This is a genomic window from Exiguobacterium sp. Leaf187 (assembly GCF_001423925.1).
Classification (GTDB): Bacteria; Bacillota; Bacilli; order Exiguobacteriales; family Exiguobacteriaceae; genus Exiguobacterium_A; species Exiguobacterium_A indicum.
Genome location: NZ_LMPR01000011.1, coordinates 57,518 through 155,361, shown reverse-complemented (window position 1 = coordinate 155,361; position 97,844 = coordinate 57,518). Strand labels below are relative to the sequence as shown.

The following is a 97,844-nucleotide window of genomic DNA, read 5'->3' as shown; positions in this document are numbered from 1 at the left end:
AGACAACCCCACCTGAGAGCGAAAATCCACTAACATCCGAGACAACCCCACCTGAGAGCGAAGACCCACCAACATCCGAGACAACTCCCCCTGAGAGTGAAGACCCACCAACATCCGAGACAACCCCACCTGAGAGTGAAGATCCACCGACATCTGAGACTTCGTCAACTGAAGAAGATGAAACAACAGTAATTGAGCAACCTCAGTCAGATGATAACGAAGAAAGTACACCTAATTCTGAAACATCGAAGTCAGACAAAGGAAAAAATACAGCAGTTCCTAACTTACTTTCCATAAGCTTATTAGGTACTTCAAGCTTAAGTGCAAGCTATCAAGAGGTTCAAATTGAAAATGACGGTACTAGAAAAACGATTGAATTAACGAATCGATTTTCCGCATTTCTAGGATTGGGGCTTTCTAATAAACAATATATTGTTTTTATCATTCCACCAAGTATCATGGATAAAATTAAAGCAGAGAGTGTTTATTTAGAATATTCCAAGTCGGGAAATATTGTTAAAAAGGAAAGTGTTACCATTGATAAAACAAATAATTTAATTTATTGGAATACGTCTTCGATTATTTCAGTAGGGTTGCTAGGGTTATTAAACAATATCGAATATAAACTTGTTTTCGAAATAAATAATTTACCTATCAATTCTACAAATCAATACACTTTCAAAAGTGCTGTCATCGATGAAGCGATTGATTTAAATATTTTAAGTAATAGTACAGCATCAGCAGATTTAATGATTGGCTCAACACTTCGTTTGACGACTCCGACCACTCTTGATTTTGGTAGTCATGAGTTGACGGGGCGAGAGAAGATTATTCCTCGTGTATCCCCAATGACGATTGCGATTTCTCACGAAAATGCCACAGGATATAACTGGAAGTTACAAGCGAGTCTCAGTCGCCCTTTGACGAGTACGACAGGTGATGTCTTAACCGATGTTCTTTATTTTAAGACCGCTTCGAAAACCCAATTACTGCAAACAACCGCAATTGAAGTGGCTACGGGAACGATGTCGGCGAGTTCAAATCAGACACCGTTGACGTACGCTGAAAATGAAGGCATCGTTCTCGATTTAACAGGAAAATTTCCGAAACCTTTATCGTATAGCGCAGACATTCAATGGAGTTTAGTCGATGCACCGTGAAAAGGGGAGAACAAAGATGAAAAAACGCTTTGCTTTTTCAACGATCTTGATAAGTACTGCTTTAATGTTAGGAACGACCTCTGCGTGGGCTGCGAATACCTCAACGGGAACATCCAAGGCTGAAATCACATTTACGACGAATGCAGCACCGATCATCGTCGATCCAGACTCACCTAATCCGAATACTCCCTATAGACCTCAGGATAACGGAGGAAATACGCCAACCGGAAACACAGGACCACTCACACTCGATTATGCACCTAACTTCAATTTTGGCTCGAACGAAGTACTTGTTAATAAAGCACTCTTCAAAGCAAAAGATCAAAAGCCTTTTTTACAAGTAACGGATCGACGTATTCTCCCTACGAAATGGGATGTTAAAGTAAAACTCAGTACCTTTAAAGATAGCGGTGGGAAAGATTCCTTGGCTGGATCCACGTTGACGATCGATGCGGGTGATGTACAAACCTTGATTGGATTACCAATTAATGCAGCACCTACGACAGGAAATGTTACCTTAACACCTGGAAATCCGGGAGATGCAAAAGTTATTTTAGCATCAGCTGCTGGAACGTTTTCAACGTGGCAAATTTATTGGAAGGGAAACGGGACAGATAACGATCGCATTACGCTGAACGTTCCTGTCGGTGTTCAAGTCGAAGGAAAACATACCGCTACGCTCGATTGGACGCTCTCTGACGTCGTGAATTGATGAGAAAATGGGGGGAGAGAGATGAAACGATGGGGAGTCGGTTGTCTAATCGTTTTGCTTTATGGATTACTTGTCTGGATGACACCTTCAGACAGTTTTGCAGAAGATCGTGTTAATTTTTCAGTCGAAGCGGTTCCGAATGCGTATCAGGTCGATTCCGGTGTAACCTATTTCGATTTAAGGATGCCAGCGCAACAAAAGACGAATCTTCAAGTTCGAATCTATAATCACGGACCCGCTGATCATACGTTTTTAACTTCAATCCGAAATGCCACAACGAATAATAACGGTTTGATCGTCTATGATCAGAAAAAATCCGTTCCATTAGCGTCGACTTCGTTGACGGATCTCATTAAACCGAATACGCAATCAACATTCATTAAAGGCGGAGAGTCGAAAATCGTTTCTTTACCACTTGAAGTGTCAAATGAGTTGGATGGGACATTGCTTGCCGGTATTCGGATTGAGAGCAAGCCGGAAGGTGAAACGACTAACGACAATACCATCGGCATTCAAAATCGGCATGCTTATGTCATTGGATTAAAAGTCCGTTCTTCAATCAAAGAGACTGCACCCATCATCACATATGAGGGTGTACAGGCAAAATCCTCTTTTTCAAGACCTACTGTTTTCGTTAAATTAGCAAATCAAGCACCGACCATTAGTAAAACGATGAAATTCGAAGCAATCGTCACGAAAGGAAAAAAAGTCGTGGTTCGAAAACAAATGGACGTTCGATTCGCACCATCGATTTATATGAAAACACCGATTGAAACGACAGGAATCTTAGAACCCGGCACGTATCACATTAAGATCCGCGTTGACGGAGAAGGCAAGACGTGGAAGTGGAAAGACAGCTTTAAGATTACGAAGCGTCAAGCAAATCAGATGAAAGAGCAGATACCCAATCGGGATATCGAAAAAAATTCGAACTCCTTTGTCGGAGAATGGTCGAAGGAACTTATGATGGCATCGACCTTAATCATCTTTTTATTAATCGGTTATATCTATCGTTTGAAAAAGCAGCAACGCCAAGCATAAAAAAAGCAGATTCTCAGCGCTGAGAATCTGCTTTTTGATTAGCGAGCAGCTTGTTCAAACCCTTGAACAATGGCGATGATGACTTGCGTCGCTTTTACCATGTTATCAACGGAGATGAATTCGAACTTGCCGTGATAGTTCTCGCCACCGGTAAAGATGTTCGGTGTCGGAAGACCCATGTATGAAAGCTGTGATCCATCCGTCCCACCACGGATCGGCTTAATGATTGGTCGGATATCAAGGGATTCCATCGCGGCATGAGCGATATCAACGATGTGCATGTGAGGTTCGATTTTTTCACGCATGTTGTAGTACTGGTCATGCAAGTCGATTTCAACGCTGCCTGCTCCATACTTTTTGTTCCACTCCTCAACGAGAGCAGATAAGAAGTGTTTCCGTCCTTCAAATGCTTCACGATCGAAATCACGAATGATGTAGTCGAGCGTCGTTTTTTCAACAGAACCGTCAAACGAAATCAGATGGAAGAATCCTTCAAAACCATCTGTGAATTCAGGAGACTCTTCTCCAGGAAGACGATCGTGAAATGCCATCGCATGTTTCTGCGAATTGACCATCTTGTCTTTTGCTGTTCCCGGGTGAACGTTCGTTCCGTGGAAAACGATTTTAGCAGCCGCTGCATTGAAACTCTCGTATTCGAGTTCACCCAGCGGACCGCCGTCGACTGTATAAGCATACGTTGCATCGAATGCTTCGACATTGAAATGATGTGGTCCACGACCAATTTCTTCATCTGGCGTAAAGGCAACACGAATGCGACCATGTTTGATTTCCGGATGCGAAATCAAATGGTGCATGGCTGTCATGATTTCTGCGATTCCGGCTTTATTGTCGGCACCGAGTAATGTCGCACCATCCGTCGTCATCAATGTGTGACCGACATAGTTGTGAAGTGCAGGAAAATCAGTAGGCGATAGGATGACAGACGGTGCTTCACGCAACGTGATCGGATTTCCGTCATATGCTTCCACGAGTTGCGGACGGACATTCGTGCCCGTGAAATCCGTCGCTGTATCCAGGTGAGCAAGGAAACCAATTGTCGGAATGTCTGCATCTGTATTAGCAGGTAACGTCGCCATGACATACCCATTGTCATCGACTGTGACTTCCTCCATACCGATTGCATTTAATTCTTCTACAAGCAAACGAGCCAGTGTCCATTGTCCTTCAGTTGTTGGAACAGTCGTACTCTCGTAGTTCGATTGTGTATCGATTTTCACGTATGTAGTTAGACGATCAATCAATTCTTGTTTCAAATCAAAAACGTCCCTTCTCGTCATAAGATACCTTCATCATAGCATGAAGACCTAATGTGAGAGAATTCTGAATCATGATAGACTAATAATGAAAAAGGGGGAATTCTTCATGAGAGCATTCGTAGTCGATCAGTACGGAAAAGACGCATCACTTATAGAAAAAGACGTCACACCTGAAAAAGCGGGGAAGTACGAATTACGCATTCAAGTCGAGGGGTCGAGTATCAATCCACTTGATACGAAGATGTTCTTCGGACACGTGGCAGCAGCATCGACGACTGGAATTCTCCAGGGCGATGTAACGGGGAGAGTCATTGAAATCGGCGAGGGTGTGACGTCTTTTTCTATCGGCGATCGCATCGTCGCATTCGGTGGTGGGCTTGGAACACGTGCCGGTGCGCTAGCGGAGGAAATGCTTGTGCCCGAACAGATGGCAGTCTTACGACCAAAAGAGGTCTCAGCTGAGATTGCTGGTTGTTTACCGGTGATCGGGTTAACGGCGATGGAGATTTTAAAAGAACGGATCGTAATTACACCAGGAATTCGTGTGTATGTAGCAGGTGGAACGGGCGGAGTGGGACACCTGACTGTTCAACTTGCGCGTCATTATGGGTGCGACGTCACAGCGAGCGCCTCTTCGGACGAGAAGGCAGCTTGGTTAGAAGCGAGAGGGATTCGCGTTCATCGGTATAAGGAAGAATCAGCTGAAGCATTGCTCAAACGACTGGATTTTGACGGATTCGATGTCATCATTGATACGGTGGGTGGCGATCATTTACAAGAATCGTTCATACTCGCTAAAGAACGCGGACGCATCATTTCGATCGCGACACGGACGACACAAGATTTAACGATGATGCATAGTAAAGCCTTATCACTTGAAGCTGTGTTCGTCGCACTTCCTTTGCTAAAAGGAAAAGTAGATGAGATGAAGCGACAGCAACATCACTTAGCAGAACTTATTCATTTAGTAAAAGAAGGCACAATCGAGATTCGGATCGAAGAGCAGATTCCTTATGAGCGCGATGTGTTAAATGATCTCTACCAACGATTTGATCAAGCATCACATTTTGGTAAAGTGAGTGTGCGTCCAAGTCTTAAAAAATGATTCTTCATTTATTTTACATTTCCTGTTAAAAACATAAAAAATCCGCTACTGAAATTTTCGGTAGCGGATTTTTTAGATAACAGATCATTTACGGCGAACAAGAATACTTTTTTGAGCGAGTTGCGGCATAGAAGGAGGAGTCGGGAAATCTTTCTGCTCCGGTTGCTCCCATACGACTTCAAATTTTTGACGCAATTTGTTGAAGGCCTGCTCGATAGCTTTTTTCAATTGTGACGCATCAAGAGCAGGACTATCTGTCGTAATCGCAAGCAATCCTCCGCGATTCGTCAGATGAATGACTTTTTGGATCCAAGGAGAAAGATCCTGTTCCGTTCGAAACTGACGCGTCCGTGTATTCACTTGTACGGGCGGATGGAACAAGACAACGTCAAAACGAGTCTTTTTATCTGCTTGTTCGATGTAGTCGAACGCATCCTGAACTACAATCTTTTGTTTTTCAGGAGTAAAACTGTTCAACACAAGATTATCTGTTGTTTTATTTCGACTACGTGTCGAGAAATCAACGCTTGTTGTTCGGGCGGCTTCACCATAAAGGGCAGTTACCGTCAGCGTTCCTGTATCAGAAAAGAGGTTAAGTACGTTCTTTTCTTTAACTGAATCCATCAGAACTTTACGAAGTTCGCGTTGCGCGATATCGAAGCCAGTCCGCATGCCAGCGTCAAGGTCGTATGCATACCGTGCACCATGTTCCTGCAGCATTTCTGGAAAATCACCGCGTTCACCCATTAAAAAATCGTCGCCTTTGACGGGTTGAAGATCGATAAGAAAATCTCGTTTTTCATAAATGCTCTTATAGTGAACGAGCGATTCAAGCGCCTCGAGAATCATCGGGCGAAAAGTATAGATGCCTTCATTTTCGAAGAGGATGAGGTAATGATGGTCATAACAATCAATCGTCAGTCCACCAATACCATCACCTGCACCATTAAAAATACGGAAAGCTTCGGACTCTTCTTCAAAAAAGTCGTTTCTTTTGTCTAGAGCTTGTTCGAAAAGGCGTTTGAAGAAAGCAACATCGATCGTGTCTTGTTCATCCATCGAGAGTGTCCAACCGACACCCTTTTCTTGCTTGCCAAAATAGCCAGTTGCAAGGTATTCTTTATGTTCTGTCATCAGATGAAGCAGTCCACCTGCTTCTTTAATATGTTGCAAGGATTCAAACATTTCTTTACGTAACGCGGGATAACCGCTTCGAATCAATTCAATCCATTCGGATTTGACGACGATCGGATAGAGTTCACGGGGCATCTAATTTCCTCATTTCTACTTGTGGATAAGTGTGATTAGTATATCATAAACAGAGTTATCCACATGTGGATAACTTGATATAAATAAAACCGTTAATCCTTATGTAAGTAAAAGGACTAACGGTTTTTGTTATGATAAGCAAAGAACTGAAAAATCTACAGTGATTTGGAGTGAAACATAAAAATGAAAAAACATATTCAAGTCGTAGGGGCTGTCATTCGCAATGATCATAATGAAATATTGTGTGCACTTCGTAGTAGCCAAATGTCATTGCCCAACTTATGGGAGTTTCCTGGGGGGAAAATTGAGCTACATGAAACGCCTTCACAGTCTTTAGTTCGCGAGATCAATGAAGAATTAAAATGTAACATTAAGGTCAAACAACCAATCGAAAAAACGACGTACGAGTACGATGCTATTATTGTTACACTGCATACGTTTGAAGCTGAAATCGTAACAGGAGAACCGATTGCCGTAGAACATGCAGAGCTTCGCTGGGTATCTGTTTCAGACCTTGATCAGCTTGAATGGGCTCCTGCTGATATTCCTGCAGTTGAGTACATTAAGAAAGAGTTTGCCACTCCTTAAACAGTTCAATTGATAGTGGAGAATGAAGTGACCAAGTCACACTAATCGGTTTAGAACCTGTACTTTGAAGATGCTTTAACTGGCCAAAGTATGTGAACGGTAGCGCTCTTCCTTGTTCTTTATCTGCTTTGCGCATGAACAAATGAATACGAATTCCTTCGCTCTCATGGTTTTGATATAAAGTACCCGCTTTACCTGTAGCGGTTGCATTGCTTTGAGACTGCCAGTGGAAACGATATTGATCTAAGAAATAATCGTTATATTTTAGTTGCTCATCAATGGCTTCATCTTTGTGTAAATTCACGAATAAAATGTAGTCGTCACCAGCTTGAGCTACGCCTTCACGCCAAGAACCTTCCTGACTTGGTGAACATAGGAGACGTTGGATAACAGAACGATTGTATGTTTGATGTAATAGAAACGCCTGATCTTCGATCAACCAATTAATTCGATCTGGTAGTTGGTGAAATGCAAGTAGACCTGCTTGGATAAAATGCATCATATATGAACGTAATTCAGTTAATTGTTGAAGTGCTTGAACGACTGTATTTGAAAAGCGATAGCGTTCTTCTGATACAGCATCTAGCAATTGAATACGATCATTTTTAAACGCAGTAGACCAGCGTTTAAAAAGATGATGAATAATTGGTCGCTTTGAAAAAGAGTGATTCGGTGATAAGGCGAATTCTTTGAAAACTTCTTGTTCAATATCTTGTACTGAAGCAGAGGGGTGATGCAGTAAATGTTTTAAAATTAGTAAGCTGAAGGGCTCACGAATTGGAAATAGTCCTTCGAGCTGTTCAACAATTTTGCGTGTAGTGTCATCGAGCAATAAACGTAGTTCTTCATCGGTAGCATGTTTTTCAAGTTGTTTAAGACGTAATGTACTTCTCCATTGCTGAACAATACTTTCAACAGCTGGCGCCTCTTTATGTGTAACTAAATCATTTAAACTCGGAGGATTTCCGATCATGCGTGTCAGCCTTTGATAACTTTCACGGAGCTGTTTGCTAGCTGAAAACTCTATTTTTTTCATTTGTTCAATAATAAATCTTTCTGTAATTGAATCTAGAATGGCTAAAGAACCTTCCGGTAAAATCGGAAAATGCTGTTTTACAGCAGTAGCAATTTTATAACGATCAATAGAATGAAACGATTGTTGACCAGACAACACAAGCGGTGCAACAAAAGCCTTTTGACTATTTCCGATAAAATCTAAAATCGTAACAAATTCTTTTGAGCTATGTTTACGTAAGCCTCTCCCCAATTGTTGAATAAAAATTGTAGGAGACTCCGTTGGACGTAAAAATAGCATTAGATTGACTTTTGGAATATCGACTCCTTCGTTAAACAAGTCAACTGTAAAAATATATTGCAGTGGATCTTGATCGTCCTCTAGTCGGCGAATGGCCTCTTCGCGTTCATCTTCGGACTGTTTACTTGTAACGGCCATTGCTTCAATCTGATGTCGTTTAAATTCTTGCTCCATAAACTCTGCATGATTGATATTGACGCAGAATCCTAATCCAACAGCCTGATTACCACTAAACCCAAATTTACGAATCATTTCAACAATATAATCTGTTCGTGTTGATCGTTCGAGTGCAACAACAAGATCTTGTTCTACATAAAAGCCGTTTTGCTGAGGAATAAGAGAATAATCAATCGATTCATCATCTTGAATCCCAAAATAATGGAATGGTGAAAGTAAATCTTGTGCTAAGGCATCATACAGACGAACTTCGTAAGCGACATTATAGTCAACAAGCTGGAAGATATTTTGACCATCCATTCGTTCTGGTGTTGCCGTTACGCCAAGCAAAAATTGAGGTGTAAAATAGTTAAGAATGTTTTGGTAAGAAGCAGATGAAGCGTGATGGAATTCATCAATGATGATGTAGTCAAACGTATCCTGTAAAAATTGATTAAGATGAACCTCTTTTGAAAGTGTTTGAACGGTAGCGAAGGTAAATTGTGCATCTTGAATTTGTTGTGATCCTGAATATCTACCAAATGTATAACTTTCATTTGAAAAAACTTGCCTAAATGTATGCTCAGCTTGTGATAGTAGCTTTCCACGATGTGCAACAAATAATACTTTTTTAGCGTGAGCTTGACGGACATCAAATGCTGCTAAATACGTTTTCCCTGTTCCTGTTGCCGCAATGACCATTGCTTTTGTTTCTTTTCGCTCGCGCAAACGATTCAGTTCTTCTAAAGCTGGAATCTGCATGAGGTTTGGTTCAATAACGGTGTAATCGACAGCGGGTTCGGCAACTGTATCGCGGATAGAAAATGATCTTATAGGTGGTGTTTCTTGTTGGTACTGTTCGTATTGAACTAATAATTCTTCTGTACATATAGTCGCTTCGTGGCTGTTCCAAAGCTGTTCAAATAAGTTTTTCGCTTGAGTGACTAATGTTGTGACGGGTGTAGAAGGTATACGAATATTCCATTCCATGCCGTTCGTTAAAGCTGATTTTGATAAATTAGAAGATCCAACAATAGCACTATCCAACTGATCAGGACGAGAAAATAAATAGGCTTTCGGATGAAACGCATGATTTTTTTTAATCGGTTCATAAATTTTTACTTCGATATTGCTGAATTCCATCAACTGTCGGATAGCCTTCGCTTCTGTAATATTCATATAGAATGAAGTCAATATACGAATTGGTTTGTTTTGAGCTTCTGCTTCTTTTAAGGCTGGGACAAGCGTCTGAATTCCAGAATGTCGTGTAAAACTCACCATCCAATCAGCAGCAGATGCTGTCCATAATTCTTGATTGATGTGATGCAATAACTGTTCTTGTTCAAGTTGGCCAGGAGCAATGAGTTCCCAAGCACGCAAAGAATTTTTATATTGTGTAGGTAAAGCATGAGTTGTGCTAGTAGTGAGTTCACGATGAAGCGGCGAGTCGATCGGAGGTTGATTTAAATGCAGGAGCCATTCATTGACCGTTTCAACCATTTGATCAGGTTTATCTTGTTTTTGTAAATGGTCTAAAGATTGATATAGTACTTGATTAAGGTGCGTAAGTAATTCTGTTGTGTAGTCATGTGCTGGTACAGAGACACTTGTTGTATCGGATTGTGAGTTAGCTTCAGTTGAAGAACGTAGTGTTTCATAATAAGACATGGTTATCCTCCGAATGATATTAAATGGTATTTATAATAAGTAAATCATCAATAATATACCAATAAATAGCTAAATAAAGTAAAAAATCATCATTTAACTAAAAAGTTAAACGATGATTTTAGTTTGTTAATTTGAGACTCGCTCCACAACAGCCTCAAGCGATACTTTAACATTACCAGCCAGTGCCCGCGTAATCATACACGAACTTTCCGCTTTTTCAGCAAGACGTTGCGCCTTCTCCAGATCACGATCCGACAGATCGGATGGCAATAAGAGTTTCGGACGATGAATGATCGCGTCGTATGTGAAGACACCGTTCGTGACATCGACGATGCCTTCAGATTCCATCGTTAACGAGACTTTTGGAATGTGACTACGCTCAAGCATCGCGGCAAGCGTGATGATATAGCACGTAGCAGCAGCCCCAAGTAACATCTCATCTGGATTCGTACCAACCCCTGGACCATCCATGGCGTCCGGAATTGAGATTTTTGTTTTTAGTTCACCCGTCTCGATTTGACCGACATCATTGCGATTGCCCGGCCAGTCTGCGGTTAAATGAAAATGGTGTTTCATGATCAATCGCCTCCATGCCTCCATCATACGAAGTTCAGCATGATTTTTCGCCTATTCTGCTCATGTACATACGAAGAGAACAATCAGCTAAAAATCTGGTCGATTTTTTCGATATCCTCTTGTGACAACTGAACATCTAACGTACGCAACGTATCCGTCACCTGATCCGGTCGTTTCGCACCAGGGATGATGGCATCGATGCCGTCTTGTGCCAAATACCACGCGAGTACGATGTGTGCGACTTCCGCATCATGTGCTTCTGCGATCGGACGTAGTTGATCGACTTTTGCGAGGTTTTCCTCGAAGACATCTTTTTGGAACAAAGGATCGTTTTTTCGTAAATCATCAAACGTCGTCTCTTTCGTATATTTCCCTGCCAATAATCCAGCAGCGAGTGGGAAGTACGGGACGAACGACATGCCGTTCTCAACGATATACGGGAGTAACTCTTTTTCCGCATCTCGTTTGAATAGGTTGTATTCCCCTTGATAGACGTCGACATGTCCGTCTTTGTTCGCTTCCTTCAGTTGTTCGAGTGAGAAGTTCGAGACACCGATTGCACGAATCTTTCCTTCTTTCTTCAGTTCTGCGAGTGCTGCGACGGCTTCATCCTTTGGTGTCGATTCATCCGGAAAATGGATGTAATACAAATCGATATAGTCTGTCTGAAGACGTTTTAAACTCTCTTCGACCGATTGACGGAGAAAGTCTGGTGAATTGTTCATGACGACGTTTCCGTCAACGAACTGATGCGCACCTTTCGTCGCGAGAACGACATCTTCTCGAGCGACTGTGTCGTTCCAGACCTCACCGACGAGTTCCTCCGAACGTTCTGGTCCGTAGATGAAGGCTGTGTCGAGGAAATTGATGCCTTGCTTCAAAGCGACACGAACGAGATCGCGTCCGGTTTGCTCATCGAGATTCGGATACAAGTTGTGTCCACCGACAGCATTCGTACCGAGACCGATGGGGTGAACGAATAGGTTAGATTGACCAAGTTGAACATGTTTTGTCATGAAAATGACCTCCTTAAACGATATCGAGTGGTTCTTTTTTTGTTGGTGCTGGGAACGCTTGATCAAGTGCAGCGAGCTCTTCCTTTGTTAAATTCAGGAGCGCGGCGCGACCGTTGGCTTCGACATGATGTGCTTGTCCGGCTTTAGGAATCGCGATGACGTCGCCTTCACGCATCGCCCATGCGAGTAGAATCTGTGCCGGTTCAACACCATGTGTCTCAGCGAGTTCCTCGACGGTCGGATGATTCAGAAGTTGATCACGTAATGAACCACCTTCTGCTAGTGGGCAATACGCCATCACTGGAATTCCATGCTCACGTAGTAACGGTAATAGTTCATACTCGATTCCCCGTGATCCAAGGTGATAGAGTACCTGATTGACAGCGCATTGATCACCACCTGGCAGTGCCAACAGTTCTTTCATGTCTGATACGTCAAAATTCGATACACCCCAACGGCGAATCTTGCCTTCTTGTTTTAAAGCTTCCAGCCCTTCGACCGTTTCTTTGAGTGGAATATCACCACGCCAGTGAAGGAGGTACAAATCAAGGTAATCGGTGCCGAGGCGTTCAAGTGTGTTGGAACAAGCCTGCTTCAATGCTTCTCCGCCAGCGTGATGCGGATAGACTTTCGAGACAAGAAAAACTTCCTCGCGTCGATCTGCAATCGCGTCGCGAATCAATTCTTCAGAAGCACCTTCCCCGTACATCTCTGCCGTATCGATGAGTTCCATTCCACTATCGAGACCGACACGGAGTGCTTCGATTTCTGCTTCGTGCTTTTCCGACTCTTCTCCCATTCGCCATGTGCCTTGTCCGAGTGCCCGAACATGCGTCTGATCGGGAAACGTCACCGTTTTTTGCTTTAATGCAGCAAGTATCAACGTCTTTTCTGTTGCGTTCATCGTTCTTCCTCCTTTAGTAGAGAGACAATAGTAGGGTTTACCACGCGAACTCCGAACAAAAACGTCTTCTTCAAGAGAAGGAGACGTCACCAATGCTCAAACAAAGGACCGTGATCACCGAATACAGGATCTTGAGTTGGGCGCATCACCTGACGAATACGTTGAAGATTTTCCGGGCGTTCACTTGTTTGACCTGTCAGCGTATCGTAGTCTTGACCATCCGGATAGGCACCGATCACTCGAAAGTGTCGACTTGTATCAAGTGCTTTATGTCCCGTACCTGCAGGAAGTAAAAGAATATCTCCGCTCGTCAAAGTGAAGGTCTTACCGAGCGGACCACCCAGCTGAACGGTTGCATGCCCTTCGAGAATCCCGATCACTTCATGGGCGATACTATGATAATGATGAAAGTCAAAAATGCCATCCACCCAGCTATTACGCCAGTCATGTGCATGGAAGGTCTGTTCGATATGTGATGGCTCTGTAAATGCGTGCCGATAAATCAACACGGGGAATGTCGGGTTGTTCGGAATGTGCCCGTCATCCTCAAAATAAAATACCTCAACGCGCATCTTCGTTGCTCCTTTCTCTGGTGTGGCACAAAGTAATAATTACATCTTTAATTACCCGTAATTAAATATCATCAATCGTCCGAGCATCTTTATGGCGTAACGAATTCGTAGGTGCTAAGATGCTTAAGTTAATGAAATTACAAAGGAGGCTTTCCGATGATCGCCATCGAAGCAAAATTAGAAGTACAACCCGCAAAACGAGAAGAATTTTTAGCAGCAACTAAAACACTAGTGGCAGGATCACGTGCTGAAGCAGGAAACATCAGCTATGACTTGTTCCAAAGCACAGAAGACGAAAATGTCTTCATGATGATTGAAAAATGGGAAGACCAAGCTGCAATCGAAGCACACAACACAAGTGCTCATTTCGGACAGTTCGTTGCGTTTGCACAAACGGCTCTCACTAAACCATTAGACGTTCAATCGTTCCAAGCATAATCATAAGCGATTGACATGACACATAAGGAAGGTATTCTAGGTTCATGACCTAGCATATCTTCCTTTTTTGTTTCATGCGATATGATCGATTAAAGCCTCTATTTAAGTTAGAAGTATTCCACTTTTCTTTTACAATCGTATGACATTTCATTGAAACTGTTAGTTTTTCCCTGATTAGGGCATTATTCTTATAATGACACAAAAAAGGAGGCCTTTATCATGAATGAACGAACGAATGCACCAGAGTCGAAGCGATCATTCTTCAAGATGCCTCATACATATGCCATCATCATGGCGATTCTCATCATCTCAGTCATCTTGACGTATACACTTCCAGCAGGGCAATTCGACCGTGAAAAACAAGACGGACAAACCGTCGTCATCGATGGCACATATCGCGCGGTAGAGTCTGCACCTGTCAATCTCTTTGGTTTATTTGAAGCAATCCCGCAAGGCATGGAAGCGGGTGCTGCGATCATCTTCTATATCTTTCTTGTCGGTGGTGTCTTCGGCATCATTCGTCAAACCGGCGCCATTGAAGCAGGAATCAATCAATTGATTCGCCGATTCGGTCAAAAAGGGCACATCATGATTCCGATGACGATGTTCGTCTTTTCGATTGCCGGGGCGACGATCGGGATGGCAGAGGAAACGATCATCTTCGTGCCGATTGGGATCATGTTAGCGCGTGCCCTTGGATATGATGCGATGACAGGAGCCGCGATCGTCAGTCTAGGGGCGGCGGTTGGTTTTGCCGGCGGGATGTTGAATCCGTTTACGGTAGGTGTCGCTCAATCAATTGCGGAAGTACCGCTCTTTAGTGGTCTTGGGTACCGAACGGCTGTGTATATCGTATTTTTAGCAGTGACGATTCTTTATGTCATGAACTACGCACGGAAAGTCAAACATGATCCGGCGCGCAGTCTGGTTTATGATCTTGAACAACGTCGCTCGGAAGAAGCAGCGACAACGATTTCACGCTTTTCGAAACGTCATGCTTTCGTCTTACTGGTTTTAATCGGTGGAATTACGCTCAATGTAATCGGAATCTTTGAATGGGGATGGTATTTGACGGAATTAACCGCATCCTTCTTGATCATCGGGATGATTGCGGGAATCGTTACGCTTGGTGTAAACGGAACGTTCGAGAGTTTGATTGACGGTGCGAAAGCTGTGACGTTCGGCGCCTTGATTGTTGGGTTTGCTCGAGCAATCGTCGTCATTCTCGAAGAAGGACGTGTTATCGATACGGTCATTTACGGCTTATCGAATGCCGTAGGACATTTACCGACGTTCTTTGCTGTCATCGGGATGTACGCCGTGCAATTGATTACGAATTTCTTCATTCCATCCGGGAGTGGACAGGCGGCAACGACGATGCCCATCATGGCACCATTGTCCGATTTACTCGGGATCGAGCGTCAAGTAGCTGTTTTAGCATTCCAATACGGAGATGGATTGACGAATATGATTTTCCCGACGAGCGCGCATTTGATGGCATTTCTCGCAATCGCAGGCATTCCGTATGAAAAATGGCTTCGTTTTGTCTGGAAGCTTTTCGCGATTTGGATTGCCTTGGCATGTGCTGCCTTATTACTTGCCGTGACGCTTGGTATTCAATGAAGTCGACCTTTCGGACAGGTGTCCGGAAGGTTTTTCAGTTGCAGGAATCGGGAAGCGTTATCACGAACGGAATAGGTAATGACTAAAGGGGGAACTGAAGTGACATATTCAATCGTTGGGTATTGTGAAAAAGAACAAGCGTGGGGCGTTGCCGTTCAGTCGAAGTTTTTAGCGGTCGGGAGTGCTGTACCATTTGCAAAGGCGGGAGTGGGTGCGGTAGCAACACAATCGTTTGCAAACACGACGTATGGTCCTGAAGGATTGCGGATGATCGAACAAGGCGCTTCAGCGGACGAAGTACTACGTCGATTAACGGAAGCAGATGAAGGACGAGCGGATCGCCAGGTCGGTATCATCGATGCGAATGGCAAGAGTGCGACATTCACGGGTGAGGGATGTAACGACTGGGCAGGTGGGATTGCCGGTAAACACTTTGCAGCGCAAGGGAATATTCTTGTAGACGGCAATACGGTAAAAGAGATGGCACGTGTCTTTGAATCAACGCAAGGTCCGCTTGCAGAACGTTTGTTGCGTGCGTTAGCAGCTGGTCAAGCAGCAGGCGGGGACTCACGCGGAATGCAATCAGCGGCACTGCTCGTCGTCAAGGAGGGTGGCGGATACGGTGGATTCAACGACCGCTATATTGATTTACGCGTTGACGATCATCCGAGTCCGATTGAGGAGCTCGAACGTATCTATCAACTGCATACACTGTATCTGCAACCGAGTAAGCCGGAAGAAATCAAGCCGATCGATGATGTCTTAGAGTCAGAGTTGATGGATAAATTACTAGCGCTCGGCTACCGGGGTGATTTCGAAGACGCGTTTCGGACATATCTGCATACGGAAAACTTCGAGATGCGCGAACAAGCGGATCGTGCGATTGATACACGCGTTCTCGCGTATATTCGATCCCAATGAAAAATGACAGGGTGGACCGCGGTCCATCCTGTCATTTTGTTCATACTTGTGACGACTGGGCGCGAATTGGTATTTTGAATCCGGTCGCGATGAACCGTTCCATTTCCGGTTCCGATTTAGCGTTCAAGCCAACTGTTCCGTCTCCTTTTAATGCCACGTTCGTCAGCTTGACATGCGTGATGTCTGGACCGATCGTAATCCCGTGTTTGGCGGAATCCTCAATGCGGATATCACGAAGGCGCACGTCTTCAGCTCCATTTTCTCCACCAAAGATTTGGATGTCCGTTTTCGCTTGTCGGAATCCGCTCATCTTCAACTGACTGAGCGTGACGTTCCGTGCCTTATATTGAATCCCGATCATCGGTTGTTCTTGATAGTCATAATACGGATCACCGAGCACCGTAAAATCATGTATGACGACATTACGGTAAGCGGAAACGACGAGCGCACGCGGTTTTGAATTCGCATAGAGTTCCGTATATTTGGGGGTCTGAGCAATCAAACGCGTTGCGATGATATTATAAGCCGTCTGAGACGTCGGATCAGTCGCTTGATGGTGACCGATATGTCGGAAGTTAAAGGCGCGATGATCATCAATCGATAGGTGACCGACGATTTTGACGGTTGAGGCAGCAGAAGAGGTCGCATGTGCCTTGATTTCGAGTCCACCGAAACACCGACTTGTTGCGTTGTTGAACAACCAGACGTCGCGTGATCCATCATCGATCTCGATTCCATTTGAATTGGAGAAGCCTTCTGCATGGGCACGTCCACTTGGGTCATGCATGAAGCAGTTCGAGATGAAAAGATGGTCACTGTGGTGCGTCGTGATTCCGTCATCGCCGAATCCGGAACCGGTCAATCCGTCGAACCAGATGAATGAACTACTTAAGTTCGCGCGGGCGCCGTCCCCGTTGTAATTGTAATAGGGCGTCGAGATATCGAAACAGTGAAGCCCCGGGTTGACGGCCTCGACATCAAAGACCCAGGCATAGGTGACATGCGCATATGTGAGACAACTGGAGTGGTTGCCCCATGTGCTACTTTTTTTCGCGTCACCGATGCGTTTGATGTTCCAATCGAGCGTCATTTTCTCGACAAGAAGATGATGATTGCCGAGAAGATAATTTTGATTCGTCACGAGACGACGGCCTTTTGGTGCCTTATCGTGCATCTTTAAGATTGTCTTCCCTTTGCCTGCCCCCGTTAAGATCGTGTAACTAGGTAAGCGAATCCCCTGAACGACGTACGTACCGGCCGGGACATGGACTTGTCGATGTCCATCACCAAGCGCGTCGATAAACGCTTGTGTATCATCCGTCTGTCCATCACCGACTGCGCCAAAAGCAGTAACATCGACGGTTTCGACATCGCTGATCAAACGTTCGAACTCATGATTGAGACGACCGAACCAACTCGGTCGAACCTCATCGCTTGGTGTTACGAAAGCGGGTGTCAGCGGTAGAATATGTTTATCACGGTTCGTCAAAAATAATGGTGAAATCATCGAACGAAGCGTTCGACTGAGGTTAGGATTGCGTCGTGGTGCAATGAATGCACTATCGTGTAGCAGTTGCTCCGCTTGTCGAACTGCTTGTTCGTTGGTTGACGTTTCAACGTATTCCTGAATCAACGCCGCATTTTGATACGGATCATGCGTGTGATCGAGTTTTAACATGAAATGGTTCCCCTCTCTGAATAGGTCTGTCTACCTTTTCCCCTCTCCTTACACAATCATTCCTCGTTTCAAGACATCCATAAAAATACACAAAAACTTTTAATATGGATTATAATGGTATTTAAAAGAGGGGGTCTTCTGATGTCACTTCGAAAACGACTCGTAATTGGTATCGGACTGATTTTGCTAATCTTAGGAATCGGTAAGCCACTGACAGAAGCGGCTTTTCAAGCAATGAAGCCAAAAGCGGTTCAGACGTCTGGAATCGAAATGAATAGATCATGTAAACCGAACTGCAATAAAAATGGAAAATTGTTAAACATTCCTTTTCTTTCGTGGTTGCCGAAAAAGAAGATGAAAAATGATGAAGATTTGCGTGTTTGGGACACGAACGAAAAGCCAAAAAAACAGAAAGATCTTAAACCGAAAAAGAGTAAGGTGATCGTTGTAGGGGTTGAAAATGCTAAGAGAGGTACGAATGAAAAAGGAGGATCGTCCTCATCGATGTTACTGATGAGTCTGCTTGTTCTCCCTCTATTCATCATAAGCTATATCGTTTGGCGGAAACGTCGAAAGACCAAGAAGCACAGTGAAGAACTGATAAAAACTGATAAAAACTGACCTCCAAGTACAGCCTCCCCATAATGACTTTATTTTGACAGAGGAACAAATCAATCTACCAGATGCCTGGATTCGCAAACAGCTCATCCAGTTCAATCAGATCCTACCGGTCCGTTTACAGCGGCATGATACAGAGACGTTTCAGGAATGGTTCCTGCGTATCGGATTTCAACCTTCTCATCTCTTAATAAAAGCCTATCTCTTAGAACGATACACAGAAAAAGCTACTACGTTATCGGAGAGGGACAAGCAAACGATTCAGGGAGAATTTGGAGCATTTATGCATCAGTTTGATTGAAAACGCTCGAGACTTGCTGTTGTATACAATCTTCATGCCCTGTCGCTTCTTTGAGAAATGGCAGGGATTTTTAGTGTGTCGATGGGAACAACAGGGTATAGAGAAGCACAAGCGAAAGGAGAGAGATTATGGAACACACTTTTTCAGCATTCGTCGTTCGAGAAGTCGATGGATCGTATGAGGGGAACATCGAGATAAAGCACATCGATGATTTACCAGAAGGAGACGTCCTGATTCGTGTCACGCACTCATGCGTCAACTATAAGGATGCTTTATCGATGTCGGGTAATCGTGGGGTGACGAAATCCTATCCGCATACACCAGGCGTTGATGCAGCAGGATACATCGAACAAACGACAGATGAACGATTTCACATCGGTCAAGCTGTCGTCGTCAATGGCTTTGATTTCGGGATGAACACTTCGGGCGGATTTCAAGAATACATACGTGTACCAGCTGATTGGGTCACGCCACTTCCAGAATCCATTCATCCATTAGAAGCGATGCAATATGGAACGGCTGGATTGACGGCAGCGCAATCGGTTGATGAATTGTCGCGAGTTGTCTCGAAAGATGCAGGACCGATCCTCGTGACGGGAGCGACGGGTGGCGTTAGTACGGTTGCGATTGCTTTACTGATTCGCTTAGGGTACACGGTACATGCCGTGACCGGAAAACGAGTAGAACAAGAACGGTTGCTTGAAAAGGGAGTGGCTGAGGTACTAGATCGTGCTACGTTCCTAGAAGAAACCGATCGTCCTCTAAAAAAGGGGCTTTATGCCGGTGTCATTGATACGGTAGGGGGACCATTGCTCGCGTCCGTCATTCGCTTCGTACAATATGGTGGTGTCGTCACGACGTGTGGGAACGTCGGTGGGGCAGAAATGACGTTGACAGTTTATCCTTTCATCCTACGTGGCGTCCGCTTGATCGGAATCGATGCGGTGCAAACACCAATTACCTATCGCGAAGAGCTATGGCAACGTTTAGCGAGTGACTGGCAGGTCGATCTTGCGTCAGAAGTCGACGTCAAAACACTAAACGACTTACCTGAAGTCGCAGAAGCCTTGCTGACTTCACGTCATCGTGGTCGAACTGTCATCGAAATTTAAATATTTCGAGTAAACATTGGTGGTATAGTGGGGAAAAACTGTGTCGACTTTTTCAGGAGGAACCATACATGAGTGAACACCAACAAGAACAAGAACGACAGTCGCGTCGAGAAAGACGGAAACAAAAACGAAATCGTCGAGGGATTGCCTTTGGTGGTATTCTCGCGACGGTATTCATCGTCGGTGGTTGGTTATATATGTTGACGAACAACGACGCCTCTCAAGCAACATCGACGCTCGAGAAGCCGAAAACGACCGATCAAGCAACGAAAAACGATGAGTCGAAGAAAGAAACAGCAGCGTCGAAAGATAAAAAAGAAGCGAAAAAAGAAAAGAAAAAATCAAAGAAAAAAGCAGCAGAGTATGCGCAAGCGGCTTGGGTGACACGTCCGTTCGCGAATGTCTATAGCGATGCGAGTCGTAGTAGTGTCATCTACAAAGCAGATTTAGGTGATGTCTATGAGGTGTTAGATGCGAAGGACGGCATGGTTCATCTCAAACTCAATGACAGTATCGAAGGGTACTTACCGGAAAGTGAAGTTCGTTTAGAAGCACCAAAAGGGACATCAGACAAAGCCGTTCTTGCGGCGCTCTCACAAGCAGTCGCCAACCAACCGATCGACAAGCCGGAGCAGTATCTCGGAAAACCGATCGCTGAATTCGAAAAGAAGTACGGTGCCGTCGGTAATACACAAAAGGATGCCGTCAATACGTACTACTTCTCGAATGCTGGATATCTGCTTGTTGTCTCGGACGGAATCATTGAAGCAATCGACTGGACGAATGCGTCGACTGGTGGATTATCGACACTGGGTGAACCCGTCGTCGATACGAGCTATGGTACATGGTACGAGGGAGAATCCTTACAACTAAAAGTGTTCCCGGACAACGGCAAGATGCGTCTACGTCTTGCGCGTGATCCTGGACAAGAATGAATGAACGGCGGATTCGCTTCAAGCGAATCCGTCTTTTTTGCGCAAAAAACCTCCCGAGTCCGACACTCGGGAGGAAATATGAAAATCCTTTGGGAGGAGATTTTCTTAGTAGACGCCTACTGCATCAAATGATTTCGCTGCAGCTGTTGCTTCCGCACTTGTTGAACCGTAAAGGTCTTTTGCCGATTGAATGACTGCTGCACGGAGTGAGCTGAAGTTCGAGTTCGGAGTCAAGTACGTGTTGAGGGCACGGTAGTAGATCGCACCGAGTTTCGGTACACCGATTCCTGTGACAGATACGTTGTAGAACGTTCCACCGTTACCGAGGAGGTAAGCAGCTTTGTTGATGATACCAGAGTTGATATGGACACCACCGTTATCTTGTGTACCTGTGTAACGTTTTGAGTAGTGATCAGGATCGCCGTAAGCAGCTGGGTTCGACATCGAACGGAGTGCGTCACCGCTAACTCCAGGTGTGTAGATGTCTTCTCCTACGAGCCAGTCGAAGTTCGATCCGACTGTATACTCAGCTACTGTACCCATGATATCTGAAACGGCTTCGTTGATCGCACCAGATTCGTTTTGGTACACGAGACCAGCTGTGTATTCTGTGACAGCGTGTGTCAATTCGTGAGCGACGACGTCAAGTGCGCCCGAGAGTGCGACGAATGTCGTGCCATCTCCGTCACCATAGACCATCTTCGTGCCATCCCAGAATGCGTTGTTGTAGTTCGTTGAATAGTGAACTGTTGAGTTCAAGCGTGCACCAGCGTTGTCGTAACTGTTACGACCATATGTGTTTTTATAGAAATCATATGTTTTTGCAGCGTTGACGTGTGCACTGACAGCAGCGCGGTCATATGTCGCGTTAAAGACGTTATCTGCATCTGCCCAGAGTGTTCCTGGGAGTGATGTCCGGTTTTTCGCGTCGTATGTGTAGACACCTTTACCACGCGTCGTATCTTGAAGATAGTACGTTGAACCGCTCAACGTCGTATTGAATGTTGCGCTTGTACCAAGTACTGTCGTACCTGTTGCGTGAGCGAGTTGGTCAAACTTGTTAAGTACTTTACCTGAGTTCGCATCGATGAAGTATGTCCAACGTGATGGCTCTTTGCCCGCGAGGACAGTCGATGTGACTTTGTATGCATACACAGCATCATCTTTTACTGGATAGATGACGAGTTCTGCTTTTGGAGCGACTTCGAATTTAGAAGCCTTGATTGCTTTTTGATAAAGCTTGATCGCTTTCTTTTCAGAGAGCGTTGCTTTTTTCGCGAGACCTGGTTTTCCTTTAACGTTGATCGCATCGTTTACGACTGCTTTCAAAGTACCGTCTTTCGCGACGTTCCCGACGACGACACTACCAAAGACAGGGACGCCATCCACTTCTTGTTGGAGACGTACGATCTGTGAAGATCCGTCTTTTTCGACGTTCTGAACAGCAAAGTCACCTTTTTTGTTCACGAAATCTTTAACGATCGTTGCAGCTGGTTCTGACGAAGCTTTCGTGAGTTTACCAGACTGAAGACCTTCTGCACCTACGACTGTAGGAACAACAAGTACACTTGCGACAAGCGATGTAGCGAGAAACTTTTTCAAAATAAATCGCCTCCTTGTTTGGGTTGAGTCTAACTATGCCAAAGAATCAGAGAAGCGAGAATAAGTCATTCGAATTAAATCGAATTTTCTGAATATAGTCCGTAGTACCTGGACTGAATTATTAACTGTAAAAGATATTTCAAGACGAAAAAAGAACCATTCAAGAGAATGGTTCAGCGAATACGTTGGTAGAGATGGTGGACGTCATCTCGGGTCTCATCAATTTTAAAATCATGTGGATCAAGCTCGATTCCTTGCTTTGAAGCAAAGCGTTGGATTTTCTCGAATGATTTCCAAATTTCGATATCCGGTCCTTCGTGCTTCCAGAAGACATAACGTGCAGCTGGAATCCGGTGACCTTTCATTCCTTTTGGGATGCCATCGAGTGAGGAGACGGGATACCCGACACATTGGGAGTATTTGGTTCCATTTCGTTCGAGTGAGATATCAAGCGGATAGCTATCTGGCTTTGCAGGAATCTCATGTGAACGTCTTGAAAATTCACGCCAGAGTTCCGGCATCAACGTATGCAGTTCGTTTTCTTCGCAAGTCAGTCCAAGACCAACAAAATAAAATTCATGACGTTCCACGATTTTCGGATGCATGAGAATCTCCTTTCCGTATTTATGACACGTCTTTGATTAGCGAACGTTTCAAGTCTAGAAAAAGACGCGTAAAGGTAGCATCCCATTGTGTACCCATGCCTTCTTCTAAGATAGATAAAGCTTTCTCAACAGGCATTCCCTTACGATAGGGACGATCGGATGTCATCGCATCGTAGGCATCGGCAATGGCCATGATTCGACCGAACAGTGGAATGTCTTCTCCTACGAGACCTTCCGGATACCCCTTTCCGTCGTAGCGTTCGTGATGGTACTTTACCCCAGGAAGAATCGGTTGTAACGTCTTTGGGAGCTGAACTTGCGATAGAATGTGCACACCGATGACAGGATGTTGTTGGATGATCTGAAATTCTTCGTCAGTCAAGCGTCCTTCTTTCAACAACACATCATCTCGAATCCCAATCTTTCCGATATCATGTAACAGCGCTGATTTACGTAACAACTCGATTTGTTCGTGCGGCAGGTTTGCAGCAGTAGCGATTTCGACGGAATAGGCAGCAACGCGAAGCGAGTGTCCGGCCGTGTAAGGATCCCGGGCATCGAGTGTTGCCGCAAATAACGTAAACAGACTATCGAGCAATTGCTCATTTTGTTCATCGCGTTTTTTGATTCCTTCCATCATCAGGTTAAAGCCGGAGACGAGATGAGAAAATTCATCAGAATAGGGATTCGGTAACGAGATGAGTCGATTATTTTCGACATCTTGAATCCCTTGCTGGAGAATCGCAATCGGCTTTCGGATGTTTTCATAAAGAAGAAGACTACAAAACGTCGCGACGGACAAGATGACGACTAAGATGAGTGTCGCCCAACTCCAGTAGGAACGAAGGCTCTCATTTTCCGTTAGTTGTACAGCTGAGGCGAGAACGAACAGCATGACCGGAAAAACGCCGATGATCAAGGTGCTGATGAGCATCTTGTGTCTTAACGTGACAACCGTCGTTTTTTTCGGAACATCGAATCTGCGATCAAGAGCATGTTTCTCTAAAGTAAGTAGCATCTGCTCCGTGACACGATAAGTCAGAAAAAACTCGATCAAAGCGTGGAGAATTGCGACGAGGACAGCACCAAAACAGGCGAGACCGATCAAATAGTACGGCATTCGTAACCATCCTTGAGAGATCGCGAGTGCCGTTAAAAGTGACGAAGGAACCGAGAGACCTAAGAAGTGTGGTCCCATGATTCGCTGAACTGTCAGAACCGGAAACCGATGCGCTGTCCGATAAGCATTTTGAAAAGAAGACAGCGAAGGAAAGTCAGTTTGAAAGAAGTATCGTAAAGAGCGAACATGCTTTGAGTAGACGAGATATTCTAATAAAACCATTAAACTAACAGAAAAAAACATGATACCAATTAGAATGAGTTGTTCTGTACCGGTAAAAGTCAGTGTCTCAAAAATAAATAGACATCCGACGCCGAACACAGCGACAAATGAACCAATTAAATAGTTTCTAAGCAAATGACGTTCAAAACGTTTTATAGCGCTCATTGTATCCTCCTTATGTAATCATCAGAGTGATTTCAGCGTACCGTGAAACAAAAGAAGAAATCCGGTCATTTTTACAAAAAAGGAGAGTGATTTTTAAAATAACTGATTAATTTAAATTCCAAAAAATAGGTATGGTCGAAAAGAACTAATTATCTTAAAAGCGATTGATTAACGAAATAAAATAACCTATGATTTGAATATTCAGAAAAGTATAGTAATCACATGCTTTTCACTACTACATAGGGGGTCAATTCACGTGGGGAAAAAGAAACAGCTTAGTCTAGCCGTTCTATCTGGAATTACGGCAGCTGCTTTTGCTGTTGGTCCGGTGTTACCTGGTGGGCAGGTAACGTCCGTACAAGCAGCCGAAAAAGTAGCACCTGGTGCACCGATGGATTTAAACACGGTCGATCAGGATCGATTAGCAAAAGTGCTTGAAAAACGTGGGGTCATTTCAAAAGCAGCTTCAACAGAAGCAAAACAACAAGCCGTTCAAAAGTATCTGGACAAAAAGGCGAACGGAAAACCGGCTGCTGATCACGATCATGATCATGAATCCAGTAAAGAAGCAGCATTTGATAAGAAGACAAAAGACTTCTTAACAAAGCAAAAGGAAAAACTTGCTAAACAATTGAAGAAAAAACACGGAAACTACAAAAAAGGCAATCCAAACGGCTTCGTCAAAGTAGATAAAGCGAAACAGGCAGCCTATAACGGTGCAACACGGACGGATAAAGTCCTTGTCCTCCTCGTCGAGTACAGCGACTTCAAGCACAACAACGTCGTTCAAGAACCTGGATATATGTACTCAGATGACTTCAATCAAAAACATTACCAAGATTTAATGTTTGGTGATAAAGAATTCGAACTTTTCAATGGTGACAAAGTAAAGACGTTCAAACAATACTATGAAGAACAATCAGGTGGTAGTTATTCAGTCGATGGTACGGTATCGAACTGGTTGACGGTTCCTGGTACAGCGAAGGATTACGGTTCAGATAATCCTGCTGGTGGAAACGATAACTTACCGGGATCAAAAGGACCACGTGGTCTCGTCAAGGATTCGTTAGCGGCAGCTGTCCAAGCCGGCATTAACTTAGCAGATTACGATAAGTTCGACCAGTACGATATGGATGGAGACGGTGACTTGAACGAACCAGATGGTCTCGTCGATCACTTGATGATCATTCATGCGGGTACGGGACAAGAAGCAGGTGGCGGTACTCTTGGTGACGATGCAATCTGGTCACACCGCTGGACGTTAGATGGTGTTCATCCGGTAGCAAATACGACAGCAAGTGTTGATTACTGGGGTGGAAAAATGGCTGCTTATGATTACACGGTGCAGCCTGAAGATGGTGCGGTTGGTGTCTTCGCGCACGAATTTGGTCATGATCTTGGACTTCCTGATGAGTACGATACGAAGTACACGGGTCAAGGTGAACCAGTCGCTTCATGGTCCATCATGAGTGGTGGTAGCTGGAACGGAAATATCGCCGGAACAGAACCAACAAGTTTCTCACCACAAAACAAAGAGTTCTTCCAAAATGTGATGGGTGGAAACTGGGCGAATATCCAACAAGTTGATTTTGATTCCTTAGATAAGCTAGGAACAGCTTCGTACCTCGATCAGAGCGTCACGAAATCGAAAAATCCAGGAATCATCAAAGTCAACTTACCGAAAAAACCGGTAAAAGGCATCGCACCGGCATTTGGTAAAAAGTATTACTACAGCACAAAAGGGAACGACTTGCATACATCCATGACATCCCCGGAGTTTGATTTGACGAATGCGAAAGAAGCGAAGTTCGACTTCAAAACATTGTATGATATTGAATATAACTACGACTTCTTGACTGTTACAGCGACGGCGGATGGACAATCAAAAGTCATCGATACAATCGGTGATGAAGATACAGATGGAGATCAGCGCGCTGATTCTACTAAAGGAGCATGGGTAGATAAATCGTACGATCTCAGCGAATTCGCGGGTAAAAAAGTGACATTGAAATTTGATTACGTCGGAGACGCTGGTCTTGCGCTAGATGGATTCGCACTTGATAACGCGAAGCTAACGGTTGACGGTAAAGTCGTCTTTGAAGATGATGCAGAAGGTACGCCGAAATTCACGCTTGACGGTTTCGTCGCATCAGACGGTTTCTCTTACGCAGATAACGCATACTACCTCGAATGGCGTAACTATGCAGGCTCGGATAAAGCACTCGAGCATGCACGCGGCGTGAAGTATAACACAGGGCTTGTCGTCTGGTACGGTGATTCGAGCTTTGACGATAACTGGGTAGGTGTTCACCCAGGTGAAGGATTCCTTGGAGTCGTTGACTCACATCCTGAAGCAATCGTCGGAACACTCAATGGTAAACCGGTCACGACAGGAAGCACACGTTACCAAATCGCAGATGCTGCGTTTAGCTTTGATAAAGCACCTGCATGGTTGATTGATTCGCCATCACGTGGAACATACGATTATAAAGGTCTCCCAGGTGTGACAAAGTTCGATGATTCGAAATCGTATATCAACCAGTTGATTCCGGATGCAGGGAAACTACTCCCGAACAATGGTTTGAAGATTGAAGTCATCGGTGAAGCAAAAGATAACTCTGCTGGAGCTGTCTGGATCCACCGTTAAAACAGAAGAACAGGTTCAGTTTCGGCTGAACCTGTTTTTTGTTTTAGTTATGTAGAAGAAGTGGAATCAATTGGAAAAAACATTGGTCTGACAACTTGACTTTTAAAGCGCATCCATTCTATACTTACGTTAGCTTAATATTGTTATTGTCATTACGGATTCACATCGTGTCACGAACAATCTTTTCGTTGCTCCATGTATTTCGGGACAATAATGAATTCTTTTCATATGCCCAGCATATGTATTAAGTAATTTATTTTTGGAGGTTGTTCCCATGAACACAGGTAAAGTAAAATGGTTTAACGCAGAAAAAGGTTTCGGTTTCATCGAAGTTGAAGGCGGAGAAGACGTATTCGTACATTTCTCAGCAATCACTGGTGAAGGCTTCAAAACTCTTGACGAAGGTCAAGAAGTTGAGTTCGAAATCACTGAAGGCGCACGTGGAGCACAAGCTGCTAACGTCGTAAAACTTTAATTTCAACTATTCAATCGTCCCTTTTCGGAGGGGCGGTTTTTTATTAGACTAATATCTTGAATTCAAGATAAATGTGAGATATACTCCAATTACCAAATCATTGACAAGGAGTGAGGAAGATGGAATTACTCGGAATTCATCATGTATCGATCTTAACAGGCATGGCGGAACGCAATTATCAATTCTACACACAAATACTTGGCATGCGTCTGATCAAAAAGACTGTCAATCAAGATGACACGACATCGTATCATTTGTTTTATGGAGATGCGGAAGGGAATCCAGGAACGGACTTGACGTTTTTTGATATTCCGCATCTTGGAACGGGCGTACCGGGGGCATCGAGTATCTCTTCGACATCGCTTCGTGTCAAAACAACGGCTGCACTTCATTTTTGGAAACAACGTTTTGAAGCGAAAGGTGTGGATCACGATGAAATCGTCGAGCGAGCAGGGCGTCGAACACTCGCCTTTCGTGATCAGGAAGGAACACGTTTGATTCTCGTCGCAGAAGATGGTGAGGTAGGTGTCACAGGTGGTGTACCATGGCCGCAAGAAGAAATTCCATCGGAGCATGCAATCGTTGGACTAGGAGCCGTCACATTGACGGTCAACGATCCGACGTTGACGATCCGTGTACTGACGGAAGTCATGGGATTCCGAAAAGTAGGTTCTTATCCATCTTTAGCAGGTGACTTTGCACCGATTGAAGTCTATGCAACGGGAGAAGGTGGTATCGGAGCAGAGGTTCATATCGAGGCACGTCCAGATCTCGACCGAGAACGTCTTGGTCGTGGTGGCGTCCATCACGTCGCGTTCCGAGTACCGAACAGTGATGAATATGAAAAGTGGGTCGAACGCCTGAATGCCTATCACTTACCGAACTCTGGTAAAGTCGATCGTCACTATTTCCAAGCTCTTTACTTCCGGGAACCGAACCATATCTTATTCGAACTCTCGACAGATACACCGGGATTCGCGACGGATGAGTCGGTTGAAACGTTAGGGGAGACGCTTGCGTTACCACCATTTCTTGAACCAAAGCGAGCTGCCATCGAAGCGCGGTTACGTCCACTTGAAATCTGACAATCCTGTGACACAGGTCACAGAAGGATCGTCCATCCCGTATACTAAGAACAGGAATCAAGAAAAAGGAGTGACGGGATGTTAAGAACTACGCTTGGGCAATTCCGAATGATTGCGATACTAGAAGGAATCTCGTTTTTAGTCTTACTGTTGATTGCGATGCCGTTGAAGTATATGGCGGATATTCCGCAAGCTGTTTCGGTCGTGGGTGCACTTCACGGTGTCTTGTTCGTCATGTATGCACTCTGGCTCGCGGTCGTGAAATTCAAATACGATTGGTCGATCGTCAAAGCGGGGATTGCGTTCATCGCATCATTCATCCCGTTTGGTACGTTCGTGCTCGACTGGAAGCTAAAACAGGAAGCAACAAACGCGTAAATTGTGTATACTGAATAGAGCACGGCTGTGGATAACTGTTTTTGTCTATGCGAAGCAGGTTATCCACAGCTTTTTTCTGTGGATAATTTTTAGGAGGATATATCATGTCAACATTTGAAACATTACACATCAGTGACCTGTGGATAAAAAAATTACAAAAACAAGGCATCAAGGAACCAACACCGATTCAAGAACAGGCGATTCCGTCATTACTCGACGGACGCGACTTGATTGGTCAAGCGCAAACGGGAACAGGGAAGACATTAGCGTTTCTCTTGCCAATCCTTGAGCAAATCGATGTCGAATCACAAACAGTACAAGCATTGATCGTCGCACCGACACGCGAACTTGCGCGTCAAATTGCCGATGAGACGCATAAACTGATTCGGAACACGGAACAGTACCGTGCGCTTGCTGTATACGGTGGACAAGACGTCTTTAAACAGATTCAACGCCTCGGTCGGATGCCACAAATCATCATCGGGACACCAGGACGAATTCTTGACCACGTCGGTCGCGGTACACTTGATTTAAGTGAATTACGGACGCTTGTCTTGGATGAGGCTGACCAAATGCTACAAATCGGTTTCTTGCCAGAAATTGAAGACATCATCGAAGCAGCACCGGTTGATCGTCAATTCGTCATGTTATCTGCAACGATGCCACCGAAAGTAGAGGAACTGGCGAAAACGTATTTGCGTAATCCAGTCGAAGTACAGGTGGAGGCGGAAAGCATTACTGTTGAAGCGATCGAACAGTTCGTCGTCGAAACAACGGATCGCCGCAAGCAAGCGACACTGCGGACGATGCTTGACGAGATGCGTCCGTACGCAGCCATTATTTTCTGCCGTACACAACGTCGCGTTAGTAAATTGAACGAAGAAATGCAGATGCAAGGGTATCCGACGGATGAATTGCACGGTGGACTAACGCAAGGGAAACGTGAAAAAGCGATGGCGAAGTTCTATCAAGGAAAAACACAATTCCTGATCGCAACAGATGTCGCTTCGCGTGGACTTGATGTGACAGGTGTGACACACGTCTTTAACTATGATTTACCGGATGATGCGGAAAGCTACGTTCACCGGATTGGTCGGACAGGACGTGCTGGGAACGACGGAATTGCCGTTTCCATCGTAACACCAAAAGATGGTCGGACGTTCCGTGATATGGAACGGGAATTGAACATCTCGGTCACGCCGATCGTCGTCGAATTGTCTGAAGAAGCGATTCGCGCACAGCACGATCAAAGTAAAGGATCACGGAAGACGACAGAAGGACGTGGAAACACACGTCGTTCGAATAACCGTCGCCCGGGACGTGCACATCGTAAATAAACAGAAACAAGATAAAAAAGCCGGTCTACTTCTCTTATCAAAAGAGAAAATAGACCGGCTCTTGTTTTATTTGGCGTAGACCATCTGACCACCGAGATGACCAGTATAAGCAAGTAGTCCGCTACCGACGATGGCAACAACGAAACTGAGTAATAAAAACATTTTTTTGTTCGAGCGGTAACCTAACAAAAGAAATAACAGCGAGACACCAAAGGCAACAAGACTGAACAGTGCAAAATGCTCATGATTTTCGATGGCAGCATGGGTAACGCTGCTTAAATTCGCTTCCGCATACTCTTCTGCTCCGTCTCCAGACAAATAGGCAGCGACTCCGGAAATCAGACCGACGACTAACGTAAAAAGGGCAAACAGTTTGAATTGTGTCCACTTCAGACTGATGAGTAATAGGATCGTCGCAAATAATAAAAGTGCAATCGGTGCATGGACAAGAAGTGGATGAAGCGGTACGTTCCCCAACATATCAAAAACCTCCTTGGATAAGTATGGTAAAGCATAATTTCACTTTACCCTGCTTATCTGACAGTTAACTGACACCGTTTTAAAGAGTTGGGAAATGAATGATGAACCGTGTACCTTCACCTAATGTGGAATCAATGGAAATCGTTCCGCCATGTTGCTCCGCAATGGATTGAGCGATTGATAACCCAAGACCGGTTCCTGTTCCGTGACGCGAATGGTCCCCCCGGTAAAAACGCTCGAATATTTTAGTTTGTTGATTGGAAGCGATACCGATTCCGCGGTCCTGTATCGTCAACTGGCGTTCTGTAGTAGTTTCTTCGAGAGAGACATCAATGACGTCATCGCTGTAGACAAGAGCATTCTCAAGAAAGACCGTCAATAAGCGGTTCAATTGATGGGTATCTCCCTTCATGCGTAAGTCAGGCATTATCGAAGCGTGGATGACGCGATCCGAGTAGGCGTGCTGAAAACGTTCGACGGTCTTTTGAACGAGCGAACTAAGGTCAACTTCCTGTTTCGGTGAAGGTTGTCCTTCTCGCGCAAGCAATAATAAATCAGAGACTAAATACTGCATGCCTGCCGTTTCTGCTTTAACGTCCTCTAGAATCGTACGCCCTTCATTCGAAAGTGATTCCGCTTCTAGCAATTCAATCCCGCTGTAGACGATTGTCAGAGGTGTCCGTAGTTCATGTGAAGCATCGGACGTAAAACGACGTTGACGATCGAATGCTTGTTGCACCGGAATGACGGCTCGACCAGCAAGGATATATCCGACTAGCGTCAGGACAATCGTTGCGAGCACCGCGATCCCCGCCAGAACGGCAATCAATCGCTGTAAGGTGTCTTCGGTCGGAGAGATGTCCTTCATCAGTAGTAGCCGTCCTTCTTCGGTACTCCGTTGATACAGCAAGAAGTGTCGATCATCCCATTCCACTTGTTGCGTCGTATCATTCGAGCTTAAAAAACGGCGCAGTGTTTTGGACTCGACGTCTGGCGGCAGACTTGCATAGCGTTCGTTTCCTGAACCATCGAGTAACTGGAAGTAGATCGGATTTCGAATGAAGTGATCCTCCCCATGCTCGATCCGTTCGAAGATATCTCGATCAGATACGCTCTTCAATTGATTCAATTCCATTCGATTCAGCAATTGAGCGTTCGTGACATACACACCAATCAGGATAAGGACTAGTACAAGAAAAAACGAGCCACTGAATAACAAGGTCAGTCGTTTTCGAATCGATTCAAGCATGCGGATCACCTAAACGATAACCGAATCCGCGAACTGTCCGAATCAAATTAGGAGCACCGACCGCATCTAATTTTTTTCGAACGAGTCGGACGAGCGCATCGAGCGCGTTATCCGTAATATCCGCCCCGATCCCCCACACGACTTCGATGATCAATTCACGACTCATCACCTGTTCAGGTCGTCTTAACAGTAAGGAAAGGAATTCAAATTCACGTCGTGTTAAATCGATTGGATGTCGCTCGTAAGAAATCGTTTGTGAGGACAGATCGAGGAGTAGTCCATTGAAAGAAACCGTCGACACGAATGCCTTTTGTTGACGACGACTGAGCGCGCGCAGTCGTGCCAGTAATTCATTCGATTGAAACGGTTTAACGAGATAGTCATCGGCTCCACTATCGAGACCATGAACGAGATCGATTTCCGTATCGCGAGCAGTCAGCATCAAGATGCCGCCTTCAAACTGTTCTTGCCGTAAGGTAGCGGCGACTTCGACTCCGCTCTTACGAGGCATCATCCAATCGAGAACGAGTAAGTCATAGCGATACGTCTGACATTGGAGGAGCGCTTCCACTCCATCCTGCGCAACATCTACCTGATATCCTGCCCGCTCCAAATGGAGGCGTAACATCTTCGCAAGACGCTGATCATCTTCTGCTACCAAAACGCGCATGCACATCGCTCCTCTTTTTTTCTCATTATCCCATAGTTGCCGTCAGTTAGTTGTCAGTTTTTTTCGATACAGTAAACGTAACAAGAAGGGAGAGGAAACAGATGAAACCAAAACCATTTGCGAAATGGCTCGTCGGGCTTAGTAGTTCCGTCTTCATCGGACTTGCGATTGGTCAGTTGAGTGTCAGTTCGAACGATTCCTCTACGACACCTGTTTCGACAGGCGATACGTATTCGAACGATACGACGCTACCATCTCAAGGGAATCAGTATAGCGATGATGAAGGCGAATACGAAGGGGATGATGGATATTACGAAGATGACGATGATGATCAATGGCAAGGTGATGAATCGTCTGGCTTCAGTCAACCCGGTGGATCAAGTGACGGTCAGTCTAGCCATTCGAGGTAAGGAGGAGGAAGATGGAGCGACAATTGTATGCGATGCATAATCAGGTGCGGTTCGTGACGGATCAGCCGATCGATGAAGCAGAATGGGAGGAACTTGTCCGATTCTTTCATTATGTGGATCGGCAGTGGTCACGCTTTGATAAGCAAAGTGAAGTCAGTCGATTGAATCGCTTACGGATCGGCGACACGTTATCTGTGTCCTTACCGTTAGCCCGCTTACTGGCCCGCGCCACGCGATACTTCGAGCAGACCGAACGTTATTTTTCCCCATTCCTGCTGGCGCAACAACAAGCCAATGGCTATCGCCAATCATTTCCCTTCACACAAGCTGTCGCTTATGAAGAGATTGCTCCACCAGAGATCGCCCCGTTCATCATTGAAGGATGTGACGTGACGCGAGTCGGAGGCGGTTTTATCGACCTAGGTGGAATCGGAAAAGGAGCTGCCGCGATGATCGCAGCGCAGCGACTACGAAAAAGCTGGAGTCGTGGATTGATTGAAGCGGGAGGTGACGTCATCGTCTGGTCCGAGGAGGAACCATGGAATATCACGATCACGCATCCCGAGACCGAACAACGCGTCGCTGACATGCAATTACGACAAGGTGCGATTGCGACATCGAACCGTGTCTATCGATCGTGGAAGACGGACGGACAGACGCATCATCATTTGTTAGATGGACGAACAGGACGTCCGACGAGAAGTCCGATTCTTCAAGTGACGGCATCTGCGCCACAACTCTATGAAGCCGAAGTCATGACGAAGCTTGCCTTTCAGATGACAGAGACAGAACGTCAAGAAAAGCTGTTTCGTTGGTTTCCAAAAGGACGATTATTGATTTTGGATACTGCTGGGGAATGGCGAAGTGAACAGAAGGGAGTGAGTGAGACATGGACTGGATGAAATGGTTGTTCTCAACATGGATGATGATCCGGTTGAGTGGATTAAGTGGGCACTTCTTCATGACGATTTCTGTCTTAGCGGGATTGCTCGGTTCCTACCCGGCACTCAAAAAACAAAAAGCACGACTGCATCACGTGCACTTATATAGTGGCTGGGCAGGTTTGCTCGCAATCGTCCTTCATGCGACGCTCATCATCGTCGATTCATACGCACCACTGACGATCTTTGAAGTCCTGATTCCGGGCCAAGCTTCTTATGAACCACTCTGGAATGCGCTAGGAACGATCAGTCTCTACTTATTCGGATTCGTTCTCGTGACTTCGGATTTCTTAAAGGAGACGTTAGGCAAGACGCTTTGGAAATTGACACACTGGCTGGTCTTACCTGCTTGGCTATTAATGACGGCACATGGTCTTTTCATCGGTACGGATACCGGAACCCTGTTCACGACGATCTGGTACGCTATCTCAACACTGACGATGTTTACGCTCGTCCTTTATCGGATACGGATCCGTCCTGTGCAACGGACTCGAACTTCAGCAAAAGAGCGCTCAGTCGTACGCTGAGCGCTCTTTTCATTGTCGGGCGAGCCAAGCTGTCCATTCGTTAAAGGCAGCGTCCCGATTCTCGATATAGTTGTGATCACTATCGACAATCGCTTCCTCGAACGGACTGTCGGATAGCAATAAGTCATGATGGAGTGCTTTGATCGATGTTTCGTCCCTTTCTGACGTCATAAGCAACATCGAGCGATCGGCTAGACGTTCTTTTAGCGTCAGTAAATTCCAAGTCGTATGATGGTGCTTCAACTCATCGAGTAACGCGTCAGCAACGGCACCATTTAGGAAACCAGCTCCTCGTTCGAGTACACCGTGTAGCGCAGCTTCGTATTCCGGATGTTCGAGGACGAGCTGACCGACGAGACCAAAATTAAACGGAGAGATTCCGACATAATGTGCAGCCTCTGGTGTCTCAGCAAAAGCATGTAGACCGGCGAAACCGCCCATGCTATGACCAACGACGGTAATCTGATCCGCCTTGATGCCATGTTCGGCAGTGAAAGACTCTGAGCAGACGTGCTGTAGTGTCGCGGTCGCGTCTTCCAAAACATGTTGGAATCGGAAGGTTCCAGGGCTCCCGATCGTTCCACGATACGACGTGACGAGTACATGGTACCCTGCACTTTGAAGTTGAACTGCCCAGTCCATGTTCAACTGTTTCCCGGGAAATCCGTGGAAGAGAACAATCAGTGGAGCATTCGCTGTATGTTCAGGTGAATAGAGACGGGCAATCAACTGTTCTGAACCACCGCTTGGAACATGGAGATAGGATAGTGTTGCCTTTTTCGTGATCGTTTCCAAAAAAACACGCTCCTTCATAATCATTTTCTAAGTCTTAGTGTGCGTGAAGATGCACGATCATGCAATGATTAAGTGTATGAACTAAAAAGATGGGATACCCTTCTGGGCATCCCATCTTTTGTATGGTGTAGCTTAGAATACTTTTGTCGTCCATGATTCACAGTTCCATAAGTCTGTCGCAACAGCTTCATAGAATTCTGGTTCGTGTGAGATCAACAGGACGGTTCCTTTGTACTCTTGTAACGCACGTTTTAATTCTTCTTTGGCTTCGACGTCCAAGTGGTTCGTCGGCTCATCGAGTACGAGGATGTTCGATTCCGTATTCATCAATTTACAAAGACGGACTTTCGCTTTTTCCCCACCGCTGAGCACTTCGATTTTCGATTCGATGTGTTTCGTCATCAAACCACACTTCGCGAGCATAGCACGGACTTGTTGTTGTGTCAGAGACGGGAACGTATTCCAAATCTCTTCGATACACGTATTCGAGTTCTTCTCTTTAACTTCTTGTTCGAAGTACCCGATATGCAAGTTCTCGCCTCGCTCAACGACACCCGAGACAGCTGGAATTTCACCGAGCAAACTCTTGAGCAACGTCGATTTCCCGATTCCGTTCGCACCGTGCAACGCAATCTTCTGCCCACGTTCGATCGTCAGATCAAGAGGGCGCGAAAGTGGCTCATCGTATCCGATGACGAGACCTTTTGCTTCGAACATCAATTTACTTGGTGTCCGTGCTTGGAGGAAGTGGAACTCTGGTTTTGGACGCTCTTGCGCAAGTTCGATGACATCCATCTTATCGAGCTTCTTCTGACGCGACATCGCCATGTTCCGTGTCGAGACACGGGCTTTGTTCCGGGCAACGAAGTCCTTCAACTCAGAGATTTCCTGCTGTTGACGCTTGAACGCGGACTCGAGTTGCTTTTTCTTCGCTTCATGGATCGTGACGAAGTTGTCGTAATCACCGACATAACGATTCAATTCTTGATTTTCCATATGATAAATCAAGTTGATGACGCTATTGAGGAATGGAATATCGTGCGAAATCAAGATGAACGCATTCTCATATTCATTCAAGTAGCGTTTCAACCATTCGATATGCTGGACATCGAGATAGTTGGTCGGCTCATCAAGTAAGAGAATGTCCGGTTTTTCAAGAAGGAGTTTGGCGAGCAGGATTTTCGTCCGCTGTCCACCACTGAGCTCTTGTACATCCCGGTCGAGTCCGATCTCATCGAGCCCAAGACCGCGCGCGATTTCTTCGACTTTTGCATCGATCGTATAGAAGTCGTTATTCGTCAGAATGTCCTGCAAGACGCCGACTTCTTCGAGCATCTTTTCCAGTTCTTCTGGCTCGACTTCGCCCATTTTACCGTACAAATCATTGATTTCCTGTTCGATGTCGAACATGTACTGGAATGCACCTTTAAGTGCATCGCGGATGGTTAATCCTTTTTCAAGGACAGCGTGCTGATCCAAATAACCAACGCGTACATGCTTCGCCCATTCGACTTTTCCTTCATCCGGCTCAAGTTGCGACGTAATGATGTTCATGAACGTCGATTTTCCTTCACCGTTCGCACCGACGAGACCGATGTGCTCGCCTTTTAACAGGCGGAAGGAGACATTTTCGAAAATGGCGCGGTCACCGAATCCGTGACTTAAGTTAGATACCGTTAAAATACTCATAATTACTCCTTATTTCATGAATTCCTGTGACTTAGACGCCTGTCCGTTTTTTCTGGTTGTTTGCTTTTTTCGTCTGTTGGCTCGTCAATTGTTTCGTTTGTGTTCCTTGTAAGCCAGTCGGACGTTTTGTTTGCGCTTGTTTTTTTGCTTTCAAGCGTTCGATCATTGCCTCTTGCAATGATAGTTTTTTTGGTTGTTCACTCATGTTCGTTCACCTCGATTGATTCGTTCTTACTTTCTAGTATGCCAAAAAAAACGTCTCTTGGAAATGAAGAGACCTGATTTTACATCTCAAAGTGTATCAGCAAGATAGACGACGTAACAATTTCGGTCGATATCGATTTCACAGCTGTCACGCTCAAACACACCGTGTCCTTCGACTTCAATTTTGTCCTTGATCAAAAAACGCATCGCTTGGACGTGATTCGGAACCGTTGATGTCTTTAAGAGCGGTTGCGCGCTGTCAGATAAATACTCTCTGAACTCGATATGAATTTGATGCGGTGGATAAACGCGTTCTTCTGTCGCACGCGGTGATGCCTTGATATGATCGACAATCAATTGATCGTAATCACCTGCCATCTCATTGGAACGAAGCTCGTATTGATGTCCTTCGATGATATGAAATTCGCAGAGTTGGTGGGCGATGATCTCTTCCGGTTCAATCGCATAACGATCATATTGATAGATCGGATGGAATTCACCATTTTCTTCAACGTAGTAGGCAAGTGACATGCGTAAATCCTCCTTTTCGTTCTATAGATACTATTACCACATTGAAGGAAAAAAAGTTCCGACAGAACAAAGAAACTTTTCTCTCCAAAAAAGCGTATACTATCCATAACGAGAGTAAAAGGAAAGGGGACTGAGACGGTGAATTGGATGAAACAAGCGACACTAGCTGCAACACTGTTGATCGGAACGACACTGAGTGGGTGTGGATCGGATGATGCACGAGCGGAACGACCAGATGATCCGGATTGTGATGACTATGAGTATGATAATGATGAAGGCGTTTGGTACTGTGATGATAGTTCATCAACCCATTCAGGATACTATTACTGGGGTGGTAGTTATTTCGCATCACGTGCCTTGATGCATAGTGCGATGCGAACGAAAGGGTATACGCCGAAATCAAAAGAAGTAAAGAATTATAACACGAAGACAAAGGGATTCGGAACAGGCTCATCTTCCGGCTTTTTCGGCGGATGAATAGACGACAAACCTTTTACGGAGACATCGATCGTTTTTGGGATGTGCTAGACGGGGAACCGTACGCTGTGACGGAAATCATGCCCATCTCGGAAGAACGAATCGACCAACTGCATATCGCGGCGCAAGAAGTTTACAAGATATTTGAAAAAGTACTTCCGATTCTTCGATCGATGGATGATGAGGCACTGCTCGAGCTGGGCTTTCCAGTTGAAAGTCTCGCTTTTTTACGACTCGAGACGATGCGACCGTTGACCGTCATCGGACGCTTTGATTTCATTGCGACGGCAGATCGTATCTCACTCATGGAATGGAACGCGGATACGCCGACTTTCATTAAAGAAGTATTTGAAGTCAATGATGTCGTAGCGGAAAAACAAGGTTTTGAACGGGTCAACGATGGGGAAAACAAATGGCTGAAGGCAACTGTCCGTCGCGCGATCGAAGCCGCGATACATCGGACGAAACAGCATCCGCATGTCGTCTTCACCTCACATGGTGACCACATCGAGGATCGATTGACAGCTGAGTATTTGCAGTCGTTTTGGAGTGATGCGACCTATTGTCCACTTCATGCATTAGAGATTCGTCCGGAAGAAGGTCTGTACGATGAGGCTGGTAAAAGAATCGATATCTTATATCGTCAAACCTTTCCGATCGAGATGGCCTTACTTGACCGGGATGAGGACGGAAGAAATTTAGGACAATTACTCCTGCAACTCGTCGAGACGGGTCGACTCGAAATCATCAATCCACCGTCTGCCTTTTTAATGCAAGCTAAGTCGGTTCTTGCATTGATCTGGATGTTGCATGAAGCCAATCATCCGTACTTGAGCGAAACGGACCATATGACGATTACGCGTTACTTTTTACCGACGTACTTATCCGCTGATCCATTCATTTCAAGCCAGCGATCATTCGTTAAAAAACCAATCTTCGGGCGTGAAGGAGATACCGTGACGGTCCATGATGGACAAGGACATATCATGCTAAAGAATGAACAGCATACGTTTCGTGATCAACCGGCTGTTTATCAAGCGTATCAAGAATTACCGACGTACTCACTTCAGGAAGAGGGAGAAGTCGCGTATATGTATGGTGTCTTTATTTTAGGAGGAAGACCAAGTGCGATTGGTGTACGTGCCGGAGAACGGATTACCGGAAACCGTTCCTATTTCGTACCAATTGGTCGACAGCATGAAGGAGGGAGAAACGTATGAGAGCAGCAATTTTAGGAGCATCTGGTCTAGTCGGACAAGAACTCGTCGATCGTTTGTTGGCAGAAGATGCGTATAGCGAGGTACATGTTCTCGTTCGCCGCCCGATGCGCCGTTTTCATCCGAAATTGGAAGAATGGGTGATTGATTTTGATCGTGTGACAGAAATTGAACTACCTGTCGTCGACCATGTCTATTGTGCACTGGGCACGACGATCAAACAAGCAGGATCGCAAGAGGCATTTCGTCAGGTTGACTACACATATCCGATTGAACTTGGTCGTGAATTGTTAGACCTCGGGGCGACACGATTTGCCTTGATTTCGGCGCTCGGTGCCCATCCGAATGCGAAAACCTTCTACAATCGCGTAAAAGGGGACACGGAAAACGGATTACGTGTACTCGGATATGACGCGTTATTGATTTTTAGACCGTCATTGTTGCTAGGGGATCGAGATGAATTCCGCTTAGGCGAACAAGCGGCTGCGAAAATTTCGACGGTTTTACGCCCCTTGTTGAAGCGGAGTGCCATTGCTCCGATCGAAGCTGGTCAAGTCGCTGCGGCGATGATCCGTGAAACGTTACATGCACCGCCTGGAATTACAATCATTGAATCGAAACAGATGCAATCCTGAGCAGTCGAGTAGTCGACTGCTCTTTTTGTTATTCTTGTAACGTAAATAATATTTGACTCGTCAAATGATTTGCGGTTGAATGGTAAAGTGCTGTCTCATATATAAAAAAAGAAGTGAGACAATTCAGGCAAAACAGTGTATTCGTATCCTATCTGTTTCGTCACGCTTATCGTTTGGGGAAAGCGGGAAAAGATGATGGATTATGCACTTATTTAGGATTGATGAAAGGAGCCGATCATATGGCAGAGTTTGATCGCGATCAGGTCTACAAGACCGTTCCGCAAAAAGGATTCTTTGGGAATCCGAAAGGGTTGTTCACCCTCTTCTTCACTGAGTTTTGGGAGCGTTTCTCCTACTATGGCATGCGTGCCATCCTTATCTTCTACATGTACGATTCAGTTGCCAACGGTGGTCTAGGTATCGATAAGACGACAGCTGCGTCAATCATGGCCGTTTATGGTTCGCTCGTCTACATGTCAGGGATCATTGGGGGATGGGTAGCTGACCGTTTACTCGGTACGTCACGCACCGTCTTCTATGGTGGTATCTTGATCATGCTAGGGCATATCGTCCTTGCTTTACCAGCAGGCATTACAGCCCTCTTCATCTCGATGGGACTTATCGTCATCGGTACTGGTTTCTTGAAACCGAACGTATCGAATATCGTCGGTGATTTGTACAGCAAGACGGATAACCGCCGCGATGCTGGTTTTAGTATCTTCTACATGGGGATCAACGCTGGGGCATTCCTCTCACCACTCGTCGTCGGTGAAGTGGCTGACCGCGGTGGATATCACGCTGGTTTCGCACTCGCTGCCATCGGGATGTTCGCAGGACTTGTCGTCTTCGTCTTGACGAAAAAGAAAAACCTTGGTCAAGCGGGTACGTATGTCTTGAACCCATTAAAAGGGGACGAGAAAAAACGCTTCATCACGATCGCATCAATCGTTGTCGTCGTCGTTGCGGTACTCGGTGTCGTTGCATCGATGACAGGACTGTTGACAATTTCTCGTTTTACTTTAATGGTCACGATTCTCGGGATCTTGATTCCGATCGCTTACTTCACAGTCATGCTTCGTAGTCCAAAGATCACGGATGATGAGCGCTCACGTTTGATTGCGTATATTCCGTTGTTCATCGCAGCAGCGATTTTCTGGGCAATCCAAGAACAAGGTTCATACGTCCTCTCGATCTTCGCAAGTGAACGGACGAACCTTTCATTCTTAGGATTTGAGATTCAACCGGCATTCTTCCAATCGTTGAATCCGCTCTTCATCATCGTATTAGCACCTGTTTTTGCGAGCTTCTGGGTCAAACTCGGTGACCGTCAACCAACGACGATGCAAAAGTTCTCGTTTGGTCTTCTGTTCGCCGGACTTTCGTTCATCGTCATGACACTACCAGGTATCCTGTTCGGTGTGGAGACGTCAGTTAGTCCACTCTGGCTTGCACTGAGCTTCTTCCTCGTCGTCATCGGTGAGCTCTTCTTGTCACCAGTCGGTCTATCGGCAACAACAAAATTGGCGCCGGCAGCCTTCTCAGCGCAAACGATGAGTCTGTGGTTCTTGACGAACGCAACAGGTCAAGCGGTCAACGCACAAATCGTTAAATACTACACGAATGATACGGAGATTTTGTACTTCGGTATCACAGGTATCGTTGCCGTCATCTTCGGATTACTCTTGTTCGCTTTCGCACCAAAACTTCAAAAATACATGCGCGGTATTCGCTGATGCATGAAAAAAGACGCTTTCTCAATCGAGAAAGCGTCTTTTTATTAATCATTCGTCCGAATATGGCGTAACCCTTCTGCGAGCAAGGCGACCAATGTTCCGAGGACGAGACCGTTTGACATCAAGGTCGTCACGAGTGGCGGTAAATCGGCCGTTGCCCCTTTTGGTAGTAACAACGCACCGATGCCGACGAGGACCGGGAGACCGACCGTGATCATCGCCGTTTGACGATTCAAGTCGCGGGCTGCTTCCGTGACGCCGATGATCGCCATCCCGGCAACAATCGGTGCGACCATCGCATAACCGACAGCGACGGGGATTTTAGCGATCAACCCGACGAATGGTGTCACGATACTGAGGAAAAGGCACGTGATGTTCGCATAGACGAACGCTTTGCGGTCCGTGTTATCTGTTGAGGCAATGAAACCAGCTGTTCCGGAAATGGCGACAGGACCGACCGTACCGAACAGACCAGCGAAGAGTTGTCCGATACCAGCCGTGATACCAGCTGTTCCGACTTGTCCTTTGACGGTTTCACCACGCTTGGCACTGATAATCCGTTCGATGACCTTGATGTTTGCTAAGACGTTTGTCATTAACAACAACGAGATGATGAGAGCTGTCGGTAATAAGCTCCAGTCGACATGAATACCGCCGAACGGCAACAAGCTCGGTAAAGTGAACAGTGGACCGTCGAAGCTTGGCATCTCGGCACGACCAATCAATGCAAACATGCTCCAACCGACGAGTAACGTGATTAATAAAGCGTACTGGCGTAAGCGATCGCTTCGTTCTAAATAAAGTGAGATCAAGACCGTCAGAATCGAGATGACGGCAGGTAATACTTGAATTCGTCCATCCTCGATATTGAGTAATCCTTTCATGACGGATCCGGACAGCTGTGCCGACAGCAACAGCATGTAGACTCCGATGACTTGCGGTGTAAAAAGGGGGACTAAGCGCCGTAAGACACCCGTCATCGTCAAGACGATACAGATGATACCGCTGAGTAGGAGTAAGAATCCAAGCGACTGTAATGTGTTTGAATAACTGCCGTACAATGTGACACCAATCGACGAATAAAGAGCAAATACACCCCACCAAATTCCAGCAGGACCTTCCATGATCGGTAGACGGTGTCCGAGCAGGACTTGAAAGAGACTTAAGATGGCAAATACGAATAGACAACGAGATAAGAAGGAAAGCGTCTCGGCACCCGAGAGTTCAAACGATGCTGCGATGGCAAGGGGCGGGGCAATGTTAGTACAGATGATGAATAAAAACCATTGAATCGTAGACACAAGGGTACGCGGCAAAACGTAAATCTCCTTTCGAAAAAACAATATTGGTTTCATCTTAAACCAATTCATGAAAAAGCGATAGGGATGCTTACAATGACTGAAAATTCTAATATTTGTTTTCATATGTGATTTAACACATAATATTGGGTATAACGGTAACGGGAGGGAATGAAATGAAAAAATGGAGTATAAGAATCATTGGAACGATTGCTGCGCTGTTGGCACTGCTCGTATTTGCATTCATGATCTGGGCGCAGTTCGATTATGATGCATCTCCCCAAGCGATATCTTACGTGGAGACAGCTACACCACGTGAAGTGACATTTGGAAAAAAGACGAGTGACGTTGGATTCATCTTTTATCAAGGGGCAAAAGTTGATGCAGCGGCCTACAGTTATTACGGCAAGCAACTAGCGAAAGACGGGCACTTCGTCGTCATCCCAAAGCTACCGTTTCGGATTGCGTTGCTTGACTCAAGCGAAGGACTCGATATCATCGAGGATTATCCCCAAGTCAAAAAATGGTATCTGATCGGGCATTCGCTCGGTGGAAGCGCAGCTTCGACGATCGTCGAACAACATCCGAAAATTAAGGGGATCGTTTTCCTCGCGTCCTATCCGATTGATTCGATTGATGTGCCCTCGTTGACGATTTATGGTGAACGAGATGGTGTCTTACCAGTCGCTGATATCGAAAAAAGTAAACAGGACGTTCGAAAAGATGCGGTATTCCATGAAATCAAGCAAGGGAACCATGCGAACTTTGGTATGTACGGTCGACAAAAAGGGGATAACAGCAGCCCATTAACGCCAAAAGAACAACAGGACGAGTCGTTAGATGAAATCAAACGATTTATCGATACACCTTAATCAATTCTCTTAGTGAATAAACGACTCATCAATCAAATGAAAAGGATGGAGAGATTCTGGCACTGGGTCCGGAATCTCTCCATCCTTATTTCTACTGAGTTATCGATTCAACTCAAGCGATGAGCGACTTCGTCGAGCGTTGGCAAAGCAGCCATCGCTCCTTTGACGGAAGCAGCAAGTCCGCCTGAAATCGCTGCGAATCGACCGATGTCGCGAAGTTCATCTTCAGACCAATCAAACGAAAAATCGCGTAACGCACACTGGTAGAGTAAACCGGACATGAAGGCATCTCCAGCTCCTGTCGTATCGATTGCGTCGACCGTAATCGCATCGATGACAGCCATCGCACGATCCGTATAGAGAATCGATCCTTCACTTCCTAGCGTGATGGCAAGAAGACGAATCGGATATTCAGCTAACAATTCAGCAGCCCCGTCATCAAGATTCGTTTGTCCAGTTAGAAACGTCAATTCTTCCTCAGCAAGTTTGACGATTTGTGCATCCGGTAGGACAGACCGGATCGTCGTCCGCGCTTCGTCAAGATTCGGCCATAACGACTCTCGTAAGTTCGGATCGTAAGAGACTGGTACTTGGTGCGCTTTTGCACGTGCGATGGCTTTTCGTGTCGCGTTGACGGATTCTCCAGTAATCAAAGAGATCGAACCGATGTGTAATAAATCGACGGACGTGAAATCCTCCGGTACATGTGTTTCGTGGAATTGCATATCAGCGCGCTCCGCGTTGATGAACTCGAACGACCGCTCTCCATCCTGACCGTTTGTAACGAGCACAAGTCCTGTTTTTTGCGTCGAATCGTGGACGAGATGATCGGTACGAACACCATAATGATGTAACGTATCTTTCAAGAAGTGTCCCATCGAATCATCACCGACAGCTCCAAGAAAATAACTATCAGCGCCTAATCGAGCGAGTCCGACAGAGACATTGGCAGGAGCACCTCCAGGATTTTTTTGAAACGTCATGTTTTCAGCATCAAGAGGAATCAAATCAATCAATGCTTCCCCTAAACTAAAGATTTTCATACGTAGAACTCCTTTCAAGATCCGGACGAATCCGTTCGATGTGTAAAGCCATATAGCCGATTTCTGATTCAGGTACACGTGTATCGAGTTCGACAGTCAACCAATTGCCCATTTGACTCGCACAGGCATAAGCCTCAGCATAACGTGTTTTGACGGCAGATAAAATCACATCATCCATGTCGTGTAAGGTTTCTCCTTGTTCAATCCGGGCGAGGACCAATTTCATGTGCGTAAAGAAACGATAATACGTCATCGATGAGGTCTCGATCGTTTGTCCAAAAAAGACTTCGATCTGTTCACGTAGTTCATTGAGTAACGTAACCGTCTGCAACGCAGTGGCCATATTCGGATGCGTTTGGCGTGCATTGTATAAGTGAAGCGCGATGTTCGCAGCTTCTTCTTTCGGTAGCGTGACCTGTAAGGCACGCTCGATCTCAAGAACTGCCCATTCTCCAATCGCATACTCCGGTCCATACAAAAGGCGAATCTCTTCTGCCAATCGATTATGCACGACGAGTTGTTCACGTGCTAATCGTACGGCATGAGCAAGGTGGTCCGTCAGACTGACGTGAATATAGTCATGAAACGGCGTTTGGAGCTCACCTTCTGCATGTGAGATGATGCGTTCCGATAAATCAATGATCTCAAGTGGTGTCGTTGTCAGAATCTCTTTGAACTGTTCTGCATTTTCAAATGAAGGGATGAACATTTTTTCGATCTTCGTCGCTTGAATCGGATCTTTTTTCTTTTTTCCAAAAGCAATGCCTGGTCCCATGACGATGCGTTCCTGTCCATTTTCTTTGACAACAACAGCGTTGTTATTGAGGATCTTATGAATAATCAGCCTGACGTCCTCCTTTCCGATCTTTTCTTTTATTATAAAGCGAACTTCAGCGCTTTGCGAACCGACAAATGCGACCACCGAGCCCGAGGACTCGGTTTGGTCGCATGAAGGATTAAGCAGCAACGTCCGTTTCTTTTTGTTTCCGTGCATCGAGACGCATCAAGACGACAGTCGAGATGAAAGCAGTGACGACTGCAATGGCGAACCCGACGAGATAGTTGATCAAGTTTGACGCACCGAGTGGCGCGACGATCGCAATCATCGGAATTCCAGTTAATCCATAAGCGTTCGCAGCGACTTGTGTCAAGACGACATAACCGCCACCGATCGCACCACCAATGGCACCACCGATGAATGGTTTTCCAAGACGTAAGTTGACACCGTAGATGACGGGTTCTGTGATTCCGAGAAATGCTGAGAACGCAGACGGTAGGGCGAGTGCTTTGAGTTTAACGTTCTTCGTCAAGAAGTAAACGGCAAGTCCGGCACCACCTTGAGCGACATTCGCCATCGACCAAATCGGTAAGAGGAAGTTCTTTCCGATACTCTTATCTGCAAGTAACCCTGCTTCAATAGCATGGAAACTATGGTGCATCCCTGTGATGACGATTGTCGAATAAAGTCCACCGAAGAGAAGACCGGCGACGACTGAGAACTGTTCATAGAAGAAGACGAGTACGAATGAAATGCCTTTTCCGAGTAACGTTCCGATCGGACCAATGACGATCAATGCCAGGAATCCAGTGACGAGAACCGTAACGAACGGTGTCACGAGTAAGTCAAGCGTTTCGGGTGTCCGTTTCCGGACTTGTTGTTCAATCTTTGCCATGACCCAAACGGTTAAGAGAACCGGGAAGACCGTTCCTTGATAACCGATCAACTCGATGTTCATTCCGAGGAACTTCATGACTTCCGGATCACTATTACCGAGCGTCCAAGGGTTTAAGAGGGACGGGTGTGTCATGATCCCCCCGATGACGGCACCGAGGTACGGGTTCGCACCGAATTCACGGGCTGCCGAGAAACCGATCAGGATCGGTAGGATGATGAAGGCAGAAGACGAGAACATATCCAGTAGTTGGACGATCGGTGAATCACCGTCAACCCAACCGAAGGCCTTGATCATACCGAGTAATCCCATCAAGAGACCGGCTGCGACGATTGCCGGAATGAGTGGAACGAAGACGTTCGAGAGCGAGCGGGCAAGACGGGCGAACGGATTTAATTTTTGCGATGCAGCCTTTTTAACGTCGAGTGGTTCTTCTCCATCGACCTTTACACCGGCAAGTGGTGCAAACGCAGCAAATACCTTGTTGACGGTACCGGTTCCAAAGATGATTTGGTATTGACCAGAACTTGAGAAGGCGCCGCTGACACCATCTAAGTCTTCAAGTGCTGCTTGATCGACCTTTGATTCATCATGCAAGACAAGACGTAAACGCGTCGCGCAGTGAGCAGCAGTGATGATGTTCTCGCGTCCACCGACGAGTTCGAGCACACGTTTAGCAGTTTGTTGATAATCCATCGGAAAAGTCCTCCTTTTTCATGAAACGTGCTGAATGAGACAAAAAAAGGCAAGACCGAACAACACCTCTCCTAACGAGGTGTCATTTCGGTCTTGCCAGCCGTACTGTCACAATCCGCACTATTGATTTGATTTCATCTTAAAGGAGAAAAGAAAGCGTTGTCAATACTTAATGTTCATTTTTTTGAATCTGAATATCGACCTCAACACCGTAGTGATCGGAAACGACGGGACCGTGAATCCCATCGAACACGACCCCGACGCGTTCGACGTCAATTTTCCGATTCGATAAGACGAGATCGATCCGCAATCCTTGTTGATTGTCTTCCCATCCATCGATGTTGCCATTGATCGTCTCAATTCCGACCGTTTCCTTAGCTAGCAGAAAGACGTCGTGTAATCCTCGTTGCATCATATAGTCATAACCTGTATTTCGTTCTAAGGCATCGTTGTTGAAATCACCGAGGAAGAATGTCCATTCGAGTGGATCCATCCGGGCCATCAAATGATTGAATTGTTCCTGGAACGGTTCGACTTCATCTGCCCACCAGCCAAGATGGCATGTATTGAACGTAATCGGTGTACCGTCGACTTGGATCGTCGCACGGACGATTTTTCGCGATTTCCAATCGAATGTATCTTGACTGCGGCTGACATAATAACTGTCCGATTTTAAGATTGGGTGTTTCGTCAAAAGAGCGAGTCCTTCTTCATACTTATCATAGCCGATATGAGCAAAATCCCAGACGAGGGAGTAGGTTTGACCTTGTTCTTTTAACGCTTGCTGGATCAAATAGGCAAAGTTATCGTTGCGCACATCATCATAGACGATGGGTGTATCCATCAATTGACTCACTTCTTGCAGTGCGACGACATCATAATCTTGAGCGAGAATTTGTTGAACGATCTGGTTTAATTTTTCGAGTGGCTGTTCTTCCTGCCACGAATGACAGTTTAGTGTGAGTAGACGCATGAGTGGTCCTCCTGATTTTTCAAATAAGAAAGGTGAAACTCTTATAAAAGAGCTTCACCTTTAGGTAGTTCCCTAATCTCGCAGGTTTATGCGCCGATCCGGTCTTGGATATCTGATTTTAAGATATCGGCTTTTGGACCGTAGATGGCTTGCACGCCATTGTTCTTAAGGATCAGACCAAGTGCACCGTTTGCTTTCCAGTCTGCTTCTTTTGCAACAAGCGCTGGATCTTTGACAGTGACACGAAGACGCGTCATGCAGGCATCGACGTCCTCGATGTTTTGCTGTCCACCAAGCAAATCGATGATTTGTGAAGCTTGCGAACCGTCGGCAGGAGCTGATGTCGCAGCAGCCTCACCTGAAGCTTCAGTTGTAGATACGTTGATATCGTCAAGATAGTTCCCGTTACGACCTGGTGTCGCATAGTTGAACTTCTTGATGACGAAACGGAACGTGAAGAAGTTCAAGAAGAAGAAGAACACACAGACACCGATGAAACGAATTAAATCACCAATTAATCCAGCTTTTGCAATCAATGGAATCCGCGTCAAGAGTTCGATCGCACCGAATGCGTGAATCCGAAGATGCATGACATCTGCTAGTGCGAAAGCAACACCCGTGAGCACAGCATAGATGACGTAAAGAACAGGAGCGATGAACATGAACATGAATTCGATTGGCTCCGTGACACCTGTCAAGAAAACTGCAAGTCCAGCAGATAAGAAGACAGGTTTGTATGCTTTCTTCTTATCTTCATCAACTGACATGTACATTGCGACAGCGATACCGATCAATGAAGCAAGTGATGTGACGACTTGTCCTTCTTTAAAACGAGCAGGAACGACACTGTTGATTAAGTCATTGTATCCTTGTGTGTTACCGGCTTGTTTTAAATTAACGAGGTCAGTGATCCAAGCTAACCAAAGCGGATCTTGACCAGCAACCGTCGATCCTTGAGCAGCACCTGTCAGGATTTTGTACGTTCCACCGAGTTCCGTGTAGTTCATCGGGACAGTCAACATGTGATGAAGACCGAACGGAAGTAATAGACGCTCGAGTGTACCGTATACGAACGGTGCAATGATCGGTGCAGAATCACGTGAAGAGGCAATCCAGCGACCGAAGTCATTCAATAAGCCTTGAACGAACGGCCAAACGAGTGATAAGGCGAATGCTGCAACGACTGATCCACCAATGACGACGAATGGTACAAAACGTTTTCCGTTGAAGAATGCAAGCGCATCTGGCAATTTACTGAAGTTATAAAATTTATTAAAGAGAACGGCACCAAGGAAACCAGAGATGATTCCGACGAATACTCCCATGTTGAGAGCAGGTGCCCCTAAAACTGAAGTGAAATAATCTTTTACGATGAGCTCAGAACCAAGCAATGAATCGACCGTTGCTTTTGGGTCCGCGATCATGTCAGCGTTGACACCGAAGATAGCTCCTGTGACACGGTTGATCAAAATGAAGGCGAGTAACGCTGCGAACGCACCACCAGCACGTTCTTTTGCCCATGACCCACCAATCGCGACGGCGAATAAGACATGAAGGTTCGTAATGATGGCCCAACCTAAATCTTCAACGATTCGAGCAATCGTTTGCATTAACGCGATATCGCCTCCATACATGCCGATCAGTTTCCCGACCGAAATCATGATTCCTGCAGCAGGCATAACCGCGATGACGACCATCAAGGCTTTACCGAGTTTTTGCCAAAAATCGAACGAAATAGCATTTTTCAAGATCATTCACTCCTTTTGTATCTCTTTTTCTCTAATATGTGTGTAAGAACAGTGCAATAATGTAAGCGATTAATGCAACCGTTTGCATATAGAATTGTAAGCGATAACTTTTTAAAAAGCTAGTGTTTTACAAGAAAAATATTTGAAATTTTATTTTGATTAGAAATTGATAGTTCGGAAAGGTATTCAGATTTTAAAAAAGTGGGAATAAGACTACAGTGAACGTTGTTTAGTTTTAAAAGAAGAAAGGATGTTTGAAGCGGATGAAAGAAGGGATTCAACCGATCGGACAGTACGGACAGCGGATTCGTACATTACGAGAACGTCATCAGTTAGATCAAAATACATTAGCAGAGTTAACTGAGACGACACCTGAGATGATCCAGCGTATTGAAAGTAGCATTGCCCATCCCTCATTTTCAATGATTGAGCGACTGGCCCGTGTCTTACATGTCCCTTCGGATCACTTAATTCGGCATATCTGGCCACCTGAGGTCATCCGTCAGCATGATAGCCCGTCCTTGATCGACCTTCCATCTAGTTGATGAGCATCAAAAAAGAGGAACAAGGGGATTTCCCCTTGTTCCTCTTTTAGTCGTCTTAACGATTATCGATCGTTTCAGGATAGAGATCGTGATTGAATAGACGGTGCTCTGCCATTTGTTCGTATTTTGTACCAGGCTTCCCGTAATTGTAGTATGGATCAATCGAGATTCCACCGCGTGGCGTGAATTTCCCCCATACTTCAAGGTAGCGAGGTTCCATCAATTTCACGAGATCTTTTCCGATGACGTTGATGCAGTTCTCATGAAAATCACCATGGTTACGGAAGCTGAATAAGTACAACTTCAGTGATTTTGATTCGACGAGTTTTTCGTCTGGGATGTACGAGATGTAAATCGTCGCGAAGTCCGGTTGATTCGTGATCGGACAAAGACTCGTGAACTCTGGTGCGTTGAATTTCACGAAGTAATCATTTTCTGGGTGACGATTCGGGAATGCTTCGAGAACTTCAGGTTGGTATTCAAAAATATATGGTACGGCTTTTTGGCCGAGTAACGATAAGTCGTTTAAATCTTCAGGTCGCATGAATCATTTCTCCTTAGACGCCACGATCGTTCGCGAAAACGAGGGCATGTAGTTGTGGTAGGACGCGCGCATGATTGAAGCGTTCATCACGGGCGACGCGTTCCCAAAGTGTTTTTAAATCGTGTAGCATGCGTGGAGCGATCGTTCCTTCTTCGTGCGGATCAGGATTACCGAGCGATAGATAAAGCGTCTTTAGCGCATATCGTTCTGAAATCATCGCCGCGAAGTCGAGGTCTTCCTCATTAAAGATGACGATTTTAACGGCACGCTGTTGTTCCGGTAGACGTTTAAAAAAGACATCCAAGCGATCGAAATCAATCTTCATCCCACTTGAAGGTGGTTTAGGGCTAAGTGTGACGTCATCGATATCAAGCAACCAATTTTGCCAGTAGGAGCCTTGTGTCTCGACGGACATCGTGATGTTTCGTTCTTTTAGTGCCGCAACCAGTGTGCCGATTGATGCATGAAGTAACGGGTTCCCACCAGAAATCGTGACATGTCCGTAAGAGCCGAGTGCATCAAGACGTTCTATGATCGTCTCTGCCGTCAAGAGTTCAGGTTTTTCAGAACCATCCCATGTGAAGGCGGAGTCACACCACGAACAGGAGTAGTCGCAACCGCCGGTCCGGACGAACATCGTCTTTTGACCAATCGATCGTCCTTCTCCTTGAAATGTTGGTCCGAAAATCTCGAGAACCGGAATTTTTGGTGTTTTCGTTAAGGCACTCATGCTTCGTTCATCCACTCACGACGGACTTCAGCAAAAGCAGTCGGTGTCTCATAGAGCTTGACGAATTCGACACGAAGTCCACGCTCATCCGGAAGGTGTTGTCCGAGCGTCTCGAAAATCCAAGCCGCCATGTTTTCAGCTGTCGTATTCATGTATGGTAACGATTCATTCAGGTAGCGGTGATCCAACAGTGGTTCGAGATGTGTTTTGAAGATTTTTTTGAGATCACCAAAATCGAGTGTCATACCGCGGTGATCCAAAAAACCACTGATCCCCATATCGACATGGTACGTATGACCGTGAAGGGCACGGCATTTTCCATCATAATCATATAGGTGGTGTGCTGCGTCGAACGTCAGTTTTTTAACGATCATGACGCGGGATTTCGTATAGATAAGCGAGTCGCCAGTCGGGCGCTCGACCGTTTCAGGTGCTTCGTAATTGAATGTCATGTGTGTTGAACCTCCTTGATGTATGCATCTAATCCATTTTTCCGTAATTCACAGGCTGGGCATTCGCCACAACCATCTCCAATGACGCCGTTGTAACACGTCAACGTGCGATTTCGAACGAAATCAAACGCACCGAGCGAATCGGCAAGCGCCCACGTCTCTTTTTTGTCGAGCCACATGAGTGGCGTGTGAAGTACGAATGGATAGTCCATCGCAAGGTTCAATGTCACGTTGAGTGACTTGATGAAGGCATCACGGCAGTCAGGGTAACCGGAAAAGTCCGTTTCACATACGCCAGTGACGATATGACGGATTCCGCGTCCTTTCGCAAGGACGGCTGCGAACGAAAGAAACAGGTGATTTCGTCCATCTACAAAAGTAGAAGGAAGACCATCTTCATTCGTCGTGATGGTTTGGCTGTGGTCAGTCAAAGCGTTACTCGTCAGTTGACTGAGAAGAGAGAGATCAAGCTCATGGTGTTTGACACCAAGCTCAGAGGCGATGTCGCGTGCGACTTCGAGTTCTTGTGCATGACGTTGTCCGTAATTAAACGTCACGACTTCGACTTCTTCGTATTGTTTCAGTGCCTGAAACAAACAAGTCGTTGAGTCTTGGCCGCCACTAAAGACGACAAGAGCACGTTCGTTTTTCATAATGTACACTTCCATTCCTAGTTTTTGTAACGGAGGAGGTTACGAACTCCGGAGACGTAGTCTCAACTATTCACACTAGCAGAAGCCATTGAAAAAGTCGACGTTTTCTGATGAAGACAAAAAAAGAGATGCGTATCGTCGATCGGACGGTACGCATCTCTTGCAAGAAGATTAAAGTGGATAGTGATAGTAGCGTTCTTTGACGAGTAGATCTCGAATGTTCGAATCTTCCGAGATGACTTTCATCAGACCACCTGTTTGTGAAGCATGCGCTTCGAGTGCTTTGATCTTTTGATCCGTATAGGCACTGACATCATGAATGAACGTTCCTTCCCCGAGCTCTTCTTTCGTATTGTTCGCGAAAGCGACCGCAAGAAACTCTGGGCGATCAGCAGGATCCATCATCCGAAGGGCACGAACGACGGCGCGAGCTGTCGCTTCATGATCGGGATGGACCGCGTAACCCGGATAGAACGAAATCAAACGAGTTGGTCGTGTCTGTTGAATCAAGGCAAGAATACGGTCAGCAAGTGCTGCTTCATCCTCGAATTCAACGGTCTTATCACGAAGTCCCCACATTTGGAGATCCGAAATCTTCATTTTTGCAGCAGCATCAATCAACTCGCGTTTACGAATCGTTGCGAGCTGTTCACGGTTCGTAAAGACAGGACGTCCCATGTTACGTCCCATCTCACCAAGTGTCAGACAAGCGTACGTGACAGGACCACGGTTTTCAGCGTGTTCGATGATCGTACCGGCAGAACTGAAAGCTTCGTCATCCGGGTGAGGGAAGACGACGAGTAAATGATCTTCGTGTGTCATGCGTCTACCTCCTCTGCACCTTGAGCGAATGGTGTCGGGCTAAGTTCAAAAGCAATCGCAAGACGTCCTTCGATATCGTGACCGGCAATCAACAATTGTTCCCCAGCAAATTCGAAGTCAGTCAATCCTTCACCGTATAACCAGCCGTGGGCAAGTTTCAAACCGATCCGGTAAGGTCCGTTTCCTGTGATCAGACCACGTTCGTAAGTGATTTCCGCATTACGGAAAAACATCCCTGCGCTATGGAAAGTTGGATCTTGGTGCGTCGCGTAAGCACCGTTCGTCGTCTCGACGTGTACATATAACGGTGTATTCGCATGTTCGTCGATATAACGCTGTATTTCTTGTACATCAATGGCTTGCATAAACTTTTCTCCTCTCCTATACAGAAAGAAGTCCGCGGATATCGCGGACTTCTTAAGCGGATCAAGACTGGACTGTACGATGTGCAGCGTGATCAGTTGGTCCGACGTATTCATTCAAACGGAATGAATGACGAATCGCGGAAGTGATGAAAGATTTTGCTGTACGGACAGCAGCTTCTACTGATGCACCTTTTGCGAGTTCGGCCGTGATTGCTGCAGAGTACGTGCAGCCAGCACCGTGCGTGTACGGTGTCTCGATTCGTTCGTCCTCAATCAGGATAAACTCTTTTCCGTCATAAAGCACGTCAACTGCTTGTGGATGGTCAATCTTGCTGCCACCTTTGACAAGAACGTATTGCGCACCTTTTTCATGAATCCGCGCTGCTGCAAGTTTCATCTCGTCGATCGTTGCTGGTGTTTTACCAAGACCCGACAGTTGTCCGGCTTCGAAGACGTTCGGTGTGACGACCGTCGCAAGTGGTGTCAAGACATCACGAAGTGCGTTTGCTGTATCAGGGTTCAGCACTTCGTCTTCGCCTTTACAGACCATGACAGGATCGATCACGACGTTTTGAACGCCGGATGATTTGATTTTCTCAGCAACGGCTTCAATGATTTCGACAGTCGGGAGCATACCCGTCTTCATCGCATCAACACCAATACCTCCAAGGACCGTGTGGATTTGTGTCCGGACGAGTTCTGTGTCGATTGGGTAAACCGCATGGTGCCAAGAGTGATCAGGGTCTTGGGCGACGATGACCGTCAAAGCATTCATTCCATAGACACCAAGTTCTTGGAATGTTTTCAAATCAGCTTGAATACCAGCTCCACCGCTCGTGTCGGAACCAGCAATCGTTAAGGCTTTACGTTTTGTCATGGGGCATTCCTCCTAAAGAAATAGACAATCCTTCTTGTTCTTCATCATAGCGAATTATGGGAAAAACAACAACTATCGACGCTTCTGACGTACACAAAACCCCACCTGTTTTGAGTAGGCGGGGCAAGTACTTATTTAATGAATAAGAAGTCGAGAATATAGTAGATCAAGGCAGCGAAAGCCATCGAAATTGGCAATGTGATGACCCATGTAATGAGCATGCGCTGTGCTGTTCCCCACTTTACACCTTTCTTACGGTGTGATGTACCTACACCCAAGATGGCAGAAGAGATGACGTGTGTCGTCGAAACCGGAAGATGAATCGCTGTCGCTCCAAAGATGATCGCTGCTGATGTTAAGTCAGCTGCAACCCCGTTGACCGGACGGATTTTCATGATTTGACCACCGACGGTCTTGATGATCCGCCATCCACCTACAGATGTTCCGAGACCCATTGCGATCGCACATGAGAGTTTAACCCAAGTCGCAACTTCGTGATCTGTTTGATAACCAGATGAGATCAAAGCAAGCGTGATGATCCCCATCGCTTTTTGTGCGTCGTTCGTACCGTGTGTATACGACTGCAAAGCAGCGGTTGCAATTTGAACATGACGGAAGCGACGATTCGTCTTCGCCAAGTTTCCTTTTTTGAAGATGACTTTAAAGATTGCATAAACGATGAAACCGAGTGTGAATGCGAGCACTGGTGAAATGAGCAAGGCTTGAACGATTTTCAAGAAGCCTTTTGCTTCGATTCCTCCGAATCCGACAGAGGCAACAGCAGCACCAGCAATCGAACCGATCAGTGTATGCGAAGAACTTGACGGAATACCGAAGTACCAAGTCAAAAGGTTCCAGGCAATGGCTGAAATCAAGGCAGCGATAACGACGTAGCTACCATGTTCAAGTGTTGACGGGTCAACGATGTCACCAGAGATCGTTTTTGCGACTCCAGTGAACGTGATTGCACCTAGGAAGTTCATCGATGCAGCCAAGATGATGGCATGACGTGGTTTCAACGCACGAGTCGACACCGAAGTCGCGATCGAGTTCGCTGTATCGTGGAAACCGTTGATGAAGTCGAAGCTAAGTGCGAGAATCACGATTATGGCGGTGATGATAAACAGGCTATCCATCTCGTTAGCTCCTCACTTAAGCGTTTTTCATGATGATCGTTTCAATGACGTTAGCTGCATCTTGGCAGTAGTCCGCGATTGATTCGAGCGATTCATAGATTTCTTTATATTGGATGATTTTAATTGGATCTGTTTCTGTTGCGAACAATGCTTTGATCGATTTACGGCGTAGGTTATCACAAATCGTCTCTTGTTCTTTGATTTTGATGACGTGTTCACGCATCGGTTGCAATTTACGTGCAACAAGAAGATCCATTGACATCGCGAGTTCTGTGACAGCGATGTTGATTTCATCGACGAACTTTATCATGTGCTCGTCTGCTTGAACGATATTGTAGATTTCGAAGATCGCTGAACATTCTTCAAAACCGTCTAAGACGTCATCAAGTGCGTTAGCAAGTGCGAGTAAGTCTTCACGGTCGATCGGCGTGATGAACGCATTGTTCAAGTCGATGATCAACTGGTGCATCAAATCGTCCCCAGCTGTTTCGAAGTCTTTTACTTTATGTGCAAATTCTTTTACATCCGCGATGCCGTTGATTTTAAAGTCAACGAAGAATTGCGAAGTCGTTTTTAAGTGTCCTGCGATTTCGGATAATTTCACTGCGAATGGATCTTGTTTTTTACTAAACATTTCTTCTGCCTCCATATTAAGAACAAGAATAGAATAGTGAAGTAACTTCACGAGTTCGATTGTAGCAGACGGTATTGTAAAAGAATACATTTATGAAGCGTCTTTACGAAATCTTAATAAATCTTAATACGGAAGTGATTGTAGATTTAATAAATTGTCTGACAATGGTAAAAGTGAAGTGTACTTGATTGAAATGAGTTGGATTACGTTGTGATTGCAAGGGATTGTCTTGTGATTGTAAGAATAAAAGCGCATCAGAAGTGGGAAAAGAGGATATGGCGCATGAAAATCGAATGATATGATTAAGTCTGCGTAATTAGGTAAAAGAGGAGGATTTTATTATGCTCGTACAAAGTTTATGTATTCCGAAGCATCAATGTGTCACGATTTCCGAGACAGCGACGATTCGTGAAGCACTCGACACACTTGAAAAAACCGGATACCGCTGTGTCCCGGTCCTTGACCAATCAGGACAGGACTTTAAAGGGAACATCTATAAGATGCACATCTATCGGCATGGGATGAATGGTGGCAGCTTAGACGACAACGTCATGTCGCTGATTAAGAATACATCCAAATACATCTATACAGGAAGTAATTTCTTTGAAGTCTTCTTCTCAATCAAGGAATTACCGTATATCGCGGTCTTAAATGATGACGGTCATTTCTTCGGTATCCTGCCACACGGAAAAATGCTTGGAATGCTTGAAGAAGCATGGAACCGTGATTCTGGAAGTTACGTCCTGACAGTAGCCCTAAGTGAACAAAAAGGGGCACTTGAGAAGATCTCGAAGATCGTCAACAAATATTCAACGGTCGCGAGTCTGATGACACTCGATGCGAAGAGTAGCGTCATGCGTCGTGTATTGATTACATTACCGACGGATTGTGACGAGAAGACAAAGAAAAAAATCGTTAAGAAACTTGACGATAAGGGACTTCGAGTCGTTGCTGTCGAAGATTTAGCCGTTCGTGTATAATGGACCCGCACAAGACCAGTTCATGACTGGTCTTTTTTTGAGGGAAAGGAAGGATAGATGATGAAACTATTAATAGTAGGAGCCGGTGCGATGAGTGAGGCACTCGTTCAAGGATGGGTCGCTTCTGGATTTGCACGAGAAGATATCACGATGACGAATCGGAGTGGCGGGATACGCTTGACAGAAGTCGCAGCGCGACACGGCGTTCAAACGGTCGAGCAGGAGGACGTCTCCTTATACGATCTCGTCATGCTGGGCATGCAACCCGATGGTGTACTCGACTATGTAGCGAATCAACAATGGACGAATCAGACGATCGTTTCGATTGCTGCACATATTACACCATATGAAATCGAACAGTTGGCAAAACGTCCGACAGTTGCTGCCATGCCAAATACCCCAGTCGCACACCGTTTAGGAATGACTGGACTATGGTTCGGCTCACGCGTGAATGAAGAGATCCGAAGTGTAGTCGAGGCATTATTTGGACGTGTCGGAGAAATTGCGGAAGCAAATGAATCGACGATGCCTGCATTCATGGCGGCAGCTGGATGTAGTCCTGCTTTCTTCTATGAAGTCGTAGCTGGTATGGTGCCGGTTTTGACGGATGCTGGTTTTGAAGAAGGAAATGCACGTCGAATCGTTGCTCAAGCGATGAAAGGTTCAGCTGAAATTCTCATGCGCTCCGACGCAAGTACGGATCGTCTGATTGCCGATGTTGCGGCACCTGGTGGACCGACGGATCGTGGCGTCCAAGTGCTACGAGAGCGTCACTTATTCGATACGATGCAAGCGGCACTACGAGAGAGTTCACGCGAAGCAGACGAATAATGGATTCAAAAGAGGCTGACTCAAAAAGAATGACGCGTCTTTTCACATCCTTATCTTTGTAGAGACTGACATTTGAGTCAGTCTTTTTTTTCGTTCACGAAAGTTTCACGTGAAACATAAACAAAGCGATTGCATCTTCAAATAAGAATTCGTACACTGTAAAAAGAAACCGTCCAGACGGTACAGTAAATATGAGGGAAGGGGGAGACTATTGGCCAGTGCAAAAGCGCAAGAGACTCGTCGTCGGATTCTTGCAGCCACGACGACGATCATTTTGCAACAAGGATTCACCCAATTGACGCTTGAAGAAGTAGCGAAACAAGCAAATGTCTCAAAAGGTGGACTATTGTATCATTTCGCTTCGAAGGAAGCTTTATTAATGGGGGTCATCGAGGCGCAAGAAGCACGACAATTTGAACTATATGAACAGCATCAGTTGACGATGGGACCGATGGAAGCGTTCGTGACGTTGCAAATCCAGCAACAAGAGGAGTTCCATCTCGACATGGACGCGCTTCTTTACTTGTTGTCCTTATTAAAGGATCATGCGACGTTCGTCGAGGAACGAAAGCGACAAGCGGAGCAGTTCTTTCGCCAACTGACAGAACAGATGGATCCGGTTGAAGTATTGTCGATTCGCTTTACATTAGACGGTTTGAAATTGTCGGAGCATTTTCAGTTCGGTGCACCGTCTCCAAATGTGCGACAACGATTAATTCAGCAATTAATAGAACGTGCACGACGACTAGATAAACAAATTGAAGAGTGAGGGAGAACCATACGATGAAAAAGATCATCCAATTTTCGGTGAACAATAAGTTTGCCCTCTGGCTCATGACGATCATCATCACGGTTGCCGGTATTTATGCGGGAACATCGATGAAGCTCGAGACATTGCCAGACATCACGACACCGACCGTGTCGGTGACGACGATTTATCCAGGTGCTACACCAGAACAGGTTCTAGATGAAGTCAGTCGAGAACTTGAAAGTAAGGTCGAAAATTTATCAGGAGTCGATACTGTACGCTCGACGTCCTTCCAAAATGCATCGAACCTACAAATCGACTATAACTTCAGTACGGATATGGAAGAAGCCGAGCAAAAAGTAAAAGAAGCTCTTTCAAATGTCGAATTACCGGAAGGTGTTCAGGAACCACAAGTATCACGGATTTCCTTTGATGCATTCCCGGTCATCGGTTTTGCCGTTTCGGATAAGGAGCGTTCCCTGTCTGAGTTGACGAAACTCGTTGAAAATGAACTTCAACCGAAGCTTGAAGGAATCGAAGGGGCGCAGACGGTTCAAGTCGCGGGTCAAGAGATTCGCCGGATCGAAATTCGCTTCGATGAGAAAAAACTCGAACGTTACGGTTTAACCGAAGAGAATGCGAAACAATTGATTCAAGCTAATGATTCCCGTTTAGCGCTTGGCTTATACGAGTTGGGGGATAAGGAACAAGCAGTCGTATTAGATGGAAAAGCAACGACGGTCAAGGAATTAAAAGATCTTCGTCTCCCCTATACACCACCAGCATCGAATACTCCTGNNAGGACAAGCAGGACAAGCAGGACAAGCAGGACAAGCAGGACAAGCAGGACAAGCAGGACAAGCTCCATCGTCAGCCCCTGCAGCATCCCAAACGACACCATCGACAGGTGCGGCGTCAGATCAGGCAACACAGACGGCACCAACGCAAGTACCAACTGTCACGTTGTCACAAGTCGCGACGATTGAAGATAAAGGGATCGAGGAATCAATCTCGCGTTCGAATGGTGAACGATCGATTGGGGTTCAAGTAACGAAGTCGCAAGATGCGAATACAGTCGATGTCGTCAATGCAGTCAAGCAGACAATCAAAGACTTTGAAAAAGAAAACGGTTCGGTCAATGCATCTGTGACACTTGATCAAGGAAAACCAATTGAGGAATCTGTTTCGACGATGATCAGTAAAGCATTGATTGGTGCGTTATTTGCGATCGTCATCATCTTGCTGTTCTTACGAAACATTAAATCAACGATCATCGCTGTTATTTCGATTCCATTATCGCTTCTGATGGCCATTCTTGTGTTGAAGCAGATGGATATTTCCTTAAACATCATGACACTCGGAGCGATGACGGTCGCGATTGGTCGAGTCGTTGATGATTCCATCGTCGTCATCGAAAATATTTATCGCCGTTTGACGGATCCGACGGAAAAGTTAAAAGGAAAAGAACTGATCATCAGTGCAACACGAGAGGTATTCATTCCAATCGCTTCGTCGACAGTCGTTACGATCGCGGTCTTCTTACCACTCGGGTTCGTTACGGGATTCGTTGGTGAGCTCTTCTTACCATTCGCTTTGACAGTCGTCTTTGCACTGTTCGCGTCCTTGATCGTTGCGGTTACGGTCGTTCCGATGTTCGCTGATTCGCTCTTTAAGCGTGGTAAAGCACCAAAACCGGAAAAAGAAGAGGGCGGAAAGTTGGCGAATGGATATCGCCGTATGCTGAATTGGTCTCTCAACCATAAACTCATCGTCTTTGGTCTTTCAGTCTTGCTATTGATCGGTAGTTTTGCTCTCGTACCAACGATTGGTGTCAACTTCTTGAATCAAGAAGGAGAAAAGACACTCTACGTCACGTACAATCCAAAACCTGGTCAAACGCTGGATGATTCGTTAAAAGCAGCTGATCAAGCAGAAGATTATTTCAACAAACAAAAAAATATCGATAATCTTCAATTTACTGTCGGTGGAGAAAATCCATTGAATCCAGGGAATACGAAACAAGGGGTCTTCATCGTCCAATACGATCCAGACACGGAAGATTTTGCAGATGTTAAACAGACAGCCATCAAACAGCTGAATGCTGACATTCCGACAGGAGAATGGAAAGAGCAAGACTTTAGTGGTGGCGCAGCTTCGTCAGGCGTCTCGTACTCTATCTTTGCGAATAATATTGAAGATTTAGAAGCAGTAACACCGAAATTCGTCGATGCTATCGAAGGTGAGTCGAAGTATGTTCGAAAAGTAACGACAGATTTAAAAGAAGCGTATACGCAATATACGTTCGAAGTCGATCAGCAAAAAGCGGCTGAATTCGGCGTTTCAACAGCACAACTTGCGCAGGGCATTGCTAATGTCCAAGGAGAAGAAAAACCACTTTCTACTATTAAGGTAGATGGGAAGGAACTCGATGTCATCGTTCCAAACGAACAAACGACATACGATTCCGTTCAAGATTTGGAAGAGACGGATGTCGTGACACCGCTTGGCGTGCGCAAACTGTCCGATTTTGTTGAAGTGAAGAAAGGAACGACTCCTGATTCGCTCAACGAACGTGATGGAAAACTCGTCGCTACCGTTACAGCAGAACTAAAAACGGATAAAGCAACCGAGGCTTCTCAAGCGATTGAAAAGTCCGTCAAAAACATTGATCGTCCGACAGGCGTCTCGTATGAGCAAGGCGGAGTCACGGAGCAGATCCAAGAGTCGTTCACACAACTTGGTCTAGCAATGGCAGCAGCTGTAGCGATCGTCTATCTTGTCCTCGTCATTACGTTTGGAGGAGCATTGACACCACTCGTCATCTTGTTCTCACTTCCATTCGCCATCATCGGTGGACTGGTTGCCCTGTTGATTACAGGAGAGACGATTTCTGTGTCATCCTTGATTGGTGCGTTGATGTTGATCGGAATCGTCGTGACGAATGCGATCGTCTTGATCGACCGTGTCATTCATAAAGAAGCGGAAGGTTTATCGACGCGTGAAGCACTACTCGATGCAGCAGGTACACGTTTACGTCCGATCTTGATGACGGCACTTGCGACGATTGGTGCACTTGCACCACTTGCGCTTGGACTCGAAGGTGGCGCATTGATTTCAAAAGGGTTAGGTGTGACGGTCATCGGTGGACTGACGAGTTCGACGTTGTTGACACTCCTCATCGTGCCAATCGTCTATGAATTCTTAGCACGTTTCCGTAAAAAGAAGTCAATTGATTCTTGAAAAAACGATTAAATGACTCAAACTGACAGGTATGTAGAAATGGCTATCCTAAGCCGTTCTACAGCCTGTTTTTTTATTTTGTTACAAAAGTATTACGAAAAAGAATTAGCGTTAAAGAATTGTAACATGATGAAAATCTGGAACATGATAGGATAAATACAGAAATTATCTGACAATTCAGACGTAAAAAACATTCATACATAAGAGGAGAATGAATCGATGAAAGCTGTCACTCGTGTTTTGTTAACCTTAACGTTACTCATCAGTAGTTGGACACTCGTCCCAGCATCAACGCAAGCTGCAACAAGTAAAAAAGTAGTGGTGTCAGTGGATGTGCTAAATATTCGTGCAAAAGCTGCTGTATCGAGTAAACGAGTCGGGCAATTGAAACTTGGACAAGCTGTAACCGTCGTAGGTCAGGTCAAAGAATGGTATCAAATCCGTCATCAAGGAAAATCAGCATATATCGCTTCTACATACACGAAAGCATATAACACTAAAGCGACGAAAGGTCTTAGTAAAACAGGATCAACGATCGTTTCGGTAGCAGAAGGTCTCAAAGGACGTCCTTATGTTTTTGGTGCGACAGGTCCTGTTAGCTTTGATTGCTCTGGATTTACACGCTACGTTTATCAAGCACTAGGAAAATCACTCCCACGTACGGCAGCGGCTCAATACTCAGCAACAAAACGTACGGCACCAGGCGCTGGTGATCTCGTCTTCTTTACACATGGAAGTGGGATTCAACACGTTGGAATCGCTGTCGATGGTGGTACGATGATCAATGCGAACTCGTATTATGGAAGAGTCGTCAAAGAATCGTTCCGTGGTGGCTACTGGGGATCACGGTATGTAGCGGCAGGAACTCTTTAAACAAAACGAAGCGACGAATTCAAATCGATGAACTCGTCGCTTTTTTATATGGATTCAAGTATGAGGAAGAACAGTCGTTCCAGCAATGAACGTCGAGGGTACTTCGATTTGTGGACGAGCAACGAGATCTTCGCGGACGGTTAATTGAAACGCATGTCGCCCGATCGTGGCATAAGGGATCGCGATCGTCGTCATCGCTAAGACTTCAGCGAGTTCACTTCCATCAAAACCAATGACAGACAGGTCTCCAGGAACCTGATAGCCTTGTTTTCGGAGTTCTAAGATGAGACCCGCTGCCACGTGATCACTTGCGGTCAAGATAGCGGTCGGTCGTTGTTTTTGTTGCATCCAGCGTCTTGCGACGGTCGCACCGTCTTCAATCGTCAAGGTCTGTTCATAGACGAATTCGTCACGTACGACCTCTTGATACGCATGTTTACGCGCCAAGCTATTCGTACTGTCCGGTCGTCCGAGACAGATGCCGATGCTCGTATGTCCCTGTTGTCGTAGATGTGCAAGTCCTTGTTGAAAGGCCGTATAGTGATCGATATAGACGGCAGCGACATCTTCATGATGTTCACAAAAGACGATCGGACCATATTGTTCATACGATAAAATCGCTGATAAGGGAAGACTGTGCGACACGACGATGAGTGCGTCGATTTCCTGTTGCGCCAGCGCATCCAGTGCCAGTTGCTCATGCGTTTCCACATAATTCGTTTGCCACGTCAAGAACCGATAGCTCGCGTCAAAGGCGGCTTGCGCGATACCTTGAAGAATGGCAGCGTGATATGGATGATCAACGAACGGAAGCATGACTCCGACCGTTTTTGTCATACCCGTCGATAGATGGACAGCAGTCTGATTACGGATATATCCGAGTTTTTCGATAGCTTCTCGAACAGCTTGTCGCTTCTCGTTCGCAACGTAAGGATGATCATTTAGTACACGTGAGACTGTCGTAACGGACACGTTGGCTTCACGTGCCAAGTCTCGGATGTTCGTCATCGCGCATCCCTCCTGGATTACATCTTACGAGATAATCGTCGTTCAAGTCGGCGCCAATCCTGTCGAGAGACGGGAGCCGAGAATGGAGCTGTCTGCTCAGCCAATTCATTGATTTTTGAGAGCAGTCTTATTTTTTCTTGAGGAGACAAATCAGGGTATTGATCGACCAACGTGTGCTGACACAAATAATAGCCTGCTGGTGTATGCAATTGTTCGATGGCCCACTCAAAAGCAACATTTCGTTTAAACAGTTGTGTTAACCGTGTATGAATCGACATGATGATTACCTCCTTTTTAGTGTATATCAAGACGATAGGCTATGAAACGCGTTTCACGGCAAGAACTATTTTTGAGCAGTGGATCGATTGGAAAAATTCAGCAAGAATTGACCAGTTAGACAAAGAAGTCTATGATTGTGACGATACAACACAAAGAGGGGCGAACGTAAAATGGAATCGACAGACTCGAAGCTGGCATTAAAAATGCTCGTTGTTCTATCTCGGACGATGCATGCGGTGACGGAGCAAGTGAAGGCAGACATCAAAACACATCAGTTGAATTTATCGGAATTCGGAGTTCTTGAATTGCTGTACCACAAAGGGGACACGCCTCTACAACAAATTGGCGATAAGATTCTATTAACGAGCGGAAGTGTGACGTATGTCGTGGATAAACTTGAAAAGCGTGGGTTGATTGCGCGAAAATCATGTGCGACGGATCGTCGTGTCACGTTTGGGACATTAACGGAAGCTGGACGCGAACTAATGGAAGAGACATTCCCGAAACATGAAGCCTTTTTAGCAGACTTATTTAACGATTTGTCGGTTTCTGAAAAGGAACAGTTGATTGATCAGTTGAAACGAATCGGTTTACGAGCCGAACATTATACGCCGCTCGAAAATGTGTAAGAATTAGCACTCATAAGATCAAGAAAGCTCAGGTCACGGACTTGAGCTTTTTTTTATTCGTTTGGAAGTCAAACTAATTGACAAACGAAAAGGTGGTTGGTATGTTTAGTTACAGAATTTACTTTAAATAAAAGGGAGAAATAATAATGACTAAATTACTTTATGTAACTGTTAACCCGAAAGCTACAGAACACTCTTTCAGCCTTCAAGTCGGTGAAGCATTCCTCGAAAGCTACAAAGCAGCGAATCCTTCAGCTGAAGTAGAAGTTCTTGATCTATATAACGAAACAGTTCAAGAAATCGATACAGATGTTCTAAGCGCATGGGGCAAATTCGCAACAGGCGAAGAGTTAACAGAAGTGGAGATCGCAAAAGTCGGTACGATGACAAAACATCTCGAGCAATACATGGAAGCAGATGAGTATGTCTTCGTCACACCAATGTGGAACTTCTCTTTCCCAGCGCGTCTCAAAATGTACATCGACAGCGTTCTTCTTGCAGGTAAAACATTCGCTTATACTGCAGAAGGTCCAAAAGGCTTGATGGAAGGCAAAAAAGCACTCCACATCCAAGCAACAGGTGGCGTCTACACAGGATCTGGTCTCAACTTCGGTGATGACTACCTCCGTCAAGCGCTTGCTTTCACTGGTGTAACAGACTACGATGCACTCTTCATCGAAGGTATGGCAATGAACCCAGAAAAAGCAGAAGAAATCAAAGAAGCAGCAATCGCTAAAGCGAAAGAACTCGGTCGTTCATTCTCGACTGTCAACGCATAAGATAAGCGTCAAAAAGGCTCCCGCCGTGTCGGGAGCCTTGAGACTGGAGACAAAGCGTAATTTTTCTCTTAACGAGAAAGATTGCGCTTTTTTGTTCATCTCGCATCGTTTTCCTGGGACAAGCATCGCGCCGCTTCACTTCGTTGCAGGGTCGCTCTTGCTTGTTTTCCCTAGGAAGCGATGTCGAGTGAACAAAACGATTCTCTGATTATCCTTTTTCTAGAGATAAAAAGAATGACACGTCATACGCCACTCCTACAGGAAAAGCGCGATTTTGCGCTGTCAGAGACAAACAAGACCCGTTTTTCTGCTTGAATGAAGCGGAAAAACTGGCTTGTGTCTCGCCTGAGGAAAGGGCGTGAAAGGACGCGTCATTTTTTAAGTCAGCCCTTTTTGTGTGCACTCAAGAGAGCGTTGATTTTTTGCGAAGTACAAGCGTTACGAAGAACAACAAGTCTTTAAGTTTCTCAAAACCACGAGGATGCGTCGAGATGCGATACAGCCACTCTAGCTTCAGTCGACGAAATAATTTAGGCGCACGTTTACTGTGTCCTGACCAAACGTCGAACGCACCACCGACACCGATGAAGATGCCATGATCGACGTGATCATAGACGGAAGCGATCCATTCTTCTTGTTTCGGTGCACCGAGTGCGACGAGAACAAGATCAGCGTCTGCTTCTGTAATGGCTTGCGTTGCTTCTTCTGTCTTTCCAAAACCATGAAACGTTCCTACGAAGTGGATATTCGGAAACCGAATCGATAACTGACGAATCAACGATTTCATGACTTCCGGACGTCCACCGAGTAAAAAGACACGCTTCTCGAGTGCGTCTGCCGTCCGCAATAGTTCACGTGCGGTCTCGATTCCTGGCAATGTCGCAGTGAGCGGTGCGCCCATCCGTTTACTGGCAGCCGTCACACCGATTCCGTCTGGTGTAATGAACGTCGCCCGTCGTAAGATGGCATCGTAAGAAGGTTCGCGCAATGCACGCAACACGAGCTCTGGGTTCGCCGTGACAAGAAAGGCTTTTCCACGTTCGTGTAAGATTGTTTTAATATGGGTATACCATTGCGAAGGTGTCGCATCGACGAATGGTAGTCCGAATACTTGTTTTGTCTGAATCATAGTTTTCCACCTCATCATCCATCATAGCAGAATCAAGACGGACGAACAGCGACTTGAGACTGAAAAAGGAGCGGATTCACGTGCATCCATCTTGGCAAACCGTGTTAAAAGAAGAAAAGGAAAAACCCTATTTTCAAGAACTGTGGGCTTTTTTGAAGGAAGCCTATCAAACGACGACCGTCTATCCTCCGAAAGAGCGGATCTTTCATGCGTTCGATGCGGTCGCTCCAGAAGATGTCCGGTGCGTCATCTTAGGGCAAGATCCCTACCATGGTCCACGTCAGGCGAATGGACTCAGCTTTTCCGTGCATGACGGAGTGCCGATCCCTCCATCCCTTCGAAACATGTATAAGGAACTCGTCTCGGATATCGGTTGTCCGACTCCGACATCCGGTAATCTCGAAGCATGGTCACGACAAGGAGTCTTCTTACTCAATACGTCGCTTACGGTTGAAGAAGGGAAAGCGGGATCCCATGCTAAAAAAGGTTGGGCACCGTTTACGGATCGGGTCATCGAAGTATTAGGAACACAGACACAACCAATCGTATTCATCCTCTGGGGAAATCATGCGAAGAGTAAAAAAACGCTGATCGATACGGATCGTCATCTTGTTCTTGAAGCTGTCCATCCGAGTCCCTTGTCCGCAAGTCGTGGATTTTTCGGTAGTAAACCGTATTCGCAAACGAATGCTTGGCTGAAAGAGCAGGGAAGAGAGCCGATCGACTGGTGTTTGTCGTAAATTAAAAGCGTGTGTCCCGTTGAATGCGGAACACACGCTTTTTGAGTTACTTAGCGGCTTGAGATCGCCGGTTCCTCATCCATCATGAATTTTTCGACGACGAGAGCAACACCATCTTCATCGTTCGAAGCGGTCATATACTGTGCTTTTTCTTTGACGGTATCGGCTGCATTCGCCATCGCGACACCAAGACCTGCCCATTCAATCATCGATAGATCGTTGTTACCGTCTCCACAAGCAATGACTTCTTCTTGAGCGATTCCTAGTTTTTCAGACAGTAAGGCAAGGCTTGTTCCTTTTGTCACACCGTCTTCCGTGAATTCAAGGAAAAATGGCTTCGAGCGAGCTACTGCAAGTTCACCCGCAAGTTCCTGTTGAAGCGTCTGTTCGACGCGCGCGAGGTGCGTCTCTTCTGCCATCATCAAACACTTGACGACAGGTGTTTGAATCGCGGCTTTAAAATCAGCGACAGGGATGACTTCCATGCCTGTCAGTTGTCCTTCAAGCGTCGTATACTCGTTTGGTTGTTCTGTCAGGATTTCATCTCCGATATACGTGTGGATGTAGACACCTTCCCGTTTACTCAAATCGTCGAGGCGGTGGACCGTCTCCGGGGAAAGCGTGCTGAGGAAGAGCGATTCGTTCGTTTTACAATCAATGATTGAAGCGCCATTAAAGCTCAGGATGTAACTGCCATAGCGAGCGAGTTCCAGTTCTTTTGCGAGGTCGAGCATGGCAAAAGTCGGACGACCGCTAGCGAGCACGACCTTCTTCCCGCGTCGCTGCGCAGCGAGTAAAGCTTCTTTCGTACGTGGTGAAATCGTATGGTCACTTGTCAACAAGGTATCATCTAAATCGAGAACAATCATTTTATACGTCATACATTCAAACCCCTTTCAATTATCTGTATATCGTAACAACTTGTGTCCCATTCGACAATATACTCTCCTCGAAGAGAGTATGATAAAGTGGAAACAGAGCCCGTACGGAAAGGATTCCAACTTTATGAAATATCTCTTCATGATCATATCAAGTCTATTATTAGCAGGATGCAGTACGATGTTTCCGCATCCCGCCTCTTTACTCGAACATCCGTCCCTTCCGGCATGGGAGCAGTCGTTGAAAGAACGGATTGACCGCGATTTGCCGAAACAGGCAGAGATCGTGGCGCCACGAAATCAAGCGGTATCCCGCCTATACGAACTCGTCGACTTAGATCGAAACGGTAAAGATGAGGCAATCACCTTCTACCGCAGCGAGCAGGACGGGCGCTTCACGATTCATCTTCTCGTCCATGAGCGACAAGGCGAAAAATGGCGACTCGTGGCGCGACAGACGGTAGCTGACGGTCGAGCCATCGATCGACTCGAAGTCATAACTGACGCACGACATAAACAAAACCACCTGGTCATCGGTATTACCAGTTATGGTGAAAATACGTTATACATCATTGAACAGTTACTATCGAAGCAACGAGACGTCACGAAAGTCGATCGGTATGATCGTCTGTCGGTAGATGACTTGAATCAAGATCGAGAGCGGGATATGGTGCTTCTGCAAAAGGGCAGTCCGTCTCGTTTGATCTATTATAAAGACATCCTGTCGAAAGAGCACCAAGAGACGACACTTTCAACGCAGGATGGCGATTTATTCGCAGAACATGATTTATTTGAAGTCGATACGATCAATGCCGCTCGGAATAAAGGCTTGATCGTATCGTATACACGAGATGCAAAAATGCACATCGCATTATTCCGTTTAGCGAACGATACATTGGAACAGGTTCGGTTCGGTCAGGTCGATGAGATCATCGAACCGATGTATACCTTCCCGAAAGATGTCGATCAAGACGGAATCATCGAGTTTGGTCATCAATACACGCCAGCAGGCAGTAAAGGGCGTGAGGGTGAACCGAAACCACGCATCACGGCATACTACACATGGAATGGGTCAGATAATTCGCCATTTCTCGAGAGTGGGTTCGAATTGCGAGAAGAGCAGTACATCGATCAAGAATACAATTTCGTCATGCGGTTCCCTGCCAACTGGGCGACGCGTGAAACGATCGAGAAACGCGAAAATCGTGTTCGGTTCATCAATCGAGAAACGAAGCAGATTGATTTCGAATTAGAGGTCATTCCGAAGAATCAATACATTGCTAGTGACCAAAAACGAAAAATCAAAGAAGGTATCGATTATGTCTATGTGATTGATGCGACGAAGGATTATGAAGTGTTCGTCAATCGTGTCACACTCGTGGAATAAAGAATCAGGGGGAGAAAAGAATGACCAAAATACTAGTAGCCGAAGATGAACATGCGATTCGCAGTTTCATCGTCATTAATTTGAAACGAGCAGGCTATGATGTCATCGAGGCGGAAAATGGGAAAGAAGCGCTTGCGCAGTTTGATCAACAAACCTTCGATATTCTGTTACTCGATATCATGATGCCGGAAGTCGACGGTTTTGCCGTCTGTGAACAGGCGCGGGCAAAGGATGAAGTCGTCGGGATCATCATGTTGACAGCACGGACACGAGAAGAGGATAAAGTCATGGGACTGAGCGTAGGAGCAGACGATTACATCGCGAAGCCATTCAGTCCAGCAGAGCTACTCGCGCGCATCCAGTCGCTCCTGCGACGGGTAGAGACATTACGTCGCAGAAAACAGCCACGTGAACTCGTCTCTGGACCGTTTCGGATTGATTTAGGCGCGAAGCGCGTCCAAAAAGAAGGTGTCGACGTCGAAGTGACACCAACTGAATACGATTTACTTTGCCACTTCATTAAAAACGAAGATCAAGTCATGTCGCGAGATGAATTACTCGATGCGGTATGGGGTGAGAATTACTTTGGTGATCGGAAGACGGTTGATGTCAACATTCGCCGTCTTCGTCAAAAAATCGAAGAAAATCCAGCGGAACCGAAGTTCATCGAGACATTGTGGGGACATGGATACAAGTGGCGTAACGAAGAATGAAGCGCCAGATATTAATGCGGTTCATGACGATTATCACGGTGACAGTCTTACTCGTCATCGGGATCCTCTCGTTCGTGACCTATAACTATTACTACGTGACGGCGACGGATGTCTTGAAACGTCATGCGAATGCGAGTGCTGTCTTATTTGCGAATAGTGGCCTTGCTTATGATTACGCCGATTCAGAAGCGACGATCCATGACGTACTTGATTCTTACGCTTATCCAGACGCTGAGATCGAAGTGTTGGATGCGACAGGGATTCCGCGTTACTCTTCGACCGGATTCATCTCGGAACGTAAGTTGACGCGAGCGGCGATCAATCAAGTAAGAGCGGGGCAGACTGTCACGAAACGATATGACGATGAGGCGACGGGAGAACATTTACTGGAAGTAACAGAACCTGTCGTGTCGTTCGGTCAGACGACGGGAGCGCTTCGTTATACGACGTCGCTTGAGCGAATCGATCGACGTGTGATCGAAATTTGTTTAGCGATCGTCCTCCTGGGTACAGTAATTTGGGGACTTGCCTTCATCTATTCCTCACGTCTCGTCTCGTCGATCGTCCGACCGATTCAAGAAGTCATCGGTGCATCGGATCAAATCGCGAAACAGCATTACGACGTCAAGGTGAACGAAGAATACTCGTTCGAGCTTGGAGAACTAGCGCGGACGATCAATTATATGGGACAACAGATTAAACAGCAGGAAACTTTGAAAGATGAATTCATTTCTGGTATCTCCCATGAATTACGGACACCGCTGACATCAATCAAAGGCTGGAGTGAAACGTTACTCGTCGAACAGGATCAGTTGCCGGAAGAGGCGTCGCTTGGGATGGGCATCATTCATTCGGAGACGGAGCGTTTGATTTCGCTCGTTGAGCAGTTACTCGATTTCTCGAAACTCGAGACGAGTCGGCTCGTCTTATACCGTCAGGAAGTCAACTTGACGGAAATCATCGAGACCGTGACGGCGCAACTGCGTCAAAAGCTGGAAGAAAAAAATGTCCAGATCGTACAGAAGTTACCGGCACAAGTCGTCGGTCTATACGACGAAAACCGATTGAAACAAGTCTTCTTGAACCTGCTTGATAATGCGATCCGCTTTTCTCCAGTCGGTGGCACGATCACCATTCGACTCGTTCGTTCAGAGCGTGTATTGTTCCTCTCCTTCAGTGATGAAGGTCCCGGGATTCCGAAAGAGCACTTACGTCACGTCACAGAAAAATTCTATCAAGTGCAAAAAGGAAAGGGTGGAACAGGGCTCGGCCTATCGATTTGTCGAGAACTCGTCGAAGCACATGAAGGCAAGCTATTCATTGATAATCAGCCGGAAGGCGGCGTCATTGCGACGATTCTGCTACCTGTCACGAAAGCGTAAACACTGAGACGGGCAGAGTGAAACAGAAACTGGTAAAGTTAAGTGGATTATAGTACGAAATGGATCAGATGATAGGAAACGGAGGAATCAGTCATGGCACTTGGTGTTTCAAATGGTACGCTTCAACCGCTCTCTGGAAAACCGAACGCGGTATCTACTCAAACCGATCTACAGGATATGAAAATGCGTCCGCTCCCGTTCAAAGGAACGCTTGCAGATTCGAAGTTCCAACTCTTACGTATCCTACAAAGCCTCGACCGCGTCAAAGTTGTTAAGGAGGAAGGGGCATACATCCATGCCATCTTCACGAGTAAAGTCTTTCGCTTCAAGGATGACGTCGAATTTTACTTCGATGAAGCCGCACAAGTGATTCATTTCCGTTCGGCATCGCGTGTCGGATACTCCGACTGGGGCGTCAACCGTAAACGGATGGAAGACATCACACGTCGTTACGAGGAGGGCTTGCGATGAAGACCTATCAATTAGTTGTCATTGGTGGTGGGGCAGCCGGAATGACGATTGCTGCTGGTGCAGCAAGTCTCGGCGCGCACGTCGCCCTGATCGAACGGCATACGCACCTTGGCGGAGATTGTCTCCACTACGGTTGCGTTCCTTCAAAGGCGTTGATCGAAGCCGCGCACGATGTTCATGTCATGAAGCGAACGGCTGAAAAATACAACGTGACGCTGAACGGGGACGCGGTCTATTCGAAAACGAAAGCAAGCGTCGATCGAGCACGTAACATCATTCAATCACACGATGGAACGAAACGGTTCGAAGACCTTGGCGTCGATGTCTATATCGGAGAAGCGACATTCCTCAGTGCTCATGAAGTGGAAGTGGCGGGACAGCTTGTCGTAGGTGAGAAGTTTGCGATCTCGACAGGATCTCAACCCATCATTCCACCGATTGATGGACTCGATACGATTGATTATTTAACGAACGAGACGATCTTCGAATTAACGGAGCGTCCGGAGCGACTGCTCGTCATCGGTGGTGGAGCGATTGGTCTTGAGTTATCGCAAGCATATGCGCATCTTGGAACAGAAGTCACGGTCATCGAGGGTATGAAGACGTTACTCGGAAAAGAAGATCGCGACATGGTCGAAGTCATTCAACGTCAGCTCGAACAAGAATTGACGTTACATCTCGATACGAAGGTCACGCACGTCCGCAAGTCGGCGGGGGGCATCGAAGTGACGGTTGAAGCAAACGGCGAATCACGTGTCATCGAAACGGATGCCGTGCTTGTCGCAGTCGGTCGTAAGCCACGCATCGAAGCACTACGTCTCGACCGAGCTGGCGTACACGTCGAGAAAGGATTCGTCCAAGTCGATAGTTCACTTCGAACAAGTCAGCGACACATCTTTGCGGTCGGAGATACGATCAACTCGCTCCCATTTACGCATGTCGCAGGACTGGAAGGAAAAACGGTCGTCACGAATGCTTTATTCGGTCTACGGACGAAGCCGGATTATCGGGCGGTTCCGTGGGTCACATTCACGACACCTGAATTGTTCCATCTCGGATTGACAGAAGACGAGGCACGCAAGAAACATGGTGAGATCAAGGTCTATCAGACCGGTCTCGATGAAGTCGATCGTTTCGTCATCAATGGTCAGACGGAAGGACGCGTCAAGCTCATCGCGGATAAGCGTGGAAAACTGATTGGAGCACATGCAATCGGAGAACAAGCCGGTGAATGGATGCAAGAAGTCGTCTATGCGATGGCACGTAAAGATAAGGTCGGTCAATTGTCGCGTGTTGTCCACCCATATCCAATTCGTGGTGCTGCGGTTCAGCGTGCTGCTGATGTCTACTGGCGTGAACGTCTATTCGCTGGTCCGATCCCAAAATGGTTGAAACGTTATTTCGACTGGAAACAAGGAGAATGATTCATGCAACAACCTGCTACTAAACGGAATTTCGTTCCGCTCGTCATCCTGTTGACGCTTGTCATCAACTTGCTCGTGGCGCTTTTATTCTTTGCGCCACCTGTCCAAGTCGATTCAGGATTCGATTGGACGTTGCTTCCTTTTTTGAATGCCATCTTCAATAGTTTTACCTTCATGCTGTTGCTCGGTGCTTGGATTTCCATTCGTCGTGGCAATCGGGTGAATCATCGTCGCTTCATTGGTGGTGCGATGACGACGACGACTTTATTCTTAATTTCGTACGTCACGTATCATGCTGTCAGTGAATCGACGAAATTCGGAGGCGAAGGGTTCGTTCGTCCTGTCTATTTCTTTATCCTGATTACGCACATCATCCTAGCTGCAGTCATCGTTCCACTCGTCTTGATGTCACTCGCGCACGCTGTGAATCAAAACTTCGAGAAGCATAAAAAGTGGACACGTTTTACGATGCCGCTTTGGTTATACGTCAGCTTAACGGGCGTCATCGTCTATATCATGATTCGTCCGTATTATTAAAAAAGACTCCTTCGTGTCTACCACGAAGGAGTCTTTTTGATGATCAGGACTTAACTTTTGTTTCATCGAGTACATTCGCTTTTAAGTCGATCAATGGTCGAATTAAAACTTCGACACGACGATTTTTGCTACGACCGGTTTCTGTTTGATTGGACGCAATCGGTTGGAATTCTCCGTAACCACTGACGGTGAAGCGTTTTGGTTCAAGCTTTGGGTTCCGTTGTAAGGCGCGCATGAAACTGATCGCCCGATCAGCACTCAGTTCCCAGTTTGATGGATACTGTGCTGTATTGATTGGAATGTTGTCTGTATGGCCAGAGACTTGAATCTGACGTTGTCCTGCCTTGACGAGCAGTGCGCTCATCCCCTCTGCGATTTGAAGCGAGCGTCCTCTTACTTCTGCTTGAGCTGGTGAGAACAGTGCGCGGTCGCGAATCGTAAAGACGAGTCCTTCATTCGTGATTTCAACCTTGATGTCTTTTTCAAGTTTTTCATTTTTGATGTATTGATTGGCTTCTTCTTTGATTTTTTCGAGTTCTGCGATTTCATAGCTTTGTGCCTTCGTCCGGGCATCGAGTTTTTTTGAATCCTCTTCTTCTTGAGTGGAGAGCGAACTGTTCGTGATCATCCCTGAGCCACCGTTGAAGACGGAGCTAAACGACTGGGACATTGCTTTTAGTTTCACAGCATCGACATTACTCGAAGCAAACAGAACGATGAAGAGGGCCAAAAGCAAGGTCAATAAGTCGGCGTACGGAATTAACCAGCCTTCGGAGATATGTTCATCATGCGGCTTCTTTTTCCGCTTCATAGTTCGCACGCTCCTTCGGTGTCAAGTACACGAGTAGCTTATCTTCTAAGTTCTTCGGGGATTCACCGTTTTGAATCGAGAGAATCCCTTCAATCATCATTTCATATAACTGAATCTCGCTTGCTGATTTTTGCTTCAGCTTTGTTGCGAACGGGAACCACAGGACATATCCGGTGAAAATCCCGAATAACGTCGCGATGAAGGCACCTGAAATCGCGTGACCTAATTTTTCGATATCCGATAAATCGGATAGGGCGGCAACAAGACCGACAACGGCACCGAGAACCCCAAGGGTCGGAGCATAGGTTCCAGCTTGCGTGAAAATGTTCGCATTGGCATGATGGCGTTCCGTCATGTTTTCGAGGTCACGTGTCATGACGTCCTCGACATATTCGGATGGCTGCCCATCGATGACCATCATGACGCCACGCTTCATGAAGGCATTATCGACTTCTTCAAGTGCTGACTCGAGAGATAATAGACCTTCTTTACGTGCTTGCGTCGAGAGTGTCAAAAATTGTCCGAGCAACACCTGCTTCGTCATCAGCTTTTGTTCGAATAAGATGACTTTAAACAAGGCAGGTAAGACTTTCAATCGTTCCTTCGGGAAGGAGATCATGATGGCAGCTGCCGTTCCGACGAAGATGATGACAAGGGCTGCAGGGTTGAGTAGAGCGACTGGAGGCGCACCTTTTAAGATCATACCTCCGACTAGTGTGATGAGACCAAGAATGATCCCGATGATCGACACGATATCCATGATTGATGTGTGCCACCTTTCTGTATGTAATTCGTATAGGAACGAAAAATAAAAGAGCAGAAGACACTTCTTCTGCTCGGAAATCCAAAAACCGAGAATCAAGCGCCGTTTTCGTCGATTAGCATTTGAATGCTTTCGTTTCGTTCGTCACGCTCTATATCGGTCAGTACGTCGTATTTTTTTAACACTTGATACAATTCATTTAGAATCGGTTGCTCCAAATGTAATGATAAGAGTTCCTCGAATTGATAATACAATTGCGCAGGCATCCATTGTGATTGTCGTTCCAGCCTTCGCCAGACATCCTCAATCGAATGATCAGCCGTCTTAGGGTCCACTGTTTCCCTCAACCTCCTTTAATGATTACACGTCCACTTTTATCTAGTTTACCAAAAAAATGCGAAAACGTTTAGTCGATTGCATATTTCGATAGAACTTCTTAATTCGAGGGAGTATGATAAAGACAATTCTGTCTGAAAACAATCTAGGGGGAGTAAGATGTTCTCGCATAAAAGACGTTCACGACTCGCACGCTTCGGGCGTTTAGGTGAATTGATGTATCATCAGCTATTCGATAAACCGGCACGTTTCATCGCAACGGGCTTTACATTGACGATTTTACTGGGTGGTTTTTTATTGTGGCTTCCGATTTCACAACAAGAGGGGCAAGATGTATCATTCATCGATTGCCTATTCGTTGCGACATCGGCAGGAACCGTCACAGGACTGTCACCGATTAATATTGCCGAATCCTATAATTTACTCGGTCAAATCATCATGATGCTCTTAATTCAGGTCGGTGGACTTGGATTCATGACAATCGCGCTCGTCTTACTTAGCGTCACGGGACGAAAAATCGGGATTCGTCAGCGGATCATTATCCAAGAGATGTTTAATCTCGATAGTCCAGGCGGAACGATTCGTCTCGTTCGTAATATCATCGTCACGACGGTCCTCGTTGAGATCGTCGGCATGTTTTTGATTGCGCTTGATTTGTTCATTCAATACAAATACAGCTTCGGAAAAGCACTCTATTACGGTTTGTTCCACGCCGTATCTGCCTTCAACAATGCGGGCTTCGCACTTTGGGGTGATAATCTAATCGGTTTCCAACAAGATACGACATTCATTCTGACGATTGCAGCGCTCTTGATGATTGGTGGTCTTGGTTTTACGGTCATCGCGGATATCGCTGGTAAACGAAACTTCAAGAAAATTTCGCTCCATTCTAAATTGATGGTGCTATCACTACTCGTCATCAATGGACTAGGTGTTTTAGCAATGATGCTCTACGAGTGGGTTTCGAACTTGGGTTCATTAAAAGACGAATCGTTCTTCAGTGCGCTCCATATCGTGTTCTTTCAAGTCGTCACGACACGAACGGCTGGTTTCCAGACGATCGATTTAACGACGATGGTGCCGCTCTCGATCGGTTTGATGATGGTTTTGATGTACATCGGGGCAGGTTCCGCATCAACAGGTTCCGGAATCAAGGTCACGACGGCAGCGGTCATCTTGAAGAATGTCTGGACGTATATACGCGGACAGCGTGAAACGGTTCTGATGCGACGGACTGTTCAGACGCAAGCGATTCAAAAGGCATATGCGATTGCTGTCTTCAGTTTACTGTTCATTGCTTTGATCACGACGTTCCTGGCGTTGACCCAGCCGAACATTTCCTTTATTGGTTTATTCTTTGAGACGGTCTCGGCATTTGGAACAGTCGGTCTTTCTTTGAACGTAACAGCTGAGCTCAATAGCTTTGGTAAGTTTTTAATCATGTTCATGATGTTACTCGGACGTGTCGGCTCCTTAACGATTCTGTTCACGTTCGCGACGCAGCGAGACCGGACGATTCGTTATCCAAAAGAGAATATGTTGATCGGATAACCGATAAAAAAGTCCAATCGACTTCCCTTGTGGAAGAACGATTGGACTTTTTTAGTGTGTTGCGTGTGTTTGGTAATACTGGACGAGTCGAGGCATCGTTTCTGCAAGGTCTGGACAAATAATACCAGTGTCCCGTAAGTCACGTAAGGCATGTGTCGTGTCATATTGAACGGGATGAATGAAGTAGTCAAGTGTCTGCCGTTGCATCTGAAGTCGTTTCGCGACAGCTGGAGTCAATGCCGTGCTAACGAGTCGAAACGGAACGATTCCGCGCGGATAACGTCCATAATAGGCGACGTGTAACATCTCAAAAATCGCACGTGCGCCATGTGGGAATGGATCCGTCAGATGATAGGTCTTATTTCTTCCGACCGGTGCATGACTGAGATAAGCGGTCGCTTCAATGACGTAATCATAGGGCACGAGATTGACGAGTGCGTTTGCTCGACCTGGGTACGGAAGAGGGGCGAAGGATTGCAGGAGACGCATCGCGTTCAGAACGAAATACACCCCATCCCATTTCGGTGTTTCGCCCGTTTCGGAATGACCGACGACGATCCCAGGACGGATGATCGTATAGGGGATCGTTCCGATTTCTTTACGGAAACGTACCTCTGCTAAATATTTCGTTTCTTCATAAGCATTTTTAAAGGTACTTGCTTGTAACTCATCTTCTAGAACCATTCCAGAACGAAGACCCGAGACATACGCTGTACTGAAGTAGATGTAACGCTCTAAGGTTCGACACGTATGAGCAAACTGTGTCACGTTCGCGGTACCGATCACATTGATCCGAAAGGCGGGTTCATATGCTGTTGCTAAATCATATAGCGCCGCGAGATGAAAGATGTGTGTGACGTCTTGTTGCAACATCATCCGCGCCTCTGATGATAAAGCAAGCTGTTCGACCGTGATATCGCCTTCGTGCAATACAAGTTGCTCCGATCGTAAGGATGTACGTTCTAGAAGATCCTGGCGTCGCTTAACAGCTGCGTTTCGCTCTGACGGTAAATGAAGCAAATGAAAACAAGCGATTTGATCCGGTACACGTGCCAGTTGTTCGATCAGTTTGGTCGCTAAAAAACCGGGGAAACCCGTCATGAAGTAGGTCCGCATCAATTCCATTCCTTTCTTGGATCACGTTCGAGTACAACGGTGAACGTCGAACCATCATTGATTTCTGATTCAACGGAAATCGCACCTCCGTGTGATTCGATGATTTCCTTACAGATGGCAAGTCCGAGTCCGGTTCCGCCGATTTTCCGGATGTCTGAGTTATCGACCCGGTAAAATTTCGTAAAGAGCTTTTCAAAAGCATTTTGTGGAATGCCGAGTCCATGATCTGTCACAGAGAATGTTGCTTGTTCCGGATTGGCTGAAAGAATGACTCGAATATGATCCGCCTGTGGAGAATACTTAATGGCGTTCGAAAGCAAGTTCAAGATCACCTGCTTGATTTTGTGCTCGTCCGCAAAAATCAGAACAGGATCCTCTGGTAGTTCTAGATCAATTCGATGCGTCTCGACGGTCTCACCATAGGCATCGACGGTTGATGCGAGAAGATCGCGTAACGAGAACGACGTGAAGGTATACTCCTGTTTTCCACCTTCTAGACGCTGAATGTCTAAAAACTCATTTAATAGCGTCGTCAATCGTTTCGTCTCTTCGTGGACGATCTCAACATACCGTTCGATTCGATCAGCCGATTGTTTTTTATATCGTAGTAATTCCATATAGCCAAGAATGGAGGACAGTGGCGTGCGCAACTCATGCGATACTGTACTGACGAGTTCGTCTTTTACTTGATCCATCTTCGCTTCCTCTGTCCGGTCACGGAAAACAAATAGGAAGCCATGACGAGAAATGCGGCTCTTCTCCTTTTTGATCGCAGTCGCATAAAATTCGAAATAAAGTGGACTGGACTCATTTGGTCGCTGTAACGTGAAACGAAACGATAGTTCAGAATGTTTTCCGGCGAGTAATTCTTCTACTTGTCGGAGCATATCGAATCGAGTGTTCAAATCGAGATTCGGAATCAGACTGATTCGTTCTTGAATCTTACTTGGTGCAATGCCTGGGACATCGAGTAATTTGCGTGCTTTGACGTTCATGAAGATGAAACTTCCATCCTCTTCTGTCAGTAGGAAACCTTCATTGGATGCTTGAAGAATCGATTGTGTGATATCACGCTGACGCATGATGGCATTTTTTTCGCGTTCAAGCATTTTCTCAATCTTTTTTCGTTCGGTAATATCACGAACGACGGCGACACGCATCCGGATATTGTTGTAGATGATTTCACGCGGGAAGACTTCGATTTCGACAGAGGTTCCGTCGGCACGTTGACCGAGAACTTCGTATGGTTCTTCTCGATGCTCCTCGATGCGTTGCAAGACACGCGCGTGATGATCCGGATGAATCAATTCAAGCGTCGTCTTGCCTTTCATTTTCTCGAGTTTCGTCCGGAAAATGACTTCTGCTGCGCGATTGGCATCGATGATGATTCCGTGGTCATGAAAGATGACGGCTTCAACGACGGATTCCGAGAAGAGTCGGAAGCGGCGTTCGCTTTTCGTCAGATGCCATTCGATTTGTTTTTGCGGTGTGATGTCCTGAATGAGCAGGAAGTACGTATCGTTTGGTAACCGTGTCATATAAAGACGCCCATGGAACGTTGAGCCATCCAAACGATGATAGGTCCATTCATTTTCGGCTTCCCGTCCATGCAATAAAAAAAGTTGCGCGTCCGATAAGTCTTTTAAGTTCAATTGTTCGAGATGTTGACGGCGGGTAGTGATTTCCTTCGCATCATGTAGAACCGTCGCTTGGAGACCCATGATGTCTTCGGCATGCTCGAAACGAAATAAGGTGCTTGCCACCTCGTTACAAGTTTGAATCCGAAACTCCGAGTCGGTGATGAATAGAGCAGTATCTAGTGTTGAATTGAATAAGTCCTCGATTTTCAGGGGAGCGACATGGACAAGAAAATAGTCCGTCGCTTCAATCGCTGTGACTGTTAATTGATATGTCGTTGAAATGACGGCTTCCTTCTGTAATGGAAAGAAATCATCCGTGATGGGAAACAGCTCCTGAATGGTTTCGATATTCGGAGCGTTCATGAACTGGTGTTGAAACGCGTCATTATGAAATTGAATCTTTCCATTTGCATCGACTAGAAGAACGGGGTCTTTCATAGCACGTATCGTCGCGTGAATGATTCGTATCGATGAAGGGGATGAATGTTCTGCCATGAGCTACCTCCTGACTGGTCTTCGACCATGGATTTTAAGACAGTCTTTCCTCAGCTTACTTCTGCAAGATGAGGCGTGTTTCCTGTTGAAGGAAGCAACCGACGAAGAATTTTAGTATAGTGAAAAAAAGGTCACGACGAAGTAGAGGAGAAAAGCACGATGAAACGATTGAAACGAAAACGATTGTTACTAGCAGCTTTGTTTGCAATGATAGGAATTTTCGGAACTTATTTTTTTTCGAGTTCTTGGGAACCTTTAATCTTAATCATCAGTATAGTAGGGTGTATCCTTTTTCTTCTTTTGTCCATTTTAACGCCGTCGCTTGAAAAACGACTCGATCGAATGGAAGGACGAGAATTTGAAGAATGGCTTGCCGATTTATTTGAAACAGCAGGATATCGAGTCGAGTTGACACCTGCTTCACGCGACTTCGGAGCAGATTTGTTGATAGAGGATGAACGAGGGTATAAGATTGCCATCCAGGCAAAGCGATATAGTGCGGCTGTAGGGCTCGAAGCGGTTCAACAGGTCGCTGCCTCGGTTCCATTCTATGGGATGGACGAGGGGTGGGTCGTTACGAATTCGACCTTTACGGAAGCTGCATATCAGCTAGCGGAACCAAATCAGGTTCGCCTCATTGATCGGGAAGAATTGCTCGCATTTGCAAAGGAGATGAACCTGCATTGAACATGTCGAATGATTGTCGACAAAAGGGGGTTGTCAATTTGGAGAAACGGTGCAATAATCATTTTCGTTAACGAAATATCATACAGATAAAGAAAGTTAAACTATACAGGATGTCTAAATAAACTGGGGACGAAAAACCAGCACGTTTTAGCAGTGAGAGGAGAATTTCTGTTGCGCAAAGTTGTCTATGTGCAGGGTTGCGTTTTTTCGCAAGGTCATGCCGCGATTTATGATGAAGCGCACCAAATGATCGGTGCGGTTCAACACGACGAGAATGGTCGTGTTCAAGTAATGAATGGTGAAGGTAGAGGGGTAGCGTTTGGTAAGTTCATTCCGACGTGTAAGAAGTGGGTCGTGATGAACCATGATGGACAAGAGGTAGGTCAAATGCGTGAGAAGTTTTCGCTCTTCTCGAAGAAATGTGAGTACAACGTGTATGAGCGTGGTACATTCACGATTTCCTTCGACCTGACAAAAGGAAAATTCTCCGTACGGAGTGCAGCTGGAGAAGTCGTTGCTGAATTGTTGCAAGACGGTGATGAGTACCGTCTCGTCAAGGATGCTGACAAACTCTCGATGTACGAACTACTCTCTGTCTTGAAAAGTCTGACGAACAACGTCCACTATAAATCACTGACAGCCGTCTAAATAAAAAAAAGATGCCTTCCATGACATGGATGGCATCTTTTTTTCATCATGTCGTTTGCAGAACATGATGGAGACGTTGTTTCGCTTCGTGCGTTAAATGCGATACACGACGGGCATAGAGACACAGTTGGAGAACGTGGACAGTTTCAGGGCGATAAGCGTTAATGCGCTCGAGCGAGCGTCTGAGACGCTTCTCCGTCAATTCGATCGGACCACTTGTCTCCGCGTGTTGCGTGTAGACGAGATAAAAATTAAGCGGACTGATTAAATCATCCTCATCAATATTCGGATTCTTGAAGACGATCGTCAGCAGTTCTCGTGTTTCTTCTAACGAGAAGAGGTGTTTTAAATCATCCAGTAGATAGATGATCGAAGCCTGATTGATCGAGTACTTCTTTCCGCGATGCGGTACGCCGATGATGTCCCGGACTTCACGTTTCGTCCAGTTCTGGATCGTCGTCGCTGACATATGTTCGCCGATCAGGGCATTTGCCAAATGAACGATTTCATTGATGGATAGACCATTTTTTAATGGATCGAATTGCTTCAAGCGATTGATGACCTTCGGTAATTCTGTACCTTCCGTTGCGACGAGGGGTTCGATTCCTTTTCCTTCGTTCAAGCGTTGCAGACAACTTGATAATGTTTGGACTGCTTGAGCATCATACATTTCCAAAACTTCCTCTCTAGGACGTCATTTGACCTTATGTTATCAAATGAAGGTTCAATAGGGCAAATGGCAACTGAAACAACGTACAATAATAGAAAAGAAAGGGGGGAATGACGATGGAATGGATAGCTGCTCTTGGCACGATTGGAATCGTCGGGCTAGTTCTCGTCATCCTGGAAGTCATTGGACGCCGTTTCGACTTTTCTCCCGAGACGGTTCGGAAATGGATTCATATTGCTGTCGGTCACTGGGTATTTCTTGCGCTGCTCTGGCTGGATCACTGGTACGTTGCGATCGTACCGTTGTTATTCTTTGCTGTCGTGAATCTAGTGACACTACGAAAAGGAATCGGTCAGATGCACGATGTCGATCGTCCTTCTTACGGAACGGTCTATTATCCACTCGCTCTAGCGGGACTCGTCTTGTTCTTCTTCGAGCGACAGCCGATGGCGCTCGTTGCGGGAAGCATGGTGCTTGCTTGGGGCGACGGTCTCGCTGCTCTCGTCGGAAAACGCTACGGAAAGACGTTTTACGTCCGTGGTGAGACGAAACGATCCTTTGAAGGAAGTATCGCCCTATTTTTGGCGTCATTCCTCGTGTTGACCGTGACGTTCTTGTTTTATGGACAACCGATTTGGCTCGCTGTCAGTTATGGCTTCTTGCTTGCGAACATCGCAGCCTTGATCGAAGCCATCTCATATCGCGATCTCGACAACTTGATCTTGCCATGGACGATCGCGGCACTCGTCGCGTTTGCTTTTTGACTTTCAGTCGCGTAACAACAATTGTTTGAAATAGAGAAAGCGTAATCGAATATAGTCCGGGTACGCACGCCAACCTGCATGACGGATGGTCATATCCCGACACATATCCTGAAAGACATGGCGATAGATCTTTTCTTCGGAATCGTCGTAAACAGCTGCGAACAAGCCATGCTCGAGCATGTTGGAAAGGCATTCGTCGAGCTTAGCGTAGAGGGTCTCCTCGCTGTCTTCGCGCAATGTAGCATGCAGCTTCTCATATTGAATGCTTTGATTGACAGAAGCTGTCGCATGAAAGACGGTGGTTTTGTCGAGATGAGATACGCCAAGGATTAATGCATAGAGTGCTTCCAACATGTCGATCGAATGACCGTCTAATTGTTGGATGGAATCAATGGCCATCAGCGTATCGATTCCAGATGCGCCAACCTTCTTTAAATATGTAAACGCATGGACGGCTGATTCCCCATAAAATTGACGATGATTGTAATGGACGGCAAGGAAACGATGTCCTGCTGGCTCTTCAGGAAAGCGTGTGATGGCCGATAGGAAAAACTGTTCTGCTTCGTGCATATACCCTTCCTCTTCACTGATGATACCGAGGAGTATGTATCCTTGCACATGCTCGCCGAGTTGCTGATGTGTCTCTTCGATCAGCCGGCGCGCTTGAGTGTGTTCGTTCTTGAAATAAAGGGAATGGGCTGTAGCAATGTTGAGCAATGGATGAGATGGGACAAGAACACGTAAGCGCTCGGTTGCGACAATACGTACGCTTTCTTCTGTATCGGATGTCAGTGCTTCGAGTAACGCCACTTCAGCGACGTGGCTCTGGAGTTCATGAGAATGGGCGGTTATGGTTTGTGTCATGTAATGAGATCCCCTCTACTAGTTCAAAATCATAAGTCTTCGTTTCTCATCATATGACAAGCCGGGTGGTGCCTCAAGAAGTAATGAAGAGATTCGCCTGGGATTCCTTCTTTTCATAAAAAATAGTCGATGGTTCCTCGAAAAGGAATCATCAACTATTTCTACTTTCAAGATCATGCGTGTAGGTGAAGCACATCTTCAACGGATTTGTACGTGTATCCGAGATCGCGTGCGACTGCTTCGTACGTGACGAATCCTTGCGCGACGTTCAATCCTTTTTCAAGAGCATCGTTTTCAGCAAGCGCACGGTGTGTGCCTTTGTTCGCGAGCTCAAGGACATACGGAAGCGTTGCGTTCGTCAATGCTAGTGTAGACGTACGTGGAACAGCACCTGGCATGTTCGCGACTGCGTAATGAACGACACCGAATTTTTCATATGTTGGGTCATCATGCGTCGAGATACGATCGACCGTTTCGAAGATACCACCTTGGTCGATGGCAACGTCAACGATGACAGCGCCCGGCTTCATGCGTTTGACCATGTCGGCAGTGACGAGTTTCGGTGCTTTTGCACCTGGAATCAAGACAGCACCGATGACAAGATCACTCTCAGCGACCGCTTCAGCAATCGTGTACGGGTTTGAGATCAACGTGTTGATCGAGTTACCGAAGATATCATCGAGCTGACGAAGGCGTTCTGGGCTGACATCGATGATCGTGACATCCGCACCAAGACCAACCGCGAGTTTCGCAGCATTCGTTCCGACGACACCGCCGCCGATGACTGTGACTTTTCCACGACGAACCCCAGGAACACCTGCAAGCAGGATGCCCATACCACCGTGTGGTTTTTCTAAGAACTGTGCACCGATTTGTGATGCCATGCGTCCTGCGACTTCACTCATTGGTGTTAACAATGGAAGGGTGCGGTTCTTTTCAACCGTTTCATAAGCGATTGCTGTGATGTTCGAATCAACAAGCGCACGTGTCAATTCTGGCTCAGCCGCTAGGTGAAGATACGTGAACAATGTCAAATCTGGACGGAAGTATTGGTACTCTGAAGCGATCGGCTCTTTGACTTTCAAAGCAAGTTCGGCTGTTGCCCAGACTTCAGCAGCAGTCGCGATGATTTCAGCACCGGCTTTGACGTACTCTTCGTTCGTGAAGCCACTCCCCATACCTGCCATCGATTCAATGATGACACGATGTCCTTGTGCATGTAACGCTGCTACCCCGGCAGGTGTTAATGCAACACGGTTTTCGTTGTTTTTGATTTCCTTTAATACTCCAATGATCATGTGAACGCGATCCCCTTTCGCAAATAAACAAATCAATTTCTCTTCTTCTTCAGTATACGAGAAATGAAAGCGTTCTACTTTATCGGCGTTTTCAAAAATAACCGATATCCTTTGTGTAAAATCACAAAGGATATCGGTCTGCTTTTAGGTACAAATAAAGTAAGGAGCGTTCAGGTAAAGATTCCATTCGAATGCCCGCTTCCTCCTCGATCCGTCGCATCCGATAAAGGATCGTATTCGGATGAACATGGAGATGGGAAGCGACTTGTTTGACGTTCCCATCATAATGAAGAAACCACTCTAGCGTCTCACATAAGGAGGAGGCATGTTTCACATCGTAAGCACGCAGACGTTCGATTTCTTCCAAGCGAACCGTCCGCCGTCGCAGACGCTCCGAGAAAATCGGTAAGAGCTGGAATAAGCCGAGGCGTTCGTAACGAGTGACGTTCTTCAGCTCAAATGGAAAGGCGTCCTTTAAACGTAAGACGATGCCAGCTTCTTCATAGCGCTCCGGAATCGCTTGGACGCCCGTGAAGACTTCACTACTTGCTGCGACGAAGTCCGTATAATCGAACCGCTCCGCGAGCAATTGTCGAAATGATTGGATGAAGGCGTCGAACTGCAGACGCTCTTGTTCTGCGTCGCGGTCGTTTGTGCTGATCCACAAGATGAAATCTGTTTCATCATACGCGTAAAGTAACGGACGAACTGTCTGCTGAATCGTCAATAAATAGCGCAGGCGATCCGCAAGTCGTGGTGTGATTGCTTCCGAAAAACGAATGACCGTCAAACGGCTAATACCGGGTGGTGCGACATGGAGCTTAGAGAACATCTTCAGAATCTCCGACTCGGATAATTCTTCATGTAATAACTCGAAGAAAAACTGTTCCGTTTGCTCTTCCTTCCGTTTTTTCTGCATGTCGATCGCCAGTAACTGACGTTGGGCAAGCAATGCTCCTTTCTTTAAATCCGCTAGTTCCGATGGAGTAAAAGGAGTGCTTCGAGCAATCGACCAAATATAGCCGAGAATTTCTGAATCTTGCTTGATTGCAATGGCGACACGATCGTTCAATCCGACATCCGTGCGTGCGGAAATAATGAGTGGATCATCTTGTGTAGCAAGGCTCTGGATGACTTCATCTTTCCAGAGTTGGTCGATGACCGATTCCGGTACCCGGCGACCAATGATCGTTGCGACACGGGCAGGGTCTGTATCAGCCGTATGCGTACTATACGCAAGAAGGCGGTGATTGCGATCTTCAATCGTAATCGGGGCATTCAAGGCAATACCGATCGCTTCCGCTAAGTCGTCTAAAGAATGATATGAAGCTTCTAACATGGGATTTCCCTTCTTTCTCTTTCGCTCGATAGTTTTAGTATATCTTCTATTGTGTAAAATCACAAAAAGTATTCTTTTGTATTGTAAGAAAACACAACTACATGCTACGGTAAGCCTCGGAAAAGACAGAGAGGATGAAATGGCATGGAAGTATTACGTCTGATATCGGCTTGGGTCTGGGGGATTCCGAGTATGATGTTGTTGGTAGGAACAGGAGTATACTTTACGATCCGCTTACGTGGTCTTCAGTTTCGACGTTTAAAACAAGCGTTTCAATTATCTGTTCAAAAATCAGGGCAAGGTGAAGGTGAAATCAGTAGCTTTCAGATGTTGATGACGTCCCTCGCAGCGACGATCGGAAACGGAAACATCGCAGGGATCGCAGTCGCCTTGACGATGGGCGGACCGGGCGCAGTTTTTTGGATGTGGGTCATCGGTTTAATTGGAATGGCGACGAAATATGCAGAAAGCCTCCTTGCCATTCTCTTTAGAAGTCGAAACGAACGCGGCGAAGCCGTCAGTGGACCGATGTATTATATCGAGAAGGGACTAGGACCTAAATTTAAACTACTCGCCATCCTGTTTGCGGTATTTGGTTTAATCGCATCGTTTGGTGTCGGGAACACGGTGCAAGCGAATGCGATGGCAACGGTGCTTGAGCAATCGTTCCGTGTGCCGCTGCTATTGTTCGGCATTCTGCTCGCGATTGCGGTCTATGTATCGATTCGTGGTGGACTTGAACGCGTCAGTGCGATCTCGACGATCTTTGTTCCGATCATGAGCTTACTTTATATCGGTGCCGCTTGTGTCCTTTTAATATTGAAGGCGGATCAGATTCTACCAGCCTTTGGTTTAATCTTTGAGTACGCCTTCCAGCCGCTTGCGCCTGCAGGAGCCTTCACCGGTGTATCGATCATGATGGCGATGCAAGTCGGTGTAGCACGTGGTATTTTCACGAACGAAGCAGGACTTGGGACAGCAGCCTTGATTGCCGGATCTGCGAAAAGTGAGCGTCCGGTCGAACAGGGATTGATTTCGATGACGAGTACCTTCATCGTGACCTTGATCGTTTGTACGATGACGGCACTCGTCCTTCTGACGACAGGCTTTTGGGATCCGTCAGGCGGGCTACATTCAGGTATGACGCATGATGCGAATCTTTCCGGGGCAGCACTGACAGCAACCGCCTTTGCGAGTGTCCTTGGATCATTTGGAGAATGGACTGTCGCCTTCTCCGTCTTCTTCTTCGGTTATTCAACGATCATCGGTTGGTATGTCTATGGAGAGAAGTGCTTGGAGTACTTGAGCGGCACGACACGTTTCAACGAAGGATATCGTGTTTTCTTTGCGCTCGCAGCCTGTTATGGTGCGGTCGCGCAATTAGAACCGTTGTGGCTTGTCGCAGATATCGCGAACGGGCTGATGATGATTCCGAACTTGGTTGGAATGTTGTTCTTGTCGCACTTAGTCATTGAACAAACGAGAGACTATGAACGAGCCGGTCACAAACGAGTGGCTTAACGGAAAAAAGCGGTGATGCCTGATAGGGGCATCACCGCTTTTCTGATGAGACGATTCATCCATTCGTTCGACGACGGCTGTAGATGAGGAGTGTCAGTAAGAAAATCAAACTAAGCGCAACGAGAACGGAGAGTGAAGCGACGTTCCAGCCGATGATCTCGAGTAACACACTGACCGCAACCGTCAAATAGAAGATACCGAGGTACTTTTTGACGAACGGACTTTCGAAATGCGTCAACTGCTTCGCGCCAATCGGTGCTCCGAGCAAGGCGCCGACAATCAGCATGATCCCGACGAGGATATCGATATTCGTGCTCGCGACCGTATAGTTGACGAGACCCGATAGGACGATCAGTAACGCAGAAGCAATACTCGTTCCGACTGCACGTTTCAACTCATAGCCAACGATCCCGACGAGTAACGGTGTGATGATGAATCCACCGCTGACACCGAGAAGCGAAGAGATGAATCCAGCGAACAGACCAGTGAAGGCAAGAGCAAGATATCGATTTTTCCAACCCGTCTGTTCACCGGTCGTCGCTTTCGGACGTAAGAACTTATTCGCGAAGTAGAGTAAGAGTCCGATATAAACGATTGAGATGACGAGATGGGCACCGTTGACTTCCTCTAAACGAAGGACGAGTGGTGTCGCGATCGTCGAACCGATGATTCCAACGCCCCCGACGACAAGACTATCGCGCCAGACGACATTTTTAAGACGTAAGTGAGAGATCGTACCTGAAACCGTTGATCCGAGAGTCAACATGAGACTGGTCGCGATCGCAACGCTTGGAGCATATCCTAAAATGAGTAGTAGGGGCGTCAAGATGATACCGCCACCGATTCCGAAAAAGCCGGAGATGATTCCAATGAAAAATCCGAGGATTAAGAAATAATAAAAAGCGAGATCCATGTACAGTCTTCCTTTCCTTTTCTTCTCTATTATCCACTTAGTATGGCAATGAATGAGAAGAATGTAAAAGGGGACGGCTCCTTCAAGGGGGTTGAAGGAGCCGTTAAGGGGAACTTATTCTTTTGACGCGGCGACTTCTGCAGCAGCATCGATACCGGTATTGGCCTTGACTAAGATACGTTCGAAGTTACCGGCAACTTCGTTCGATTTCGTCAACAATGTCCCGACGATGGCTCCGAGGAAGCCAAGTGGGATAGAGACGATTCCTGGATTCGTCAGCGGGAAGAGGGCTTCCCCGACGAACAAGGCTGAACCGTCGACTGCCCAAAGATTTGGACTGAGTGCGACGAGAATCAGTGAAGAGAATAACCCGACGACCATACCTGTGACAGCTCCGCCAGTATTGAAACGGCGCCAGAAAATCGTCAAGAGAATGACTGGCAAGTTGGCACTTGCCGCGACAGCAAAGGCAAGCGAAACGAGAAACGCGACGTTCATCGTTTGTGCGAACAATGCCAGTACCATCGAAATCAAAGCGACGGCGATGGACGCGAGTCGTGCTGCCGTCATCTGTTCTTTTTCCGTTGCTTGTCCTTTACGTAGAATATGACTGTAGAAGTCATGGGCAAAGGCGGATGCTGCGGATAAGACGAGTCCTGCAACAACGGCGAGGATCGTCGCAAAGGCGACTGCAGCGACGAACGCAAAGAGTAAATCACCACCGAGCGCTTGGGCGAGAAGTGGTGCCGCCATGTTACCAGCAGCATTGGCAGCAATGATATCTTCAGAACCGACGAAAGCAGCGGCACCAAAGCCGAGGAAGATCGTCAAGATATAAAAGGCACCGATGATCCACGTCGCATATACGACGGATTTACGAGCAGTCGGAGCATCCTTAACAGTAAAGAAACGAATCAAGATATGTGGTAATCCAGCCGTTCCGAGAACGAGTGCGAGATTCAATGAAATCGTATCGAGCGGTAATTTGAACTTGTTTCCGGGATTCAAGAATGAATCACCGAGCGGTGTCGCTTGTTTGACTTCTGCAAACATCTTGAAGATCGAAAAATCGAACTTGGCGAATACCATGAATGAGATGACAGCTGTTCCTGCCATCAAAAGGATCGCTTTGATGATTTGGACCCATGAGGTCGCTGTCATACCACCGAAGACGACGTAGACGGTCATCAAGATACCAACGATGATGACACTTGTCGTGTAAGGAATTCCTAATAACAATTCAATCAAGGCACCCGCACCAACGAGTTGGGCAATCATATAGAAAATCGAGATCGCGATCGAGTTCATGGCAGCAACTCCACGAACTTTTGATGCGTTAAAACGAGCAGCGATCATATCCGCCATCGTGTATTTCCCGAGGTTCCGAAGTGGTTCGGCAACGAGATACAAGACAACGAGATAGGCAACGAGGAAGCCGATCGAGTAGAAGAATCCGTCGAATCCAGCTAAGGCAATCATCCCGGCAATTCCGAGGAACGAGGCAGCGGACATATAGTCGCCGGCAATCGCCATCCCGTTTTGCGCACCAGTGAGACCGCCATCCGCTGTATAAAAATCGTTAGCTGTTTTTGTTTTACGGGCAGCAAAGTATGTAATGACGAGCGTCAAACCGACGATCGCCGCAAATAAAGCAACGGCAGTATAATTCATTTCGACTCCTCCTTGATTTGTTCGACGAGTCGATCAAAGGCACGTGCTTTTTTGCTATACATCATGCAGAACGTCCACGTCATGATGAACTGAGCAAAAGCGAAGATCCAAGCACCCGTAATATCACCGAATACCGGCTGATTTAAAATCGTAAAGTAGCTTGTCAAAATCGGAAGCGTAAAATAAAAAATAAGACAGAAACTGATGGCTGGAAGAATGAAGCCATTCTTTTGACGCATCAATTGTTGAAAGGTAGCACTCTCGACGATTGCTGGAGCGGATTGAGTCGCTTCATTTTTTTGAACTTCGGACACTTGATGCATGAGGCCGCCTCCTTTAAGGAATGAATGTAAATTCATTATAAGGATGTCGTTTCTGGAAAAGCTATCCTAATTTTTATGAGGAAAAGCTCATTATTATATTAATATTGGTCATACCAATTTAATGTAAGCGTTTGCAATATTGAACATTGTTTGAACGTTATTTTTATATATTAATTACATTGGAAAATGATTCAAAAGACCTAGTCCGCAAAAAATGAGAACAGCTTAAAAAGCCTGTCTATGGAATCATAGACAGGCTTGAGTCATTTTTCAGATGGACGTTCGATCTTATCTTCGATTTCCCGTAAATGATCCGCACGTTTTGAGAGCGCACGACGCTTCAACCATTCTTCCGTCCCGCGACTGACTCCCCAGATGGCGAGTAAAATCAAAAATAGAAGGACAAGACGCATCGGACGTTCAAGGAACGTGGACCATTCCTTTCCGATCAACGAGAAGATGATGACGACGATCAGACGACCGGCACCAGCAGCAATCAAATACGTCCGCAGCGATAGTTGAATCATGGCGGAAATGGACGTGATGATGAACGCAGGCATGAACGGAAGCGAAAAAAAGAATCCGAGTGAGATGGGACTCATGTGACGAACACGTTCGATCCACTGTTGCGCGGCATGGTGTTTTTCAAGCCAACGCGTGACCGGACGACGAAATAGATATCGAATACAAGCGAAGACGACGAGTGATCCAAGCATGCTCCCGACCCATGATACGAGAACACCCATACCAAAACCATAGGTTGCCGCATTCGCGGAAATGATCAGGACGAGTGGCAGGAAAGGAAATAGAGACTCAAGAAACGGGGCAATCAAACCGGTGGCAGCTCCTCCAGGTAAGTCTTGGAGAAAGAAAATCATCTGCTCGATCCAGTCACGAAGTGTATGGAGCATTCGGAATCCTCCTTGCAAGATGTACTACTGTGTTTTATTTTACCTCTTTCTGATTGAGAAAGGGAATGAAATTCCTTGAAAGGGATTCAGGAATTGTAGATTGTACATTCGAAAGGGAGTTGGTATTATACTTAAATGGGTGCGTTTTGCAGGCGTTCCCAGCTAGTCAATAGCTAGACGCTTCGTTTGCCAACGTTCGTTTTACTGCAAAAAACTGACATGGGGGCTAATGAGGAATATGAAACCTTATCGCGTACTATTATTTTATAAGTATGTTCCGATCGAAAATGCGGAACAGCTAACGAAAGAGCATCTTGCTTATTGTAAAGAGCTCGGTATTAAAGGTCGGATTTTGATCGCACCAGAAGGAATCAACGGAACACTCTCTGGAACGGTCGAACAAACGGAACAATACATGAAGGACTTGACGGCGGATCCACGATTCGCTGACATCGAATTCAAAATCGATGAAGTCGAAGAGCACGCCTTCAAAAAGACGTTCGTCCGTTACAAAAAAGAACTCGTCACATGGCGTTTTGAGGATGAATTCAACGTACCAGAAGAACACGCTGCGTATCTTGAACCAGCAGAGTGGAAAGAAATGATGAAACAAGATGATGTCGTCATTCTCGATGTACGCAACAACTATGAATACGACCTCGGACACTTCAAGAATGCTGTAAAAGTGGATGTCGATGCTTCACGGGAATTCCCGGAGTGGCTTGACGAGAACGAGCATTTGTTTGAAGGGAAAAAGGTTCTCACATACTGTACGGGTGGCGTTCGTTGTGAAAAATTCACGGCGTACTTCCGTAAACGGCAACAGAGTGATGATATCTTCCATCTTAAAGGCGGAGTCGTCATGTACGGAAAAGATGAACAGACGCAAGGAGAAGACTGGGAAGGCGAACTATACGTCTTTGATGAGCGTGTACAGGTTCCTGTCAATGCCGTCAATCCTTCTGTCGTCTCAGAATGTTACTACTGTGGAAAACCGGAGACACGCTACGTTAATTGTGCAAACCCGGAATGTAATCGACAGCACTTCTGCTGTGAAGAATGCGAACCAAAAGTCATGCGTTCGTGTTCCGATGAATGCCGGGAGCATCCGCGCAACCGTTATGAAAAAGAGCAACAAGAAGAATTAGTATAAGGCACGCGTAAAAAGCCGGAGGATTTCTTTAGTAGAAATCGCCCGGCTTTTTGTGTATTCACGAGGAAGGAAACAAGAAACGCAAAACATCCGGTAAACGTTTCGCCCAAGCGGTTTCATGATGAATCGCTTCCGGGATGATCGTATAGCGACTTTGAGTAAGTTTCTGTTCGACCGCTCGCGCTAAGACATCATTTGTGTGTAAATAATCCGTTTCGGTCATCGGACCACTCACTTCTTTTGTCCCGACATCCATATAACAGCGATGGGCAGTAGACAGCGACGGACTGCGCTCGATGAATTCAAGGAGTGAGGAGAAGTTTGCCCATCCGGCCGTCGACAGGGCAGCGACGCGCGTGATGACTTCCGGATATGCGAATAATCCATAAAGCGAGATGACGCCACCCATCGAGCTGCCGATCATCGTCGTATCGTCAGGGCGTGTCGCGTAGTTGGCATCAATGTATGGTTTTAACTCGCGGATGATCCAGTCCATGTAGACCTTACCGTTTCCCCCGATTGATTTCCGGTACGAAGGATAAGCAGTCCGCATCAATAAAGCTTCATCACTCCAAGGAGCGTAGTCATCGTAACGATCCATTCCGTCTTCTGGACTGTCGATCGCGACGACCATTGCCGGAATCTGTGTCTGTTGTAGCGCAAGATGAATCTCCCAGCCTTTTCCGAACGAGGCGGTTTCTCCACTGAAGACGTTTTGTCCATCGTGCATATAAATCACTGGTAACGCTTCAGAAGGATCCAAATGGGGCGGACGATGAATCCGAATCGTCCGGTGAGTTTGTGATGTCGGTAGCGTCATTTCAATTTCCGTAATCGACAATAGAGTCACGACCTTTCAAAGGTTTGCATAATGCGCGGTACAATTGCGTCCATTGTGTTTTCCGCCGACATAGAGTGCATGGTCGGCTTGACGTAACGATTCTTCGAACGTCCGTTGATATCTTTCCTCCACTGTATCAATTCCGAGGCTGACGGTTAAGGACAGTCGGTGACCATCGACGAGGAAGGGACGATCCATGACCGCATGGCGGACTGTCTCGGCAATCTGGATAGCAGCCTCTTGACTACCATTTCGCAACAGAAGTACGAATTCCTCCCCACCATAACGAGCAGCAAAGACATCATCATATTGCAATTGGATCGCCTGGATACGTCGACCGAGTTCACGAAGGACGAGATCGCCCACTTTATGACCGTACGTATCATTGACACGTTTGAAATGATCGATATCGAACAGGATCACGGAGAGCGGATAGCAGTCAGCCGCAAATTCCTGCCGACCGTGTTCATAAAAAGCACGACTATTCGGTAATTCGGTCAAGGCATCGGTCCGACTTTCCGTATAGAGTTGGACCGTTTCACGTGAGCGTTCTAAGACGCGACAAAAGATACGGAGCAAACGAGATAATTCGTCGGCATTTGTCGCATCATAGGCGTCTGCGACTTGATGGAATAGGATGATCGAAACATCGACCTCTCCGCTCGTAATCGAAGGAATCGCTAGCATCGAGTGACGATCGACAGGCAATCCGATCTGAATATCGTTTCCCCAGTCACAACGAAGACCATAGATGATTGGGGTATGCAAATCGTCGGCTGACAAGGAATGAAACAGTGGTAACACGTCGATCGGTTGTTTCGTCCGGATGTTATAGATGACTTGTTTCCGCTGTTGTTGAATCGAGATCCAACCTTCAGAAAACGGCAATAGATGCGGTAAATCGAGGAGCAACGAATCGATCGTCTCGCGCTCGAAGCGGGAAATCAACAAGTGTTCCTTCGCATCATCAAATCGCTTAGCATTATCGTTTGCTTCAAGGGAGTCACCACGCTCTTGCAACAGACGTTTGAACAAAAAGAGAATCAAGACGGAAACTGTAGCCGCGACGAGCGGACTTTCATCGTAGAACCAGATTCCAAGTAGAGCACTTAACATGCTAATCCCGTAGACGAGGGACTGAAGCTTTACGAGACGTTGCCAGTCGTATTTCAAGTAGAGGAAGCGATTGACGAATAGACATTGGAAGTAAGAGACAAGGAAGACGGTGATCAAAAAGCCGATGAAAGGGAGTAAGGCTTTCGTATACGTAAAGTTTGAGCCGATTGGTCCGCCGAGCGCATAATACGCAAAGGCCGGAAGCGAGATGTAGACTAAATCGAACAAGGCGTTGATCGGGTAGAGATAAACGAAACGTTTCCAACGAATCGCTTTTCGGTGAGACATGAATTGAAAGACGAGAATACCGACTTGGCTTAAAATCAAGGCGTACGTTAAACCATAATTGAGGAATAAAAATAAGATGATGCCTTCTTGGAATGTATAGTAAATGCCACCACGACGGACATTATCGAACTGAAACAGGAGAACGAGTCCGAATAAATAAAGAGTGTTGATGATGGAGACAGAAGGATGGAAGGTTGGTGGATGAACGATGCCGATCACTAATAATGTCAAGGCGACGAGACCGAAGACGATCCAGCTCGTCCGGGCTACATGTTGGTAGTAGCGCATGAAACATCCCTCCCCCTGAGAAGTATCTTTTATTCCTATACCCGAATTGTGGAAATTTTGATAAGCCATTTACCAAAAAAATAAGGTTGAGAGAAAAGAAAGAATTGCGTATAATGTGAAAGATATCGAATACAGTCGATGATGAAGAGAGTAACGGTTGATATTCGTCAACTAGCGAATCAGGGAATGGTGGAAGCCTGAGGACGAACCGGTCGTGAAACGCACTTCTGAGACGCTGCCCGATTCCTGATGGAAAAGGCGTAGCCGGGGGAACCCCGTTATCCCCGAACAAGGTGGGTGTCGAGTGACACCAAGAAGAGTGGTACCGCGGTCATTCCGTCTCTTTGCGCGTGGCGCAAGGGGCGTTTTTTATTGCCAAAAAATCAGTAAAGCAGGAGGAAATAAAGATGAGTTATAAAGCGCAGTATGCAGAAGTATTACATCACGTCATGGAAGGTGCCTTATCGGTTGAACAAATCGAACAACTGATCGAGCAACCGAAACATGAAGATCATGGAGATCTGGCATTCCCATGTTTCATGCTCGCTAAAGCATTCCGTAAAGCACCG

At 46.1% G+C, this 97,844-nt stretch carries 99 protein-coding genes, 1 pseudogene and 1 other annotated feature (1 of these 101 cut by a window edge); of the genes and pseudogenes, 48 read left to right on the top strand and 52 right to left on the bottom strand.

The features are described from left to right. From ASF99_RS17485 to ASF99_RS14810, 3 genes are all read left to right on the top strand, one after another. The coding region (locus ASF99_RS17485; RefSeq protein WP_200934668.1) for a hypothetical protein at positions 1-1,160 on the top strand (1,160 nt) is incomplete at its 5' end. A 16-nt stretch (positions 1,161-1,176) separates the two neighbouring features. Continuing rightward, a complete protein-coding gene (locus ASF99_RS14815; protein ID WP_055969678.1) occupies positions 1,177-1,872 on the top strand; it encodes a WxL domain-containing protein in 696 nt (231 codons plus the stop codon). A 21-nt stretch (positions 1,873-1,893) separates the two neighbouring features. After that, on the top strand, positions 1,894-2,913 hold the full coding sequence (locus tag ASF99_RS14810) for a DUF916 and DUF3324 domain-containing protein (protein ID WP_055969673.1): 1,020 nt from the start codon (positions 1,894-1,896) through the stop codon (positions 2,911-2,913). 38 nt (positions 2,914-2,951) lie between these two features. Here ASF99_RS14810 and pepT read toward each other — a convergent pair whose 3' ends face one another. Continuing rightward, the gene (gene pepT / locus ASF99_RS14805; RefSeq protein WP_055969672.1) at positions 2,952-4,187 is read right to left on the bottom strand and encodes a peptidase T; all 1,236 of its coding nucleotides are present in this window, start codon (positions 4,185-4,187) and stop codon (positions 2,952-2,954) included. A 109-nt stretch (positions 4,188-4,296) separates the two neighbouring features. On the opposite strand from pepT, the gene ASF99_RS14800 reads away from it, so the two are divergent. Then, a complete protein-coding gene (locus ASF99_RS14800) occupies positions 4,297-5,295 on the top strand; it encodes a zinc-binding dehydrogenase (RefSeq protein WP_055969668.1) in 999 nt (332 codons plus the stop codon). An 84-nt stretch (positions 5,296-5,379) separates the two neighbouring features. Here ASF99_RS14800 and ASF99_RS14795 read toward each other — a convergent pair whose 3' ends face one another. Continuing rightward, positions 5,380-6,564: a class I SAM-dependent rRNA methyltransferase gene (locus ASF99_RS14795; protein ID WP_055969665.1), complete on the bottom strand. Its 1,185-nt coding sequence runs from the start codon at positions 6,562-6,564 to the stop codon at positions 5,380-5,382. A 183-nt stretch (positions 6,565-6,747) separates the two neighbouring features. Between ASF99_RS14795 and mutT the strand changes: the two genes are divergently transcribed. Beyond that, on the top strand, positions 6,748-7,152 hold the full coding sequence (gene mutT / locus ASF99_RS14790) for an 8-oxo-dGTP diphosphatase MutT (protein WP_023469769.1): 405 nt from the start codon (positions 6,748-6,750) through the stop codon (positions 7,150-7,152). Here mutT and ASF99_RS14785 read toward each other — a convergent pair. From ASF99_RS14785 to ASF99_RS14765, 5 genes are all read right to left on the bottom strand, one after another. After that, complete coding sequence (locus ASF99_RS14785) at positions 7,127-10,291, bottom strand: DUF3427 domain-containing protein (RefSeq protein WP_055969662.1); 3,165 nt, start codon at positions 10,289-10,291, stop codon at positions 7,127-7,129. The two genes, mutT and ASF99_RS14785, sit on opposite strands and share 26 nt — an antisense overlap. 126 nt (positions 10,292-10,417) lie before the next feature. Beyond that, positions 10,418-10,867, bottom strand: coding sequence for an OsmC family protein (locus ASF99_RS14780; RefSeq protein WP_023469767.1), 450 nt, complete (start codon positions 10,865-10,867; stop codon positions 10,418-10,420). Positions 10,868-10,950: 83 nt separating this feature from the next. Next, positions 10,951-11,883, bottom strand: a complete 933-nt coding sequence (locus ASF99_RS14775) for an aldo/keto reductase (RefSeq protein WP_055969659.1) — start codon at positions 11,881-11,883, stop codon at positions 10,951-10,953. Between the two features lie 13 nt (positions 11,884-11,896). Further along, positions 11,897-12,787, bottom strand: coding sequence for an aldo/keto reductase (locus ASF99_RS14770; RefSeq protein ID WP_055969656.1), 891 nt, complete (start codon positions 12,785-12,787; stop codon positions 11,897-11,899). A gap of 86 nt (positions 12,788-12,873) precedes the next feature. Continuing rightward, complete coding sequence (locus ASF99_RS14765; protein WP_055969643.1) at positions 12,874-13,359, bottom strand: cupin domain-containing protein; 486 nt, start codon at positions 13,357-13,359, stop codon at positions 12,874-12,876. 156 nt (positions 13,360-13,515) lie between these two features. Here ASF99_RS14765 and ASF99_RS14760 point away from each other — a divergent pair, with 156 nt between their 5' ends. The 3 genes from ASF99_RS14760 to ASF99_RS14750 all read left to right on the top strand — a co-directional run bounded on the left by ASF99_RS14760 (position 13,516) and on the right by ASF99_RS14750 (position 16,341). After that, positions 13,516-13,797 carry a putative quinol monooxygenase gene (locus ASF99_RS14760; protein WP_055969640.1) on the top strand — a complete coding sequence of 94 codons (282 nt, stop codon included), beginning with the start codon at positions 13,516-13,518 and terminating at the stop codon, positions 13,795-13,797. A gap of 219 nt (positions 13,798-14,016) precedes the next feature. Beyond that, a complete protein-coding gene (locus ASF99_RS14755) occupies positions 14,017-15,420 on the top strand; it encodes a YfcC family protein (RefSeq protein WP_055969638.1) in 1,404 nt (467 codons plus the stop codon). A gap of 99 nt (positions 15,421-15,519) precedes the next feature. Next, positions 15,520-16,341 carry a DUF1028 domain-containing protein gene (locus ASF99_RS14750; RefSeq protein WP_035395554.1) on the top strand — a complete coding sequence of 274 codons (822 nt, stop codon included), beginning with the start codon at positions 15,520-15,522 and terminating at the stop codon, positions 16,339-16,341. Between the two features lie 40 nt (positions 16,342-16,381). Here the strand turns inward: ASF99_RS14750 and ASF99_RS14745 are convergent, their stop codons facing one another. Then, entirely contained in the window at positions 16,382-18,019 is a 1,638-nt protein-coding gene (locus ASF99_RS14745) for a glycosyl hydrolase family 28-related protein (protein ID WP_055969635.1), read from the bottom strand. A gap of 141 nt (positions 18,020-18,160) precedes the next feature. Between ASF99_RS14745 and ASF99_RS14740 the strand changes: the two genes are divergently transcribed. From ASF99_RS14740 to ASF99_RS14725, 4 genes are all read left to right on the top strand, one after another. Next, a complete protein-coding gene (locus ASF99_RS14740) occupies positions 18,161-18,640 on the top strand; it encodes a hypothetical protein (RefSeq protein WP_055969633.1) in 480 nt (159 codons plus the stop codon). A gap of 34 nt (positions 18,641-18,674) precedes the next feature. Continuing rightward, a complete protein-coding gene (locus ASF99_RS14735; protein WP_055969630.1) occupies positions 18,675-18,938 on the top strand; it encodes a hypothetical protein in 264 nt (87 codons plus the stop codon). Between the two features lie 128 nt (positions 18,939-19,066). Further along, positions 19,067-20,050, top strand: a complete 984-nt coding sequence (locus tag ASF99_RS14730) for a YhdH/YhfP family quinone oxidoreductase (protein WP_055969626.1) — start codon at positions 19,067-19,069, stop codon at positions 20,048-20,050. Positions 20,051-20,118: 68 nt separating this feature from the next. Next, positions 20,119-20,985: a hypothetical protein gene (locus ASF99_RS14725; RefSeq protein ID WP_035395562.1), complete on the top strand. Its 867-nt coding sequence runs from the start codon at positions 20,119-20,121 to the stop codon at positions 20,983-20,985. A 105-nt stretch (positions 20,986-21,090) separates the two neighbouring features. On the opposite strand, the gene ASF99_RS14720 is transcribed toward ASF99_RS14725, so the two are convergent. The 3 genes from ASF99_RS14720 to ASF99_RS14710 all read right to left on the bottom strand — a co-directional run bounded on the left by ASF99_RS14720 (position 21,091) and on the right by ASF99_RS14710 (position 24,699). Then, positions 21,091-22,587 (bottom strand): M4 family metallopeptidase, encoded by a 1,497-nt coding sequence (locus ASF99_RS14720; RefSeq protein ID WP_023469756.1) that lies wholly within the window; start codon positions 22,585-22,587, stop codon positions 21,091-21,093. 173 nt (positions 22,588-22,760) lie between these two features. Continuing rightward, on the bottom strand, positions 22,761-23,192 hold the full coding sequence (locus ASF99_RS14715; RefSeq protein ID WP_023469755.1) for a GyrI-like domain-containing protein: 432 nt from the start codon (positions 23,190-23,192) through the stop codon (positions 22,761-22,763). Between the two features lie 19 nt (positions 23,193-23,211). After that, positions 23,212-24,699, bottom strand: coding sequence for an HD-GYP domain-containing protein (locus ASF99_RS14710; protein ID WP_055969624.1), 1,488 nt, complete (start codon positions 24,697-24,699; stop codon positions 23,212-23,214). A 256-nt stretch (positions 24,700-24,955) separates the two neighbouring features. Between ASF99_RS14710 and ASF99_RS14705 the strand changes: the two genes are divergently transcribed. The 5 genes from ASF99_RS14705 (at position 24,956) to ASF99_RS14685 (ending at position 30,621) form a co-directional block, all read left to right on the top strand. Beyond that, positions 24,956-27,346, top strand: a complete 2,391-nt coding sequence (locus tag ASF99_RS14705; protein ID WP_055969621.1) for an immune inhibitor A domain-containing protein — start codon at positions 24,956-24,958, stop codon at positions 27,344-27,346. 274 nt (positions 27,347-27,620) lie between these two features. Then, positions 27,621-27,821, top strand: coding sequence for a cold-shock protein (locus ASF99_RS14700; RefSeq protein WP_023469752.1), 201 nt, complete (start codon positions 27,621-27,623; stop codon positions 27,819-27,821). A gap of 119 nt (positions 27,822-27,940) precedes the next feature. Further along, positions 27,941-28,906 carry a ring-cleaving dioxygenase gene (locus ASF99_RS14695; protein ID WP_023469751.1) on the top strand — a complete coding sequence of 322 codons (966 nt, stop codon included), beginning with the start codon at positions 27,941-27,943 and terminating at the stop codon, positions 28,904-28,906. 78 nt (positions 28,907-28,984) lie between these two features. Then, positions 28,985-29,284, top strand: a complete 300-nt coding sequence (locus ASF99_RS14690; protein WP_023469750.1) for a DUF3817 domain-containing protein — start codon at positions 28,985-28,987, stop codon at positions 29,282-29,284. A 104-nt stretch (positions 29,285-29,388) separates the two neighbouring features. Then, the gene (locus ASF99_RS14685) at positions 29,389-30,621 is read left to right on the top strand and encodes a DEAD/DEAH box helicase (protein ID WP_023469749.1); all 1,233 of its coding nucleotides are present in this window, start codon (positions 29,389-29,391) and stop codon (positions 30,619-30,621) included. A gap of 66 nt (positions 30,622-30,687) precedes the next feature. Here ASF99_RS14685 and ASF99_RS14680 read toward each other — a convergent pair whose 3' ends face one another. From ASF99_RS14680 to ASF99_RS14670, 3 genes are all read right to left on the bottom strand, one after another. Further along, complete coding sequence (locus tag ASF99_RS14680) at positions 30,688-31,101, bottom strand: DUF2231 domain-containing protein (protein WP_023469748.1); 414 nt, start codon at positions 31,099-31,101, stop codon at positions 30,688-30,690. A gap of 79 nt (positions 31,102-31,180) precedes the next feature. Then, entirely contained in the window at positions 31,181-32,350 is a 1,170-nt protein-coding gene (locus tag ASF99_RS14675; RefSeq protein ID WP_035395571.1) for a sensor histidine kinase, read from the bottom strand. Continuing rightward, entirely contained in the window at positions 32,343-33,020 is a 678-nt protein-coding gene (locus ASF99_RS14670) for a response regulator transcription factor (RefSeq protein WP_035395573.1), read from the bottom strand. Before ASF99_RS14670 ends, ASF99_RS14675 begins: the two co-directional genes overlap by 8 nt. 101 nt (positions 33,021-33,121) lie before the next feature. Here ASF99_RS14670 and ASF99_RS14665 point away from each other — a divergent pair, with 101 nt between their 5' ends. From ASF99_RS14665 to ASF99_RS14655, 3 genes are read left to right on the top strand one after another with little or no spacing between them, the layout of a single operon-like run. Then, on the top strand, positions 33,122-33,430 hold the full coding sequence (locus ASF99_RS14665) for a hypothetical protein (protein WP_023469745.1): 309 nt from the start codon (positions 33,122-33,124) through the stop codon (positions 33,428-33,430). An 11-nt stretch (positions 33,431-33,441) separates the two neighbouring features. After that, positions 33,442-34,332 carry an FAD:protein FMN transferase gene (locus ASF99_RS14660; RefSeq protein ID WP_055969618.1) on the top strand — a complete coding sequence of 297 codons (891 nt, stop codon included), beginning with the start codon at positions 33,442-33,444 and terminating at the stop codon, positions 34,330-34,332. After that, positions 34,320-34,898: a hypothetical protein gene (locus ASF99_RS14655; RefSeq protein ID WP_055969614.1), complete on the top strand. Its 579-nt coding sequence runs from the start codon at positions 34,320-34,322 to the stop codon at positions 34,896-34,898. Before ASF99_RS14660 ends, ASF99_RS14655 begins: the two co-directional genes overlap by 13 nt. 9 nt (positions 34,899-34,907) lie before the next feature. Here the strand turns inward: ASF99_RS14655 and ASF99_RS14650 are convergent, their stop codons facing one another. The 4 genes from ASF99_RS14650 to ASF99_RS14640 all read right to left on the bottom strand — a co-directional run bounded on the left by ASF99_RS14650 (position 34,908) and on the right by ASF99_RS14640 (position 38,117). After that, complete coding sequence (locus ASF99_RS14650) at positions 34,908-35,693, bottom strand: alpha/beta hydrolase family protein (protein ID WP_035395579.1); 786 nt, start codon at positions 35,691-35,693, stop codon at positions 34,908-34,910. 132 nt (positions 35,694-35,825) lie between these two features. Then, complete coding sequence (locus ASF99_RS14645; protein WP_023469741.1) at positions 35,826-37,382, bottom strand: ABC-F family ATP-binding cassette domain-containing protein; 1,557 nt, start codon at positions 37,380-37,382, stop codon at positions 35,826-35,828. Positions 37,383-37,413: 31 nt separating this feature from the next. Beyond that, positions 37,414-37,587, bottom strand: coding sequence for a hypothetical protein (locus ASF99_RS17480; RefSeq protein WP_023469740.1), 174 nt, complete (start codon positions 37,585-37,587; stop codon positions 37,414-37,416). An 86-nt stretch (positions 37,588-37,673) separates the two neighbouring features. Beyond that, positions 37,674-38,117 carry a hypothetical protein gene (locus tag ASF99_RS14640; RefSeq protein ID WP_023469739.1) on the bottom strand — a complete coding sequence of 148 codons (444 nt, stop codon included), beginning with the start codon at positions 38,115-38,117 and terminating at the stop codon, positions 37,674-37,676. Positions 38,118-38,264: 147 nt separating this feature from the next. Between ASF99_RS14640 and ASF99_RS14635 the strand changes: the two genes are divergently transcribed. The 4 genes from ASF99_RS14635 to ASF99_RS14620 all read left to right on the top strand — a co-directional run bounded on the left by ASF99_RS14635 (position 38,265) and on the right by ASF99_RS14620 (position 42,179). Then, entirely contained in the window at positions 38,265-38,594 is a 330-nt protein-coding gene (locus ASF99_RS14635; protein ID WP_055969810.1) for a hypothetical protein, read from the top strand. Beyond that, positions 38,591-39,814 (top strand): glutathionylspermidine synthase family protein, encoded by a 1,224-nt coding sequence (locus ASF99_RS14630; protein WP_023469737.1) that lies wholly within the window; start codon positions 38,591-38,593, stop codon positions 39,812-39,814. The genes ASF99_RS14635 and ASF99_RS14630 overlap by 4 nt, the downstream gene beginning before the upstream one ends. Then, positions 39,811-40,446 (top strand): NAD(P)H-binding protein, encoded by a 636-nt coding sequence (locus ASF99_RS14625; RefSeq protein WP_023469736.1) that lies wholly within the window; start codon positions 39,811-39,813, stop codon positions 40,444-40,446. Before ASF99_RS14630 ends, ASF99_RS14625 begins: the two co-directional genes overlap by 4 nt. Positions 40,447-40,685: 239 nt before the next feature. Continuing rightward, complete coding sequence (locus tag ASF99_RS14620) at positions 40,686-42,179, top strand: peptide MFS transporter (RefSeq protein ID WP_023469735.1); 1,494 nt, start codon at positions 40,686-40,688, stop codon at positions 42,177-42,179. Positions 42,180-42,223: 44 nt separating this feature from the next. On the opposite strand, the gene ASF99_RS14615 is transcribed toward ASF99_RS14620, so the two are convergent. Next, positions 42,224-43,495 carry a purine/pyrimidine permease gene (locus tag ASF99_RS14615; RefSeq protein ID WP_023469734.1) on the bottom strand — a complete coding sequence of 424 codons (1,272 nt, stop codon included), beginning with the start codon at positions 43,493-43,495 and terminating at the stop codon, positions 42,224-42,226. A 158-nt stretch (positions 43,496-43,653) separates the two neighbouring features. Between ASF99_RS14615 and ASF99_RS14610 the strand changes: the two genes are divergently transcribed. After that, positions 43,654-44,349, top strand: coding sequence for an alpha/beta hydrolase (locus ASF99_RS14610; protein WP_082487248.1), 696 nt, complete (start codon positions 43,654-43,656; stop codon positions 44,347-44,349). A gap of 107 nt (positions 44,350-44,456) precedes the next feature. Here the strand turns inward: ASF99_RS14610 and ASF99_RS14605 are convergent, their stop codons facing one another. The 5 genes from ASF99_RS14605 to ASF99_RS14585 all read right to left on the bottom strand — a co-directional run bounded on the left by ASF99_RS14605 (position 44,457) and on the right by ASF99_RS14585 (position 50,488). Continuing rightward, positions 44,457-45,392 (bottom strand): carbohydrate kinase family protein, encoded by a 936-nt coding sequence (locus ASF99_RS14605; RefSeq protein ID WP_055969611.1) that lies wholly within the window; start codon positions 45,390-45,392, stop codon positions 44,457-44,459. Next, on the bottom strand, positions 45,379-46,221 hold the full coding sequence (locus ASF99_RS14600; protein ID WP_231681717.1) for a PRD domain-containing protein: 843 nt from the start codon (positions 46,219-46,221) through the stop codon (positions 45,379-45,381). The genes ASF99_RS14605 and ASF99_RS14600 overlap by 14 nt, the downstream gene beginning before the upstream one ends. Before the next feature lie 127 nt (positions 46,222-46,348). Then, the gene (locus ASF99_RS14595; RefSeq protein ID WP_023469730.1) at positions 46,349-47,761 is read right to left on the bottom strand and encodes a sucrose-specific PTS transporter subunit IIBC; all 1,413 of its coding nucleotides are present in this window, start codon (positions 47,759-47,761) and stop codon (positions 46,349-46,351) included. Positions 47,762-47,930: 169 nt separating this feature from the next. Further along, positions 47,931-48,734: an endonuclease/exonuclease/phosphatase family protein gene (locus tag ASF99_RS14590; protein ID WP_023469729.1), complete on the bottom strand. Its 804-nt coding sequence runs from the start codon at positions 48,732-48,734 to the stop codon at positions 47,931-47,933. An 86-nt stretch (positions 48,735-48,820) separates the two neighbouring features. Next, positions 48,821-50,488 carry a PTS transporter subunit IIBC gene (locus ASF99_RS14585; RefSeq protein ID WP_023469728.1) on the bottom strand — a complete coding sequence of 556 codons (1,668 nt, stop codon included), beginning with the start codon at positions 50,486-50,488 and terminating at the stop codon, positions 48,821-48,823. 257 nt (positions 50,489-50,745) lie between these two features. Here ASF99_RS14585 and ASF99_RS14580 point away from each other — a divergent pair, with 257 nt between their 5' ends. Further along, positions 50,746-51,027: a helix-turn-helix domain-containing protein gene (locus tag ASF99_RS14580; protein WP_023469727.1), complete on the top strand. Its 282-nt coding sequence runs from the start codon at positions 50,746-50,748 to the stop codon at positions 51,025-51,027. 55 nt (positions 51,028-51,082) lie between these two features. On the opposite strand, the gene queF is transcribed toward ASF99_RS14580, so the two are convergent. From queF to ASF99_RS14535, 9 genes are all read right to left on the bottom strand, one after another. Beyond that, positions 51,083-51,571 carry a preQ(1) synthase gene (gene queF / locus ASF99_RS14575; protein ID WP_023469726.1) on the bottom strand — a complete coding sequence of 163 codons (489 nt, stop codon included), beginning with the start codon at positions 51,569-51,571 and terminating at the stop codon, positions 51,083-51,085. 13 nt (positions 51,572-51,584) lie between these two features. Beyond that, positions 51,585-52,301 carry a 7-carboxy-7-deazaguanine synthase QueE gene (queE, locus tag ASF99_RS14570; RefSeq protein WP_023469725.1) on the bottom strand — a complete coding sequence of 239 codons (717 nt, stop codon included), beginning with the start codon at positions 52,299-52,301 and terminating at the stop codon, positions 51,585-51,587. After that, positions 52,298-52,753 carry a 6-carboxytetrahydropterin synthase QueD gene (gene queD, locus ASF99_RS14565; protein ID WP_023469724.1) on the bottom strand — a complete coding sequence of 152 codons (456 nt, stop codon included), beginning with the start codon at positions 52,751-52,753 and terminating at the stop codon, positions 52,298-52,300. The genes queE and queD overlap by 4 nt, the downstream gene beginning before the upstream one ends. Further along, positions 52,750-53,406 carry a 7-cyano-7-deazaguanine synthase QueC gene (gene queC, locus ASF99_RS14560; protein ID WP_023469723.1) on the bottom strand — a complete coding sequence of 219 codons (657 nt, stop codon included), beginning with the start codon at positions 53,404-53,406 and terminating at the stop codon, positions 52,750-52,752. Before queC ends, queD begins: the two co-directional genes overlap by 4 nt. Positions 53,407-53,577: 171 nt before the next feature. Further along, positions 53,578-54,228, bottom strand: a complete 651-nt coding sequence (bshB2, locus tag ASF99_RS14555; protein ID WP_023469722.1) for a bacillithiol biosynthesis deacetylase BshB2 — start codon at positions 54,226-54,228, stop codon at positions 53,578-53,580. Further along, positions 54,225-54,593, bottom strand: coding sequence for a YojF family protein (locus tag ASF99_RS14550; protein ID WP_023469721.1), 369 nt, complete (start codon positions 54,591-54,593; stop codon positions 54,225-54,227). Before ASF99_RS14550 ends, bshB2 begins: the two co-directional genes overlap by 4 nt. Before the next feature lie 61 nt (positions 54,594-54,654). Next, on the bottom strand, positions 54,655-55,470 hold the full coding sequence (gene pdxK / locus ASF99_RS14545; RefSeq protein WP_023469720.1) for a pyridoxine/pyridoxal/pyridoxamine kinase: 816 nt from the start codon (positions 55,468-55,470) through the stop codon (positions 54,655-54,657). A 131-nt stretch (positions 55,471-55,601) separates the two neighbouring features. Beyond that, on the bottom strand, positions 55,602-56,606 hold the full coding sequence (locus tag ASF99_RS14540; RefSeq protein WP_023469719.1) for an inorganic phosphate transporter: 1,005 nt from the start codon (positions 56,604-56,606) through the stop codon (positions 55,602-55,604). 16 nt (positions 56,607-56,622) lie between these two features. Further along, positions 56,623-57,240, bottom strand: a complete 618-nt coding sequence (locus tag ASF99_RS14535; protein ID WP_023469718.1) for a DUF47 domain-containing protein — start codon at positions 57,238-57,240, stop codon at positions 56,623-56,625. A gap of 341 nt (positions 57,241-57,581) precedes the next feature. Between ASF99_RS14535 and cbpA the strand changes: the two genes are divergently transcribed. The 6 genes and pseudogenes from cbpA to ASF99_RS14510 all read left to right on the top strand — a co-directional run bounded on the left by cbpA (position 57,582) and on the right by ASF99_RS14510 (position 63,912). Continuing rightward, complete coding sequence (cbpA, locus tag ASF99_RS14530; RefSeq protein ID WP_023469717.1) at positions 57,582-58,220, top strand: cyclic di-AMP binding protein CbpA; 639 nt, start codon at positions 57,582-57,584, stop codon at positions 58,218-58,220. 60 nt (positions 58,221-58,280) lie between these two features. Further along, positions 58,281-59,051 (top strand): pyrroline-5-carboxylate reductase family protein, encoded by a 771-nt coding sequence (locus ASF99_RS14525; RefSeq protein ID WP_023469716.1) that lies wholly within the window; start codon positions 58,281-58,283, stop codon positions 59,049-59,051. A 211-nt stretch (positions 59,052-59,262) separates the two neighbouring features. Then, positions 59,263-59,820, top strand: a complete 558-nt coding sequence (locus tag ASF99_RS14520; RefSeq protein WP_055969608.1) for a TetR/AcrR family transcriptional regulator — start codon at positions 59,263-59,265, stop codon at positions 59,818-59,820. Between the two features lie 14 nt (positions 59,821-59,834). Beyond that, positions 59,835-60,597 (top strand): annotated as a pseudogene (locus ASF99_RS17630) (efflux RND transporter permease subunit); the annotation flags it as partial. 2 nt (positions 60,598-60,599) lie between these two features. Then, positions 60,600-63,039, top strand: a 2,440-nt coding sequence (locus tag ASF99_RS14515) for an efflux RND transporter permease subunit (RefSeq protein ID WP_235515955.1), incomplete at its 5' end; no start/stop codon positions are given. 219 nt (positions 63,040-63,258) lie between these two features. Next, positions 63,259-63,912 carry a C40 family peptidase gene (locus ASF99_RS14510; protein ID WP_055969605.1) on the top strand — a complete coding sequence of 218 codons (654 nt, stop codon included), beginning with the start codon at positions 63,259-63,261 and terminating at the stop codon, positions 63,910-63,912. Between the two features lie 54 nt (positions 63,913-63,966). On the opposite strand, the gene ASF99_RS14505 is transcribed toward ASF99_RS14510, so the two are convergent. Both ASF99_RS14505 and ASF99_RS14500 read right to left on the bottom strand, forming a co-directional pair. Continuing rightward, positions 63,967-64,920, bottom strand: a complete 954-nt coding sequence (locus ASF99_RS14505) for a LacI family DNA-binding transcriptional regulator (protein WP_023469712.1) — start codon at positions 64,918-64,920, stop codon at positions 63,967-63,969. A 17-nt stretch (positions 64,921-64,937) separates the two neighbouring features. Then, entirely contained in the window at positions 64,938-65,198 is a 261-nt protein-coding gene (locus ASF99_RS14500) for a hypothetical protein (protein WP_023469711.1), read from the bottom strand. Between the two features lie 171 nt (positions 65,199-65,369). Here ASF99_RS14500 and ASF99_RS14495 point away from each other — a divergent pair, with 171 nt between their 5' ends. Then, positions 65,370-65,828 carry a MarR family winged helix-turn-helix transcriptional regulator gene (locus ASF99_RS14495; RefSeq protein ID WP_023469710.1) on the top strand — a complete coding sequence of 153 codons (459 nt, stop codon included), beginning with the start codon at positions 65,370-65,372 and terminating at the stop codon, positions 65,826-65,828. 146 nt (positions 65,829-65,974) lie between these two features. Further along, positions 65,975-66,607 carry an NAD(P)H-dependent oxidoreductase gene (locus ASF99_RS14490; protein ID WP_023469709.1) on the top strand — a complete coding sequence of 211 codons (633 nt, stop codon included), beginning with the start codon at positions 65,975-65,977 and terminating at the stop codon, positions 66,605-66,607. Between the two features lie 403 nt (positions 66,608-67,010). On the opposite strand, the gene ASF99_RS14485 is transcribed toward ASF99_RS14490, so the two are convergent. Then, positions 67,011-67,736, bottom strand: a complete 726-nt coding sequence (locus tag ASF99_RS14485) for a WecB/TagA/CpsF family glycosyltransferase (RefSeq protein WP_023469708.1) — start codon at positions 67,734-67,736, stop codon at positions 67,011-67,013. An 80-nt stretch (positions 67,737-67,816) separates the two neighbouring features. Between ASF99_RS14485 and ASF99_RS14480 the strand changes: the two genes are divergently transcribed. Continuing rightward, complete coding sequence (locus ASF99_RS14480) at positions 67,817-68,476, top strand: uracil-DNA glycosylase (protein WP_174316705.1); 660 nt, start codon at positions 67,817-67,819, stop codon at positions 68,474-68,476. Between the two features lie 50 nt (positions 68,477-68,526). On the opposite strand, the gene ASF99_RS14475 is transcribed toward ASF99_RS14480, so the two are convergent. Further along, the gene (locus tag ASF99_RS14475; RefSeq protein ID WP_023469706.1) at positions 68,527-69,357 is read right to left on the bottom strand and encodes a Cof-type HAD-IIB family hydrolase; all 831 of its coding nucleotides are present in this window, start codon (positions 69,355-69,357) and stop codon (positions 68,527-68,529) included. A 178-nt stretch (positions 69,358-69,535) separates the two neighbouring features. Here ASF99_RS14475 and ASF99_RS14470 point away from each other — a divergent pair, with 178 nt between their 5' ends. The 6 genes from ASF99_RS14470 to ASF99_RS14445 all read left to right on the top strand — a co-directional run bounded on the left by ASF99_RS14470 (position 69,536) and on the right by ASF99_RS14445 (position 75,268). Further along, positions 69,536-70,741 carry a hypothetical protein gene (locus ASF99_RS14470; RefSeq protein ID WP_235515954.1) on the top strand — a complete coding sequence of 402 codons (1,206 nt, stop codon included), beginning with the start codon at positions 69,536-69,538 and terminating at the stop codon, positions 70,739-70,741. A 20-nt stretch (positions 70,742-70,761) separates the two neighbouring features. After that, complete coding sequence (locus ASF99_RS14465; RefSeq protein WP_023469704.1) at positions 70,762-71,454, top strand: response regulator transcription factor; 693 nt, start codon at positions 70,762-70,764, stop codon at positions 71,452-71,454. Next, the gene (locus ASF99_RS14460) at positions 71,451-72,836 is read left to right on the top strand and encodes a sensor histidine kinase (protein ID WP_023469703.1); all 1,386 of its coding nucleotides are present in this window, start codon (positions 71,451-71,453) and stop codon (positions 72,834-72,836) included. Before ASF99_RS14465 ends, ASF99_RS14460 begins: the two co-directional genes overlap by 4 nt. 93 nt (positions 72,837-72,929) lie before the next feature. Next, positions 72,930-73,307 (top strand): DUF1499 domain-containing protein, encoded by a 378-nt coding sequence (locus ASF99_RS14455; RefSeq protein ID WP_023469702.1) that lies wholly within the window; start codon positions 72,930-72,932, stop codon positions 73,305-73,307. Continuing rightward, positions 73,304-74,731 (top strand): dihydrolipoyl dehydrogenase family protein, encoded by a 1,428-nt coding sequence (locus ASF99_RS14450; protein ID WP_023469701.1) that lies wholly within the window; start codon positions 73,304-73,306, stop codon positions 74,729-74,731. The genes ASF99_RS14455 and ASF99_RS14450 overlap by 4 nt, the downstream gene beginning before the upstream one ends. A 3-nt stretch (positions 74,732-74,734) precedes the next feature. Then, a complete protein-coding gene (locus tag ASF99_RS14445; RefSeq protein ID WP_023469700.1) occupies positions 74,735-75,268 on the top strand; it encodes a DUF420 domain-containing protein in 534 nt (177 codons plus the stop codon). A gap of 43 nt (positions 75,269-75,311) precedes the next feature. On the opposite strand, the gene motB is transcribed toward ASF99_RS14445, so the two are convergent. The 3 genes from motB to ASF99_RS14430 form a co-directional block, all read right to left on the bottom strand. Then, positions 75,312-76,079, bottom strand: coding sequence for a flagellar motor protein MotB (gene motB / locus ASF99_RS14440; RefSeq protein WP_055969603.1), 768 nt, complete (start codon positions 76,077-76,079; stop codon positions 75,312-75,314). Then, positions 76,054-76,839: a flagellar motor stator protein MotA gene (gene motA, locus ASF99_RS14435; protein WP_023469698.1), complete on the bottom strand. Its 786-nt coding sequence runs from the start codon at positions 76,837-76,839 to the stop codon at positions 76,054-76,056. Before motA ends, motB begins: the two co-directional genes overlap by 26 nt. 98 nt (positions 76,840-76,937) lie before the next feature. Beyond that, positions 76,938-77,177: a hypothetical protein gene (locus ASF99_RS14430; RefSeq protein WP_023469697.1), complete on the bottom strand. Its 240-nt coding sequence runs from the start codon at positions 77,175-77,177 to the stop codon at positions 76,938-76,940. 160 nt (positions 77,178-77,337) lie between these two features. Between ASF99_RS14430 and ASF99_RS14425 the strand changes: the two genes are divergently transcribed. Continuing rightward, positions 77,338-78,729 (top strand): TrkH family potassium uptake protein, encoded by a 1,392-nt coding sequence (locus ASF99_RS14425; protein WP_035395598.1) that lies wholly within the window; start codon positions 77,338-77,340, stop codon positions 78,727-78,729. A gap of 51 nt (positions 78,730-78,780) precedes the next feature. Here the strand turns inward: ASF99_RS14425 and ASF99_RS14420 are convergent, their stop codons facing one another. Beyond that, a complete protein-coding gene (locus ASF99_RS14420) occupies positions 78,781-79,845 on the bottom strand; it encodes an SDR family oxidoreductase (RefSeq protein WP_035395600.1) in 1,065 nt (354 codons plus the stop codon). Then, complete coding sequence (locus ASF99_RS14415) at positions 79,845-81,980, bottom strand: ATP-binding protein (protein ID WP_055969601.1); 2,136 nt, start codon at positions 81,978-81,980, stop codon at positions 79,845-79,847. Before ASF99_RS14415 ends, ASF99_RS14420 begins: the two co-directional genes overlap by 1 nt. A gap of 159 nt (positions 81,981-82,139) precedes the next feature. Here ASF99_RS14415 and ASF99_RS14410 point away from each other — a divergent pair, with 159 nt between their 5' ends. Continuing rightward, on the top strand, positions 82,140-82,667 hold the full coding sequence (locus ASF99_RS14410) for a restriction endonuclease (protein ID WP_023469692.1): 528 nt from the start codon (positions 82,140-82,142) through the stop codon (positions 82,665-82,667). A 171-nt stretch (positions 82,668-82,838) separates the two neighbouring features. Then, positions 82,839-83,315 carry a hypothetical protein gene (locus tag ASF99_RS14405; RefSeq protein WP_023469691.1) on the top strand — a complete coding sequence of 159 codons (477 nt, stop codon included), beginning with the start codon at positions 82,839-82,841 and terminating at the stop codon, positions 83,313-83,315. A 46-nt stretch (positions 83,316-83,361) separates the two neighbouring features. Here the strand turns inward: ASF99_RS14405 and ASF99_RS14400 are convergent, their stop codons facing one another. Continuing rightward, on the bottom strand, positions 83,362-83,985 hold the full coding sequence (locus ASF99_RS14400; RefSeq protein WP_023469690.1) for a DUF1836 domain-containing protein: 624 nt from the start codon (positions 83,983-83,985) through the stop codon (positions 83,362-83,364). Positions 83,986-84,101: 116 nt separating this feature from the next. On the opposite strand from ASF99_RS14400, the gene ASF99_RS14395 reads away from it, so the two are divergent. Continuing rightward, complete coding sequence (locus ASF99_RS14395; protein WP_055969599.1) at positions 84,102-84,749, top strand: diacylglycerol/polyprenol kinase family protein; 648 nt, start codon at positions 84,102-84,104, stop codon at positions 84,747-84,749. A 3-nt stretch (positions 84,750-84,752) separates the two neighbouring features. On the opposite strand, the gene ASF99_RS14390 is transcribed toward ASF99_RS14395, so the two are convergent. From ASF99_RS14390 to ASF99_RS14380, 3 genes are all read right to left on the bottom strand, one after another. Next, positions 84,753-85,613 (bottom strand): tetratricopeptide repeat protein, encoded by an 861-nt coding sequence (locus ASF99_RS14390; protein WP_055969596.1) that lies wholly within the window; start codon positions 85,611-85,613, stop codon positions 84,753-84,755. Between the two features lie 173 nt (positions 85,614-85,786). Then, the gene (gene ald / locus ASF99_RS14385) at positions 85,787-86,911 is read right to left on the bottom strand and encodes an alanine dehydrogenase (protein WP_029342897.1); all 1,125 of its coding nucleotides are present in this window, start codon (positions 86,909-86,911) and stop codon (positions 85,787-85,789) included. Positions 86,912-87,032: 121 nt separating this feature from the next. Then, complete coding sequence (locus ASF99_RS14380; protein WP_035395605.1) at positions 87,033-88,250, bottom strand: PucR family transcriptional regulator; 1,218 nt, start codon at positions 88,248-88,250, stop codon at positions 87,033-87,035. 144 nt (positions 88,251-88,394) lie between these two features. Between ASF99_RS14380 and ASF99_RS14375 the strand changes: the two genes are divergently transcribed. Then, positions 88,395-89,771, top strand: coding sequence for an alanine/glycine:cation symporter family protein (locus ASF99_RS14375; RefSeq protein ID WP_023469685.1), 1,377 nt, complete (start codon positions 88,395-88,397; stop codon positions 89,769-89,771). 55 nt (positions 89,772-89,826) lie between these two features. On the opposite strand, the gene ASF99_RS14370 is transcribed toward ASF99_RS14375, so the two are convergent. The 4 genes from ASF99_RS14370 to ASF99_RS14355 all read right to left on the bottom strand — a co-directional run bounded on the left by ASF99_RS14370 (position 89,827) and on the right by ASF99_RS14355 (position 93,589). Then, a complete protein-coding gene (locus ASF99_RS14370; RefSeq protein WP_023469684.1) occupies positions 89,827-90,684 on the bottom strand; it encodes a sulfite exporter TauE/SafE family protein in 858 nt (285 codons plus the stop codon). A gap of 114 nt (positions 90,685-90,798) precedes the next feature. Beyond that, complete coding sequence (locus ASF99_RS14365) at positions 90,799-92,355, bottom strand: solute symporter family protein (protein ID WP_023469683.1); 1,557 nt, start codon at positions 92,353-92,355, stop codon at positions 90,799-90,801. Beyond that, entirely contained in the window at positions 92,352-92,678 is a 327-nt protein-coding gene (locus tag ASF99_RS14360) for a DUF485 domain-containing protein (protein ID WP_023469682.1), read from the bottom strand. The genes ASF99_RS14365 and ASF99_RS14360 overlap by 4 nt, the downstream gene beginning before the upstream one ends. Positions 92,679-92,941: 263 nt before the next feature. Then, positions 92,942-93,589: a TVP38/TMEM64 family protein gene (locus tag ASF99_RS14355; protein ID WP_023469681.1), complete on the bottom strand. Its 648-nt coding sequence runs from the start codon at positions 93,587-93,589 to the stop codon at positions 92,942-92,944. 238 nt (positions 93,590-93,827) lie between these two features. Here ASF99_RS14355 and trhO point away from each other — a divergent pair, with 238 nt between their 5' ends. Further along, positions 93,828-94,742, top strand: a complete 915-nt coding sequence (gene trhO, locus ASF99_RS14350; protein ID WP_023469680.1) for an oxygen-dependent tRNA uridine(34) hydroxylase TrhO — start codon at positions 93,828-93,830, stop codon at positions 94,740-94,742. A 58-nt stretch (positions 94,743-94,800) separates the two neighbouring features. On the opposite strand, the gene ASF99_RS14345 is transcribed toward trhO, so the two are convergent. Further along, positions 94,801-95,583, bottom strand: a complete 783-nt coding sequence (locus ASF99_RS14345; RefSeq protein WP_055969591.1) for an alpha/beta hydrolase — start codon at positions 95,581-95,583, stop codon at positions 94,801-94,803. A 15-nt stretch (positions 95,584-95,598) separates the two neighbouring features. Further along, positions 95,599-97,275 carry a GGDEF domain-containing protein gene (locus ASF99_RS14340; protein WP_023469678.1) on the bottom strand — a complete coding sequence of 559 codons (1,677 nt, stop codon included), beginning with the start codon at positions 97,273-97,275 and terminating at the stop codon, positions 95,599-95,601. A 129-nt stretch (positions 97,276-97,404) separates the two neighbouring features. Beyond that, positions 97,405-97,622 (top strand) — a binding site (T-box leader). Between the two features lie 60 nt (positions 97,623-97,682). On the opposite strand from ASF99_RS14340, the gene argS reads away from it, so the two are divergent. Beyond that, positions 97,683-97,844, top strand: partial view of an arginine--tRNA ligase gene (gene argS, locus ASF99_RS14335; protein ID WP_023469677.1) — the beginning only. 1,521 nt of this gene lie beyond the right edge of the window; only the first 162 of its 1,683 coding nucleotides appear in the window; it begins with the start codon at positions 97,683-97,685; its stop codon lies off the right edge, out of view.

What these genes read in the sequence shown, in the direction of transcription:
- ASF99_RS14470 (WP_235515954.1), top strand. Translation starts at nt 69,536, where the DNA reads ATGTTTCCGCATCCCGCCTCTTTACTCGAACATCCGTCCCTTCCGGCA.
- ASF99_RS14370 (WP_023469684.1), bottom strand. Translation starts at nt 90,684, where the DNA reads ATGGATCTCGCTTTTTATTATTTCTTAATCCTCGGATTTTTCATTGGA.
- ASF99_RS14540 (WP_023469719.1), bottom strand. Translation starts at nt 56,606, where the DNA reads ATGGATAGCCTGTTTATCATCACCGCCATAATCGTGATTCTCGCACTT.
- ald (WP_029342897.1), bottom strand. Translation starts at nt 86,911, where the DNA reads ATGATCATTGGAGTATTAAAGGAAATCAAAAACAACGAAAACCGTGTT.
- ASF99_RS14420 (WP_035395600.1), bottom strand. Translation starts at nt 79,845, where the DNA reads ATGCGGACCTACTTCATGACGGGTTTCCCCGGTTTTTTAGCGACCAAA.
- ASF99_RS14550 (WP_023469721.1), bottom strand. Translation starts at nt 54,593, where the DNA reads ATGCAAGCCATTGATGTACAAGAAATACAGCGTTATATCGACGAACAT.
- ASF99_RS14495 (WP_023469710.1), top strand. Translation starts at nt 65,370, where the DNA reads ATGGAATCGACAGACTCGAAGCTGGCATTAAAAATGCTCGTTGTTCTA.
- ASF99_RS14340 (WP_023469678.1), bottom strand. Translation starts at nt 97,275, where the DNA reads ATGCGCTACTACCAACATGTAGCCCGGACGAGCTGGATCGTCTTCGGT.
- queE (WP_023469725.1), bottom strand. Translation starts at nt 52,301, where the DNA reads ATGAGTGCCTTAACGAAAACACCAAAAATTCCGGTTCTCGAGATTTTC.
- ASF99_RS14475 (WP_023469706.1), bottom strand. Translation starts at nt 69,357, where the DNA reads ATGACGTATAAAATGATTGTTCTCGATTTAGATGATACCTTGTTGACA.
- ASF99_RS14760 (WP_055969640.1), top strand. Translation starts at nt 13,516, where the DNA reads ATGATCGCCATCGAAGCAAAATTAGAAGTACAACCCGCAAAACGAGAA.
- ASF99_RS14390 (WP_055969596.1), bottom strand. Translation starts at nt 85,613, where the DNA reads ATGACACAAACCATAACCGCCCATTCTCATGAACTCCAGAGCCACGTC.
- ASF99_RS14445 (WP_023469700.1), top strand. Translation starts at nt 74,735, where the DNA reads ATGCAACAACCTGCTACTAAACGGAATTTCGTTCCGCTCGTCATCCTG.
- ASF99_RS14460 (WP_023469703.1), top strand. Translation starts at nt 71,451, where the DNA reads ATGAAGCGCCAGATATTAATGCGGTTCATGACGATTATCACGGTGACA.
- ASF99_RS14590 (WP_023469729.1), bottom strand. Translation starts at nt 48,734, where the DNA reads ATGCGTCTACTCACACTAAACTGTCATTCGTGGCAGGAAGAACAGCCA.
- ASF99_RS14360 (WP_023469682.1), bottom strand. Translation starts at nt 92,678, where the DNA reads ATGCATCAAGTGTCCGAAGTTCAAAAAAATGAAGCGACTCAATCCGCT.
- ASF99_RS14745 (WP_055969635.1), bottom strand. Translation starts at nt 18,019, where the DNA reads ATGTTAAAACTCGATCACACGCATGATCCGTATCAAAATGCGGCGTTG.
- ASF99_RS14740 (WP_055969633.1), top strand. Translation starts at nt 18,161, where the DNA reads ATGTCACTTCGAAAACGACTCGTAATTGGTATCGGACTGATTTTGCTA.
- ASF99_RS14580 (WP_023469727.1), top strand. Translation starts at nt 50,746, where the DNA reads ATGAAAGAAGGGATTCAACCGATCGGACAGTACGGACAGCGGATTCGT.
- ASF99_RS14755 (WP_055969638.1), top strand. Translation starts at nt 14,017, where the DNA reads ATGAATGAACGAACGAATGCACCAGAGTCGAAGCGATCATTCTTCAAG.
- ASF99_RS14630 (WP_023469737.1), top strand. Translation starts at nt 38,591, where the DNA reads ATGAATAGACGACAAACCTTTTACGGAGACATCGATCGTTTTTGGGAT.
- ASF99_RS14695 (WP_023469751.1), top strand. Translation starts at nt 27,941, where the DNA reads ATGGAATTACTCGGAATTCATCATGTATCGATCTTAACAGGCATGGCG.
- ASF99_RS17480 (WP_023469740.1), bottom strand. Translation starts at nt 37,587, where the DNA reads ATGAGTGAACAACCAAAAAAACTATCATTGCAAGAGGCAATGATCGAA.
- ASF99_RS14490 (WP_023469709.1), top strand. Translation starts at nt 65,975, where the DNA reads ATGACTAAATTACTTTATGTAACTGTTAACCCGAAAGCTACAGAACAC.
- motB (WP_055969603.1), bottom strand. Translation starts at nt 76,079, where the DNA reads ATGAAGCGGAAAAAGAAGCCGCATGATGAACATATCTCCGAAGGCTGG.
- ASF99_RS14415 (WP_055969601.1), bottom strand. Translation starts at nt 81,980, where the DNA reads ATGGCAGAACATTCATCCCCTTCATCGATACGAATCATTCACGCGACG.
- ASF99_RS14485 (WP_023469708.1), bottom strand. Translation starts at nt 67,736, where the DNA reads ATGATTCAGACAAAACAAGTATTCGGACTACCATTCGTCGATGCGACA.
- ASF99_RS14785 (WP_055969662.1), bottom strand. Translation starts at nt 10,291, where the DNA reads ATGTCTTATTATGAAACACTACGTTCTTCAACTGAAGCTAACTCACAA.
- ASF99_RS14640 (WP_023469739.1), bottom strand. Translation starts at nt 38,117, where the DNA reads ATGTCACTTGCCTACTACGTTGAAGAAAATGGTGAATTCCATCCGATC.
- ASF99_RS14610 (WP_082487248.1), top strand. Translation starts at nt 43,654, where the DNA reads ATGAAAAAATGGAGTATAAGAATCATTGGAACGATTGCTGCGCTGTTG.
- ASF99_RS14670 (WP_035395573.1), bottom strand. Translation starts at nt 33,020, where the DNA reads ATGCGCGTTTTGGTAGCAGAAGATGATCAGCGTCTTGCGAAGATGTTA.
- ASF99_RS14725 (WP_035395562.1), top strand. Translation starts at nt 20,119, where the DNA reads ATGAGTGAACACCAACAAGAACAAGAACGACAGTCGCGTCGAGAAAGA.
- ASF99_RS14605 (WP_055969611.1), bottom strand. Translation starts at nt 45,392, where the DNA reads ATGAAAATCTTTAGTTTAGGGGAAGCATTGATTGATTTGATTCCTCTT.
- mutT (WP_023469769.1), top strand. Translation starts at nt 6,748, where the DNA reads ATGAAAAAACATATTCAAGTCGTAGGGGCTGTCATTCGCAATGATCAT.
- ASF99_RS14700 (WP_023469752.1), top strand. Translation starts at nt 27,621, where the DNA reads ATGAACACAGGTAAAGTAAAATGGTTTAACGCAGAAAAAGGTTTCGGT.
- ASF99_RS14795 (WP_055969665.1), bottom strand. Translation starts at nt 6,564, where the DNA reads ATGCCCCGTGAACTCTATCCGATCGTCGTCAAATCCGAATGGATTGAA.
- ASF99_RS14450 (WP_023469701.1), top strand. Translation starts at nt 73,304, where the DNA reads ATGAAGACCTATCAATTAGTTGTCATTGGTGGTGGGGCAGCCGGAATG.
- ASF99_RS14775 (WP_055969659.1), bottom strand. Translation starts at nt 11,883, where the DNA reads ATGACAAAACATGTTCAACTTGGTCAATCTAACCTATTCGTTCACCCC.
- ASF99_RS14645 (WP_023469741.1), bottom strand. Translation starts at nt 37,382, where the DNA reads ATGAGTATTTTAACGGTATCTAACTTAAGTCACGGATTCGGTGACCGC.
- ASF99_RS14810 (WP_055969673.1), top strand. Translation starts at nt 1,894, where the DNA reads ATGAAACGATGGGGAGTCGGTTGTCTAATCGTTTTGCTTTATGGATTA.
- ASF99_RS14675 (WP_035395571.1), bottom strand. Translation starts at nt 32,350, where the DNA reads ATGCTTGAATCGATTCGAAAACGACTGACCTTGTTATTCAGTGGCTCG.
- ASF99_RS14730 (WP_055969626.1), top strand. Translation starts at nt 19,067, where the DNA reads ATGGAACACACTTTTTCAGCATTCGTCGTTCGAGAAGTCGATGGATCG.
- ASF99_RS14535 (WP_023469718.1), bottom strand. Translation starts at nt 57,240, where the DNA reads ATGTTTAGTAAAAAACAAGATCCATTCGCAGTGAAATTATCCGAAATC.
- ASF99_RS14455 (WP_023469702.1), top strand. Translation starts at nt 72,930, where the DNA reads ATGGCACTTGGTGTTTCAAATGGTACGCTTCAACCGCTCTCTGGAAAA.
- ASF99_RS14770 (WP_055969656.1), bottom strand. Translation starts at nt 12,787, where the DNA reads ATGAACGCAACAGAAAAGACGTTGATACTTGCTGCATTAAAGCAAAAA.
- ASF99_RS14465 (WP_023469704.1), top strand. Translation starts at nt 70,762, where the DNA reads ATGACCAAAATACTAGTAGCCGAAGATGAACATGCGATTCGCAGTTTC.
- ASF99_RS14710 (WP_055969624.1), bottom strand. Translation starts at nt 24,699, where the DNA reads ATGAGCGCTATAAAACGTTTTGAACGTCATTTGCTTAGAAACTATTTA.
- ASF99_RS14685 (WP_023469749.1), top strand. Translation starts at nt 29,389, where the DNA reads ATGTCAACATTTGAAACATTACACATCAGTGACCTGTGGATAAAAAAA.
- ASF99_RS14635 (WP_055969810.1), top strand. Translation starts at nt 38,265, where the DNA reads ATGAAACAAGCGACACTAGCTGCAACACTGTTGATCGGAACGACACTG.
- ASF99_RS14365 (WP_023469683.1), bottom strand. Translation starts at nt 92,355, where the DNA reads ATGAATTATACTGCCGTTGCTTTATTTGCGGCGATCGTCGGTTTGACG.
- ASF99_RS14500 (WP_023469711.1), bottom strand. Translation starts at nt 65,198, where the DNA reads ATGTCGATTCATACACGGTTAACACAACTGTTTAAACGAAATGTTGCT.
- pdxK (WP_023469720.1), bottom strand. Translation starts at nt 55,470, where the DNA reads ATGACAAAACGTAAAGCCTTAACGATTGCTGGTTCCGACACGAGCGGT.
- ASF99_RS14395 (WP_055969599.1), top strand. Translation starts at nt 84,102, where the DNA reads ATGGAATGGATAGCTGCTCTTGGCACGATTGGAATCGTCGGGCTAGTT.
- queF (WP_023469726.1), bottom strand. Translation starts at nt 51,571, where the DNA reads ATGCGACCTGAAGATTTAAACGACTTATCGTTACTCGGCCAAAAAGCC.
- ASF99_RS14780 (WP_023469767.1), bottom strand. Translation starts at nt 10,867, where the DNA reads ATGAAACACCATTTTCATTTAACCGCAGACTGGCCGGGCAATCGCAAT.
- ASF99_RS14665 (WP_023469745.1), top strand. Translation starts at nt 33,122, where the DNA reads ATGAAACCAAAACCATTTGCGAAATGGCTCGTCGGGCTTAGTAGTTCC.
- ASF99_RS14425 (WP_035395598.1), top strand. Translation starts at nt 77,338, where the DNA reads ATGTTCTCGCATAAAAGACGTTCACGACTCGCACGCTTCGGGCGTTTA.
- ASF99_RS14690 (WP_023469750.1), top strand. Translation starts at nt 28,985, where the DNA reads ATGTTAAGAACTACGCTTGGGCAATTCCGAATGATTGCGATACTAGAA.
- ASF99_RS14595 (WP_023469730.1), bottom strand. Translation starts at nt 47,761, where the DNA reads ATGGATTATCAACAAACTGCTAAACGTGTGCTCGAACTCGTCGGTGGA.
- motA (WP_023469698.1), bottom strand. Translation starts at nt 76,839, where the DNA reads ATGGATATCGTGTCGATCATCGGGATCATTCTTGGTCTCATCACACTA.
- ASF99_RS14660 (WP_055969618.1), top strand. Translation starts at nt 33,442, where the DNA reads ATGGAGCGACAATTGTATGCGATGCATAATCAGGTGCGGTTCGTGACG.
- ASF99_RS14620 (WP_023469735.1), top strand. Translation starts at nt 40,686, where the DNA reads ATGGCAGAGTTTGATCGCGATCAGGTCTACAAGACCGTTCCGCAAAAA.
- ASF99_RS14375 (WP_023469685.1), top strand. Translation starts at nt 88,395, where the DNA reads ATGGAAGTATTACGTCTGATATCGGCTTGGGTCTGGGGGATTCCGAGT.
- ASF99_RS14585 (WP_023469728.1), bottom strand. Translation starts at nt 50,488, where the DNA reads ATGATCTTGAAAAATGCTATTTCGTTCGATTTTTGGCAAAAACTCGGT.
- queC (WP_023469723.1), bottom strand. Translation starts at nt 53,406, where the DNA reads ATGAAAAACGAACGTGCTCTTGTCGTCTTTAGTGGCGGCCAAGACTCA.
- ASF99_RS14680 (WP_023469748.1), bottom strand. Translation starts at nt 31,101, where the DNA reads ATGTTGGGGAACGTACCGCTTCATCCACTTCTTGTCCATGCACCGATT.
- ASF99_RS14815 (WP_055969678.1), top strand. Translation starts at nt 1,177, where the DNA reads ATGAAAAAACGCTTTGCTTTTTCAACGATCTTGATAAGTACTGCTTTA.
- ASF99_RS14525 (WP_023469716.1), top strand. Translation starts at nt 58,281, where the DNA reads ATGAAACTATTAATAGTAGGAGCCGGTGCGATGAGTGAGGCACTCGTT.
- ASF99_RS14410 (WP_023469692.1), top strand. Translation starts at nt 82,140, where the DNA reads ATGAAACGATTGAAACGAAAACGATTGTTACTAGCAGCTTTGTTTGCA.
- queD (WP_023469724.1), bottom strand. Translation starts at nt 52,753, where the DNA reads ATGACATTCAATTACGAAGCACCTGAAACGGTCGAGCGCCCGACTGGC.
- ASF99_RS14380 (WP_035395605.1), bottom strand. Translation starts at nt 88,250, where the DNA reads ATGTTAGAAGCTTCATATCATTCTTTAGACGACTTAGCGGAAGCGATC.
- cbpA (WP_023469717.1), top strand. Translation starts at nt 57,582, where the DNA reads ATGCTCGTACAAAGTTTATGTATTCCGAAGCATCAATGTGTCACGATT.
- ASF99_RS14510 (WP_055969605.1), top strand. Translation starts at nt 63,259, where the DNA reads ATGAAAGCTGTCACTCGTGTTTTGTTAACCTTAACGTTACTCATCAGT.
- ASF99_RS14655 (WP_055969614.1), top strand. Translation starts at nt 34,320, where the DNA reads ATGGACTGGATGAAATGGTTGTTCTCAACATGGATGATGATCCGGTTG.
- ASF99_RS14400 (WP_023469690.1), bottom strand. Translation starts at nt 83,985, where the DNA reads ATGTATGATGCTCAAGCAGTCCAAACATTATCAAGTTGTCTGCAACGC.
- ASF99_RS14765 (WP_055969643.1), bottom strand. Translation starts at nt 13,359, where the DNA reads ATGCGCGTTGAGGTATTTTATTTTGAGGATGACGGGCACATTCCGAAC.
- ASF99_RS14800 (WP_055969668.1), top strand. Translation starts at nt 4,297, where the DNA reads ATGAGAGCATTCGTAGTCGATCAGTACGGAAAAGACGCATCACTTATA.
- ASF99_RS14355 (WP_023469681.1), bottom strand. Translation starts at nt 93,589, where the DNA reads ATGCTCCATACACTTCGTGACTGGATCGAGCAGATGATTTTCTTTCTC.
- ASF99_RS14505 (WP_023469712.1), bottom strand. Translation starts at nt 64,920, where the DNA reads ATGACGAACATCCGAGACTTGGCACGTGAAGCCAACGTGTCCGTTACG.
- ASF99_RS14625 (WP_023469736.1), top strand. Translation starts at nt 39,811, where the DNA reads ATGAGAGCAGCAATTTTAGGAGCATCTGGTCTAGTCGGACAAGAACTC.
- ASF99_RS14715 (WP_023469755.1), bottom strand. Translation starts at nt 23,192, where the DNA reads ATGCATCCGAAAATCGTGGAACGTCATGAATTTTATTTTGTTGGTCTT.
- trhO (WP_023469680.1), top strand. Translation starts at nt 93,828, where the DNA reads ATGAAACCTTATCGCGTACTATTATTTTATAAGTATGTTCCGATCGAA.
- bshB2 (WP_023469722.1), bottom strand. Translation starts at nt 54,228, where the DNA reads ATGACACACGAAGATCATTTACTCGTCGTCTTCCCTCACCCGGATGAC.